113 protein-coding genes, 3 tRNA genes and 1 other RNA gene (2 of these 117 running past the window's edge) are annotated in these 113,784 nt (G+C 72.6%); 56 read left to right on the top strand and 61 right to left on the bottom strand.

All coding sequences use genetic code 11. The features are described 5' to 3' along the window. On the top strand, positions 1–1,616 hold the 3' portion of the coding sequence (locus EV383_RS05495) for a pyruvate dehydrogenase (RefSeq protein ID WP_130288895.1). It extends 121 nt beyond the left edge of the window; the window shows 1,616 of its 1,737 coding nt (coding positions 122–1,737); its start codon lies off the left edge, out of view; it ends in the stop codon at positions 1,614–1,616. A gap of 138 nt (positions 1,617–1,754) precedes the next feature. Here EV383_RS05495 and EV383_RS05490 read toward each other — a convergent pair whose 3' ends face one another. Further along, positions 1,755–2,951: an ROK family transcriptional regulator gene (locus EV383_RS05490; protein WP_207223444.1), complete on the bottom strand. Its 1,197-nt coding sequence runs from the start codon at positions 2,949–2,951 to the stop codon at positions 1,755–1,757. 33 nt (positions 2,952–2,984) lie between these two features. Here EV383_RS05490 and EV383_RS05485 point away from each other — a divergent pair, with 33 nt between their 5' ends. After that, positions 2,985–4,205: an MFS transporter gene (locus tag EV383_RS05485; RefSeq protein WP_130288894.1), complete on the top strand. Its 1,221-nt coding sequence runs from the start codon at positions 2,985–2,987 to the stop codon at positions 4,203–4,205. Positions 4,206–4,263: 58 nt separating this feature from the next. On the opposite strand, the gene EV383_RS05480 is transcribed toward EV383_RS05485, so the two are convergent. Then, positions 4,264–5,226 (bottom strand): aldo/keto reductase, encoded by a 963-nt coding sequence (locus tag EV383_RS05480; protein WP_130288893.1) that lies wholly within the window; start codon positions 5,224–5,226, stop codon positions 4,264–4,266. 116 nt (positions 5,227–5,342) lie between these two features. Here EV383_RS05480 and EV383_RS05475 point away from each other — a divergent pair, with 116 nt between their 5' ends. Further along, the gene (locus EV383_RS05475; protein WP_207223443.1) at positions 5,343–6,875 is read left to right on the top strand and encodes an AMP-binding protein; all 1,533 of its coding nucleotides are present in this window, start codon (positions 5,343–5,345) and stop codon (positions 6,873–6,875) included. Between the two features lie 84 nt (positions 6,876–6,959). On the opposite strand, the gene EV383_RS05470 is transcribed toward EV383_RS05475, so the two are convergent. Next, positions 6,960–7,772 (bottom strand): TrmH family RNA methyltransferase, encoded by an 813-nt coding sequence (locus tag EV383_RS05470; protein WP_130288891.1) that lies wholly within the window; start codon positions 7,770–7,772, stop codon positions 6,960–6,962. A 251-nt stretch (positions 7,773–8,023) separates the two neighbouring features. Here EV383_RS05470 and EV383_RS05465 point away from each other — a divergent pair, with 251 nt between their 5' ends. Further along, positions 8,024–8,515: an Asp23/Gls24 family envelope stress response protein gene (locus EV383_RS05465; protein ID WP_130288890.1), complete on the top strand. Its 492-nt coding sequence runs from the start codon at positions 8,024–8,026 to the stop codon at positions 8,513–8,515. A gap of 73 nt (positions 8,516–8,588) precedes the next feature. Here EV383_RS05465 and EV383_RS05460 read toward each other — a convergent pair whose 3' ends face one another. The 5 genes from EV383_RS05460 to EV383_RS05440 are packed head-to-tail and all read right to left on the bottom strand — an operon-like array spanning position 8,589 to position 12,151. Then, positions 8,589–9,392: an enoyl-CoA hydratase/isomerase family protein gene (locus EV383_RS05460; RefSeq protein WP_207223442.1), complete on the bottom strand. Its 804-nt coding sequence runs from the start codon at positions 9,390–9,392 to the stop codon at positions 8,589–8,591. Further along, on the bottom strand, positions 9,389–10,165 hold the full coding sequence (locus EV383_RS05455) for an enoyl-CoA hydratase/isomerase family protein (RefSeq protein ID WP_130288889.1): 777 nt from the start codon (positions 10,163–10,165) through the stop codon (positions 9,389–9,391). The genes EV383_RS05460 and EV383_RS05455 overlap by 4 nt, the downstream gene beginning before the upstream one ends. Further along, on the bottom strand, positions 10,162–10,377 hold the full coding sequence (locus tag EV383_RS05450) for a hypothetical protein (protein WP_242622913.1): 216 nt from the start codon (positions 10,375–10,377) through the stop codon (positions 10,162–10,164). The genes EV383_RS05455 and EV383_RS05450 overlap by 4 nt, the downstream gene beginning before the upstream one ends. Before the next feature lie 8 nt (positions 10,378–10,385). Further along, on the bottom strand, positions 10,386–10,862 hold the full coding sequence (locus tag EV383_RS05445; protein WP_130288887.1) for an aromatic-ring-hydroxylating dioxygenase subunit beta: 477 nt from the start codon (positions 10,860–10,862) through the stop codon (positions 10,386–10,388). Further along, complete coding sequence (locus tag EV383_RS05440) at positions 10,859–12,151, bottom strand: aromatic ring-hydroxylating oxygenase subunit alpha (RefSeq protein ID WP_130288886.1); 1,293 nt, start codon at positions 12,149–12,151, stop codon at positions 10,859–10,861. The genes EV383_RS05445 and EV383_RS05440 overlap by 4 nt, the downstream gene beginning before the upstream one ends. A 92-nt stretch (positions 12,152–12,243) precedes the next feature. Between EV383_RS05440 and EV383_RS05435 the strand changes: the two genes are divergently transcribed. From EV383_RS05435 to EV383_RS05420, 4 genes are all read left to right on the top strand, one after another. Next, the gene (locus EV383_RS05435; RefSeq protein WP_130288885.1) at positions 12,244–13,041 is read left to right on the top strand and encodes an SDR family NAD(P)-dependent oxidoreductase; all 798 of its coding nucleotides are present in this window, start codon (positions 12,244–12,246) and stop codon (positions 13,039–13,041) included. A gap of 64 nt (positions 13,042–13,105) precedes the next feature. Next, positions 13,106–14,299, top strand: a complete 1,194-nt coding sequence (locus tag EV383_RS05430) for an enoyl-CoA hydratase-related protein (RefSeq protein ID WP_130288884.1) — start codon at positions 13,106–13,108, stop codon at positions 14,297–14,299. Between the two features lie 19 nt (positions 14,300–14,318). Beyond that, positions 14,319–15,488: an acyl-CoA dehydrogenase family protein gene (locus EV383_RS05425; RefSeq protein WP_130288883.1), complete on the top strand. Its 1,170-nt coding sequence runs from the start codon at positions 14,319–14,321 to the stop codon at positions 15,486–15,488. A gap of 344 nt (positions 15,489–15,832) precedes the next feature. Then, positions 15,833–17,434: a class I adenylate-forming enzyme family protein gene (locus tag EV383_RS05420; RefSeq protein ID WP_130288882.1), complete on the top strand. Its 1,602-nt coding sequence runs from the start codon at positions 15,833–15,835 to the stop codon at positions 17,432–17,434. 55 nt (positions 17,435–17,489) lie between these two features. On the opposite strand, the gene EV383_RS05415 is transcribed toward EV383_RS05420, so the two are convergent. Continuing rightward, on the bottom strand, positions 17,490–19,187 hold the full coding sequence (locus tag EV383_RS05415) for a class I adenylate-forming enzyme family protein (protein WP_130288881.1): 1,698 nt from the start codon (positions 19,185–19,187) through the stop codon (positions 17,490–17,492). A 44-nt stretch (positions 19,188–19,231) separates the two neighbouring features. Further along, on the bottom strand, positions 19,232–19,921 hold the full coding sequence (locus tag EV383_RS05410; protein ID WP_130288880.1) for a PaaI family thioesterase: 690 nt from the start codon (positions 19,919–19,921) through the stop codon (positions 19,232–19,234). A gap of 103 nt (positions 19,922–20,024) precedes the next feature. Here EV383_RS05410 and EV383_RS05405 point away from each other — a divergent pair, with 103 nt between their 5' ends. The 6 genes from EV383_RS05405 (at position 20,025) to EV383_RS05380 (ending at position 26,018) form a co-directional block, all read left to right on the top strand. Continuing rightward, positions 20,025–20,666: a TetR/AcrR family transcriptional regulator gene (locus tag EV383_RS05405; protein ID WP_242622912.1), complete on the top strand. Its 642-nt coding sequence runs from the start codon at positions 20,025–20,027 to the stop codon at positions 20,664–20,666. 64 nt (positions 20,667–20,730) lie between these two features. Continuing rightward, positions 20,731–21,906 (top strand): acyl-CoA dehydrogenase family protein, encoded by a 1,176-nt coding sequence (locus tag EV383_RS05400; protein WP_130288878.1) that lies wholly within the window; start codon positions 20,731–20,733, stop codon positions 21,904–21,906. Positions 21,907–21,940: 34 nt separating this feature from the next. Further along, positions 21,941–22,564 carry a TetR/AcrR family transcriptional regulator gene (locus EV383_RS05395; RefSeq protein ID WP_130288877.1) on the top strand — a complete coding sequence of 208 codons (624 nt, stop codon included), beginning with the start codon at positions 21,941–21,943 and terminating at the stop codon, positions 22,562–22,564. Positions 22,565–22,644: 80 nt separating this feature from the next. Then, positions 22,645–23,970 (top strand): phytoene desaturase family protein, encoded by a 1,326-nt coding sequence (locus EV383_RS05390; protein WP_130288876.1) that lies wholly within the window; start codon positions 22,645–22,647, stop codon positions 23,968–23,970. An 80-nt stretch (positions 23,971–24,050) separates the two neighbouring features. Continuing rightward, entirely contained in the window at positions 24,051–25,247 is a 1,197-nt protein-coding gene (locus tag EV383_RS05385; protein WP_130288875.1) for a CaiB/BaiF CoA transferase family protein, read from the top strand. Positions 25,248–25,274: 27 nt separating this feature from the next. Next, a complete protein-coding gene (locus EV383_RS05380; protein WP_130288874.1) occupies positions 25,275–26,018 on the top strand; it encodes an enoyl-CoA hydratase/isomerase family protein in 744 nt (247 codons plus the stop codon). Between the two features lie 18 nt (positions 26,019–26,036). On the opposite strand, the gene EV383_RS05375 is transcribed toward EV383_RS05380, so the two are convergent. Beyond that, a complete protein-coding gene (locus EV383_RS05375; protein WP_130288873.1) occupies positions 26,037–26,816 on the bottom strand; it encodes an isocitrate lyase/PEP mutase family protein in 780 nt (259 codons plus the stop codon). A gap of 173 nt (positions 26,817–26,989) precedes the next feature. Here EV383_RS05375 and EV383_RS05370 point away from each other — a divergent pair, with 173 nt between their 5' ends. Both EV383_RS05370 and EV383_RS05365 read left to right on the top strand, forming a co-directional pair. Further along, positions 26,990–28,687: an MDR family MFS transporter gene (locus tag EV383_RS05370; RefSeq protein WP_341273703.1), complete on the top strand. Its 1,698-nt coding sequence runs from the start codon at positions 26,990–26,992 to the stop codon at positions 28,685–28,687. Beyond that, the gene (locus tag EV383_RS05365) at positions 28,680–29,300 is read left to right on the top strand and encodes an acyl-CoA-like ligand-binding transcription factor (protein ID WP_130288871.1); all 621 of its coding nucleotides are present in this window, start codon (positions 28,680–28,682) and stop codon (positions 29,298–29,300) included. The genes EV383_RS05370 and EV383_RS05365 overlap by 8 nt, the downstream gene beginning before the upstream one ends. Positions 29,301–29,303: 3 nt before the next feature. On the opposite strand, the gene paaK is transcribed toward EV383_RS05365, so the two are convergent. Both paaK and paaZ read right to left on the bottom strand, forming a co-directional pair. Continuing rightward, on the bottom strand, positions 29,304–30,635 hold the full coding sequence (gene paaK, locus EV383_RS05360; protein ID WP_130293939.1) for a phenylacetate--CoA ligase PaaK: 1,332 nt from the start codon (positions 30,633–30,635) through the stop codon (positions 29,304–29,306). A gap of 5 nt (positions 30,636–30,640) precedes the next feature. Then, positions 30,641–32,686: a phenylacetic acid degradation bifunctional protein PaaZ gene (gene paaZ, locus EV383_RS05355; RefSeq protein WP_130288870.1), complete on the bottom strand. Its 2,046-nt coding sequence runs from the start codon at positions 32,684–32,686 to the stop codon at positions 30,641–30,643. Between the two features lie 291 nt (positions 32,687–32,977). Here paaZ and EV383_RS05350 point away from each other — a divergent pair, with 291 nt between their 5' ends. From EV383_RS05350 to EV383_RS05340, 3 genes are read left to right on the top strand one after another with little or no spacing between them, the layout of a single operon-like run. After that, entirely contained in the window at positions 32,978–33,784 is an 807-nt protein-coding gene (locus tag EV383_RS05350; protein ID WP_130288869.1) for an enoyl-CoA hydratase/isomerase family protein, read from the top strand. A 31-nt stretch (positions 33,785–33,815) separates the two neighbouring features. Next, complete coding sequence (locus tag EV383_RS05345) at positions 33,816–34,427, top strand: TetR/AcrR family transcriptional regulator (RefSeq protein ID WP_130288868.1); 612 nt, start codon at positions 33,816–33,818, stop codon at positions 34,425–34,427. A gap of 10 nt (positions 34,428–34,437) precedes the next feature. Then, the gene (locus EV383_RS05340) at positions 34,438–34,851 is read left to right on the top strand and encodes a GNAT family N-acetyltransferase (RefSeq protein WP_130288867.1); all 414 of its coding nucleotides are present in this window, start codon (positions 34,438–34,440) and stop codon (positions 34,849–34,851) included. A 126-nt stretch (positions 34,852–34,977) separates the two neighbouring features. Here the strand turns inward: EV383_RS05340 and EV383_RS05335 are convergent, their stop codons facing one another. After that, on the bottom strand, positions 34,978–35,799 hold the full coding sequence (locus EV383_RS05335) for a DUF559 domain-containing protein (RefSeq protein ID WP_165438241.1): 822 nt from the start codon (positions 35,797–35,799) through the stop codon (positions 34,978–34,980). A 475-nt stretch (positions 35,800–36,274) separates the two neighbouring features. Between EV383_RS05335 and paaA the strand changes: the two genes are divergently transcribed. From paaA to paaE, 5 genes are read left to right on the top strand one after another with little or no spacing between them, the layout of a single operon-like run. Continuing rightward, positions 36,275–37,246 carry a 1,2-phenylacetyl-CoA epoxidase subunit PaaA gene (gene paaA / locus EV383_RS05330; RefSeq protein ID WP_130293937.1) on the top strand — a complete coding sequence of 324 codons (972 nt, stop codon included), beginning with the start codon at positions 36,275–36,277 and terminating at the stop codon, positions 37,244–37,246. Continuing rightward, on the top strand, positions 37,243–37,620 hold the full coding sequence (gene paaB, locus EV383_RS05325) for a 1,2-phenylacetyl-CoA epoxidase subunit PaaB (protein WP_130288865.1): 378 nt from the start codon (positions 37,243–37,245) through the stop codon (positions 37,618–37,620). The genes paaA and paaB overlap by 4 nt, the downstream gene beginning before the upstream one ends. A gap of 41 nt (positions 37,621–37,661) precedes the next feature. Beyond that, the gene (gene paaC / locus EV383_RS05320) at positions 37,662–38,564 is read left to right on the top strand and encodes a 1,2-phenylacetyl-CoA epoxidase subunit PaaC (protein ID WP_130293935.1); all 903 of its coding nucleotides are present in this window, start codon (positions 37,662–37,664) and stop codon (positions 38,562–38,564) included. Beyond that, on the top strand, positions 38,561–39,067 hold the full coding sequence (gene paaD / locus EV383_RS05315) for a 1,2-phenylacetyl-CoA epoxidase subunit PaaD (protein WP_278044810.1): 507 nt from the start codon (positions 38,561–38,563) through the stop codon (positions 39,065–39,067). The genes paaC and paaD overlap by 4 nt, the downstream gene beginning before the upstream one ends. Further along, positions 39,068–40,273 (top strand): 1,2-phenylacetyl-CoA epoxidase subunit PaaE, encoded by a 1,206-nt coding sequence (paaE, locus tag EV383_RS05310; RefSeq protein ID WP_242622910.1) that lies wholly within the window; start codon positions 39,068–39,070, stop codon positions 40,271–40,273. 43 nt (positions 40,274–40,316) lie between these two features. On the opposite strand, the gene EV383_RS05305 is transcribed toward paaE, so the two are convergent. The 3 genes from EV383_RS05305 to EV383_RS05295 all read right to left on the bottom strand — a co-directional run bounded on the left by EV383_RS05305 (position 40,317) and on the right by EV383_RS05295 (position 43,376). Then, complete coding sequence (locus EV383_RS05305; RefSeq protein WP_130288863.1) at positions 40,317–41,687, bottom strand: mycothione reductase; 1,371 nt, start codon at positions 41,685–41,687, stop codon at positions 40,317–40,319. A gap of 46 nt (positions 41,688–41,733) precedes the next feature. Next, complete coding sequence (locus tag EV383_RS05300) at positions 41,734–42,195, bottom strand: GtrA family protein (protein WP_242622909.1); 462 nt, start codon at positions 42,193–42,195, stop codon at positions 41,734–41,736. A gap of 131 nt (positions 42,196–42,326) precedes the next feature. Further along, positions 42,327–43,376 carry a uroporphyrinogen decarboxylase family protein gene (locus tag EV383_RS05295; RefSeq protein WP_130288862.1) on the bottom strand — a complete coding sequence of 350 codons (1,050 nt, stop codon included), beginning with the start codon at positions 43,374–43,376 and terminating at the stop codon, positions 42,327–42,329. A gap of 120 nt (positions 43,377–43,496) precedes the next feature. On the opposite strand from EV383_RS05295, the gene EV383_RS05290 reads away from it, so the two are divergent. After that, entirely contained in the window at positions 43,497–44,057 is a 561-nt protein-coding gene (locus EV383_RS05290; RefSeq protein WP_130288861.1) for a VOC family protein, read from the top strand. Positions 44,058–44,352: 295 nt separating this feature from the next. After that, positions 44,353–44,865 (top strand): hypothetical protein, encoded by a 513-nt coding sequence (locus EV383_RS05285; protein ID WP_130288860.1) that lies wholly within the window; start codon positions 44,353–44,355, stop codon positions 44,863–44,865. 4 nt (positions 44,866–44,869) lie between these two features. On the opposite strand, the gene EV383_RS05280 is transcribed toward EV383_RS05285, so the two are convergent. Together EV383_RS05280 and EV383_RS05275 are read right to left on the bottom strand one after the other, a co-directional pair. Next, positions 44,870–45,499 carry a GntR family transcriptional regulator gene (locus tag EV383_RS05280; protein ID WP_130288859.1) on the bottom strand — a complete coding sequence of 210 codons (630 nt, stop codon included), beginning with the start codon at positions 45,497–45,499 and terminating at the stop codon, positions 44,870–44,872. A 19-nt stretch (positions 45,500–45,518) separates the two neighbouring features. Beyond that, positions 45,519–45,953, bottom strand: a complete 435-nt coding sequence (locus EV383_RS05275; RefSeq protein WP_130288858.1) for a VOC family protein — start codon at positions 45,951–45,953, stop codon at positions 45,519–45,521. A 113-nt stretch (positions 45,954–46,066) separates the two neighbouring features. Between EV383_RS05275 and EV383_RS05270 the strand changes: the two genes are divergently transcribed. Beyond that, the gene (locus EV383_RS05270; protein WP_242622908.1) at positions 46,067–46,519 is read left to right on the top strand and encodes an MOSC domain-containing protein; all 453 of its coding nucleotides are present in this window, start codon (positions 46,067–46,069) and stop codon (positions 46,517–46,519) included. 9 nt (positions 46,520–46,528) lie between these two features. On the opposite strand, the gene EV383_RS05265 is transcribed toward EV383_RS05270, so the two are convergent. Next, positions 46,529–47,056: an Asp23/Gls24 family envelope stress response protein gene (locus tag EV383_RS05265; RefSeq protein WP_130288857.1), complete on the bottom strand. Its 528-nt coding sequence runs from the start codon at positions 47,054–47,056 to the stop codon at positions 46,529–46,531. 74 nt (positions 47,057–47,130) lie between these two features. Further along, positions 47,131–47,316: a hypothetical protein gene (locus tag EV383_RS05260; RefSeq protein WP_130288856.1), complete on the bottom strand. Its 186-nt coding sequence runs from the start codon at positions 47,314–47,316 to the stop codon at positions 47,131–47,133. A 526-nt stretch (positions 47,317–47,842) separates the two neighbouring features. Here EV383_RS05260 and EV383_RS05255 point away from each other — a divergent pair. The 4 genes from EV383_RS05255 to EV383_RS05240 all read left to right on the top strand — a co-directional run bounded on the left by EV383_RS05255 (position 47,843) and on the right by EV383_RS05240 (position 53,507). Continuing rightward, positions 47,843–48,301, top strand: a complete 459-nt coding sequence (locus tag EV383_RS05255) for a Fur family transcriptional regulator (RefSeq protein ID WP_130288855.1) — start codon at positions 47,843–47,845, stop codon at positions 48,299–48,301. After that, complete coding sequence (katG, locus tag EV383_RS05250) at positions 48,294–50,546, top strand: catalase/peroxidase HPI (protein ID WP_423213632.1); 2,253 nt, start codon at positions 48,294–48,296, stop codon at positions 50,544–50,546. Before EV383_RS05255 ends, katG begins: the two co-directional genes overlap by 8 nt. A gap of 217 nt (positions 50,547–50,763) precedes the next feature. After that, positions 50,764–52,176, top strand: coding sequence for a fatty acid desaturase (locus EV383_RS05245; protein WP_130288854.1), 1,413 nt, complete (start codon positions 50,764–50,766; stop codon positions 52,174–52,176). Between the two features lie 101 nt (positions 52,177–52,277). Then, positions 52,278–53,507: a PucR family transcriptional regulator gene (locus EV383_RS05240; RefSeq protein ID WP_242622907.1), complete on the top strand. Its 1,230-nt coding sequence runs from the start codon at positions 52,278–52,280 to the stop codon at positions 53,505–53,507. A 95-nt stretch (positions 53,508–53,602) separates the two neighbouring features. On the opposite strand, the gene EV383_RS05235 is transcribed toward EV383_RS05240, so the two are convergent. Both EV383_RS05235 and EV383_RS05230 read right to left on the bottom strand, forming a co-directional pair. After that, positions 53,603–54,451, bottom strand: coding sequence for a short-chain dehydrogenase/reductase (locus EV383_RS05235; RefSeq protein WP_207223441.1), 849 nt, complete (start codon positions 54,449–54,451; stop codon positions 53,603–53,605). 96 nt (positions 54,452–54,547) lie between these two features. After that, positions 54,548–54,937: a DUF5997 family protein gene (locus EV383_RS05230; protein ID WP_130288852.1), complete on the bottom strand. Its 390-nt coding sequence runs from the start codon at positions 54,935–54,937 to the stop codon at positions 54,548–54,550. A gap of 44 nt (positions 54,938–54,981) precedes the next feature. On the opposite strand from EV383_RS05230, the gene EV383_RS05225 reads away from it, so the two are divergent. After that, positions 54,982–55,680 (top strand): LysR family substrate-binding domain-containing protein, encoded by a 699-nt coding sequence (locus EV383_RS05225; RefSeq protein WP_341273702.1) that lies wholly within the window; start codon positions 54,982–54,984, stop codon positions 55,678–55,680. Between the two features lie 4 nt (positions 55,681–55,684). On the opposite strand, the gene serA is transcribed toward EV383_RS05225, so the two are convergent. Then, on the bottom strand, positions 55,685–56,884 hold the full coding sequence (gene serA, locus EV383_RS05220; RefSeq protein ID WP_130288851.1) for a phosphoglycerate dehydrogenase: 1,200 nt from the start codon (positions 56,882–56,884) through the stop codon (positions 55,685–55,687). A gap of 189 nt (positions 56,885–57,073) precedes the next feature. Here serA and EV383_RS05215 point away from each other — a divergent pair, with 189 nt between their 5' ends. The 6 genes from EV383_RS05215 (at position 57,074) to EV383_RS05190 (ending at position 61,830) form a co-directional block, all read left to right on the top strand. Next, on the top strand, positions 57,074–57,409 hold the full coding sequence (locus EV383_RS05215) for a DUF6247 family protein (protein ID WP_130288850.1): 336 nt from the start codon (positions 57,074–57,076) through the stop codon (positions 57,407–57,409). A gap of 37 nt (positions 57,410–57,446) precedes the next feature. Further along, a complete protein-coding gene (locus EV383_RS05210; protein ID WP_130288849.1) occupies positions 57,447–57,701 on the top strand; it encodes a hypothetical protein in 255 nt (84 codons plus the stop codon). A 104-nt stretch (positions 57,702–57,805) separates the two neighbouring features. Continuing rightward, on the top strand, positions 57,806–58,498 hold the full coding sequence (locus tag EV383_RS05205; protein WP_130288848.1) for a hypothetical protein: 693 nt from the start codon (positions 57,806–57,808) through the stop codon (positions 58,496–58,498). Positions 58,499–58,547: 49 nt separating this feature from the next. Next, positions 58,548–58,985 (top strand): SRPBCC family protein, encoded by a 438-nt coding sequence (locus EV383_RS05200; RefSeq protein WP_130288847.1) that lies wholly within the window; start codon positions 58,548–58,550, stop codon positions 58,983–58,985. Next, positions 58,982–61,015 (top strand): FUSC family protein, encoded by a 2,034-nt coding sequence (locus tag EV383_RS05195; protein WP_130288846.1) that lies wholly within the window; start codon positions 58,982–58,984, stop codon positions 61,013–61,015. Before EV383_RS05200 ends, EV383_RS05195 begins: the two co-directional genes overlap by 4 nt. Before the next feature lie 74 nt (positions 61,016–61,089). Then, positions 61,090–61,830 carry an MIP/aquaporin family protein gene (locus EV383_RS05190; protein ID WP_242622906.1) on the top strand — a complete coding sequence of 247 codons (741 nt, stop codon included), beginning with the start codon at positions 61,090–61,092 and terminating at the stop codon, positions 61,828–61,830. A gap of 28 nt (positions 61,831–61,858) precedes the next feature. Here EV383_RS05190 and EV383_RS05185 read toward each other — a convergent pair whose 3' ends face one another. The 3 genes from EV383_RS05185 to EV383_RS05175 form a co-directional block, all read right to left on the bottom strand. Beyond that, the gene (locus EV383_RS05185; protein WP_130288845.1) at positions 61,859–62,758 is read right to left on the bottom strand and encodes an alpha/beta hydrolase; all 900 of its coding nucleotides are present in this window, start codon (positions 62,756–62,758) and stop codon (positions 61,859–61,861) included. Between the two features lie 40 nt (positions 62,759–62,798). Beyond that, positions 62,799–63,851, bottom strand: a complete 1,053-nt coding sequence (locus EV383_RS05180) for a helix-turn-helix domain-containing protein (protein WP_130288844.1) — start codon at positions 63,849–63,851, stop codon at positions 62,799–62,801. A 179-nt stretch (positions 63,852–64,030) separates the two neighbouring features. Then, a tRNA-Ala gene (locus EV383_RS05175) sits at positions 64,031–64,103 on the bottom strand. A gap of 86 nt (positions 64,104–64,189) precedes the next feature. On the opposite strand from EV383_RS05175, the gene EV383_RS05170 reads away from it, so the two are divergent. Beyond that, a complete protein-coding gene (locus tag EV383_RS05170) occupies positions 64,190–66,193 on the top strand; it encodes a S9 family peptidase (protein ID WP_130288843.1) in 2,004 nt (667 codons plus the stop codon). Position 66,194: 1 nt separating this feature from the next. Here the strand turns inward: EV383_RS05170 and EV383_RS05165 are convergent, their stop codons facing one another. The 3 genes from EV383_RS05165 to EV383_RS05155 form a co-directional block, all read right to left on the bottom strand. Beyond that, complete coding sequence (locus EV383_RS05165) at positions 66,195–67,367, bottom strand: MFS transporter (protein WP_165438240.1); 1,173 nt, start codon at positions 67,365–67,367, stop codon at positions 66,195–66,197. A 32-nt stretch (positions 67,368–67,399) separates the two neighbouring features. Beyond that, a complete protein-coding gene (locus tag EV383_RS05160; RefSeq protein WP_130288841.1) occupies positions 67,400–68,284 on the bottom strand; it encodes a TrmB family transcriptional regulator in 885 nt (294 codons plus the stop codon). Positions 68,285–68,541: 257 nt separating this feature from the next. Then, positions 68,542–69,294, bottom strand: a complete 753-nt coding sequence (locus tag EV383_RS05155; RefSeq protein ID WP_130288840.1) for an SDR family oxidoreductase — start codon at positions 69,292–69,294, stop codon at positions 68,542–68,544. Between the two features lie 103 nt (positions 69,295–69,397). On the opposite strand from EV383_RS05155, the gene EV383_RS05150 reads away from it, so the two are divergent. The 3 genes from EV383_RS05150 to EV383_RS05140 all read left to right on the top strand — a co-directional run bounded on the left by EV383_RS05150 (position 69,398) and on the right by EV383_RS05140 (position 71,204). Beyond that, positions 69,398–69,910 (top strand): nuclear transport factor 2 family protein, encoded by a 513-nt coding sequence (locus tag EV383_RS05150; RefSeq protein ID WP_165438239.1) that lies wholly within the window; start codon positions 69,398–69,400, stop codon positions 69,908–69,910. 107 nt (positions 69,911–70,017) lie between these two features. Continuing rightward, positions 70,018–70,800 carry an N-acyl homoserine lactonase family protein gene (locus EV383_RS05145; protein ID WP_130288838.1) on the top strand — a complete coding sequence of 261 codons (783 nt, stop codon included), beginning with the start codon at positions 70,018–70,020 and terminating at the stop codon, positions 70,798–70,800. After that, on the top strand, positions 70,800–71,204 hold the full coding sequence (locus EV383_RS05140) for an FmdB family zinc ribbon protein (RefSeq protein WP_130288837.1): 405 nt from the start codon (positions 70,800–70,802) through the stop codon (positions 71,202–71,204). Before EV383_RS05145 ends, EV383_RS05140 begins: the two co-directional genes overlap by 1 nt. Before the next feature lie 15 nt (positions 71,205–71,219). Here EV383_RS05140 and EV383_RS05135 read toward each other — a convergent pair whose 3' ends face one another. Beyond that, entirely contained in the window at positions 71,220–71,927 is a 708-nt protein-coding gene (locus tag EV383_RS05135) for a FadR/GntR family transcriptional regulator (protein ID WP_130288836.1), read from the bottom strand. A 129-nt stretch (positions 71,928–72,056) separates the two neighbouring features. Here EV383_RS05135 and EV383_RS05130 point away from each other — a divergent pair, with 129 nt between their 5' ends. After that, positions 72,057–73,493, top strand: a complete 1,437-nt coding sequence (locus EV383_RS05130; RefSeq protein WP_423213686.1) for a GntP family permease — start codon at positions 72,057–72,059, stop codon at positions 73,491–73,493. 60 nt (positions 73,494–73,553) lie between these two features. Here EV383_RS05130 and yczR read toward each other — a convergent pair whose 3' ends face one another. Continuing rightward, on the bottom strand, positions 73,554–75,002 hold the full coding sequence (gene yczR / locus EV383_RS05125) for a MocR-like transcription factor YczR (RefSeq protein WP_165438238.1): 1,449 nt from the start codon (positions 75,000–75,002) through the stop codon (positions 73,554–73,556). Between the two features lie 110 nt (positions 75,003–75,112). Here yczR and yczE point away from each other — a divergent pair, with 110 nt between their 5' ends. Then, a complete protein-coding gene (gene yczE / locus EV383_RS05120) occupies positions 75,113–75,718 on the top strand; it encodes a membrane protein YczE (protein WP_207223744.1) in 606 nt (201 codons plus the stop codon). Here the strand turns inward: yczE and EV383_RS05115 are convergent. The 15 genes from EV383_RS05115 to EV383_RS05045 form a co-directional block, all read right to left on the bottom strand. Then, positions 75,693–76,463: a DsbA family protein gene (locus EV383_RS05115; RefSeq protein ID WP_130288832.1), complete on the bottom strand. Its 771-nt coding sequence runs from the start codon at positions 76,461–76,463 to the stop codon at positions 75,693–75,695. The genes yczE and EV383_RS05115 overlap by 26 nt on opposite strands. Beyond that, a complete protein-coding gene (locus EV383_RS05110) occupies positions 76,460–77,023 on the bottom strand; it encodes a MauE/DoxX family redox-associated membrane protein (protein WP_242622904.1) in 564 nt (187 codons plus the stop codon). The genes EV383_RS05115 and EV383_RS05110 overlap by 4 nt, the downstream gene beginning before the upstream one ends. Positions 77,024–77,077: 54 nt before the next feature. Continuing rightward, positions 77,078–78,559 (bottom strand): cryptochrome/photolyase family protein, encoded by a 1,482-nt coding sequence (locus EV383_RS05105; protein WP_130288831.1) that lies wholly within the window; start codon positions 78,557–78,559, stop codon positions 77,078–77,080. Between the two features lie 146 nt (positions 78,560–78,705). Then, the gene (locus EV383_RS05100; protein WP_130288830.1) at positions 78,706–78,897 is read right to left on the bottom strand and encodes a ferredoxin; all 192 of its coding nucleotides are present in this window, start codon (positions 78,895–78,897) and stop codon (positions 78,706–78,708) included. A 5-nt stretch (positions 78,898–78,902) separates the two neighbouring features. After that, a complete protein-coding gene (locus tag EV383_RS05095) occupies positions 78,903–80,120 on the bottom strand; it encodes a cytochrome P450 (protein WP_130288829.1) in 1,218 nt (405 codons plus the stop codon). A 160-nt stretch (positions 80,121–80,280) separates the two neighbouring features. Next, positions 80,281–80,664: a transfer-messenger RNA gene (gene ssrA, locus EV383_RS05090) on the bottom strand. A gap of 68 nt (positions 80,665–80,732) precedes the next feature. Continuing rightward, complete coding sequence (locus tag EV383_RS05085; RefSeq protein WP_242622903.1) at positions 80,733–81,647, bottom strand: amidohydrolase family protein; 915 nt, start codon at positions 81,645–81,647, stop codon at positions 80,733–80,735. Between the two features lie 52 nt (positions 81,648–81,699). Next, complete coding sequence (gene smpB / locus EV383_RS05080) at positions 81,700–82,185, bottom strand: SsrA-binding protein SmpB (RefSeq protein WP_130288827.1); 486 nt, start codon at positions 82,183–82,185, stop codon at positions 81,700–81,702. A 38-nt stretch (positions 82,186–82,223) separates the two neighbouring features. After that, positions 82,224–83,126 (bottom strand): permease-like cell division protein FtsX, encoded by a 903-nt coding sequence (gene ftsX / locus EV383_RS05075; RefSeq protein WP_130288826.1) that lies wholly within the window; start codon positions 83,124–83,126, stop codon positions 82,224–82,226. Then, entirely contained in the window at positions 83,126–83,815 is a 690-nt protein-coding gene (gene ftsE / locus EV383_RS05070; protein ID WP_130288825.1) for a cell division ATP-binding protein FtsE, read from the bottom strand. Before ftsE ends, ftsX begins: the two co-directional genes overlap by 1 nt. Positions 83,816–83,951: 136 nt before the next feature. Further along, positions 83,952–84,695 (bottom strand): LolA-like protein, encoded by a 744-nt coding sequence (locus EV383_RS05065; protein WP_130288824.1) that lies wholly within the window; start codon positions 84,693–84,695, stop codon positions 83,952–83,954. Then, entirely contained in the window at positions 84,692–85,795 is a 1,104-nt protein-coding gene (gene prfB, locus EV383_RS05060; RefSeq protein ID WP_130288823.1) for a peptide chain release factor 2, read from the bottom strand. The genes EV383_RS05065 and prfB overlap by 4 nt, the downstream gene beginning before the upstream one ends. Before the next feature lie 61 nt (positions 85,796–85,856). After that, positions 85,857–86,363, bottom strand: a complete 507-nt coding sequence (locus EV383_RS05055) for a PadR family transcriptional regulator (RefSeq protein ID WP_130288822.1) — start codon at positions 86,361–86,363, stop codon at positions 85,857–85,859. Positions 86,364–86,675: 312 nt separating this feature from the next. Continuing rightward, on the bottom strand, positions 86,676–87,689 hold the full coding sequence (locus EV383_RS05050; protein WP_130288821.1) for an acyl-CoA dehydrogenase family protein: 1,014 nt from the start codon (positions 87,687–87,689) through the stop codon (positions 86,676–86,678). An 8-nt stretch (positions 87,690–87,697) separates the two neighbouring features. After that, positions 87,698–88,867, bottom strand: coding sequence for an acyl-CoA dehydrogenase family protein (locus EV383_RS05045; protein WP_130288820.1), 1,170 nt, complete (start codon positions 88,865–88,867; stop codon positions 87,698–87,700). 166 nt (positions 88,868–89,033) lie between these two features. Between EV383_RS05045 and EV383_RS05040 the strand changes: the two genes are divergently transcribed. Further along, the gene (locus EV383_RS05040) at positions 89,034–89,276 is read left to right on the top strand and encodes a ribbon-helix-helix domain-containing protein (protein ID WP_130288819.1); all 243 of its coding nucleotides are present in this window, start codon (positions 89,034–89,036) and stop codon (positions 89,274–89,276) included. A 6-nt stretch (positions 89,277–89,282) separates the two neighbouring features. Next, complete coding sequence (locus EV383_RS05035; protein WP_130288818.1) at positions 89,283–89,675, top strand: hypothetical protein; 393 nt, start codon at positions 89,283–89,285, stop codon at positions 89,673–89,675. A gap of 12 nt (positions 89,676–89,687) precedes the next feature. Here the strand turns inward: EV383_RS05035 and EV383_RS05030 are convergent, their stop codons facing one another. Together EV383_RS05030 and soxR are read right to left on the bottom strand one after the other, a co-directional pair. Next, entirely contained in the window at positions 89,688–90,440 is a 753-nt protein-coding gene (locus tag EV383_RS05030) for a tyrosine-protein phosphatase (protein ID WP_130288817.1), read from the bottom strand. Positions 90,441–90,548: 108 nt separating this feature from the next. Next, positions 90,549–91,019: a redox-sensitive transcriptional activator SoxR gene (gene soxR / locus EV383_RS05025; protein ID WP_130288816.1), complete on the bottom strand. Its 471-nt coding sequence runs from the start codon at positions 91,017–91,019 to the stop codon at positions 90,549–90,551. A 435-nt stretch (positions 91,020–91,454) separates the two neighbouring features. Between soxR and EV383_RS05020 the strand changes: the two genes are divergently transcribed. Together EV383_RS05020 and EV383_RS05015 are read left to right on the top strand one after the other, a co-directional pair. Beyond that, positions 91,455–92,327: a transglycosylase SLT domain-containing protein gene (locus EV383_RS05020; RefSeq protein WP_207223440.1), complete on the top strand. Its 873-nt coding sequence runs from the start codon at positions 91,455–91,457 to the stop codon at positions 92,325–92,327. 159 nt (positions 92,328–92,486) lie between these two features. Beyond that, on the top strand, positions 92,487–94,532 hold the full coding sequence (locus EV383_RS05015) for an acyltransferase family protein (protein WP_130288815.1): 2,046 nt from the start codon (positions 92,487–92,489) through the stop codon (positions 94,530–94,532). Between the two features lie 421 nt (positions 94,533–94,953). Here the strand turns inward: EV383_RS05015 and EV383_RS05010 are convergent, their stop codons facing one another. Beyond that, the gene (locus tag EV383_RS05010; RefSeq protein ID WP_130288814.1) at positions 94,954–95,181 is read right to left on the bottom strand and encodes an RNA-binding S4 domain-containing protein; all 228 of its coding nucleotides are present in this window, start codon (positions 95,179–95,181) and stop codon (positions 94,954–94,956) included. Positions 95,182–95,214: 33 nt separating this feature from the next. On the opposite strand from EV383_RS05010, the gene EV383_RS05005 reads away from it, so the two are divergent. After that, positions 95,215–95,817, top strand: a complete 603-nt coding sequence (locus EV383_RS05005; protein WP_207223439.1) for a class I SAM-dependent methyltransferase — start codon at positions 95,215–95,217, stop codon at positions 95,815–95,817. 51 nt (positions 95,818–95,868) lie between these two features. Here the strand turns inward: EV383_RS05005 and EV383_RS05000 are convergent. Beyond that, positions 95,869–95,945, bottom strand: a tRNA-Met gene (locus EV383_RS05000). A gap of 115 nt (positions 95,946–96,060) precedes the next feature. On the opposite strand from EV383_RS05000, the gene EV383_RS04995 reads away from it, so the two are divergent. Beyond that, the gene (locus tag EV383_RS04995; RefSeq protein WP_165438237.1) at positions 96,061–96,573 is read left to right on the top strand and encodes a GNAT family N-acetyltransferase; all 513 of its coding nucleotides are present in this window, start codon (positions 96,061–96,063) and stop codon (positions 96,571–96,573) included. A 52-nt stretch (positions 96,574–96,625) separates the two neighbouring features. Here the strand turns inward: EV383_RS04995 and EV383_RS04990 are convergent. After that, a tRNA-Met gene (locus EV383_RS04990) sits at positions 96,626–96,699 on the bottom strand. 102 nt (positions 96,700–96,801) lie between these two features. Then, positions 96,802–99,690, bottom strand: a complete 2,889-nt coding sequence (locus EV383_RS04985; protein ID WP_207223438.1) for a UPF0182 family protein — start codon at positions 99,688–99,690, stop codon at positions 96,802–96,804. Positions 99,691–99,907: 217 nt separating this feature from the next. Here EV383_RS04985 and EV383_RS04980 point away from each other — a divergent pair, with 217 nt between their 5' ends. Next, positions 99,908–100,912 carry a YlbL family protein gene (locus EV383_RS04980; RefSeq protein ID WP_130288812.1) on the top strand — a complete coding sequence of 335 codons (1,005 nt, stop codon included), beginning with the start codon at positions 99,908–99,910 and terminating at the stop codon, positions 100,910–100,912. A gap of 119 nt (positions 100,913–101,031) precedes the next feature. After that, positions 101,032–102,534, top strand: coding sequence for a zinc-dependent metalloprotease (locus EV383_RS04975; protein ID WP_130288811.1), 1,503 nt, complete (start codon positions 101,032–101,034; stop codon positions 102,532–102,534). Positions 102,535–102,612: 78 nt separating this feature from the next. Here the strand turns inward: EV383_RS04975 and EV383_RS04970 are convergent, their stop codons facing one another. Beyond that, on the bottom strand, positions 102,613–103,248 hold the full coding sequence (locus tag EV383_RS04970) for a M48 metallopeptidase family protein (RefSeq protein WP_242622902.1): 636 nt from the start codon (positions 103,246–103,248) through the stop codon (positions 102,613–102,615). A 229-nt stretch (positions 103,249–103,477) separates the two neighbouring features. On the opposite strand from EV383_RS04970, the gene EV383_RS04965 reads away from it, so the two are divergent. Beyond that, positions 103,478–104,542: a TOMM precursor leader peptide-binding protein gene (locus EV383_RS04965; protein WP_130288810.1), complete on the top strand. Its 1,065-nt coding sequence runs from the start codon at positions 103,478–103,480 to the stop codon at positions 104,540–104,542. After that, the gene (locus EV383_RS04960; RefSeq protein WP_130288809.1) at positions 104,539–105,873 is read left to right on the top strand and encodes an ABC1 kinase family protein; all 1,335 of its coding nucleotides are present in this window, start codon (positions 104,539–104,541) and stop codon (positions 105,871–105,873) included. The genes EV383_RS04965 and EV383_RS04960 overlap by 4 nt, the downstream gene beginning before the upstream one ends. A gap of 88 nt (positions 105,874–105,961) precedes the next feature. On the opposite strand, the gene EV383_RS04955 is transcribed toward EV383_RS04960, so the two are convergent. From EV383_RS04955 to EV383_RS04940, 4 genes are all read right to left on the bottom strand, one after another. After that, positions 105,962–106,207 carry a hypothetical protein gene (locus EV383_RS04955; RefSeq protein ID WP_130288808.1) on the bottom strand — a complete coding sequence of 82 codons (246 nt, stop codon included), beginning with the start codon at positions 106,205–106,207 and terminating at the stop codon, positions 105,962–105,964. Between the two features lie 58 nt (positions 106,208–106,265). Continuing rightward, positions 106,266–106,610, bottom strand: a complete 345-nt coding sequence (locus EV383_RS04950; RefSeq protein ID WP_130288807.1) for a WhiB family transcriptional regulator — start codon at positions 106,608–106,610, stop codon at positions 106,266–106,268. Between the two features lie 169 nt (positions 106,611–106,779). Then, complete coding sequence (locus tag EV383_RS04945; RefSeq protein ID WP_130288806.1) at positions 106,780–106,998, bottom strand: hypothetical protein; 219 nt, start codon at positions 106,996–106,998, stop codon at positions 106,780–106,782. A gap of 644 nt (positions 106,999–107,642) precedes the next feature. Continuing rightward, positions 107,643–109,688: an ATP-dependent DNA helicase UvrD2 gene (locus EV383_RS04940; protein ID WP_242623411.1), complete on the bottom strand. Its 2,046-nt coding sequence runs from the start codon at positions 109,686–109,688 to the stop codon at positions 107,643–107,645. Positions 109,689–109,866: 178 nt separating this feature from the next. Between EV383_RS04940 and EV383_RS04935 the strand changes: the two genes are divergently transcribed. Further along, entirely contained in the window at positions 109,867–110,106 is a 240-nt protein-coding gene (locus tag EV383_RS04935) for a mycoredoxin (RefSeq protein ID WP_130288804.1), read from the top strand. Positions 110,107–110,176: 70 nt separating this feature from the next. After that, positions 110,177–111,337 carry an MFS transporter gene (locus tag EV383_RS04930; RefSeq protein WP_242622901.1) on the top strand — a complete coding sequence of 387 codons (1,161 nt, stop codon included), beginning with the start codon at positions 110,177–110,179 and terminating at the stop codon, positions 111,335–111,337. A 36-nt stretch (positions 111,338–111,373) separates the two neighbouring features. On the opposite strand, the gene nudC is transcribed toward EV383_RS04930, so the two are convergent. The 3 genes in view from nudC to EV383_RS04915 are tightly spaced (each overlapping or abutting the next) and all read right to left on the bottom strand, a layout consistent with a single transcriptional unit that may run on beyond the window. Further along, positions 111,374–112,384, bottom strand: a complete 1,011-nt coding sequence (gene nudC, locus EV383_RS04925; protein ID WP_130288802.1) for an NAD(+) diphosphatase — start codon at positions 112,382–112,384, stop codon at positions 111,374–111,376. After that, entirely contained in the window at positions 112,381–113,778 is a 1,398-nt protein-coding gene (locus EV383_RS04920; protein ID WP_130288801.1) for a M16 family metallopeptidase, read from the bottom strand. The genes nudC and EV383_RS04920 overlap by 4 nt, the downstream gene beginning before the upstream one ends. Further along, positions 113,775–113,784, bottom strand: partial view of a M16 family metallopeptidase gene (locus EV383_RS04915; RefSeq protein ID WP_242622900.1) — the final stretch only. Its footprint extends 1,322 nt past the window's final position; only the last 10 of its 1,332 coding nucleotides appear in the window; the start codon falls outside the window, past its right edge — the gene reads right to left on this strand; it ends in the stop codon at positions 113,775–113,777. Before EV383_RS04915 ends, EV383_RS04920 begins: the two co-directional genes overlap by 4 nt.

Raw genomic sequence — 113,784 nt, 5'->3', positions numbered from 1 at the left:
GCATCGCCTGGGTGCACGTCCACAACGAGGAGGCCGCCGCCCTCGCCGCGTCCTCGGAGGCCCAGCTCACCGGCCGTCTCGCCGTCTGCGCGGGCAGCTGCGGACCGGGCAACACGCACCTGATCCAGGGCCTCTACGACGCCAACCGCTCCGGCGCCCCGGTGCTCGCGATCGCCTCGCACATCCCGTCGGTGCAGATCGGCACCGGCTACTTCCAGGAGACGCACCCGGAACAGCTCTTCGGCGAGTGCTCGGTCTACTGCGAGCTGATCTCGCGCCCGGAGCAGATGCCCCGGATGCAGCGGATCGCGATGCAGGCCGCGCTGGCCCGCCGCGGCGTCGCGGTGCTGGTGCTGCCCGGCGACGTCAGCGCGGAGCCGGCCGCCGCCGCGACCGGGACGAGCGACCTCGTCGTCCCCACCGCGACCGTCGTCCCCGCGCAGGACCGCGTCGACGAGCTCGCGCGCCGGATCGACGCCGCGGGCTCGGTGACGCTGTTCGTCGGCGCCGGGATCCGCGACGCCCGCGACGAGGTGCTCCAGCTCGCCGCGAAGGTCAACTCCCCGATCGGGCACTCGCTCGGCGGCAAGGAGTGGATCCAGTACGACAACCCCTACGACGTCGGCATGAGCGGCCTGCTCGGCTACGGCGCCTGCTACGAGGCCACGCACGAGGCGGACCTGCTGGTCCTGCTCGGCACCGACTTCCCCTACGACTCGTTCCTGCCGCAGGCCCACACGGTGCAGGTCGACCGCGACCCCTCCCACCTCGGCCGGCGCACCGTGCTGGACCTGGGCGTGCACGGCGACGTCGGTGCCACCCTGGCGGCCCTCCTGCCGAAGATCGCGCAGAAGACCGACCGGTCGTTCCTGGACCGGATGCTGCGCAAGCACGCCGACGCGCTGGAGAAGGTCGTCTCGGCGTACACGACGAAAGTGGAGAACCTGCGCCCCGTGCACCCCGAGTACGTCGCCTCGGTGCTCGACGAGGAGATGGCCGACGACGCGATCGCCACCGTCGACACCGGGATGTGCAACGTGTGGGCCGCCCGGTACCTACAGCCCAACGGCCGCCGCCGGATCATCGGCTCGCACTGGCACGGGACGATGGCCAACGCCCTGCCGCACGCGATCGGCGCCGCCTGCTCGCACCCCGGGCGCCAGGTCGTCTCGCTGTCGGGTGACGGCGGCCTGACGATGCTGCTCGGCGAGCTCCTCACCGCGGCGGAGCACGACCTGGACCTGACCGTCGTCGCGTTCAACAACGGGTCGCTGGGCATGATCCGCCTGGAGATGATGGTCGCCGGCTACCCGTCGTTCCAGACCGACCACGGTCCCGCCGACCTCGCCGCCATCGCCCGCGGCGCCGGGATCGACGCGGTCGCCGTCGACGACCCGACCGAGGTGCGCGGCGCGATCCGGCACGCCCTCGACCACCGCGGCCCGTCGCTGGTCGACGTCCGCACCGACCCGAACGCGCTGTCCATCCCGCCGCACATCACCGCCACCCAGGTCCGCGGCTTCGCCCTGGCCGCGACCCGCACCGTCCTCGACGGCGGCGTCGGCAAGATGCTCGACCTGGCCCGGTCCAACCTGCGCTCCATCCCCCGCCCCTGACCCGCGCCCCGTTTCCGCGCGCCGTTTCCGCGCACCGGGCCGGTGTCCGCGCACCGGGGCCGGACCCGCGCGGTGCGCGCAGAGCGCGAGGCCGGTTCGGGTGCGCGTCGCCGGACCGGGTGCGCGGACCGGAGCGGGTCAGGACCGGCGGGCCAGGCCCGTGGGGGACGTCGCGTCGTCCAGGGCGATCGCGAGCGCGCCGCGCAGGGTGGCGTCGGGACCGTGGGCGGCGTCGCGGACCGGGGGCGGCGCGTCGCGGCGGAACGCCATCAGCCCGTCGGTGTAGGCCTCGTCGAACTCGGGCGCAGCGGCGGCGCGCAGGGCCGGACCGAGACCGCCGAGCACGGTGACGTCGGGGTCGTGCACGTTGACCAGGCCCGCGACGCCGCGGGCGAGCCGGGACGCGACGTGCGCGACGGCCTCCCGCGCGGCAGCGTCGCCGTCCGCGGCCCGGTCGAGCACCCGCAGGGCGTGGCTGAACGGGTCGGACGGTGACGGCTCGTTCATCCGGGCGGCCAGGGCGCGGCCGCCGATGTCCAGGTGCCAGCAGCCGCGGGCCCCGCAGTGGCAGCGCCGCCCGGGATCGCCGAACGGCAGGTGCCCGTACTCCCCCGCCGTGCCACGCGCACCGGAGAGCGGGCGCCCGTCCACCACGAGCGTGCCGCCGATCCCGACCTCCACGGTCAGGAACAGCGCGGTCCCGGCTCCGACGGCTGCGCCGTCACGCACCTCGGCCACCCCGGCCAGCGTCGCGTCGTTGCCGACGACGACCGGCACCCCGGTCCCCTCGGTGATCCGGCTCGGCTGCAGCGGGCTCCAGCCCTGGCCCGCGTCCTGCGCCAGGTGTTCGTCGACGACGGTGGCCGCGACCGCGATCCCGGCCCCGACGACCGGTCCCGGGCTGTCGCGCACCATCTCCGCCACCACGCCGCGCAGGGTGCCGACGACGGTGTCGGCGTCGCGGTGGGCGTGCCGGCCCGTCCGGACCGCGATCGGGACGCCGTCGAGACGGGCCAGTGCGGCACGCCAGTCCTCGTACCGGACGTCGACGGCGACGACGACCGGCCCGTCCGGCGCGACCGTGACCACCGTCGTCGGCCGCCCGCGCCCGGTGCTCGGTGCCCGCTCCTCGGCGATCCAACCCAGCTCGCGCAGGCGCCCGGTGATCTCGGTGGCCGACGCGCTGGCCAGGTTCAGCTCCCGGGCCAGCTCGACGCGCGTCAGCCCGGGCCGGCGACGGACCTCGGCCAGCACCTCGGCCGTCGTCCGCCAGCGCTCGACAGCGGCGCGGCCGGGCTCGGTGTCCCGGGCGTCACCACAGATCTCCGTTGACACGGGCGACCCTCCCCGTTTTATTCTCGTGGCGCGATGAAAACAGACCTCGCGCCGTCGCGCCACACTGCCACCACCCGTTCACCGGGCCTCGCCCTGGCCGCGCTCGCCCTGGGTGGGCTCGCCATCGGCACCACCGAGTTCGCCTCGATGGGCCTGCTCCCGCAGTTCGCGGCCGACCTCGGCGCGACCGTGCCGCAGGCCGGCTCCGCGATCAGCGCCTACGCGCTCGGCGTGGTCGTCGGCGCCCCGGCGCTGGCGATCGCGGGGGCCCGCTGGCCGCGCAAGCGGCTGGTGCTCGTCCTGGCCGCGGCGCTGGCGCTGACCAACGCCTCGTCCGCGTTCGCGCCGACGTTCGAGACGTTCCTGGCCACCCGTTTCCTCTCCGGACTCCCGCACGGCGCCTACTTCGGCACCGCCGCGGTGCTCGGCGCCTCCCTGCTGCCGCGCGCGCAACGGGCCCGGGCGGTCGCCGCGACGATGACCGGGCTGATGGTGGCCAACATCGTCGGCGTCCCGCTGGCGACGTGGCTCGGGCAGGCCCTCGGGTGGCCGGCCGCGTACCTCGCGGTGGCCGGGATCGCGCTGGTCACGATGGCCGCGGTTGCGCTGCTGGTGCCCGACGTCCGCGACGAGACCCCGCAGTCGATCCGCGGCGAGCTCTCCGCCCTCGGACGGCCGCAGGTGTGGCTGACCATGCTGGTGATCGCCGTCGGCTACGGCGGGACGTTCGCCGTCTACAGCTACATCACCCCGATCCTGACGACGCTGTCCGGCTTCACCGAGGCCTACGTGCCGCTGGCGCTCGCGTTGTTCGGCGTCGGGATGACGGTGGGCAACACCGTCGGCGGGCGGCTGGCCGAGCGCTGGCCGATGCGCACGATCGCGGGCGGGATGGCCGTCGCGTCGGTGGCGATGGGCGCGTTCACCGTCACCGCGTACTCGGTCGCCGGGGCCCTGATCACGCTGTTCGTGCTGGCCACGGCCACCACCGGGACCACTCCGGCGCTCAACACCCGGCTGATGGACGCCGCGCCGGACGGCCCGACCCTCGGCGCGGCGTGCCACCACTCGGCGTTCAACATCGCCAACGCGCTCGGCGCGGCACTCGGCGGGGCCGTGCTCGCGGCCGGCCTGGGCTGGACCGCCCCGGCCGCCGCCGGCGCGCTGCTCCCGCTGGCCGGTCTGATCGTCCTCGGCGGGTCCGCGGCCCTCGAACGTCGCGAACGGAGCCGCGCGCCGGTCCCGGCGGCCTGACCGGGGGTCGTGCGCGGATATCGCTGCCGGAGCGACGATATCCGCGCACGGGGGGGTGTCAGCTGGACGCCTCGGTGAGGGCGGCGAGCTCGTCGGGGGTCAGCAGCAGGGTCGCCGACGGCAGGATCTGCGCGAGCTGGTCGAGCGTGCGGGCGCTCGCGATCGGCGCGACGACGGTGGGCTGGGCGCCGAGCCAGGCCAGCGCCACCGACGCGACCGGCACGTCGTGCACGGCGGCCACCTCGTCCAGCACGCCGAGCACCCGCACGCCGCGCTCGTCGAGGTAGGCCTTCGCACCCTCGGCCCGGGCCATCCGCATCGGACCCTCGGACGCGCCGGTGTCGACCGGGCCGTCGTCGCCGGCCCGGTACTTGCCGGTCAGGAACCCCTTGGCCAGGCCGAAGTACGGGAAGCAGGACAGCCCCTCCTTCTCGACGAAGAACGCCTGCTCGCTCTCGTAGTCGCGCTCGACGAGGTTGTAGTGCGGCTGCACCGCCTCGAAGCGGGCGAGCCCCTCGCGCCCGGAGATCTCGAGCGCGGACAGCAGGCGCTCGGGCCCGAAGTTCGACGCGCCGAGCGCCCGCACCTTGCCCGCGCGGACGAGCCCGTCGAACGCGGTGAGGTACTCCTCCTGCGGGACGTCGGCGTCGTCGACGTGGGCGTAGTACAGGTCGATCCGGTCGGTCCGCAGGCGGCGCAGCGAGTCCTCGACGGCGGCGGTGATGGTCGACGCCGACAGCCCGGTCCGGCCGGGCAGCTGGCCGACCTTCGTCGCCACGACGATCTCGTCCCGGTTGCCGCGTGCGGCCATCCAGTCGCCGATGATCGTCTCCGACTCGCCGCCGGAGTTGCCCTCGGCGCGCGCCATGTAGGAGTCGGCCGAGTCCAGGAAGTTTCCGCCCGCCTCGACGTAGGCGTCGAGGAGCGCGAAAGACTGCTCGGCGTCGGCCGTCCAGCCGAACACGTTCGTGCCGAGACAGAGTCCGCTCACGTCCAGGTCGGTCTTGCCGATCATCGTCATGTCTCCGGTCTACCCCGTCCGGCGACGGGTGATGCGAGCGACCTCACCGCATGGAAGAGGATCAAGGCGGGTAATCGTTACCAATACTAAGAACATTCGGCGACGGAGGGATGATCATGTCGGGCACGGTGCACGCGGACGTCGAACAGGTCCTGGACGCGTTCGCGCAGGATCGCGGACGGGAGACGCTCGTGTACGGCGACCGGCGGCTCACCGCCGGCGACGTGCTCGACCAGGTCCACCGGCTCGCGCACACCCTCGACGGCCGGGTCGGACCCGGTGACGTCGTGGCCCTGCTCGGCGGCAACTCCCCCGAGATGCAGACGGCCCGCTGGGCGCTGAACCTGCTCGGCGCGGGCGTCACGCAGCCGCACGGCGGCCTGTCCGCGGAGGGCCAGGCGACGATCGTCGACGATGTCGAGGCCGCGCTCGTGCTCGTCGACCCGATCGCCGCCGACACCGCCGCGCAGGTGGTGGCCCTGGCCCGCCCGGTCACCACGCTCGGGCTCGGGACCACCGGGCCGGGCGACCAGCCGTGGCGGGACCTGCTCGTCGACGCCGCCGACGCCTCGACCGAGGCGCTGTCGAGCCGGGCGAACCTCTCCGACGTGCAGCAGATCCGGCACACCGGCGGCACCACCGGGCACCCGAAGGGCATCGCCTACACCTTCGCCCACCACCTGCGGATGGCGACGGTCCGCGGGACCTGGGCCGAGGAGGGCCCGGCCCGGATGCTGCTGTGCACCCCGTCCGCGCACGCCGGTGGCGGCGTCGCCGACCGGCTGCTCGCCCGAGGCGGCACCGTCGTGCTGCAGGAGGAGTTCGACGCCGGCGCCGTGCTCGCCGCGATCGAGCGCGAGGCGATCACCGACATGTGGCTGCTGCCGCCGCTGATCTACCGCCTGCTCGACCACCCCGACCTCGACCGCACCGACCTGTCCAGCCTGCAGAACGTGATCTACGGGGGCGCCCCGGCGAACCCGACCCGGATGGCCGAGGCGGTGCGCCGGATCGGCCCGGTGTTCATCCAGGTCTACGGCCAGACCGAGGCGGGCGGGATCAGCGCGCTGACCCGTGAGGAGCACCTGGACCCCGAGCTGCTCGGCACCGTCGGGCGCGTCATGCCGACCACCGACGTCGCCATCTGCGACGACGACGGCACCCGGGTCGCCGAGGGCGAGCGCGGTGAGCTGTGGGTGCGCACCGGCACCGAGATGGACGGGTACTGGCGCCGGCCCGAGCTCACCGCCGAGACGATCGTCGACGGCTGGGTCCGCACCGGCGACGTCGCCTACCTCGACGCCCGCGGCTACCTGCACCTCGTGGACCGGGTGAAGGACATGATCGTCGTGGTCGGCGGGCACGTGTACACCTCCGAGCTGGAGGACACGCTGATGGAGCACGCCGGGGTGCGTCAGGCCGCCGTCTTCGGTGCCCCGGACGACGACGGTTCCGAGGCCGTGCACGCCGCCGTCGTGGCCCGCGACGACTCGCTCACCGCCGCCGAGCTGGAGACGCTGGTCGAGCAGCACCGGGGTGCGATGTACGTGCCGAAGACGATCGCGTTCGTCGACGAGATGCCGCTGACCGACATCGGCAAGACCGACAAGAAGGCCCTGCGGGCGACGCTGGCCCCGGCCGCGGTGTGACCGCGACATGATCGGCGGTTCGGCGGCGGAACGCGACAGCCGTGTCGCGATCCGCCGCCGAAGTGCTGATCTCTCCCAAACCGCTCAGTGGCGCTGACGGTTCGCCTCGAACAGCGCGACGGCGCCGGCCGTGGCCGCGTTGAGCGAGTTGACCTTCCCGCGCATCGGGATCACCACCGTCTCGTCGGCGGCGTCGAGCCACAGGTCGGTGACCCCGGTGCTCTCCGCGCCGACGACGACCGCGACCGGGCCGTCCAGGCGGGCGTCGCCGAGCGCGGTGGTCCCGGCCGGGGTGGTGACGGCGATCCGGACGCCGTGCCCGCGCAGCCAGTCCAGCACCTCGGCGCTCGGGGCGGACGCCACCGGCACCGCGAACACCGTGCCCTTGCTGGCGCGCACCGCGTTCGGGTTGCCGAAGTCGGTGACGGTCGACGCCCCGATCACCGCGTCCACCCCGCACGCCTCGGCGGTGCGCAGCATCGCGCCGATGTTGCCCGGCTTCTCGATGCCCTCCGCGACGAGCACCAGGGGGCGCGGGCCGAGCACGATGTCAGCGATCGCGGACCCCGGGTCCGGCACCACGGCCAGCCAGCCGTCCGGGCCCTCGCGGTAGGCGATCCGGTCGAACACGTCCCGGCTCACCGAGGTGACCCGCGCCCCGGTCGCGCGGACGTCGTCGAGGAGTCCTCTGTGCTCGTCGCGGGCCAGCGACGGCGCCCAGTACAGCTCCGTGGGGCGTACCCCGGCCTGCAGCGCCAGCCGCAGCTCGTCGTGTCCCTCGACGAGAGTGGACCCCGCCTCGACCCGCGCGCGACGGTGGCTCCGCAGCCGGATCAGTGCCTTGACCCGCGGGTTCGCGGTGCTGGTCAGATCCGCGGGAACAGGTGCGCCGGCCACCGGGGCACCTTATCCGCGGCGCCGGCGGGAACCCCTGCGGGCGCCCGCCCCGTTGAGGCTGTGACCCACATCATCGGGGTCTCCGCGTGAGGATGACCCCTCCGAATGTGTCCTACATGTGTCGGCCCGGAACGAGAGTCCGCCGGAGCGAGCGTCGAGGAGATGCTCCCGGCCTGCTCACCTCAGGCCGGCCGCACACGGTTCACGGCCGGCCATCCCGGCCGCGACGTCTCACCAGAGGAGATCATCAGATGAGCACCCCCTCCGCCGCCTCCACCCCGGCCGCCCAGACCCCCTCCGCCCCGGTGTCCGCGTCCTCGTCGGCGCTGGCCTCCGACCACGGCAGCACCAAGATCGCCGAGGCGGTCGTGTCCAAGATCGCCGGCCTCGCCACCCGCGAGGTGAACGGCGTGCACGACCTCGGCGGCGGCGCGGCGCGGACCTTCGGCGCGATCCGCGAGCGCATCCCGGGCGCGACCACCAACGCCTCGCAGGGCGTCTCGGTCGAGGTCGGCGAGAAGCAGGCCGCGATCGACCTGAACATCGTCGTGGAGTACGGCGTCGCCATCGCCGACCTCGCGAAGGCCGTGCGCCGCAACGTCATCTCCGCCCTCGAGCGGATGACCGGCCTGCAGGTGGTCGAGGTCAACATCTCCGTCGACGACGTGCACCTGCCGTCCGAGGACGACGGCAAGAACGAGGTCGAGGCCCCGAAGCCGTCCTCGACGCCGCGGGTCTCCTGACCCGTTCCCCCGTTGATGTTCGGCCGGCCCGGAGTGCGACCCCGGGCCGGCCGTTCCGCGTTCCGGGCCCGGCTCAGGCCCCGGTGAACCGGGGCGCGCGGCGCTCGATCACGGCGGCGAGTCCCTCCCGGGAGTCCGCGGTGCCGGACAGCTCGGAGACCGTGCGGGCCTCCTCCGGCAGCGCCGCCTCGACCCGGCCGCCGAGCCCGGACCACACCAGACGCTTGGTGGCGCCCTGCGCCCGCGGCGCACCGGCGGCGAGCGTCGCGGCGACGGCGAGCGTCTCGTCGAGCAGGTCCGCGTCCGGGACGACGCGGGTGACGAGTCCGATGTCGAGCGCCTCGGCGGCACTCAGCGTCGGGTTGAGCAGGAAGATCTCCATCGCCTTCCGGGCCCCGACGATCTGCGGCAGCGTCACCGACGACCCGGCGTCCGGCGCCATCCCCGAGCGGGTCGCCCCGGACATGAACTTCGCCGACTCGGCCGCGATCACGATGTCGGACGCACACACCAGCCCGAACCCGCCGCCACCGGCGGCGAAGCCCTGCACCGCCGTCACCACCGGCGCGGAGAGCGCGAGCAGCCCCTGGGCGACGTTCTGCAGCCACGCCGTCGCCTCGCGCAGGTAGTCCGGCAGCGCCTCGCCCTTGCTCGCGAACGTCTTCACGTCGCCGCCGGCGCAGAAGTGCTTTCCTTCGCCGGTGAGCACCAGGCACCGCAGACCGGCCTGCCCGTGCGCGACCATCACGGCGTCGTAGAGCCCGCGCAGGAACGGCACGTCCATCCCGTTCGCCGCCTCGGGCCGGTTGAGCCGCAGGTGCGCGACCCCGGTGTCGTCGAGGTCCAGCAGCACCGGGCCGCTCTCGATCAGCTTCACTGCTCTCCCGTCCTGCCGGTGAACCGGCCGATGCCCGCGCCGGCGCGTTCCCCGGCGAGGTGGTCCAACGTCTCCCGCGTCTCCGCCGCCAGCCCGTCGGAGAGCTCGCCGCGCCGGCGCACCAGCCGCTTGATCCGGGCCAGCGCGTCGCCGTCCTTGGCCACCAGGTTCGCGACCAGCGCGTCGACGACGTCCTCGAACTCCTCCGCCGGGGCGCTGCGGTAGGCCAGCCCCCACTCGACGGCCCGGGCACCGGTCAGCCGGTCGCCGGTGAGGATGTGCCCGAGCGCGCGCGGCACCCCGACGATCCGCGGCAGCCGCTGCGAGCCCCCGCCGCCGGGGATCATGCCGAAGTTGGCGTGGTTGTCCGCCAGCACCGCGTCGTCGCGCACGACCGCGATGTCGACGGACTGGATCAGCTCGAAGCCACCGGCCATCGCGTAGCCCTCGACCGCCGCGACGACCGGCACCGGCAGCTCCGCGATCAGCTCGCAGGCGGAGATGAACGTCTCGAACAACGGCCGCAGCGCGTCGGGTCCCTCCTCGCGCAGCCGGGAGACCTCGTGGAAGTCCCCGCCCGCGCAGAAGTTCCCGCCCGCGCCCCGGATCACGATCACGTCCGCGCCTCCGGCCGCGTCGGCCAGAGCGTCGTGCAGTCCCCGCGCCAACGCGATCGTGACGGCGTTGCGCGCGTGCGGGCGGTTGAGCAGGACCGTCGCGACGCGGCCGTCCACCGTGGTCAGGACCGGGGGCCCGGTCTCGGTCGAGCTCACTCCCGGTCCTCCCGCCAGCGGTCGGCCGACGGGTCGAGCAGGCTCTGCAGCTTCCCCTCCGGGAGGTGCACGAGCGTCTCCAGCTCGAGCGCGTCGAGGAACCGGACCCGGCCGCTGCGCAGGTCCTCGATGCGCAGCCGCGGGCTGTTCGCGTCGGTGTCCACACTCACGGCGACCTGCGCGAACTCGTTCCCCACCACCTCGACCGGCACGGATCCCATCAGATCAGGAACGACATCGTCGGAACCACGCGGGCGTTGTCCACCAGCGCGACCTTCTTGTAGGCCATCCGCAGCTCGCCGTCGACCTCGCGCAGCCGGTAGGTGTAACGCCCGGCCCAGATCTCCTTGCCCCGCTCACGGGACTCGACGAGCACGAAGTTCGCCTCCACCGTCGTCTCGGCCCCCTCGGCCCCGAGTATCTCCACGTTGGACACCACGCGCCGCAGCCGCGACGCCGGGATCTGGGTGTGCCGCTTGCCGGTGTGGAACTGCTTGATCCGGGTGGAGATGCGGCGGCGGTTGTCGTAGACGATCGACATCCGGGTCGTCGGGTCGATGTCGTCGCCGCCGGCCGGGACCCAGTACAGGCCGTCGTCGGTCCAGAGCGACTCCCAGCCGTCGTAGTCGTGCTCGTCGGCCAGGCGCGCCTCGCGGTAGAGGAACTGCTCGATGCGGCGGATGTCCTGACCGTTCACCGCGGCGTCCCCGCCGCCGTGCCCGCCGCGACCCGGTCGGTCGTCATCAACCGCTTGTAGTGCCGCCAGAACCCGCGCATCGCGGTCTCGTCGGTGGCGCCGCCGATCGTCAGGCCGCGCTCGTCGACGCTCTCCCGGCCGACCCCACGGCGGATGTCGAGCCACTCCGGGCGCAGCTCGGCGACCCCGGCCTGGTTGCGCTCGTACATCTCGGTGTCGTCGGCGAGCAGCAGCCCGGCCGGGCCGACCGAGCCGATGCTCTGCTGCAGCATCCGGGTGTTCATCTCCGGCGCGCCCTTGAGCCCGATCGCCGTGACGTGCTGGACGGTCAGGTCGGCGGCCAGCGGCTGGATCGTGAACAGCTGGATCTCCGCGATGAACAGGTTCGGGAAGATCATCACGTGCGGGGCGCCCTCGACGAGGATCTCCTCGGCGGCGTCGCCGTGGCGCTCACGCATCGCGGCGACGTAGTGCGGCACCTTCTTCTCGGTGGTGCCGAACCACCCCATCGGGGCGGCGAGACGGCGGAACTCCGGGCGCAGGTCGTTCTCGCTGTGCCCTCCCCCGAGGTCGCGGGTGACGGCGGTCGACTTCTCGCCGTAGAGCGCGCCGATCCCGCTCTCGGCCACGCTGAAGATCGACTGGTGCACGAACTGCGGGTGGTAGCCGTCGGTCTCGTTCTCGGCGAGGAGCTTCCAGTTCGCCCGCGCGCGGTGCTTGAGGAAGCCCGCGGTGATCTCGACCTCGCCCTGCGGCGAGAGCCGGACGAGGCGGTCCAGCTCGCCCGCCGCCTCGCCGAGGTGCTCGGCCAGCGACGGCCCGTCGGGGGCGAAGCTGCCGAACACGAAGCCCTGGTACACCGCGACCCGCGGCACCCGGCCCAGGCCCAGCTCGTCGAGCTTCCCGCGCCCGCCGTAGCCCTGCGGGAAGGGGTATCCGACCAGGTCACCGGTGTTGCGGTAGGTCCAGCCGTGGTACGGGCAGCGGAACGAGCTGGAGTTGCCCGCGTCGGCCTCGCAGACCAGGTTCCCCCGGTGCGCGCAGCGGTTGAGCAGCAGGTGCACCTCGCCGTCGGCGCCGCGCGTCATGACGACGTCCTGCGGGCCGATCGTCTTGCGCACGTAGTCGTTCGGTTGCGCGATCTCGCTGACGTGTCCGACGTAGACCCACGTCCGGTACCAGATCTGCTCCAGCTCGTCGGCGAAGATCTCCGGGGAGGTGTAGAGCGAGCCGTGCACGCGCTCCGGTTCGATCAGCGCGTCGTAGCGTTCGGCGATCGTCGTCGTCACCGCGCTCCCCCTTCACCGAGTTGTCGAAATCAGATTAAAATCATCGCCGATACGGCGGGCGACCGCAAGCCGCCCCACCCCGGAGGGACACCATGGATCTCGGACTCGGCGGAGCGCGGGTGGTCGTGACCGGCGGCGGCGCGAACATCGGGCGCGGGATCGCGCACTGCTTCGCCGCGGAGGGCGCGCGGGTGCTCGTCGTCGACGTCGACGGAGAGCAGGCCGACTCGGTGGCCGCAGAACTGCGCGATCTCGGCGCCCCCGACTCCGACGCCGTCGCGATCGACCTCACCACCGACGGCGCGGGCGCGGCGGTGACGCGGCGGATCGTCGAGCGCTGGGGCGGGATCGACGTCCTGGTCAACAACGCCGGCTGGAGCGAGCCGGGCTGGTTCGCCCAGCAGACCGACCGCGCCCTGTGGGAGAAGACGATCGGGGTCAACCTGTTCGCCGCGATCGACTGCACGCAGGCCGCGCTGGGCCCGATGCGCGAGGCCGGGCGTGGCGCGGTGGTGTTCCTGTCCAGCGACTCCGCGTTCGGCGCGATCCGCCAGGGCATCTACGGCTCCACGAAGGCCGGGCTGATCTCGCTGGCCCGCACCGTCGCCCGCGAGCACGGACGACACGGCATCCGTTCCAACGTCGTCGCCCCCGGGCTGGTCGTCCCGCCGGACGACGCGCCGGTCGGCGCGAGCAGCGTGTGGGCCCGCGGGAAGGACGCGATGTTCACCCCCGAGCAGATCGACTCCGTGGTGCGGACGCAGGCGCTGCGCCGTCTCACCACTCCCACCGACGTCGGCAACGCCGTCGTCTGGGTGTCCTCCGACGTCGCCGCGCGGCAGGTCACCGGGCAGGTCGTGGCCGTCGGCGGGGGCTCGTCGATGCCGTGATCACGTGCGTTGACGACCGCTCCGCGCCGTGTCTATTCTTGATTAGAAACGAGGAGGCGTCATCGTGGACGGAACCGTCACCGCTGCTCCCGCCGAGCTGGCCCGGCGGCTCTACGACGCTCTCGCCGGCGGCGACGCCGAGACGCTGGACGCCCTGGTCGACCCTGCTTTCGTCGGCGTCCTGGCCGACGGGATGCCGGACGGTGCCGGGACCCACGACGGCGCGGAGGCGATGCGCCGCGACGGCTGGGGCGCGATCGGCCGCGGCTTCCGCGCCCGCGCCGAGCCGGAGCGGTTCCTCGAGCTGGCCGACGGACGGCTGCTGGTCACCGGCCGCTACACCGGCTCGGGACGCCGGGGCGGCACGACGCTGGACGCCGCGTTCGCCCACCTGCTGACGGTCGACGGCGGCCGGATCACCCACCTCGAGCAGTACACCGACACCGCCCGCTGGCGCGACGCCGCGTCCCCGTTCACCACGCTCACCCTCACGATCACCGACGGCGTCGCCGACCTGCGGCTGAACCGCCCCGACGACGGCAACGCGATCGACGTCGCGATGGCCCGCGACCTGCGCGAGGCCGCCACGCTGATCGCCGAGGACGACTCCGTGCGCGTCGTGCTGCTGCGCGGCAACGGGCCGATGCTCACCGCAGGCGGCGACATCGGCCTGATGTCCGGCACCGCCCACGCGGAGCTGCCGACGCTGCTGCGCCGCATGATCGACGACTACCACCTCGCCCTGGAGCGCTTCGCCGCGATCGACGCGCCGCTGGTCGTCGGAGTACGGGGCGCGGCCGCCGGCGGTGGGCTGGGCCTGGTCTGCACCGCCGACTACGCGGTCGCCGCGACCGACGCGGTGTTCGCCGTCGGGTACGGGCGGCTCGGCCTGACCGCGGACGGCGGCAACACCTGGTACCTGCCGCGGCTGGTCGGCATGCGCCGCGCGCAGGAGATGTTCCTGCTCAACCGCCGGCTCACCGCGGACGAGGCCCTCGAGTGGGGCCTGCTCAACCGCGTCGTGCCCGCCGACGACGTGGACACCGAGGCCGAGGCCGTCGCCCGGACGATCGCGGCCGGTCCGACCCGCGCCTTCGGCGGTATGCGCCGGCTGCTGCGCACCAGCTACGAGACACCGCTCGGCGAGCAGCTGCACGCCGAGAAGACCGCGATCGTCGACGTCGCCGCCACCGACGACGCCGCGGAGGGCATCGCCGCGTTCGCGCAGCGCCGCCGTCCCGGCTTCACCGGCCGCTGACCCACCCCGGGAGTAACAGATGAACAGCTCGCTGATCGTCGCCGACACCGAGGAGCGCGCCGCGCTGCGCGAGTCCGTCGGGAAGCTGGTCGGGAAGTACGGCCACGACTACTTCATGGACTGCTCCGAGCGTCACGTGGAGCCGACCGAGCTGTGGAAGGACCTCGGCGCGGCCGGGTTCCTCGGAGTGCACCTCGACGAGGCCTACGGCGGGGGCGGCGGCACGATGACCGACCTGGCCGTCGTCGTCGAGGAGGCGTCCACCCAGGGCTGCCCGCTGCTGATGATGGTCATCTCCCCCGCCATCTGCGGGACGATCATCGACGCGCACGGCAGCCACGAGCTCAAGTCGCGCTGGCTGCCCGGGATCGCCGACGGGACGCTCAAGATGGCGTTCGCGATCACCGAGCCCGACGCCGGCTCGAACAGCCACGAGATCACCACCACGGCGCGTCCGGACGGCGAGGGCTGGCAGATCTCGGGCACCAAGTACTGGACGTCCGGGATCGATGAGGCCGACGCCGTCCTGGTCGTGACGCGGATGCCGGACGCGGGCCCGAGCGGGCGGCACCCGTTGTCGCTGTTCGTCGTGCCCACCGACTCGGCCGGGCTGACGTTCCAGCCGATCAAGGCCGCGCTGCGCCAGCCCGAGCACCAGTTCACGGTGTTCCTCGACGACGTCCGGGTCGGCCCGGAGGCCCTGATCGGCGAGGTCGGCAAGGGGCTGACGCAGGTGTTCGCCGGGCTGAACCCGGAGCGCATCACCGCGGCGTGCATCAGCAACGGCATCGCCCGCTACGCGCTGGGCAAGGCGTCGCGCTACGCCAAGGAGCGCGCGGTCTGGAAGGGCGTCCCGATCGGTGCGCACCAGGGCGTCGCGCACCCGCTCGCCGAGTCCTACATCGGCACGCAGCTCTCCCGGCTGATGGCCTTCCGCGCCGCGGAGCTGTTCGACGCCGGGGCCGACGCCGCCGAGGCGTCGAACATCGCAAAGTTCGCCGCCGCCGACTCGTCGCTGAGGTCCCTGGACCAGGCCATGCAGACGCACGGCGGCAACGGGATGTCACTGGAGTACGGGCTCGCCGACCTGTGGTTCGTCGCCCGGATGCTCAAGACCGCTCCGGTGAGCCGGGAGATGGTGCTCAACTTCGTGGCCCAGCGGAGCCTGGGACTCCCCGCCTCGTACTGAGAGCCCATGACGTCGACCGGGCCGCCTCGCCGGGGCGGATCGGGCCGTGCGCCTCGCGACCGCCGGTTCGGGCCGACCCGAACGCACCGGTGGGTCGCAGTCGGAAGTGACCGTCACGTTGTGGCGGCGTGATCGACCACAACGTGACGCTCGACTGCATGCTTCCGGTCGAGTGTCACGTTCTGGCGTTCGGACAACCGTTTCGTGACGCTCGGTCGGCGATCCCACCGTCGCTCACCGACCTCTGTTCCGCGGCCCGGGCGTTGACCGGATCCGGACACAGGTTTTAACTTGTGTTCAATGGGTGAGCCACGTCACCTTCGTCCGGTTCCGGAGGCCGCCACATGAGCACCGAGTCGATCCAGCGCACGACGGTCACCCGCTCCGAGTGGCCGGAACGCGACGAGATCCCGCTGCTGGAGACGACGGTCGGCGGGCTCCTGCAGCTGCAGGCCGAGCAGAACCCGGACGTCACGGCGCTCGTCGGGACCACGCACGCCGGCGAGCCCGGTCGCTGGACCTACGCCGAGATGCTCGGCTCCGCGCGCCGGATCGCAGGCGCCCTGCTGGATCTGACCGGACCGGGCGGGCACGTCGCGCTTCTGGCGCCGAACGTCGCCGAGTGGATCCACGTGCAGTACGGGGCGGCGCTGGCCGGGGTGACGCTCGTGGCGCTGAACCCGGCACAGACACCGAACGAGCTGGAGTACGCGCTGCGGCTGTCCCGGGCGACCGTGCTGATCCACGCCGACACCGCGCGGGGGCACGACCTGACCGCGACCGTCGCGCAGGTGACCGCCGCCGTCGACGCCGTGGAGCACGTGATCAGCCTGTCGGACGAGTCCGCGCTGCGCGGCGAGCCGGTCGACCTCGCCGAGCGGAGCGGACCCGAGCGGCCGGCGATGATGCAGTTCACCTCCGGCACCACCGGGCGTCCGAAGGGCGTCCTGCTGGCACACCGGTCGCTGGTGAACAACGCCCAGCTCACGATGCGCACCGCCGACGTCGGTGAGGGCGTCGTCGCGATCGCGCCGCTGCCGTCGTTCCACACCGCGGGCTGCGTGATCTCGCACCTGGGCCCGGCGTTCCTCGGCGGGACGGTGGTGCTGATCGAGAAGTTCGACCCGGCCGCGGTGCTGGAGGCGATGGCGCGGGAGAAGGCCTCGGTGCTGATGAGCGTGCCCACCGTGCTCGGCGCGGTGCTGCACGCGGCCCGGCAGTCCGGCGGCGAGGCCCCACACCTGGACACCGTGCTGGTCGGGGCGTCGACGGTGCCGGGCAGCATGATCGAGGCCGTCACGGCGACGTTCGGGGCGTCGGTGCACAACCTCTACGGGCAGACCGAGCTCTCCCCCGTGCTCAGCCTGACCCGGCGCAGCGACACCCGCGAGGACCTGGTCACCAGCGTCGGACGGCCGCTTCCGCACACCGGCGCGCGGATCGTCGACCCGGTGACCGGTGACGTCGTCCCGCTGGGCGTCGCCGGCGAGGTCTGCGCCCGCGGCTACAACCAGATGATCGGTTACCACGACGACCCCGAGGCCACGGCCGCCACCGTCGACGCCGACGGCTACGTGCACACCGGCGACCTCGGCTCGATGGACGAACGCGGCATGATCACCCTGTCCGGGCGGCTCAAGGAGCTGATCATCCGCGGTGGCGAGAACATCTCCCCCGCCGAGATCGAGATCGCCCTCGCCGAGCACCCCGCCGTCGCCGAGTCGGCCGCGATCGGACTGCCGGACGAGACGTGGGGCGAGATCGTCGCCGTCGCGGTGACGACGCACGAGCCGCCGCCCGACACCCTGGAGCAGGAGCTGATCGACCACTGCCTCGCCCGGCTGACCGCGTTCAAAGTGCCGGTGCGCTGGTTCTTCCTCGACGAGCTGCCGCACACCGCGTCGGGGAAGGTCCAGAAGTTCGTCCTGCGCGAGCAGCTGTCCTGACGAGGTCGTGCGCGGATATCGCTGCCGGAGCAGCGATATCCGCGCACGGGCGGCGTCAGCCGCCCAGGACGTCCTTGGCGCGGGCGGCGAGGCGGAACTTCTGCACCTTGCCGGTCGGCGTCGTCGGGAGCTCGTCGGCGGCGATGAGCAGGATGTGCTTGGGCACCTTGAACCGGGCGAGCTTCTCCTTGCACAGGGCGAGCAGCTCGGTGGTGTCCGGCGTGACGCCGGGTTCGGGCACGATCCACGCGCAGCCGACCTCGCCCCACCGGTCGTCCGGGACGCCGACGGCGTAAGCCTGGCTGACGCCCGGGTACCGGGTGAGCAGCTCCTCGACCTCCTTGGGCATGACGAGCTCGCCACCGCTCTTGTAGAGCTCCTTGCTGCGCCCGGTGATCTGCAGGTAGCCGTCGTCGGCGACGCGGCCGAGGTCGCCGGAGAACACCCATCCGTCGCGCAGCCCGGCCGCGGTCTCCTCGGGCTTCTCGAAGAACCCGAGCATGTGCGTCGGGCCGCGGGAGATCAGCTCGCCCTCCGCCCCCGCCGGCAGCTCGGTGCCGTCCAGGGGGTCGACGGCCCGGTAGTGGCACAGGTCGCCGCCGCGGTCGGGAAGGCCCGCGACGCCGGCGAGCTTGACCCGCCCGACCGTCGTCGAGTGCCGCTCCAGGGGGTCCTCGGGCAGCGTCATCGTCATCGCGCCGCCGCACTCGGTCATGCCGTAGCCGGTGGTGATCTCGGTGATCCCCAGCTCGGCCCGCACCTTCTCCCACAGCCACACCGGGGCCGGAGCCGCGCCGGAGAGGATCGCGAACACCGACGACAGGTCGCGGCCCGGCCGGTCCGGGGACTCCAGCAGCGCCACCGTCATGGTCGGCACGCAGAGGATCTCGGTGGCGCGGTGCCGCTCGATGCCGGCGAAGTAGTCGGACGGGGTGAACGAGGTGCGCGGGACGATCGCGCCGCCGACGATCATCGCCGCCAGCAGGCCCTCGACGTAGCCGAACATGTGGTAGCAGGGCAGCGAGAACAGGATCCGTCGTCCGTCCTCGAACGCCCTGGTCAGAGCCGAGGCGTAGCCGGTGCGCTGCACCGCGTCGTGGGTGACCATCACGCCCTTGGGCGACCCGGTCGTCCCGGAGGTGTAGAGGATGTCGCCGAGGTCGTCGGGTTCGGCGCGGGCGCCGTCGGAGGCTCCCGGGTGCTCGTCGCCGAGGACGCCCAGTTCGTCGACGGTGCGGACATGCTCGCGGGCGTCGAGGATCGTCGGGAGCTGCACGACGGTGTGCAGGTCGGGCAGCGCGTCGGTCGCACCGTTCTCCCATCCGGGCGCGATCTCGTCGAGCATGGCCGGGTAGTCGAGCCCGGCGAACCCGGTCATCGTGATCAGCACGGCGCACCGGGACTGGCGCAGGACGTAGGCCAGCTCGGCGGCCTGGTAGAGGTAGTTGAACGGGACGGCCACCGCCCCGGCCCGAGCGATCGCGAACTTCAGCGGCGTGAACTCGAGGTGGTTGGCCATCACCATGCCGACCCGGTCCCCGCGGCGGACCCCGAGTGCGGCGAGGCCGTCGGCGAGCCGGCGCGACCACGCCTGCGTCTCGGCGTAGGTCAGCGTCCGCTCGTCGGTCAGGACCAGCGGACGGTCGCCGAACTCGGCGGCGCAGCGGTCGAGGAACCCGTCGAGGGTCGTCGGCGACCACACCGGGAACCGCGCTTCCAGCGCCGCGCGCCTGCGCTCGATCGTCTCGGTCATCGATGGCCTCCTCGACATCCCCCGGAAATTTTAATCGAGATTAGTCACGTTTCGGAGGCCTGCGCAACGCCCGCTCCGGCGCCGGTCGTCGAGCCGAACATCGTCACCATCTGGTCCTCGCGCAGCTGGACGAACAGCGCGTCGGCCTCGGTCAGGACCACGTCCGGCTCCGCCTCGGCGCAGATCGTGCCGCGGACGGTCACCCGGCGGCCCTCGATCCCGACCAGCTCGCCGGTGATCACCAGCGGCGTGTGCAGCGGGACCGGCTTCCGATACCGCAGCTCGAGACCGGCGGTCATCGAGGGCGCGGTCGCGTGCGCGATCACGGTCCGGCCGAGGACGTCGTCGAGCAGCACCGCCAGGATGCCTCCGTGGGCGAGGGTGAAGTGCCCCTCGTGCGCCAGGCCGACCGTCGCCCGCCCGATGACGCGGCCGTCCACCATCCTCGCGACGACCGGCGGCGCCGTCGGGTTGGCGGGGCCGGAGCCGGCGTTGAACATCCGGATCCCGGCGTCGAAGTCGTCCACCGAGGGCACCTCGTGCAGACCGCGGGTCTTCGCGCCGAGCGTCCCGGTCAGTGCGCGGAGCGTCTCCGTCGCCTCGTCGAGCACGTCGGTCGGCATCTCGGTGGAGACCATGACGTGGGTGAGCTCGCGCAGCTGCTCACCGAGCCGGGTGATCGCCGCGCGGCGGGTCTCGATGTCGCCGTCGTCGGGGAGTTCGTGGTCGTCCACGGGCACGCTCCTTCTGTCGTCGACGCCCGACACTAGGTTCGCCGGGTGCGCGGTGATCGTCGGGTGTGTCCGGACCCACCGCGGGCGCCGTAGGATCGCCGGCGTGGCACGACGGGCGTCCGCGCAGGTGAGCGACGACGGCGCGCGGCCGGACTCGAAGTCGGCGCGTACGCGGGAGCGGATCCTCGACGCCGCCGCGGAGGTCCTCAATCGCAACGGCTACGCCGGCACCCGCCTGTCCGACATCGCCGAGATCGCGCAGCTGCAGGCTCCGGCGATCTACTACTACTTCCCGTCCCGCGACGACGTCATCCAGGAGGTCGTGCAGGTCGGGCTGCGCCGCACGATGGCCCACGTCGAGGTCTCGCTGGCCGCGATGCCCGCCGACGCCACCGGCATGGAACGGATCCTGACCGCGGTCGCCGCGCACCTCGAGGTGGTCCTGCAGGACTCGGCCTACTCCGCCGCCGCGATCCGCAACGCCGCCCAGCTGCCGACCGAGATCCGCGAGGTCCAGCTCGTCGACCAGCGCCGCTACGGCGACCTGTGGCGCTCCCTGATCGACGACGCCGTCGCCGCCGGCGAGATCGAGCCCCGCCTCGACCCGGGTGCGGCCCGGATGCTCGTCATCGGCGCCCTGAACTGGGCCCCGGAGTGGTGGCGCGAGGAGCGCGGCTCGCTGGCCGACACCGTCCGCACGGCGCAGCTCCTGGTCCGCCGCGGCCTGGGCACCGGCAGCGACTGAGCGCCCACCCTGGCCCCGGACCGGCCGCATATTCTATCTTCGTTTCAAAACACGAGGAGCTCTCATGCGGCGCACGCTCTACACCGACGACCACGAGCAGTACCGGGCCACGGTGCGGGAGTTCCTGGCCCGTGATGTCGCTCCCCGCTTCCTCGACTGGGAGGCCGAGCGGCGGATCGACCGCGAGGTCTTCCGCACCGCGGCGGAGCAGGGCGTCTACGCACTGTCCGTCCCCGAGGAGTACGGCGGCTCCGGCGAGACCGACTACCGCTACCGGATGGTCGTCAACGAAGAGGTCGCCCGAATCGGGGCGACGTCGTTCGGGATGACGCTGGGCCTGCAGGACGACTTGGTGCTCGCTTACCTGCTCGACCTCACGACCGAGGAGCAGCGCAAGCGCTGGCTCGTCCCGTTCACCCGCGGCGAGCTGCTCGGCGCGCTGGCGATGACCGAGCCCGGCACCGGCAGCGACCTGCAGGGCATCCGGACCGCCGCGCACCGTGACGTTCCGGGGGACGAGACCAGCGACTGGATCCTCACCGGCTCCAAGACGTTCATCTCCAGCGCGGCCACCGCCGACGTCGTGATCGTCGCGGTGCGCACCGACCCGGACGCCGGGTCACACGGCTTCAGCCTGCTCATGGTCGAGCGCGACATGCCCGGCTTCACCCGCGGGCGGACCCTGGAGAAGGTCGGACTGCACGGCCAGGACACCGGCGAGCTGTACTTCGACCGGGTCCGCGTCCCGGCCGAGAACCTGATCGGCACCGAGGGCCGCGGGATGGCACACCTGATGAGCCACCTCCCGCAGGAGCGGCTCGGCATCATCGCCTCGGCCTACACCGTCGCCCGGGAGGTCTACTCCGCGACGGTGCGCTACTGCTTCGACCGCACCGCGTTCGGCAAGGCCGTCGGGGACTTCCAGCACAGCCGCTTCGTCCTCGCCGAGATGGAGACCGAGCTCGACGTCGCCGAGGCCTACGTGGACCGGTGCGTGCACGCGTTCAACGCCGGCGAGCTCACCGCCGTCGACGCGGCCAAGGGCAAGTGGTACCTCTCCGAGCTGCAGAAACGCGTCACCGACCAGTGCGTGCAGCTGCACGGCGGGTACGGCTACATGCTGGAGTACCCGGTCGCCCGGGCGTTCGTCGACGGCCGGATCCAGACGATCTACGGCGGCACCACCGAGATCATGAAGGAGATCATCGGGCGCGACATCGCCGGACGAGCGCGTCCCTGAGCGCCCGGGGACGCCCGCGCCATACGATCGGCCGATGCCCCGCCGGACGCCGCGACACGAGACCGAGGGGCCGGGGTCGAAGTCGGCACAGACCCGCGGACGCCTGCTCGACGCGGCCGCCGCCGTCCTCGCCCGCAAGGGGTTCGCCGGCTCCCGGCTCGTCGACATCGCCGAGCAGGCCCAGGTGCAGGCCCCGGCGATCTACTACTACTTCCCCTCGCGCGAGGACCTCATCGAGGAGGTCATGTTCGTCGGCGCGGAGGCGATGCGCTCGCACCTCACCGACGCGCTCGCCGCCCTGCCGCCCGGCACTCCCCCGGCCGACCGGATCGCGGCCGCCGTCGAGTCGCACCTGCGCCACGAGCTGGAGATCTCCGACTACTCCCGCGCCATCATCCGCAACGGCAACCAGCTCCCGGAGCAGGTCGGCGCGCGGGCGATGGCCGAGGTCGCGGCCTACAACGAGATCTGGCGCGGACTCGTCGCCGACCTCGCCGCGGCCGGGCAGCTGCGCACCGGCCTCGACCCGGCGGTCGCGCGGATGATGGTGCTCGGGTCGCTGAACTGGGCCGCGGAGTGGTGGGACCCCGAGCGCGGCGGGATCGACGAGGTCATCGGCATCGCGCAGTCGATGGTCCTGCACGCGCTGCGGCCCTGACGGCATGGCCCCGAGAGCCCTTTGACGGCCCGGTCCACTTAATTTACTCTGAATTAAGTAGCCGATCAGAGGAGATCCCGGTGCCCGACCCCACGCCCGAGGCCACGTTCGACGCGCTCGTGGTGGGCGCCGGCGCCGGTGGCCTGTTCGCCGCCGCGCGGCTCGCGCACGCCGGCTACCGCACGCTCGTCGTGGAGAGCCTGGACAAGGTCGGCGGACGCGCCTCCACCACCGACATCGACGGCTTCCGCGTCAACGACGGCGCCATCGTGATCGAGGTCGGCGGCATCACCGAGGAGACGTTCGCCGAGGTCGGCGCCGAGTTCGACGTCCGTGCACCGGAGGTCCCGGTGCTCTACCGGGTCGGGTCGAAGGACCTCGACGTCACCCGCGGCGGCTGGGGCCTGCTGCTCTCCCAGATGACGCGGCAGGGCGCGAAGCTGCTCAGCGGCATCGGCGCCGCCCGCAAGGACGACGACGCGCTGCCCGGCGAGGAGCTCTCCACCGCCGACTGGGTGGCGAGGTACTCGACCAACGAGGCCGTCCAGGGCGTCTTCCGCAACATGTGCGCGGCGGTGTTCGCGGTCAGCTCCGAGGAGCTCCCGGCACGGGTGTTCCTCACCTACTTCACTCGCAAGTCCGCGTTCAAGCGCTTCGGCTTCTGCCCGGACGGAACGATCGGCGTCTGGGAGTCCCTCGCCGCGACCGTCTCCCGCCGCGGCGGCGAGATCTGGCTGTCGTCGCAGGTGGAGGCCCTGCACGTCGCCGACGGGCGGGTCACCGGCGCGACCGTGCTGCGCGACGGCGCGCAGGTCGAGGTCGCCTGCTCGGTCGCGGTCAGCGACGCCGGCCCGGCCGCGACCGTCGGCCTGGTAGGAGCCGAGCACCTGCCCGCGGACTACCTGGAGCAGGTCCGGCTCAAGGACCGCCCGTGCTCGATGCTGGCCCTGAACTTCGCCAGCCGCGACCGTCTCGTCGACGTGCCGGGGATGTTGCTGTTCTCGAAGTCCCGGCGGCTCTGCTACGTCGCGAACTTCACCGACACCTGCCCGGAGATGGCCCCGCCCGGCTGGAACCTCTACGTCGGCGGCTCGGTCCCGAAGCCCGCGGTCGGCGACTTCGACGAGGAGCAGGAGATCGAGCTGCTCAAGGCGGACCTGCGCGAGCAGGTCCCCGGCTTCGACGACGCCCGGATCCTGTCGGTCGCCGTCATGCGCGACGGCTGGCCGCCGCAACGCGCGGTCGCCGGCTACGACCTGACGCCCGAGACGCCGATCGCGAACCTGTGGAACGTCGGCGACGGGGTCAAGGAGTATGCCAACGGCGGCACGACGGCCTGCGCGGAGACGGCGAAGCTCGTCGTCGACAGGATCCTGGAACGCCACCCGCTGCGCGCGACGGTCTGAGTCTCCGGGACCGCGGCAGCCCCTGGACAGCGGGACGCCGCACCGCGTTCGCTGGTGACCATGGACCGGGAGGCGGAGGCATGACCGAACCGGCGCTGCACGACGTCCGCGTGCTGGACATGACCGAGGGCATCGCCGGGCCCTACGCCGCGTCCGTGCTCGGTGATCTCGGCGCGGACGTCGTCAAGATCGAACGTCCGCAGGGCGACTGGGGACGGACGTCCGGCGCGATCCTGCACGAGGGATTCGGCTCGGTGTTCGTGGCGATGAACCGCAACAAGCGCTGCCTCGGCCTCGACGTGCGCACCGACGGCGGGCAGCAGGTCGTCCGGGATCTCGTGCGGCGCAGCGACGTGATCGTGTCCAACTACCGCCCCGGCGCGATGGACCGCCTCGGGCTGGGCTTCGACGACGTCACGGCGCTGCGGCCGGGGATCGTCTACGCCACGGTCAGCGCGTTCGACCCCGGCGGTCCCTACGCGGAGCTGCCGGGCAACGACACCGGCCTGCAGGCCGCGAGCGGTCTGATGGACCTGATCGGCGAGCCGGACGGGCCGCCGCTGCGGGTCGCGGTGCCGGTCGTGGACTTCACCGCGGCGCTGTTCGCGGTGCAGGGCATCCTCGCCGCGCTGCACAATCCGGCGAGCGCGCGGCGCGTCGACGTCAGCCTGATCAACGCCGCCGCGGCGTTGCAGGGCCTGCCGCTGACCGAGTTCCTGCACACCGGCGAGCCCCCGCGACGGCAGGGCAACCAGAACGCGTTCCTCGCCCCGGCCGGCGCGTTCGCCACCGCCGACGGCCGGTACGTCACCGTCTCCTGCCTGCGTGAGAGCCACTGGTGCAACCTGTGCCGGGTGCTGGGCCGCGAGGACCTGACCAGCGATCCCCGTTACGTCGACAACGCCTCACGGGTCGAGCACCGCACCGCCCTCAACGCCGAGATCGCCCCCCTGCTGGCGCAGCGGACCCAGGCCGAGTGGCTCCCGCTGCTGCGCGACGCCGACGTGCTCACCGCCGCGGTCAACGACTTCGACGACGTCGTGTCCGACCCGGGCCTCGGCCCGACGCTGCCGGTGAACGACACCGGCCTGTCCGGCGACGGCGGGTCCCGCGCCGTCGGGTACCCGGTGCGGTTCGACGGGCGGTTCCCCGCCCATGAGCGCGGTCCGGCCCGCGCGGGCGAGCACTCGGCGGAGGTCCTGCGCGACCTCGGCTACGACGACGCCGCCGTCGACGACCTCGTCACCGCCGGCGCGGTCTTCCTCGCGTCCCCCTGACCCGCCGACCCACGGAGGCCCGCAGCAATGGTCCTGATCACCGACGTCGACGACGTCCGGTACGTGACGCTGAACCGCCCGGACAAGCTGAACGCCCTGACCCGTTCCGACGTCGACGAGGTCGCCACCGCCGTCCACGAGGGTGCCGCGACGGCGCGTGTGATCGTCTTCGGAGGCGCGGGCGATCGCGCGTTCTCCGCCGGGATGCACCTCGACACGTTCGCCGGGCTGGTGGCCGACCCGGACCGGACCCCCGACGTCATCGGCGCCGTCAAGCACATGCTCGACACCGTCCGTCAGGCGCAGGTCCCGACCATCTGCGCCGTGCGGGGGCACTGCCTGGGCGCGGCGTTCGAGCTGGCCCTGGCCTGCGACCTGCGGATCGCCACACCGGGCTCGCGCTTCGGGCTCCCGGAGATCGATATCGGCCTGCCGTGCATCATGGAGTCGGCCCTGCTCTCGCAGTACGTCGGCCTCGCCCGGGCCAAGCAGATCATGCTCACCGGCGACGTCCACGACGCGGCGACCATGTCGGACTGGGGCTTCCTCAACGAGATCGTCGACGACGTCGACGCGCGCGCCACCGAGCTGGCGTCGTCGCTGGCCGGGAAGTCCCGGGCCGGGCTCGCGTCGCAGAAGCGCCTGTTCGAGCTGTGGCAGAACGTCGGCTTCGCCGAGGGCAGCGCGCAGAGCATCCACGAGATCGACCGGGTCTTCCACGACCCGGAGACCCACGAGATCGTCCGGCGGGTGGCGGGCGGGCCCGGCTGAGCCCGCCCGCACCGGCGATCAGTTCAGCTTGCGGGTGTCGGCGGGCAGGCCGCCGCCGGCGTAGACGTCCTCGGCCAGCTTGGCCAGGGCGGTGAGCGCGACGTTCTGGCTCCACGGGCCGTAGGAGACGCGGGAGACGCCGAGCTCCTGCGCGCGGGCCAGCGGGATCGAGCCGGGGATGCCGATCAGGTTGACCTTGCGCTCCCCGAGCGCCTCGACCAGGCGCCCGACCTGGGTCTCGTCGAGCTTGCCGGGCACGAAGAAGTTCGACGCACCGGCGTCGAGGTAGGCCTTGCCGCGCGCGATCGCGTCGGTCAGGACCTCCTCCGGGTCCTTGTCGCCGGCCTTGAGGAACGCGTCGGTGCGGGCGTTGAGCACGAACGGCACGCCCTCCTTCTCCGCCGCGGCGACGGCGGCCTCGACGGCCTTCACCGCGTCGGCCAGCGGAGCGACCTTGTCCTCGAGGTTCGCCCCGACCGCGCCGACACCGATCGCGCGGGCGACCGTGCCGCCCGGGTCGCCGTATCCGGACTCCAGGTCGGCGGTGACGGGGAGGTCGCCCGCGGTGCGCACGATCAGGCCGATGGCCTCGATCATCTCGTCGCGCGGGATGTTCTCGCCGTCGTCGTAGCCGTGCGAGGCGGCGATGCCGTGGCTCGGGGTGGCGAGCGCCTTCGTCCCCTCGGTCTCCGCGACGACCTTCGCGGTGATCGCGTCCCAGACGTTGACGACGAGCAGCAGCTCGGAGTCGGAGTGCAGCTTCTGCAGTGTGGCGGCCTTGTCGGCGGTGGTGACCATGACGATCACCGTAGGCCCGGCGAGTGCGGTCGGCAGGGCACGGGCGGGTGGCACCGGTTACCCGGCCCACTCCTGCGCCTCGCCGACGTCGGCCGGCCGAACCTGCACGACGTGCGAAAGAGCACAGAACGCAAACTTGCATGGCATGCACGTTCCGAAGGTACAGTCGTCCGGTGACCTCGACAACCGCGCCGGTGCGTACCGCCGGATCCCCCGACCCGGACGCGGCCGGCGCGACCAGCAGGCGCAGCGTGCTCATCCCGCTGTCCGGGCTGCTGACCGCGCTGTTCGTCGGCGTCCTGTCCTCCACGATCGTCTCCAACGCCCTGCCCCGGATCCTGGGCGAGCTGGGCGGCAGCCAGGCGCAGTACACGTGGGTGGTGACGGCGTCGCTGCTGGCGATGACCGCCTCGACCCCGATCTGGGGCAAGCTCGCCGACCTGTTCAGCAAGAAGCTGCTGGTCCAGATCTCGATCCTGATCTTCATCGTCGGCTCGGTGCTCTGCGGGTTCTCCACCAGCACCTCGGAGCTGATCGGCTACCGGGTGCTGCAGGGCCTGGGCATGGGTGGCCTGACGGCCCTGGCGCAGGTCGTGATCGCAGCGATCATCCCGCCGCGCGAGCGGGGCCGGTACTCCGGCTACCTCGGCGCGATCATGTCCGTCGCGATCGTCGGCGGCCCGCTGCTGGGTGGCGTCATCGTGGACTCGGCGCTGGGCTGGCGCTGGTGCTTCTTCGTCGCGGTGCCACTGGCCGCGATCTCCCTGGTCGTCCTGCAACGCACCCTGAGCGTGCCGACGATCAAGCGTGAGGTGCACATCGACTACCTCGGTGCCCTGCTCATCGCGGGCGGTGTCTCGGCGGTCCTGCTGTGGACCTCGCTGGGCGGCAAGAACTTCCCGTGGGTCTCCTGGACCTCGCTGGCCGTCCTCGGCGCCGGGATCGTCGCACTCGCACTCGCGGTGCTCACCGAGTCGCGGGTCCGCGAGCCGATCATCCCGCTGTTCCTGTTCCGCCAGCGCACCGTGGTGCTGGCGATCGTGGCCGGGCTGTTCGTCGGCGTCGCGATGTTCGGCTCGACGGTTTTCCTGAGCCAGTACTTCCAACTCTCCCGCGGTGCGACCGCCACCCAGGCCGGGCTGATGACGCTACCGATGATCGCCGGGATGCTGATCGCCTCGACCGTCGCCGGGCAGCTGATCACCCGGTACGGCCGGTGGAAGCGCTACCTGGTGCTCGGCGCGGTGTCGTTGACGGCCGGTCTGACGCTCACGGCCCTGTTCCTCTCCGCCGAGGTCCCCTACTGGCAGCTGGCGATCTTCATGGCACTGGTCGGGATCGGCATCGGCATGACCCAGCAGAACCTGGTGCTGGCCGTGCAGAACACCGTGTCGATGCGGGACATGGGCTCGGCGAGCTCGACCGTCGCGTTCTTCCGCTCGCTGGGCGGCTCCGCCGGTGTCGCCGGGCTGGGCGCGGTGCTGGCCGGCTCGGTCGCCGGCAGTGTGAACAGCGGGCTGGCCGCGCTGGGGATCCCGGCCGGGTCGACGTCGGTCTCCGGCGGGACGATCCCGAACCTCGCCACACTGCCCGACCCCGTCCGCCAGATCGTGACCGAGGCCTACGGCGCCGCCACCGCGCACGTGTTCGCCTTCGCCGCGCCGCTGGCCGCACTCGCGCTGATCGCGATCCTGTTCATGCGGGAGACCCCGCTGCGCACCACGATCGACATCGAGCCCGACGGCCCCGTCGACGAGAGCGCCGCCAGTCTCCCCCTCCCCCGCACCGGGCGTCACGAGCTCGTCTCCTCCGACGCCGAGCCCGCCCCGGCCCTGGCCGGCAGCACCGGTGGAGGACGGCACCGTGTCTGAGCAGGCGGTCCTCGGTCTGCGCGAGCGCAAGAAGCAGGCGACGCGCGTCGCGCTGGCCGAGGCCGCGCTGCGGCTGAGCGTGGAGCACGGGACCGACACCGTGACCGTCGAGCAGATCGCCGACGCCGCCGACGTCTCGGTCCGGACGTTCTTCAACTACTTCTCCGCCAAGGAGGAGGCGATCGTGGCCGGGGACGTCGACGCCGCCGGCCGGATGGTCGAGGCCTTCCGCGACCGCCCCGCCGGCGAGCCGCTGTTCACCGCGCTGCGCCACGCCCTGCTGGAGATGGTCGACGATCCCGACCAGCGCGACCGGATCACCGCGCAGCGCGGGCTCAGCCAGAGCCCGTCGCTGCTGGCGCACCGGATCGGCGCGTTCGTCGTGCGCGAGCGGGCGCTGGCCGAGGCCGTCGCCGAGCGGATCGGGGCCGACCCCGATCGCGACGTCTACCCCTCGCTGGTCGCGGCGTCGGCCATGGCCGGGCTCCGGGTCGCGGTGCAGCGCTGGCCGGGCTCGGCGTCACCGGACGCGACGGGGCCCGACCTCGCCGATCTGGTCGGTGAGGTGCTCGACCTGCTCTCGGCCGGGCTGCTGCACCCGCCCGCCCGGTAGCCCCTACTTCTCCCGGTGGTCGAGCAGCCGCTGCAGCTTGCCCACCGAACGTTCGAGGGAGTCGGGGTCGACGACCTCGCAGGCGACGCTGACCCCGATGCTCTCCTTGACCGCCCGCACCAGCTCCTCGGCGGCCGCCACGCGACGGTCGGCCGGTGTGTCGGAGCGTGCCTCGACCCGGACCGCGAGCGCGTCCATCCGGCCCTGGGTGGTCAGCTCGAGCTGGAAGTGCGGCGCGAACCCGGGGGTGCGCAGCACGATCTCCTCGATCTGGGTCGGGAACAGGTTCACGCCACGCAGGATGATCATGTCGTCGGACCGGCCGGTGATCTTGGCCATCCGCCGCATCGACGGCCGCGCGGTGCCCGGGAGCAGCGTCGTCAGGTCGCGGGTGCGGTACCGGATGATCGGCAGCGCCTCCTTGGTGAGGCTGGTGAACAGCAGCTCGCCCTCCTCGCCGTCGGCCAGCGGCGTCTGCCCAGAAGATCCAACAGAGAGCGGGTCGACGACCTCGGGCAGGAAGTGGTCCTCCCAGATGTGCAACCCGTCCTTGGTCTCCACGCACTCCTGCGAGACACCCGGGCCCATCACCTCGGACAGGCCGTAGATGTCCACCGCGTGCATGTCCATCCGCTCCTCGATCTCGGAGCGCATCTGCTCGGTCCACGGCTCCGCGCCGAAGATCCCGACCTGTAGCGACGTCGACGTCGGGTCGATGCCCTGGCGCGCGAACTCGTCGAGCAGCGTGAGCATGTAGCTCGGGGTCAGCATGATCACCTGGGGCGCGAAGTCGGTGATCAGCTGGATCTGCCGGGGCGTCATGCCCCCGGAGACCGGGATCGCCGTCGCGCCGAGCTTCTCGATGCCGTAGTGCGCGCCGAGGCCCCCGGTGAACAGGCCGTAGCCGTAGGCGTTGTGCACCTTGTGCCCGGGCCGCCCGCCGGCCGCGCGGATCGAGCGGGCGATCAGCCCGGCCCAGCGGTCGATGTCGCCCTCGGTGTAGCCGACGACGGTGGGACGCCCGGTGGTGCCGGAGCTCGCGTGGATGCGGCGGACCTGGTCCTGCGGCACCGCCAACATGCCGAACGGGTAGTTCTCGCGCAGGTCGGCCTTGCTGGTCGTCGGGAACTTCGCGATGTCGGACAGCTCGCGGCAGTCGTCCGGGTGCACGCCGTGGGCGTCGAAGGCCCGCGTGTAGTGCGGGACGTTCGCGTAGGCGTGCCGCAGCGTCCACTGCAGACGAGTCAGCTGCAGGGCGCGCAGCTCGTCGACCGACATGCGCTCCTCGGGGTCGAGGGTCTCCGGCGCGGGAGCATCCCCCAGCCGGCGCTGCATGGTCGTCACTGCGCACTCTCCTTCTTCGCCACCAGCGTGAGGACGTCGTAGCGGGCGACGGACTCGCCGTCCTGGCGGGTCACGTCGGCGTCCCATCGGACCTCGCCGTACCCGGCCGACTCGCGCGGCGTGAGCTGCTTGCAGGTCAGCGTCACGGTCAGCTCGTCGCCGAACTTGACCGGCGTCAGGAACCGCAGGTCGTCGACGCCGAAGTTGGCCAGCACCGGGCCCGGCGCCGGGTCGACGAACAGCCCGGCCGCGAACGAGACGATCAGGTAGCCGTGCGCGACGCGTTCGCCGAACAGCGGGTTCGCCGCCGCGGCCTCGGCGTCCATGTGCGCGTAGAACGTGTCGCCGGTGAACTCGGCGAAGTGCTCCACGTCCTCCTGGGTCACCACGCGCGGCCCGGCGACGAGCGTGTCGCCCGGCCGGAGCTCCTCGAGGTGCTTGCGGAACGGGTGCACGTCGGTCTCGTGGCGCTCGCTGCCGGTGACCCACCGCCCGGTGATCGCCGACAGGGTGTCCGGGTCGCCCTGGATCGCGGTGCGCTGCATGTGGTGCAGCACCCCGCGGATGCCGCCCATCTCCTCGCCGCCCCCGGCACGACCGGGTCCACCGTGGACGAGCTGCGGCATCGGCGAGCCGTGCCCGGTGGACTCCTTCGCGTCCTTGGCGTTGAGCACCAGGATCCGGCCGTGCCACGGCGCGACGCCGAGCACGACCTCACGGGCGAACGCGGTGTCGCCGGTGACGACCGACCCGGCGAGGCTGCCCTGCCCACGCGCCGCGTAGTCGATCAGCTGGGCGGTGCTCGTGTAGGGAAGGATCGTGGAGACGGGGCCGAACGCCTCGACCTCGTGCGGCTCGGCCCGCTCCGGGTCCCCGACCAGCAGCAACGGCGAGACGAACGCGCCGCGGTCGGCGTCGGCACCGGTCACCTCGACCGAGTCCGGGTCACCGAAGACGATCCGACCGGCGTCGGTGAGCGCCTTGACGCTGCGCCGCACCTCCTCACGCTGCTCCAGGCTGGCGAGCGCACCCATCCCGGCCGTTGCGGGATCCCCGACGGTGACCTTCGCCAGCCTCGCGGACGCCGCCTCGACGACGGCGTCGACGTGCTGCTCGGGCACGAACGCGCGCCGGATCGCGGTGCACTTCTGGCCCGCCTTGACCGTCATCTCGGTGGTCAGGCCCTTGACGAACAGGTCGAACTCCTCGGTCCCCGGCGTGGCGTCGGGGCCGAGTGCGGAGAAGTTGAGGGAGTCCGCCTCGGCGGAGAACCGCACCGCGTTCCGGACGATCGCCGGGTGCGCGCGCAGGGTCTGCGCCGTCGCCGCGGAACCGGTGAACGACACGAGGTCCTGGCCGGTGAGGTGGTCGAACGTGTCGCCGAGGCCGCCCGCGACGAACTGAAGCGAGCCCTCCGGCAGCAGCCCGGAGCCGACGATCAGCTCGACGAGCCTCGCGGTGAGGAACGCGGTCGGGCTGGCCGGCTTGATCAGACTCGGCACGCCGGCGAGGAACGCGGGGGCGAGCTTCTCCAGCGGGCCCCAGACCGGGAAGTTGAACGCGTTGACCTGGACCGCGACACCGTGCAGCGGAGAGCAGACGTGCTGGCCGAGGAACGTGCCGGCCCTGCCGAGCGGCGTCACGGCACCGTCGACGTACACCGTGTCGTTCGGCAGCTCCCGCTTCGCGAGGGATGCGTAGGCGAGCAGGACGCCGATGCCGCCGTCGACGTCGAACTTGGAGTCGCCGAGGATCGCGCCGGTCTGCGCCGAGACGGCGTAGAGCTCGTCGCGGTGCTCGCGCAGGTGCCCACCGAGTGCCTTGAGCAGGGCGGCGCGCTGGTGGAACGTCAGCTCGCGCAGAGCGGGTCCGCCGACGGTCCGGCCGTAGGTGAGCGCGGCACCGAAGTCGATGCCCTCCGACGAGATCCGGGCGACCTCGTCGCCGGTCACCGCGTCGTGCAGCGGCCTGCCCTCCCCGGGCGGGGTGTGCCAGTTCCCGCTGACGTAGCTGCGGAGCAGTGCTCCCCGGGTCTGGGTCATCGGTGACGCCTCCAGGTCTTCGACCGACCGTTCGTTCGGGTGGAAACTAGCACCGGACCCACCCGCTCGACCAGACCGGCGGGAACCCGGCTGTGAGCGGAAATCGTCGCCAGAACGACGATTTCCACGCACGCCCACCTCGCCTTCCACGCACGACCACCTCGCCGGCCGGAACGTCGTGGCACTCATGGGTCGTGACGTGCGTGCGGCGCTCGTCGTGGTTCACGAGTGCCGCGGGACCGGTCGGCCTGGATCGACCGATCGTTCGGTCGGACCCGCTACAGTGCCTCCATGGCCGACATCGACCCCGCCGTCCTGGTGAACCGTGACTCGACCGACCCCGCCGTCGCCGTCCTGACGCTGAACCGGCCCGCCCGGTACAACGCGATGACCGTCGAGCTGAAGGAGGCCCTGCTCCCGGCGATCACCGACGCCGCGGGCGACGACTCCGTCCGCGCGATCGTGCTGACCGGCGCGGGCAAGGCGTTCTGCGTCGGCCAGGACCTCGGCGAGCACGCCGCGAACCTGGAGAAGGACCCGGTGACGGCGTTCGACACCGTCGCCGAGCACTACAACCCGATCGTCACCGCGCTCACCGAGGCACCCAAGCCGGTGATCGCGGCGATCAACGGCCCGTGCGTCGGCGCCGGGCTCGGGTTCGCGCTGGCCGCCGACCTGCGGATCGCCGCCGCCGGGCTGAAGTTCGCCACCGCGTTCACCGGGATCGGCCTGACCGCCGACTCCGGGCTGTCGGCCAGCCTCGCGCACGCCGTCGGCGTGGCCCGGGCGACCGAGCTGCTCCTGCTCGGCGAGCAGTTCTCCGCCGAGGACGCGAAGAACTGGGGCCTGGTCCGCGACGTCGTCCCGGCCGAGGAGGTGCTGTCCGCGGCGCTGGAGCTGGCCCGGAAGCTGGCCTCCGGCCCGACCGCCGCGTACGCCGAGGTCAAGGCCGCCGTCCACTTCGGAGCGATCAACGATCTGCCGGCGGTGCTCGAGCACGAGGGCGCCGCCCAGACCCGTCTGGCGCTGACGCGTGACCACCAGCAGGCCGTCGCCGACTTCCTGGCGAAGAAGAAGCCGACGTTCGAGGGACGATGAGGATCTCGACCGCCGCCACCGGGTACGACCGGTGAGCGCCTCCCCGGCCGCGGATCCGGCTCGCCGGTCGAGGCGGCCCAGCGGCGGGGCCGAGTCGCTGCTGGAGGTCGCGGTCGGCGAGTTCAACACCCGCGGCTACGACGCGACGTCCATGGAGGACCTCTCGCGCGCGGCCGGGATCACGAAGTCGTCGTTCTACCACCACTTCACCGGCAAGGAGGCGCTGCTCCGCGCCGCCCTGGAGCGAGCGGTCGACGGGTTGTTCAGCGCCCTCGACGCCCCCGCCGCACGAACCGGTACCCCGACCGAGCGACTGCGCGCGATCGTCCGGGCGCAGGTCGCGGTGCTGACGGCCGAGCTGCCCTACGTCACCCTGCTCCTGCGGGTGCGCGGCAACACCGAGACCGAACGCTGGGCGCTGGAACGCCGTCGTGCGTTCGACGCCGAGGTCACGGCGCTGGTGAAAGCCGCCGTCGACGCCGGCGAGGTGCGCGCCGGCGTGGACCCGGCCCTGGCCGCGAAACTGCTCGGCGGGCTGATCAACTCGATCGTCGAGTGGTACCGCCCGGGCCGTCCCGGCACCGACACGCTGCCGGACGACGTCGCCGCGGCCGCGTTCGTCGGGATCATCCCGGCCCGATGAGCGCCACACCGTGACCGACCCCTCCGCTCTCGACCTGCGGGTGCGCAGCACGATCGACGACGTCGCCCTGTCGACGTTGCACGCCCGCGCGTTCGGGGAGACGCCGCGCCTGCGCCCGTGGTCGGCGCAGCTGAAACGGCACAGCCTGTCCTGGGTCGGCGCGTTCGACGGCAACACTCTGACCGGCTTCGCCAACCTCGCCTGGGACGGCGGCGGGCACGCGTTCCTGCTCGACGTCGTCGTGCACCCCTCGCGTCAGCGCCGGGGCATCGGCCGCGCGCTCGTCACCGAGGCGGTCCGGCAGGCCACCGACTCCGGCTGCAGCTGGCTGCACGCCGACTTCGCCGACGACCTCGCCCCGTTCTTCGGCGACGTCTGCGGCCTGTCCCCCACCTCCGCCGGCCTCCTCCGCCTGCACCGCTGACGCCCCCACCCCGTCGCGTCGCCGAGTGTCACGACATGGCGGCGCGGATCGCCACTTCGTGATGCTCAGCCAGCTGGCGGGCCGCGGCGGTTCGTCGAGCGTCACGAAAAGGCTGTTGGTCCGCCATTACGTGACGCTCGATCGAGCCCGGACGGCCCGTTCGTAGCGGACCCGGTCGGCGACGACGTCGGGGCGGCCGAGAACGTCGCGCGCCGGGAGACGGACGACGTGCCAGCCGTGCCGGACGACGTACGCCTCGCGGTCGAGATCGTAGAGGGCCTGGTCCGCCTCGCGGTGGTGACCGCCGTTGTACTCGATCGCGAGGAGGAGGTCGGGATAGCAGAGATCGAGGAAGTACGGCCCGACCGGATGCTGAAGTGTCGGGGCCGGCAGGCCGCCGTCGTGCAGCGCCAGACGGAGACGGGTCTCCATAGGCGACTGCGCCCGGCGGTCGGCCAGCGCCACCAGGTCGGCGAGGCCGCGGATTCCGCGAGCGCCCGGGTAGCGGGCCGCGATCTCCAGTACACGCATCGGGTCGATGTCGCCGTGGAAACTGAGCGCGTCGATCGCGGCCACCGCCTCGATCCTCGGCGACCGGCGCGCGAGGTCGTAGGCGGCCCGCGCCGGGGAGGTGACGAGCATGCCCGCCCGGTACACGGTCTCGTCCTCGGCCAGAGCACCGCGATGGACCACCAGACCGGCCTGCGACCGTCGGTTGCCACCCGGGACGATCACCTCCACCGGTGCGCCGATCGGAGCACAGGACGCGCCGAGCATCTCCGCGGCGGAGTAGCCGGCGAGCGCACCGACTCCGTCGACCAGCAGGTAGGCGGCCTCCGACCGGAGCGCCAGCGTCACCGGCACGTGCGCGCGGACGTAGATGCCGTGGAACAGCGCGCGGAACGCCTTCCCGCGGAGTCGCGCCCGGGTGACCGCCCCGGCGGCCACCGCTTCCGATCCGACGAACGGTCGAGTCAGGTCCATACGACTTGGACCGCCCCCGAGGCGATTCGGTTCCATCGGATCGAGCGCCACGTTCCGGCGATCGCAGCGACCTCGACGTGACGCTGACCGGAGCCCGTGCGACTCGTCAGCCCGCGGCCTCGGCGAGCGTCACGTTCCGGCGGTGCTCACCGCCATTGCGTGACGCCGACGGGCGTCGGCCGCCTCGCCGGTCACCGACGCATCATCGAAAGTCACGTTCCGGCGATGCCGACCGTCATTTCGCCACGCTCGCGTGCTCGGTGGCGTCGCCGGTCGTCGCGGCGGCGACGGCGACGGCGACGGCGGGTGTCACGTTCCGGTGGTCCGCACCGCCGTCTCGTGACGCTCGACGGATCGCGCGGCCGGCCTTGCGTCGGGACCTCCGGTCCGTCATCCTGGTAGCCGAACGAACATTCGGTCCAGGAGGTGCCCAGTGTCGATCGCAGAGCCGTTGACGGACGAGCGTGAACTCGAGACGGGGTTCGACGCGACGATCGCGGCGGACCAGCGGATCGAGCCACGGGACTGGATGCCCGAGGGCTACCGCAAGACGCTGATCCGGCAGATCGCGCAGCACGCGCACTCCGAGATCATCGGCATGCAGCCCGAGGGCAACTGGATCCTGCGGGCACCGAGCCTGCGCCGTAAGGCGATCCTGCTGGCCAAGGTGCAGGACGAGGCCGGGCACGGGATGTACCTCTACGCCGCGGCGGAGACGCTGGGCGTGGACCGCGAGGAGCTCACCGAGAAGCTCATCGACTCCAAGCAGAAGTACTCGTCGATCTTCAACTACCCGACGCTGAGCTACGCCGACATCGGCGTCATCGGCTGGCTGGTCGACGGCGCCGCGATCTGCAACCAGGTCCCGCTCTGCCGCTGCTCCTACGGGCCGTACGCGCGGGCGATGATCCGGATCTGCAAGGAGGAGTCGTTCCACCAGCGCCAGGGCTACGAGCTGCTGCTGGCCATGGCGAACGGCACCGACGCGCAGAGGCAGATGGTGCAGGAGGCGACCGACCGCTGGTGGTGGCCGTCGCTGATGATGTTCGGCCCGCCGGACGGGGACTCCCCCAACTCGCAGCAGTCGATGGCCTGGAACATCAAGCGCCACACCAACGACGAGCTGCGCCAGCGGTTCGTCGACATGAGTGTCCCGCAGGCCGAGGCCCTCGGGGTCACGCTGCCGGATCCGGAGCTGCGCTGGAACGACGAGCGCCAGGCGCACGATTACGGCGAGCCCGACTGGGACGAGTTCAAGGCGGTCATCGCCGGCTCCGGCCCGGCCAACGCGCAGCGCGTCGCGCACCGTCGCCGCGCCCACGAGGGCGGTGCCTGGGTCCGTGAGGCCGCGCAGGCCTACGCCGACAAGCAAGCCGCGCGCAAGGACGAGGTCCGGAAGGCGGCGGCGTGAACACCCCCGAGGAGGAAGAGGTCACCGCCGAGGGCGGGCACGGAGCCGTCCCGACGACCGGCGTCGAGACCGGTCAGGGCGAGCGGCCGAGCCGCCGCACCTGGCCGTTGTACGAGGTGTTCGTCCGCGGTAAGCGCGGGCTCAACCACGTGCACGTCGGCTCCCTGCACGCCCCCGACGACGAGATGGCGCTGCACAACGCCCGCGACGTCTACACGCGTCGCAACGAGGGCGTGAGCATCTGGGTCGTGCGGGCCGACGACATCACCGCGTCCAGCCCGGCGGAGAAGGATCCCTTCTTCGACCCGTCGGCGGACAAGGTCTACCGGCACCCGACCTTCTACCAGATCCCGGAGGAGGTGCCTCACCTGTGAGCGAGCTCGCGAGCGAACCATCAGCACGGCGCCCCCACGCGATGGAGGAAGACGCCACCAACGCCTACCAGTCGCTGTCCGAGACGACCGGGCACGACGACCCGCGCTGGGCGTTCGGCACCGGGATCGTGGAGGAGGCGGGTGCCGAGGTGTCCGCGCCGGTGCCCGACGGTGTCGCCGCCGCCGACCTCGCCGCCTACTGCCTGATGCTCGGCGACGATGCGCTGATCTACAGCCACCGTCTGTCGGAGTGGGTCTCCAACGCTCCGGAGCTGGAGGAGGAGGTCGCGCTCGCCAACACCGCGCTCGACCTGCTCGGCCAGGCCCGGGTGCTGCTGGCTCGCGCAGGCCACGTCGAGGGTGGGAACCGGGACGAGGACGCGCTGGCCTACCTGCGCTCCGACGCCCAGTTCCGCAACGTCGGTCTCGCCGAGCTCTCCGACGACCTGGACTTCGCCCGCGCGATCGGCCGCCTGCTGATCTTCTCGACGTGGCGTCTCGCGCTGCTGCACCGCCTGCTCGGGTCGGCCGACCCGGTGATCGCCGCGGTCGCCGGCAAGGGCGTCAAGGAGCTGACCTACCACCGCGACTACGCCGCCCGCTGGACGCTGCGCCTGGGCGACGGCACCGACGAGTCGCACCGGCGGATGCAGGACGCGCTGGACGCGCTGTGGCCCTACGTCGGCGAGCTGTTCCGCACCTCGGAGCAGGAGCGACGTCTCGTCGAGGCCGGCGTCGCCGTCGACCCGGCAAGCACTCGTGAGGAGTTCGACGCGGTGCTCGACGAGGTCATCGGCAAGGCCACGCTGACCCGCCCGGACAAGCCCGCGATCGGCACGATCGGCGGCCGCAGCGGACGGCAGGGCGTGCACACCGAGCACCTGGGCCACGCGCTCGCCGAGATGCAGAGCCTGGCCCGCCAGCACCCGGGTGCGACGTGGTGACCGCAACGGCGCGGGCGGACGCGCGCGAGATCGTCTCGGCCGTCGTCGACCCGGAGATGCCGATGCTGACCCTCGACGACCTCGGCGTGATCCGCCGGGTCGACGTGGACGGCGACGCCGTGACCGTCACGATCACCCCGACCTACTCCGGCTGCCCGGCGATCGAGGAGATGCGCCACGACGTGTCCGCGTCGCTGTCCGCGGCCGGTTACGGGCCGGTCGAGATGCGCACGGTGTTCTCCCCGCCGTGGAGCACGGACTGGATCTCCGACGACGGCCGTCGCAAGCTCGCCGAGGCCGGCATCGCCCCGCCCGGGCGCGTCGGTCCGAGGGCCACCGGTCCGATCCCGCTGACGCTGACCGCCCCGTCGCCGGACGTGCGCTGCCCGCACTGCGGCGCTCCCACCACCGAGGAGTTCTCGCACTTCGGCCCGACCGCGTGCACATCGCTGCGCCGGTGCCCGAGCTGTCAGGAGCCCTTCGAGCACATGAAGGAGATCTAGGTGAACCGGCGTCGCGAGGCGGCCTGGGCTGCGCGGAGCAACATGGTGCGCGGCAAGTCGTCGCGGTTGCGGATCGAGGACGCGATCGACGACGTCCTGGCCGACCCCGGCTTCGCGCCCGAGGCGGCCGGAGCCGAGAGCACCGGCGACGGCTTCCACCACCTGCCGATCCGCGGCATCGAGCGTCTCTGCGACGACGCCGTCGCGGTCACGTTCGACGTCCCGGACAACCTGCGTGAGGCGTACGCGTTCAAGCCGGGTCAGTACCTGACGCTGCGGAAGTGGAACGACGACGGCGAGCACCGCCGCTCGTACTCGATCTGCGCGCCGGTCGGGGCGATGCCCCGGGTGGGCGTGCGTCGCGTCGACACCGGCCTGTTCTCCGAGTGGCTGGTGAACGAGGCCGAGGTGGGCGACGAGATCGAGGTCGGTCCGCCGTCGGGGTCGTTCACCCCGGAGCTGGAGGCAGGCACGCACCACGGGCTGGTCGCGGCCGGGTCCGGCATCACGCCGGTGCTCTCGATCGCGGCGTCGCTGCTGGCCGCGCACCCCGACACCCACGTCACGCTGCTCTACGGCAACCGGCGCACCGACACGGTGATGTTCACCGAGGAGCTCGCCGACCTGAAGAACGCGTTCGGTCCGCGCCTGCACCTGCTGCACGTGCTCTCCCGCGAGCCCACCGAGGCCGAGATCTTCAACGGCCGCCTCGACGCGGACCGCCTGCGCACCCTGTTCGGGGCACTGGTCGACGTCGAGAACGTCGACCACTGGTGGCTGTGCGGCCCGCTCGGCATGACCGACGACGCGACCGCCGTCCTCACCGACCTGGGCGTGGACAAGAAGCGGGTGCACCGCGAGCTGTTCTACGTCGACGAGCCGCCGCCCGAGCTCGACCGCACCGAGGACTCGCCCGAGCTCGACGGGGAGGGCAGCGAGGTCACGGTCATGCTCAACGGCCGCACGACGCAGCTCACCCTGCCGCGCAACGTCCCCGTCCTCGACGCCGCGCAGAAGGTGCGCGGCGACCTGCCGTTCGCCTGCAAGGGCGGGGTGTGCGGGACGTGCCGGGCGAAGGTCACCGACGGCGAGGTCACGATGCGCCGCAACTTCGCCCTCGAGGACGACGAGGTCGAGGCCGGTTTCGTGCTGACCTGCCAGACCCTGCCGGTCTCGGACAAGGTGACCGTCGACTACGACGTGTGAGCCGACCCTCGCCCGGGAGAACAGCGCGCCTCGGCCCCGACCGTCAGTCGAGGTCGAGGCCCCGCAGAGCGTTCTCCAGGACCTCGGTCAGCCCCGGGTGGATCCAGTACTGGACCTCGGCCAGGCGCTTGACCGGGACCTGCAGGGCCATCGCCTGCACGAGCTGCTGCACCATGGTCGGTGCCTGCGGCCCCAGGACGTGCGCGCCCAGGAGCTGCCCGGTGGACGGGTCGGCGATGAGCTTGCAGAACCCCGTCCGGTCCTCCAGCGCCCAGCCGTAGGCGACGTCGGAGTAGGGCTGCACGACGGTCCGGTAGTCGAGGCCCTCGTCGCAGCACTGCTGCTCGGTGCGCCCGATCATGCCGATCTGGGGTGAGGCGAACACCGCCGCCGGGACCAGGTTCAGGTCCACCTCGCGCATCGCGTCCGGGTTCAGCAGGTTGTACTGCACCACGGTGGCCTCGTGGTTCGCCGAGTGCTTGAGCTGCACCGGCGAGCTGACGTCGCCGAGTGCGAACACGCCGTCCACGCTGGTGCGCAGGTAGGGGTCGACGGCGATGCGGCCGTCGTCGTGGGTGTCGATGCCGGCCGCGCCGAGGTTCAGCCGATCCCCGTTGGGCACGCGTCCCGCGGCGACCAGGAGCCGGTCCGCCTCGACGGTGGAGCCGTCGTCGAGCGTCAGCCGCACCCCGTCACCGGCGGACTCGACCTTCTCGGCACTGCGTCCGACGCGGACGTCGAACCGGTCGCGGGCGATCTCGGTGAAGCGCTCCGAGACCGTCTCGTCCAGGGCGGAGAGCAGGGAGTCGGCGACGTCGATGATCGTCACCTCGGCGCCGAGACCGCCGAACACGTGTGCGAACTCGGCCGCGATGTAGCCGCCACCGATGATCGCCAGCCGACCCGGGATCTCATCGATCCGCATGATCGAGTCCGAGGTCTCGTAGTGCACGCCGGACTTCTCCACCGGTGGCGGCACCATCGGGCGCCCGCCGGCGGCGATCACGATCCGGTCCGCGGTGAACTCCTGGGTCCCGGCGTCGCCGGTCACGGTCAGTGCGCGGGGGCCGCTGAACTCGGCGTGGCCGAGGTAGACGGTGACGTTGTCACTCTCCTCGCGCCCCTTGCGCCCGTCGGCGGAGATCGGGTCCAGGCGGGAGAACACGCGGTCCCGGATGTCGGGCCAGCGGACCTTGTCGACGTGCGCGTCCACCCCGTAGTCCGAGGCCTGCCGGACGGTGTGGGCGACCTCGGCGGCGTAGGCCAGCATCTTCGTGGGGATGCAGCCGACGTTGAGGCAGGTGCCGCCGAACGCGGTCTGCTCGACGACGGCGACGTCGAGGCCGTCGAACCGCTCGTCGATGATCATGTTGCCGGAGCCGGTACCGATGACGACGAGATCGTGGTGACGCACGTCCGAAGCCTAAGCGGGGTCCGGGCGGCCCGCTCGACGTCGCGACTCAGTGACCGGCGGAGACCGGGCCAGTGGTCCGCGCGGAGCGGCGCCCGGTCAGGGCGACCGTGGTCAGGAGGAACGTGACCGGCACGGCGACGATCGCGGCGGCCAGCGGGGCGACCCGCTCCCCCACCCCGAGGTGCACGAGCGCGACCACGCCGACCGTCGTCGCGGCGATGTTGACGGCCTGCGACGAGGGGAAACGCAGGAACCGGCGCCACGTCGGGCGGACCGAGAACGTGAACCGGCAGTGCAGGAAGTAGGAGACGACCATCGCGACGGCCAGGCCCAGTGCGTGCGCGGCGAGATAGCCGACGGGCTCCAGCACCAGGCGGTAGGTCGCGTAGTAGACGGCCGCGTTGGCCACGCCGACCATCCCGTAGCGGATCAGCCGGCCGAGCGACCGACGGGCCCGCTCCGAGCGCGTGGGAACCGTCGCCGGGTCCCGGATCGCGTTCGCAGCCACGTCAAGACTTTCGCAGCCCGGCCCGGAAGGGTTTCTCCCGGGGGCCTCTTTCGCCCGATCGGCGGTGTCCCCCACGCCGCCCGGACGATCTTGATCTCGCTCCCGACCCGGTCGGCGGAGCGGGAGCCCGGCTACCCGGCCCCGACCTCGTCGCGCAGGACGGCGGCCGCAGCGACCATCGCGGCCATCTTCCCGTCCGCGGCGGCGCGGGTCAGGTACTTCATGCCGCAGTCGGTGCTGAGCACGAGCTTCTCGGGGCGGTGGTGGCGCAGCGCCCGTCGGACGCGGTCGGCGACCACCTCGGGCGCCTCGACGTCGTCGGTGCTCAGGTCGATCACGCCGAGCGCGACCGTCTTGCCCGACAGGTCGGCGAGCACCCCGAGGTCGATGTCGGGCTGCGCGCTCTCGATGGAGACGTGGTCGCACACGCAGCCGGCCAGCTCGGGCAGGAACGAGTACCCGCTGGGTTTCTGTCCGGGCATCTTGGCCGCGTAGCCGAAGCACAGGTGCACCGCGGTGGTCCCCGGGGCGTCGCGCAGGGCGTGGTTGAGCGCGGCCAGGCCGTAGGCGCGAGCGGCGTCCGGGACGGCCTGCATGTAGGGCTCGTCGATCTGGACGATGTCGGCGCCGGCGGCGAACAGGTCGAGCATCTCGTCGTGGCACGCGTCGGCGAGGGCGAAGGCCAGCGCCTCCTCGTCGCCGTAGAAGTCGTCCTGCGCGTTCTGCGACATCGTGAACGGGCCGGGCATCGTGATCTTCGCGAGCCGGTCGGTGCGGGCGCGCAGGAACGCGGTGTCGCGGGCCTCGATGCTGTGCGGGCGCGTCACCGGGCCGACGATCCGCGGGACGCGTTGGCTCCTCCCGTTGCGTCCGACCCGCGTGCCGGGATCGTCGACGTCGATGCCGTCGAGCGCGGTGGCGAAGTGGTTGGAGTAGGACTCCCGGCGGGCCTCGCCGTCGGTGACGATGTCGAGCCCGGCGCGTTCCTGGGCGTCGATCGCGATCGCGGTGGCGTCGTCCTGGGCCTCGGCGATCGTGTCCGCGTCCGGCCGCCACAGCTGCGGGTCGCGGGCGCGGGCCGGCCCGGTCCCGGCGAGGTGGGCGCGGTCGACCAACCATCCGGGCTGCGGGTAGCTCCCGACGATCGACGTCGCCAGCGGGCGTACGGCAGCGCTCGTCATCGGTCGCCTTCCGGTCGGGAGGTGCAGGGGAACGGGTCGTTCGGACGCTTGAGGTGCGGTCATCCCACGGTAGTGTCCTGGGCCACACGGCGTCGTGACCAGAGTCTTCCGGAGGACCCCATGACACAGACCGCACCTCCGCCGTCCGGCACCGGACGCCCTCCGATCCGGCTGCACCACAACGCGTTCGTCACCAAGGACCAGGAGCGCACCCGCGCGTTCTACGAGGACGTCATCGGGATGCCGCTGGTGGCCACCTGGACCGAGGTCGACGAGCTCTTCGGCGCCGAGCGGGTCTACTGCCACACGTTCTTCGCCCTCGCCGACGGCAGCGCGCTGGCGTTCTTCCAGTTCGCGAACCCCGAGGACCAGGAGCTGTTCGACCCGGAGCTGACGCCGTCGCCGTTTCGGCACATCGCCCTGGCCACCGACCGGGCCAACCAGGACGCGATCCGCACACGCATCGCCGACGCCGGCTACGTCGAGCCGCAGACGTTCGTGCTCGACCACGGCTACTGCGTCTCGCTCTACATCACCGACCCGAACGGGCTGCTGCTCGAGTTCACCGTGGACGACCCGGACGCCGACGCGATCAACGAGGTCCGCCGGGCGCATGCCCGCAAGGACCTGGAGCGCTGGCTCGGCGGCGACCACTCGAGCAACAACACCTACCGGGACTGAGCCCGCTGCGGCCATACTCCCGCGATGGCCTACGACGTCGAGGTGGCCGCGAGATCCTGACCCCGGAGCCGGGCATCACCGAGAAGAAGATGTTCGGTGGCCTCGCGTCGGTGTCGGCCGGGTCGACCCGCAGCACGACGGCGGCCACGCGGCCCAGGGCCCGGACCCGGAGCAGCGCCGAGCCGGTGATCAGCACCCGGGCAGCGATCCGCGACAGACCTGTCCGGTATCGCCGCCGAGGCGCCGATCTCTACGATCGGATCGCCGGTCCGAGCCGCCGTCCTGGGGAGCTGCGATGTCGAGAGCGGAACGGGCCGAACGCGCGACGCCGGCGCAGATCTCGTCGATCCTGCGCGAACGCGTCTACGGGACCATCGCCTGCCTGAGCACGCTGCTCGTACTCACGCGTCACGTCACCGACGGCGGCGGCCCGTGGTCCGCGGTCGCCGACGTCCTGATCGCCACCGGCGGGCTCTGGGCAGCCAGCCTGTTCGCCGACTACCTCGCCCACCTGGCCGCGCACGGCACGGGGCCCGAGGGCCACGAGCGGTTGATGGCACTGCGCAGCTCGGGGCAGATCCTGCAGGCCTCCGCGGTGCCGGTGCTGCTGCTGGTCGGGTCCGCGCTCGGATGGCCGCCGTTCCACACCGCTCTGTGGACGGCGGTGTGGGTCCTCGTCGCGAGCATGGGGCTCTTCGCCCTGCTCGCGGTCCGCCGCACGACGCTGCCGTGGTGGAAGCGGATCCTGCTGGTGGTGGCCCTGGTCGCACTCGGCGGACTCGTGGTCGGGCTCAAGTCGATCCACTGAGGGATCAGGTCGATCCACCGGCACGCGGCGCGGTGCTGCGGATGTGCTCGCCCAGAGCGGTGCGCAGGGCCGGGGCGTCGCGGCGTTCGAGCAGGTCGATCAGGTGGTCGTGCTCGTCGGCGAGGGCGAGCATGTGCACGGCGTCGGTCGGGATCGCCAGTCGTGCCAGGCGCACGAACGCGCCGAGCTGGTCGAGCAGCAGCGACAGCGTGGGCATCCGGGCGACGGCGGCCAGGTCGCGGTGGAACGTCTCGTCCAGCCCGAGGAACGTCGTCACGTCACCGTCGCGGGCGACCCGGCGCTGGCGCAGGACGGCGACGCGCAGCCGGTCCAGCTCGTCGGGCTCCCAGCGCTCGCACGCCTGCGTCGCCGCCGTGGTCTCCAGCGCCTCGCGTACCAGGGTCACCTCCCGGCGGTGGTCCTGCGACAGGTCCACGACGCACATCTGCCGGCGGCTCCCGGTCGTCAGGAGTCCCTCGCTCTGCAACCGCCGCAACGCCTCGCGCACCGGTGTACGGGACGCCCCGAACGTCGCCGCGAGCTCGACCTCGTCCAGCACCGACCCCTGCTCACGACGGCCGGCGACGATGTCCTCGCGCAGTGCGTCGTGGATGTGGTCGGCCTTGGTCCGCACGCCCCGTCCCCTCGACCCGCTACTTCGCGAAGATCTGCGCCTCGTCGCGGAAAGCCTTGATCTCCATCGCGTTGCCCGCGGGGTCGTGGAAGAACATCGTCCACTGCTCCCCCGGCTCGCCGGCGAAGCGCAGGTAGGGCTCGATCACGAACGCGGTCCCGGCCGCGCGCAGCTTCTCGGCCAGCGCGTGGAACGCCTCCACCTCCAGGACCGCCCCGAAGTGCGGCACCGGGACGTCGTGACCGTCGACCGGGTTGTGGGCGGGCGCGGCCGCGCGCTCGGCGACGTGGGTGACGACCTGGTGGCCGTAGAAGTTCCAGTCCACCCAGAGGTCGGCCGAGCGGCCCTCCTCCAGGCCGAGCACGTCGCCGTAGAACGCACGGGCCTTCGCCAGGTCGTCCACCGGGACCGCCAGGTGGAAGCAGGGACGGGTCGTCGGTCGCGCTGCAGTCATGCGTTCAGCATACAGAGACAGTTTATGTATACATATGACGAGAGACGTGGCCTCCGCCTCGTTCCGGGCTCCGGGACGGCGCACCGTCCGGTCCCGTCCCTACTGTCGATCCGGTGACGATCCGGGTCGAGTCCCTGCACATCGCGGACGCCAGGCGTGCGCCGATGCGGGCCGTCGACCGGGTCGAGGCCGAGGCCGGGGCGGGACTCGTCGGCGACCGTTACCACGGCACGCGGCACCGCCACGTCTCCGTGCAGAGCCGTCAGCAGCTCGACGAGGCCGCCCGCCGGTGGGGTGCGCCGGTGCCGGCCGAGCTGACACGACGGGCCGTCACCCTCGACCACGGCGCCGTGCCCACCCGGCCGGGCGACCGGATCGTCATCGGCGACGTCGAGCTGGAGGTCGTGCGCAAGGCCGCCCCGTGCCGGGTGATGGACCAGGTGATCGGGGACGGGGCACGCCGGGCCATGCACGACCTGGGCGGAGCGGTCTGCCGGGTGCTCACCTCCGGGACGATCGGCGTCGGCGACGCCGTCGACCTCCCGGACGCCGGACCCTCTGCCTGAGCCCGGGCGTCAGCGGACGCGCGGTGCCGCGAACGAACGGTCGGTGTTGCCGGAACCGCTGCCCGAACCGCTACCGGAGCCGGAGTCGTCCGCGTCGTCGGAGGGCAGGTGGACGTCGTTGACGGTGAGGTTGACCTCGACGACCTCCAGCCCGGTCATCCCCTGCACCGCCGCCGTGACGTTGCGGCGGACCGCCGAGGCGAGGTCGGAGATCGCGACGCCGTACTCGACGACGACGTCGATGTCGACGGCGGCCTGCTTCTCCCCGACCTCGACGCTCACACCCTGGCTCGCGCTGGTGCTGGCGCCGGGGATCCGCTCGCGCAGCGAGCCCAGCGCACGGGCCGCGCCGCCGCCGAGACGGTGGATGCCGGTCACCTCGCGCGCCGCCACCCCCGCGATCTTCGAGACCACGGTGTCGGCGATGTGGGTGTTGCCCTGACCGGTCGCGAGCGCGCCGGGAGCCGGCGGCGTGGGCGAACCCGTGCGCGGGGACGGGCTGGGAATCGTCGGGGTGGTGGAGGCAGTGGTGCTCATGGAGGGTCCTTCGCTGTCGTGTGGCGGGGTGGAGCGGGGGGATCGCCACCCCACCCCACCCCCGTCCCGGGGAGTCAGAGGCCGAACTTGCTGCCCAGACCACCGATGAGGTCGCCCGGGTTGATGCCGAACTTCTCCAGCAGGCCCTGGTCCTGCTCGGTGTCGACCTGGTCGGGGAGCTCGGCATCGGCCTGACCGGCCTGCGCGTCGTCACCCCGCGACTTGATCATTTCGAGGATCTTGTCCTTGGGAATCTGCAACGGAACCTCCTGCTGGATGGAACGGGTGCGGTCGGAGCAGATCTTCGGCGACGATGCGACGGCGATTCTGCGTCGCCTTCGAGATTCGCCACCGCGGTGATCGAGAATCGACGTACATCGCGGACACCCGACCCGGCCGACGGGATCCGTGCAGGTACGACCCTGTGAACACACCCGGGAAACACGAATGCCCCGGCTGACCCGGATGTGCACCGAAGGCGCTACACCGGGACCGGGGCATAATGCCGAGACCGATTCTCGACCTCGTCTTCGACGGTAATCCCGCCGCACAATTCCTGCAACACGGGGATCGTCCGCAATGATGATCTCCCGGCACGGCGGGGACACCGTCGGAATCCGGCTTCCGGGAGTTCAAACCGGCTCCCGCGCAGACGATCGCGGCGCATCGCCGAGCGGTCACCCCCGCCGCCGACCTGCCGATCCCCACCGCCGCCGCGCGCACCGAGGAGCGCCGGGCCCGGACCTGTTCTTGATTGATTCCAGAAAGTGGTCCAGACTCGGGCAGGTGCCAACGACGTCGAACTTCGAGCAGATGCTGCGCGGGGCCTCCCTGCGCGTGACGCGTCCTCGACTCTCGGTGCTGTCCGCGGTGCACTCCCAGCCGCACCTCGACACGGACTCGATCATCGGCGTCGTGCGTGCGGATCTCGGCGAGGTGTCGCACCAGGCGGTCTACGACGTGCTGCGCGCGTTGACGGCCGCCGGCCTGGTGCGGCGCATCCAGCCGACCGGTTCCCCCGCGCGCTACGAGTCGCGGGTGGGCGACAACCACCACCATGTCGTCTGCAGGTCGTGCGGAACGATCGCCGACGTCGACTGCGCGGTGGGCGAGGTCCCCTGCCTCACCGCCTCCGACGACCACGGCTTCACGATCGACGAGGCCGAGGTCATCTACTGGGGCGTGTGCCCCGACTGCTCCACCACAACACGCACCGATCCACCCCGGAAGGATTCCCGTGTCTGACCAGCACCCCACCGTCGAGAGCGAAATGAACAGGGAGGAGGACGGCGGCTGCCCGATCGACCACGGTCGCATCTCCCACCCCACCGAGGGCGGCAGCAACCAGAGCTGGTGGCCCAACCAGCTCAACCTGAAGATCCTGCGCACCCAGCAGCCCGCCTCCGACCCGTTCCACGGCGAGTTCGACTACGCCGCGGAGTTCGCCACCGTCGACCTCGACGAGCTGGCGCGCGACGTCGACGGGGTCATCACCACCTCGCAGGACTGGTGGCCGGCCGACCACGGCAGCTACGCCGGGTTCTTCATCCGGATGGCCTGGCACTCCGCGGGCACCTACCGCACCTACGACGGCCGCGGCGGCGCCGGTGCCGGCATGCAGCGCTTCGCCCCGCTCAACAGCTGGCCCGACAACGGCAACCTGGACAAGGCCCGCCGGCTGCTCTGGCCGGTCAAGCAGAAGTGGGGCCGCAAGGTCTCCTGGGCCGACCTGATCGTCTTCGCGGGCAACCGCGCCCACGAGATCTCCGGCTTCCCGATGTTCGGGTTCGCCGGCGGTCGCGTCGACGTCTGGGAGCCCGAGGAGGACATCTACTGGGGCTCGGAGGGCACGTGGCTCGGCAACGAGGCGCGGTACGGCGGCTCCAAGGACATCAACACCCGTGAGCTGGAGAAGCCCCTCGGCGCCTCCCACATGGGTCTGATCTACGTCAACCCGGAGGGCCCGGACGCGAGCGGTGACCCGATCGCCGCGGCCCGCGACATCCGCGAGACCTTCGGCCGGATGGCGATGAACGACGAGGAGACCGCGGCGCTGATCGTCGGCGGCCACACCCTCGGCAAGACCCACGGCGCCGCCAACCCGGACGAGAACGGCAACGTCGGCCCCGAGCCGGAGGCCGCCGACATCACCGAGCAGGGCCTGGGCTGGAAGCAGAACTTCGGCAAGGGCAAGGGCCGCGACGCCATCACCTCGGGCCTCGAGGTCATCTGGACCCGCACCCCGAACCGGTGGAGCCACGACTACCTCAAGCACCTCTACGCCTACGAGTGGGTGCCGGAGAAGTCGCCGGCCGGCGCGAACCAATTCGTCGCCAAGGACGCCGAGGCGATCATCCCGGACCCGGAGCAGGGTCAGCCGAACCGCAAGCCGACGATGCTGGTCACCGACGTGTCCATGCGCGTCGACCCGGTCTACGGCGAGATCACCCGCCGCTGGCTCGACAACCCGTCCGAGTTCGAGGACACCTACCGCCGCGCCTGGTATAAGCTGACCCACCGCGACATGGGCCCGCGTGACCGCTACCTCGGCGCCTGGGTCCCGAACGAGGAGCTGCTCTGGCAGGACCCGGTCCCGGCCGTGGACCACGAGCTCGTCTCCGCCGACGACGTCGCGTCGATCAAGGCGAAGGTGCTCGAGTCCGGCCTGTCGGTCACCGAACTGGTCAGCATCGCCTGGGCCTCGGCCTCGACGTTCCGCCAGTCGGACAAGCGCGGTGGCGCCAACGGCGGTCGCATCCGTCTGGAGCCGCAGGTGAGCTGGGAGGTCAACGACCCGGACACCCTGCGCACCGTGATCTCGAAGCTGGAGTCGATCCAGTCCGACGTCAACGGCTCGCTGACCGGCGGGAAGAAGATCTCCTTCGCCGACCTGGTCGTCCTCGCCGGCTCCGCCGCCGTCGAGAAGGCCGCGAAGGACGCCGGGCAGAACGTCTCCGTGCCGTTCACCCCGGGCCGCACCGACGCCACCCAGGAGAAGACCGACACCGAGTCGTTCTCCTACCTGGAGCCGACGGCCGACGGCTTCCGGAACTACCGCGGCAAGGGCCACACCCTGCCCGGCGAGTTCCTGCTCGTCGACCGGGCGAACCTGCTCGGCGTCACCGCCCCGGAGATGACCGTGCTGGTCGGCGGCCTGCGTGTGCTGGGCGCCAACGCCGGTGGCTCGACGGCCGGCGTGTTCACCGACTCCGTCGGCACGCTGACCAACGACTTCTTCACCAACCTGCTCGGCCCGGCCGTGCAGTGGCGTTCGGTCGCCGGTGACGACGACTCGTTCGAGGCCGTCGACGCCTCCGGTGCGGTCACGTGGACCGGCACCCGGGCCGACCTGGTGTTCGGCTCGAACTCCGAGCTGCGCGCCGTCGCGGAGGTCTACGCCTCCGACGACGCGAAGGAGAAGTTCGTCAACGACTTCGTCGCCGCGTGGACCAAGGTCATGAACGCCGACCGTTACGACGTCGCGCTCTGATCTGACCTCGTAGCAGCACCACCCCACGACAGCCCCGGCCGGTTCTCCGGCCGGGGCTGTCGTCGTCGTACCCGGCGCCGTTGTGCCGGTCGCACAACCGGAGCGCCGCGGTTCGTTCCGCGGCCCGATGGCACCGCTCCTCCCCGCTCGTAGCGTCCCTGTTGATCAGTCGGCCAGGTCCGACGACGACGTCGGGCTCTGCGACGGAGAGGACTCCATGAAGACCTACGCACTGGACACACCGGTCGACGGCCGGTCGACCTGGCACGACGGCAAGCGCCATCTCTGGATGCTGGGTCTCGTGGTCCCGTTGCTGCCGTTCCTGGCGATGGGCCTCTACGCCGCCACCGGCCTCGAGGTCGCGCTGTGGCTCGGCCCGGTGATCGTGCTCGTCGTGGTGCCACTGATCGACCTGTTCGCCGGGCGCGACCACTCGAACCCGCCGGACGAGGTCATGGAGGCTCTGGAGGAGGACCGTTACTACCGCTGGATCACCTACGCGTACCTGCCGATCCAGTACGCGGGCCTGGTCCTGGGGATGTGGTTCATCGCGACCCAGGACGCGGGGGTGTTCGGCATGGTCGGACTGGCGATGACGCTGGGCTCGGTCGCCGGCATCGGCATCAACACCGCGCACGAGCTGGGCCACAAGAAGGAGTCCTCCGAGCGCTGGCTGGCCCGGATCGCGCTGGCGCAGTGCTTCTACGGCCACTTCTACATCGAGCACAACCGCGGCCACCACGTCCGCGTCGCCACGCCCGAGGACCCGGCGTCGAGCAGGATGGGCGAGAGCTTCTGGGCGTTCTGGCCGCGCACCGTCGTCGGCTCGGTCGCCAGCGCGTGGCGGGTCGAGCGCAAGCGGTTCGCCCGCCGCGACAAGCACCCGTTTCGCCTGCGCAACGACGTGATCAACGCCTGGCTGATGTCCGCGGTGCTGTGGGGCGTGCTGATCGCGGTGTTCGGCGTCGCGATCCTGCCCTACCTGGTGATCCAGGCCGTCTTCGGCTTCACGCTGCTCGAGCTCGTCAACTACATGGAGCACTACGGCATGCTCCGCCAGAAGGTCGGCCCGCCGGACCGTCGCCGCTTCGAGCGGGTCACCCCGGCGCACTCGTGGAACTCCAACAACATCGCGACCAACGTGCTGCTCTACCACCTGCAGCGCCACAGCGACCACCACGCGAACCCGACCCGGCGCTTCCAGACCCTGCGCGACTTCTCCGAGAGCCCCGTCCTGCCCACCGGCTACACCGGGATGATGGCGCTCGCGGTGATCCCGCCGCTGTTCTACCGGGTGATGGACCCGCTGGTCGTCTCCCACTACGAGGGCGACCTGCGCCTGGCCAATCTGCAGCCGCGCAAGCGCGAGAAGCTGCTCGCCCGCTACCCCGTGCCGGGCACCTCGGCCGGGACCGTCGCGGCGGACACCGTGGCCCCGATCGCCGGTGACGACGTCGCGGCCGCCCGCTGCCCGGGCTGCGGCCACACCTACGTCGTCGCCGAGGGCAACGAGCTGGAGGGCTTCGCCGCCGGCACGGCCTGGGCCGACGTTCCCGACGACTGGACCTGCCCCGACTGCGGGGTCCGGGACAAGGTCGACTTCATCCCGCTCGCGAACGCGGAGGCCTGAGCCCGACACACCGCCCCGGTCCCGCTACGGGGACCGGGGCGGCGTCGTCTCCGGAGTACCGTCCGCGGGTGCCCTCATCGGTGTCGGACACCCTTTCCCGCGTGGCGGAACGGCAGATGGCCGACACCACCGCCGTCGTCGCGGCCGTGCTGGAGGAGATCGCGACCGCGCTCCCCGACCTCGCCGGTGACCCGCACGTGCGCGACGTCCTGACCACGACGGTGAGCGACATGGTCGTCGCCGCCCTGACCACCCTCGGCACGGGATCACCGGCCGACGCGGTCCGGGCGCCGGAGGCCGCGCTCGAACTGGCCCGTCGGCTCGCCCAGCGGGGCGTCCCGATCTCGGTGATGCTGCGCGCCTACCGGCTGGGGCAGGCCTCGTTCCAGCAGGAGCTGATCGGCGCGATCGCCGACGCCTCCGCCGACGGCGGCGAGGTCGCCGCGGCGGCCCGGGACCTGGCGTCGGTCACGTTCAGCGTGATCGACGCGGTCTCCGAGGAGGTCGTCGCCGCCTACCAGACCGAGCGTGACAGCTGGATCCGCCGGCGCAACACCGCGCGGCTCGCCACCGTCACCGCGCTGCTCTCGTCGCGGTCGGCCGAGTCCGGCGACGACGGCAGCGCGCTGGGCTACGACCTCACCACCACCCACGTCGGCGTCGTCCTCTGGTGCGGCACCGACGTCGACGAGGACGAGCGGCTCGCCCGCCTCGAGGGCCTCGTCCCGGAGGTGGCGGCCGCGCTGCGCTGCAACCGCCCGCCACTGGTCGTGGCGCCGGACGCGTCGGCGCTGTGGGGGTGGTTCCCGGTCCCCTCGCCGGACGGGACGGCGATGCAGAACCGGACGGACGCGGTCGCGGACGTGCTCGTCGCCGGGACCTGGGCCGCGCTCGGCGACCCGGCTCCGGGCCTGGCCGGGTTCCGGCTCAGCCACCAGCAGGCGGCCGCGGCCCAGCGGATCGCCGTGGCCGCCGACCCGGACCACCGGCTGCGCGCCACCACCTCCGCCGACCTCGGCCCGCTGGCCCTGCTCGCCGCCGACCCGGGGTCCGCGGCGCCATGGGTGCAGTCCGCGCTCGGCGGACTGGCCGACGACGACGAGGCCGCCGCCCGGCTGCGCGAGACGCTGTGGGTCTACCTGTCCCACGGCGGCAGCCTCGCCGCCGCCGCGACCGAGCTCCACCTGCACAAGAACACGATCGTCTACCGGATCCGCAAGGCCGAGCAGATGCGCGGCCGCCCGCTCTCCGACGCCCGGATCGACGTCGAGGTCGCGCTGCTGGCCACGCGCCTGCTCGGCTCCACGGTGCTCCGCCCGGCTGCCGGCTGAGCGCCTCCGACAGGCTGGACGAGAGCTCCACTCGCGCAGCGGGAGTGGACGAGAGCTCCGTTCGTGCGGTGGTGGGGGCTGGACCCGGGGGTGGGTCAGGGGCGGCGGGGCTCGTCGAGTTGCCGGATCGCCCGCTGGATCGTCGCGTCGCGTTCGAGCCATCCGTCCAGGACCGGGTTGACGAGACCGCGCAGGGCCGAGACCGGCGCCCACCGGCGGGGCACCACGATCCGCGCCGCGCGCCGCTCGATACCGCGCACGGCGGCGGTGGCGACCCGGTCCGGGGAGATCGCGTTGCCGAGCGGGCCCGGGTAGGCGCGCCGGCGCAGGGCGCTGACCACCGGGTCCCCGCCGAAGGCGACGTCGGCGATCGGCGTGCGGATCCAGCCGGGAGCCAGCACGCCGGCACTCGCCCCGTGGATCGCGAGTTCGACCCGCAGCGCGCGGCCGAGCTGCTCGACGCCCGCCTTGGACATCGCGTACGGCGTGTTCACGACGCCGTTGACGAAGCCGTAGATCGACGCGCAGCACAGCACGTAGCCCCGCGCGGCGATGACGTGCGGCAGCGCGGCGCGGACCGTCCGCCAGACCCCCAGCAGGTCGACGTCGACGACGCGTTCGAACTCGTCCGGGTCGCCCGCGGCGACGGTGCCCGGCCGACCGGCGATCCCGGCGTTGGCGAACACGACGTCGAGGGAGCCGAACTCCGCGACCGCGGCGTCGACGGCGGCGCGGACCGAGTCGTGGTCGGTGACGTCCGCGGCGACCGCCAGCGCCCGGGACCCGAGCTCGGCGGCGAGCGGCGCGACGTCGTCCCGTGTGCGGTCGGTGAGCACGACCCGCGCGCCGCGGGCGTACAGCGCCCGCGCGGTGGCGGTGCCGATCCCGCCGGCGGCCCCGGTGATCAGGACGGTCCGGCCGGCGACCGGGTGGTGGCTGCTCACGGGGGTGCTCCTGGAGGGTCCGGGCCCGCGCCGACCGCGAGAAGTCGATCTTCTCACTTCACCGGGGATCATTCGGAAAGGGCCGGGCCCGACCGGTCACCGGGCTGGCTTGTTCCCGGACTTCTCGGCCTGCAGCCGCGCCTCCGCGCGCTGGGACTCGGCGCGGGTGTTGCGCTCGCGGCGCAGCCACTCGGGCTGTTCCTCCTTGATGGCCGCGATCTGGGCTGTCGTCAGCGGCTCGGTGATCTCGGCGCGGGCCAGGCCGGAGATCGACACGCCGAGCCGGTCCGCGACGACCGGGCGGGGGTGCGGGCCGTTCGCCCGCAGCTCGCGCAGCCACTCCGGCGGCTCGGCCTGCAGGGCGTCGAGCTCGTCACGGGAGACGACCCCGGCGCGGAACTCCTCGGGCGTCGCATCGAGGTGCACGCCGAGCTTCTTCGCCGCCGTCGCGGGCTTCATCGTCTGGGTCGACCTCTGCCGCGTCATGTGCGCAAGGATATCGCCGGCGATCCGGCCGATAGCCTGGGCCGGTGAGCGAGACCGGCGACAGCGCATCCTTCCGGCTCGGCTACGTCCCGGGCGTCACGCCGGGCAAGTGGGCGCGGATGTGGGCCGAGCGCCGCCCGGGAGTCCATCTCGAGCTCGTCGCGGCGACCACGGACGATGCGGTGGACCTGATCCGCACCGGCGCGGTGGACGCCGGCGTGGTCCGGCTGCCGATCGACCGGGACGGGCTGCACGCGATCCCGCTCTACACCGAGACCACCGTGGCCGTCGTGCCGAAGGAGCACGTCGTCACCGCGGCCGAGGAGATCACGCTCGCGGACCTGGCCGACGAGACCGTCCTGCGCCCGCAGGACGACACGCTCCCGTGGCCGGACGAGCGCCCGGGACGCCCGGCCACCTCCGACCCCGCGACGACGGCCGACGCGGTCGAGCTGGTCGCCGCGGGCGTCGGGCTGCTGGTCGTCCCGCAGTCGCTGGCCCGCCTGCACCACCGCCGCGATCTCACCTACCGGCCGCTGACCGACGCGCCGGGGTCGGGTGTGGTCCTCGCCTGGCCGGACGCGGAGAACACCGACCTGATGGAGGAGTTCATCGGGATCGTCCGCGGGCGCACGGTCAACAGCTCTCGCACCCCCCGCCGGGAGGACGCCCCGTCATCGGGACGCCCCGTCCCGTCGAAGAAGGGCGCCTCCCGACGCCGTCCGGCCCCGCGCCGCCGCTGACGGGTCAGAGCGACCAGGAGCGCAGCCACACCGTCTGCGGGGCCCTGCGCAGCTCGGACAGCGTCTCCTCGGAGAGCGGCGCGTCGGTGTCGGTGAGGACGTAGCCGTGCTCGCCCCGGGTCGACAGCGACTGGCCGACGACGTTGACCCCGGCGTCGGCGAGCAGCCGGTTGATGCCGGCCAGGACGCCGGGCTCGCTGGTGTGCAGGTAACCCGTCCGGAACGCGCCACCCGGCCGCGACGGCGCCACCTCCGGCAGGTTCACCGACAGCGCCGTGCCTCCCCCGGAGACGAAGCCGAGCAGCTTCTTGGACACGAAGTACCCGATCTCCTCCTGCGCCTCCTGCGTCGACCCGCCGACGTGCGGGGTGAGGATGACGTTGTCGAGGCCGCGCAGCGGTGACTCGAACACGTCGCCCTGCGCCTTCGGCTCGACCGGGAACACGTCGATCGCGGCTCCGGAGATGTGCCCGGACAGGATGTTCTCCCGCAGCGAGACGTCGTCGACGACCATCCCGCGCGAGGCGTTGATGAACACCGACCCGGGCTTCATCGTCGCGAACTGCTCGGCGCCGAACAGTCCCGCGTTCCCGGGCCGCCCGTCGACGTGCAGGCTGACGAAGTCGGACCGGGCCAGCAGGTCGTCCAGGGTCGGGACCCGCCGGGCGTTGCCGTGGGCGAGGCGGTCCGCGGTGTCGTAGAAGATCACCCGCAGGCCGACGGCCTCGGCGACGTTGGACAGCTGGGTACCGATGTTGCCGTAGCCGACGATGCCGAGCGTCCGTCCACGGATCTCGTGGCTGCCCTGGGCGGACTTGTCCCAGACGCCCTCGTGCATGCGCTGGGTCTTGTCCGGCAGACGGCGGGCCAGCGAGATGATCTCGCCGAGCACCAGCTCGACGACGCTGCGGGTGTTGGAGAACGGCGCGTTGAACACGCCGATGCCGCGGTCGACGGCGGCGTCGAGGTCGACCTGGTTGGTACCGATGCAGAAGCACCCCACCGCGAGGAGGTCCTTGCCCGCCTCGAGCACGTCGGCGGTGATCTTGGTGTTGGAACGGATCCCGAGCAGGGACACTCCCGACAGAGCGTCGGCGAGCTCGTCGCCGCTCAGCGAACCCGCGCGCGTCTCCACGTCGAAGCCCGCGTCCCGGAACGCCTCTGCTGCGGTCGGATGGATGTTTTCCAGCAGGAGAACCTTCACGCACCGCAGCGTAGACCGGGCCCGTCGTGTCCTCGGGCCCCGTTCCGGGGCGGCATCGCCCGCCACGCCTCCGACCTGCGACGACGCGACCAGGGTGAGGTGGCCGATTGCGCGACCGCCGGCACTCGGTCGCTTCGCGCGCGGCGCTGGTTCCCGATCGTTGTCGGGGGTGACCGCTACCGTGGACCCATGACAGCGGCTGTTCCCGAACCTGCTCCGCGGGCTGCGTCCTTCGCCGACGCGACACCGGCGCAGATCCGCGATGCGCTGGCTCCCGAGGACGCGACAGCCTTCGAACAGCAGTGGCGACGGCTGATGAAGCAGGCGACGGAGACCTTCGACCTGTCCGAGGTCGAGAAGGCACTCGCGGCATGGCGTATGACGGCGACGGTCACCGCAGCGCACGGCGTGGACACCTACCGAGCGATGTTGCACTCGTCGGGAGAGCGACTGCGGACCGGCGAGCGGGCTGCAGGAGCCGTTCCATGGAGTCAGCTCAAGGTCGAGCTCGGTCTGCCGGGGTGAACGTCCGTCGGCGGCTGAGAACCGGCCGTCCCGGTCCATGACCTACGCGCTGGACATCGACCCGGCGGCGCACGCGTCCATCGATGTCCTGCCCCACGACGCGCTCGCTGCCCTCGCCGAGGCGTTCACGCTCATGACGATCGACCCCTGGCTCGGGCCGCCGGTCGACGCCGAACGCAACCCGGACGGACCGGTGCGCAACCTGCCGTTCGGAACCGGCGGAATCATCACCTACCTGATCCTGGAGCGGGACCACCGCGTCGACGTCGTCCTGATCACCTGGACGGGATGACACCGCCGGGTGCGTCGACGTCACTGGACGATGAGTACTTCTTTCCCGAGAGCCGGGGCGACGAAGACCGGCGACGTCCGGGCGGCGAGGTGCATCATTGACCCATGGCCCCGGTGCTCGATTTCCTCTCGCACAACTGGTGGTTGTTCTTCGTTTTCGGCGGCACCATCGGCGGCGCGGTGAAGGCGGTCGCGGCGGCCAACGAACGGCGCGTCGTGCGACGTCAGGAGCGCTACCGGATCAAGCAGGAAACGAAGATCGCGATTGCACAGGCGAGAGCCCAGGACAATTCCGACGAGAAGACGCAACGCCGTCAGATCGACAAGTCGGTCGCCGAGCACGATCGGACCGACGCCGCCTGGTTCGCCTACGAGATCGACCCCGTCACCCTTCTCGACTTCCCGATGATGACGGACATGCGCGAACCCCTCACGGTCGACTTCCACAAGGCCCGGCGCCGCGCCGACCTGCTCCGGCCGTCGGACCCGCAGTCCCTCGTCGGGGACCGGCACGCCCAGGACGAGTACCGCGAGGCCGTGCACGCCTATGTGATCGCCTTCGACGTCGCGGAGGCCGAGGCGAAACGGCGTCGACGCGGCGGGTTCTCCCTCGACGAGCAGGAGCACCTGGTGCGGGCGCAGAGCCTGCTGCGGCTGGCGATGGACGGTGCGGCCACGCCGCAGGAGCGCCAGAACGCCTATCGGCGGGCGCAGAAGGAACTCGAAGGCCTGATGGTGCTGCCGCAGAGCATGCGGGCGCAGATCGAGCAGCGCGTCGCCGGGCAGATCGAGGCGTGATCATCACCGGGGCTGCGCACGACCGGCCGGCCTCGGCCAGACTGGGTTCATGGTCGACGTCTCCCGCACCCTCACCGTCCGCCCGGCCCTCCCCACGGTCGTCGAGTACCTGAAGGACTTCGCACGGGCGGAGGAGTGGGACCCGGGCACCGTCACCTGCGTGAAGATCACCGACGGTCCGGTGGGGCTCGGGACCGAGTGGCGCAACACCTCGGAGTTCCGCGGCAAGAACACGACCCTGGTCTACCGGCTCGAGGACATCGCCGACGACCGGCTGGTCTTCGTCGGGCGGAACAAGACCGCGACCTCGACCGACACCGTCACGTTCACCCCGCTCGACGACGGCGGCACGTCGATCACCTACCGGTCCGAGGTGGTGTTCCACGGTCTCGCGAAGCTCGCGGACCCGTTCATGAAGAAGGAGTTCGACCGCCTCGGCGACGAGCTGGTCCCCAAGATGACGACCGCTGTGAACAAGCTGCAGTGAGCACTGCGGGCGGCGCACCCGCGAAGTCCGGGGGCAGTCCCTTCATGCTGCTCCTGTTCTCCGTGGCGCTGATCCCCACCTTCGTCGTCGGGTCCGCGGTGGGAGCCGGGCCGGCGTCGGTCGTGGGCGGGTTCGTCGCGCTGTTCTCGCTGATCGCCTTCCTCGGCGGACCGCTGCGCCCGGACCTGCGCCTGGCCGCCGTCGTGAGCCCGGTGCTGCTGTTCTCAGCGATCGTGCCGCGGCTGCTGAGCGAGATCTCGCGGCCCGCGGCGATCGCGGTCGTCGTCGTGATCGTGTTCGTCGCGGCGCTGCTGCCGGTCCGGGGACCGCGATTCGTCACCGTCGGTCTCGGGCTGGGGATGGTGACGCTGTTCGCCTACGGCATGGCCCTGACCGGCCCGGCCGGGCCGTGGCAGGTCGTCGTCGCCGCGGTGACGGGTCTCGCGATCGCGGTCGTGCTGCGTGTCCTCTTCGGGGTGGCGGACCCGTCGAAGCCGACGCGGGAGAAGGTCGCCGACGTCCTGGACTCCGACTCCCCCGCCCTGGAGGCCGCGTTCGACACCTGGCTCTCCGACGGCCTCCGCCGCTGGCTCGGTGAGGCGCTCGGCGCCGCGTCCCGCTACCGCCTGGCGCTGCACTCGGCCGAGGCGACCGACCGGCCCGATCCGGAGGACGCCACCGGGGAGGCTCTCACCGGGATCCGCGCCCGCGCCCACGACGTCGCTGAGCGCCTGCGCGCGAAGAAGCCCGGGAGCGTCGACGACGCGGCCGGACCGGCTCCGGCCGGGTTCCTCGCCGACGCCGCGGCCGCACTCGACGCCGTCGAGCGGGCGTCGGCCGACCGGCGTCCCGACCGTGTGCCGCTGGACACCGACCGGCACCGCCGGGTGCGCGACGCGCTGCGGCGGCCCACGCTGCGGCTGCGCTCGATCCAGCTGCGGCACGCGGTGCGCACCGCGTTCGGGCTGCTGCTGGTCCTGGTGCTCACGGCCTACCTCCCGCCCGGCGACCCGCTCGTGGTGACCGCGCTGCTGACGACGTTCGGGATCCTGCAGGCCAGCTGGCGGGAGACGTTCGACAAGGCCCGGCCGCGGGTCGTCGGCCTGGTCGCCGGCGCGGTCCTGACGGTGCTGATCCTGCTGTTCGTACCGGCCGGCTACCTGCTCGCGGTCGCCGGCGTCGCCCTCGTCGCCGGGCTGTGGAACATGACCGCCCGCCCGGCGCTCGCCTACACGTTCATGGTGTGCGTGACGGTCGGGTTCAACACCTCCCTGCGACACCTCGACCCGGGCCGCACGCTCGTCGAGTACGCGGTCCTGACGCTGGCCGCGGTCGTCGTCGGCGTGGTCGTGGGGTTCGCCGTGGTCCCCGGCCTGCGGCCGGAGCCGCTGCGCGGACGGATCGTCACCGCCCGGACCGCGACCGTCGCCGCCCTCCGGGCGCTGGCCGACCCCGGTCGTTCCCGCGACGCCGACACGCTCGCCCTGCAGCGGAGGGCGACGCAGGCCCGCGCGGACCTCACCCCCGACCGCGAGAAGCTCGACGACGACCGGCTCGCCGACCTCGACCGGTTCCGCACCGCGCTGCGCGACCTGTCGGTCCTCGGCACCGCGACCGCGCTCGACCCCGACGCCGGGCCGGCGCGTCTCGGCGCCACTCTCGACGGCGCGGGGCCGGCCACCGGCGACGACGCCGCGACGGGCCGGCTCGCCGTCCTCGAACCGATGGTGGCGGGCCTGGCCGAGCCGGGTCCGCGACGCGGAGGCGCACCTGCTCGCCACGCTCCCCCGGGAGAAGCACGAACGGTCGTAGCGGCCCGGGAGGCGCACCGAGTTTGCGTCACCCCGCGGAGGGAAGGCGGCCTGCACCTCTGCGAAAGGAACCGTCATGGCCGACGACAAGCGCTTCAACGCGACCCCCGACAAGTCCGAGGACGAGACCGACGACGACACCGCCACCCCGGTGTCGTCGGAGGGCGAGGGCTCGACCGCCGGGATGTCAAACCCCGACCTGCACGGCGCCGCACGTGACGTCGCGGAGAACGCGGGGAACTCCGACGGCGACAACGCCGCCAAGACCGCCGGCGGCTGAGCCCGCCGCCGTCGTGACCGAACAGGCAAAGGCCGGCCTCTACGGCAGCAGCCTCGGGGCGAACATGCTCACCTCGGGCGTCGCCGAGCTGCTCGGTACCTTCGTCCTCGTCTACGGCGGCACCGCCGTGGCGACGGCCGCGTCGCTGGCCCGACCGGTGGCCGGGGTCCCCTACGACTCCCTGGCCACCCCGCTCGTGTTCGGGTTCGCACTGCTCGTGGTCGTCGCCGCGATCGGGCACGTCTCCGGCGGCCACGTGAACCCGGCCGTCACTCTCGGGCTGGCCGCGACCGGCCGGTTCCCCTGGCGCTTCGTCCCGGCCTACCTCGTCGCCCAGCTCGGCGGTGCGCTCCTCGGGGCCCTGGCCACGTGGGCGACGTTCGGCAACCCCGGCCGGGCCGACGCCGCGCTGGGCGCCACCGCGTTCGCTCCCGCCACCGGTATCGGGCAGGCACTGCTCGTCGAAGCGCTGGTGACGTTCCTGCTGGTCTTCGTCGTCGTGTCGGTGGCGACCGACGAACGCGTCCCCTCCGCCCTGGCACCCCTCGCGGTCGGCTTCGCCCTCACCGTGTCGGTCATGATCGCCGGACCGGTCACGGGTGGAGCCGTCAACCCGGTCCGCGCCCTCGGCCCGATGATCGTCTCGGGGAACCCGGCGAACTTCTGGGTCTACGTCGTCGGGCCGATCGCCGGGGGCCTCGTCGCCGCACTCGTGTACGACCGGTTCCTCGCCCGGGGAGCGACGCCGCAGTAGCTCCCGCCCACCGCCGGACACCCGGGGGTCAGGGCGACAGGTGCTCGAGGAACCAGTCACGCGCCGGAATCATGGACGCGTCGAAGCCCTTGACGTAGGCGTCGAAGTGCCCGCCCGGCAGGATGACCAGCTTCTTGGGCTCACGGGCCTTCTGATACGTCGCCAGGGCCAGCTCGGTCGGGGTGAGGACGTCGTTCTCGGCGACGAGCACGAGCAGCGGGGTCGGGCCGATCCGCTCGACGATGCCGTCCGGCTTGTACTCGGAAAGCAGCTCGACCGAGCGCAGGGTGATCTCGTTGCGCCAGGCCGGTGCGCGCTCGGTGTGGGTCTCGGTGAACCACGTCCAGGAGTCCGGGGTGGGCATCGCGGCCGGGCCCAGGGGGTCCTCGGAGACGGCGGGCACCATCGCCGGCGGCTCGCCCCGGAACCGTGCCTCGCGGTCGGCGTCGAACATGTCGCGGAAGCCGCCGATGAAGTCGGACCGGACCAGCGACCGGATGTTCTCGTAGCCGTCGACCAGCGGGACCTGGGACACGACGGCCTTCACCCGCTGGTCGAACGCACCGACGGTGAGCACGTGGCCCCCGGAGTAGCTGCTGCCCCAGATGCCGACCCGGTTCCGGTCGACCTCGGGCAGCGTGAGCGCGTAGGTGATGGCGTGGCGGTAGTCGCGCACCTGCTGAACGGGGTCGATCTCCTGGCGGGGCTCGCCGTCGCTGGCACCGAAGTTGCGGTTGTCGAACACCAGCGCGCCCAGCCCGGCCTCGGAGAACGCGGCGGCGTACTTGTCGAGGTACATCTCCTTGACCGCCGACAGCCCGTGCGCCATGACGATCACCGGCGCGGTGCCGCTCACGCCCTCGGCCGGGTAGAACCAGCCCCGCAGTGTCGTGCCTTCGGCGTCGAACTCGATGTCGCGTCGGGTCATCGTGGGTCCTCCACTCGGGTCGTGACGACCGGCCGGAGCCTCAGCCCCGGGTCGCTGTGACCCCAGTCTCGGTGCCGGGACGCGCGGGGCGTTGAACCGCAGCGACAGGCCCTTGCACGGACGCGCCATCCGCCCGGCCGGTCCGCGCCACCTCCCGGTACTCGCTCGGCGAGCTCCCGTAGTGCGCCTTGAACGTCCGGCTGAAGTGGCTGGTGTCGGAGAACCCCCAGCGGTGTGCGATCGACGACACGGGCAGGTCACCGTCGGTGAGATCTTCGCGCGCTCGGGCCAGGCGCCGCACCCGCACCACCTCGCCCACGGTCTGGCCGGTGGCGTTGAAGATCCGGTTCACGGTGCGGACCGAGACGCCGTGCGCGCGGGCGATGGCCGCGGGGGTGACGGCGGCGTGCAACAGGTGCCGTTCGATGTAGCGGTCCATCGCGTCCCTCAGCGCGGGCTGCGCCATGGTCGTCGTCGGTGTGTCGACACCGGCCCGCAGGGCCCCGACGAACAGCTCCAGCGTGGCGTTGCGCGCGGCCCTGACCGACTGCGGGCCGAGGTCGGGGAGGGCGACGCCGAGGCTGTCCAGGTAGGACGTCAGGAGGCGGGTGGCGGGCTTCGTCCCGTCGAGCCTCACCCCGCCCGAGGTCCACACCCGCCCGCCGACCTCGTCCAGCGCGGCGCGGGGGATCAGCAGGCTCCGCTTGGACAGCGGCTCCGACACGGCGAACCGGGCCGGCGCGGTGCTGTCCCAGACCACGGCGTCACCGGGCCGGAGCCCCGCCTCGGCGTCACCCTGCGCGACCGTCTCGCGCCCGGCCAGGGTGATCAGCACGACGACGAACTCGCCGTCGGTGCCCGCGAGCTCGCGACGGGTGCGCGTCCCGGAGCACGGACCGCACGTGCAGTCGACGAGCGCGAGGTCGTCGATCCACCACCGCCGGACCGCCGCCTCGAACAGCACGGCACCGGTTTCGGGACGGGGTACGGCGACCGACCACGGCAGGTGGGTGGCCGAGAGCATGTCCCGCCACTGCTCGGCCACATCGCCCGGCTCGTCCCCGGTCCGCCAGGACTCCTCGTCTCCCGCCACGACCGACCCTCCGCCCGACAACACTGTCCGACCACGTCAGGTGAACCACGGTAGAGAGCGGAGAGGGCCCTCACCAGGCCCGGGACGGCCCGTGTGAGCGGTGATGATCGTCGAGGTCCGGAGCCGGACCATGGACGAAAAAGAAAAGCCGGGACGAAGTCCCGGCTGGTCAGAGTGGGTGGAGCTGAGGGGATTCGAACCCCTGACCCCTTGACTGCCAGTCAAGTGCGCTACCAGCTGCGCCACAGCCCCTTGCGATGAAAAGAACCTTACAGGGCGCTCCGGAGCCGTCGGAATCGGGGTCGCCACCACCTCCGACCGGGCCTAGCGTGATCGTCGTGCACCCCCTCGACATCGGACGTCTGGTCACCCTCGGCGACACCGCCGTCTCCCCCGACGGCACGCGGATCGCGTTCACGGTCCAGCGCGTCGACCTGGAGAACAACCGCTACCGCAGCGCGGTCTGGCTGGCCGCCGCGGACGGCGGGAGCGCTCCGTACCAGCTCACGAAGGGTGAGTACGGAGACGGCGAGCCGGTGTGGTCGCCGGACGGGACACGGCTGGCGTTCACCAGCGGTCGGGGCGAGGACGTCGAGGGGGCTGCGCTGCGGATCGTGCCGGTCGGCGTGCCCGGCGAGACGGTCACGGTGTGCGAGCGGGTCGAGGCGATCTCGGAGGTGGCGTGGTCGCCGGACGGGGCGCGGATCGCGTTCGTCTCGCGGGAACGCACCGCCCGCTACGGGCCGAAGGACGAGCGGGCGCGGGAGCCGCGGCGGATCGACCGGCTGTTCTCCCGTCTCGACGGCGAGGGCTGGATCATCGACCGGCCGTCGAGCGTGTTCGTGGTCCCGGTCGACGGGTCGGCGCCGCCGCGGGTCGTCGCGGGCGGGCCGTTCGAGCACTCGGCGCCGGCGTGGTCGCCGGACTCGCGCACGCTGGCCGTCGTCGCGGCCCGCGAGCCCGGCTGGGACCTGCGCGAGCACGAGGACCTCTACCTCGTCGACCCGGACGCGGAGCCGGGGACGGCGCCGCGCCTGCTCTCGACCTCGGGGCGGTCGCACCGGCTGCCGTCGTTCTCCCCGGACGGCACCCGGATCGCGACGCTGGTGAACGACAGCCGGGTGGTGCCGGCGCACGCGTCACCGGCCGTCGTCGACGCGCGGACCGGGACCGAGCGGGTGCTCGCCGACGGCCTGGACCGGACGTGCGCCCCGTTCCCCGGCGCGCGCTCCCCGATCTGGGACGGCGAGGACCTGCTGTTCTCGATCGAGGACCGGGGCAACGTGCACCTCTACCGGGTGTCCACCGAGGGGCCGGGTGAGGGGTCGGGCGAGCCGGAGCGGGTGCTCGGCGGCGACCGCACCGTGTCCGGCGTGGACACCGCAGGCGGCACGACGGCGTTCCTGTCGTCCACCTCGTCGCGGCTCCCCGAGCTGTACGTCCTCGACGCGGACGGCACCGAGCGGCGGATCACCCACCTCACCGACTCGTTCCACGCCGCCGTGCCGAGCCCCGACCCGTCCTACCTCGCGGTGCCCTCCCCCGCCGGGGACGGCGACGTCGACACGTGGGTGCTGCTCCCCGACGGCGACGGACCGGCGCCGGTCCTGCTGTCGATCCACGGCGGGCCGATGTCGCAGTACGCGACGACGTTCCTCGACGAGTTCCGGCTGTGGAACGCGGCCGGGTACGCCGTCGTCTGGTGCAACCCGCACGGCTCGACCGGGTTCACCGAGAACTGGGCCCGGGCGATCCGCGCACCGGAGGCGCCGGAGAAGCCGGGCACCGGGTGGGGCGGCATCGACGCCGACGACGTCGTGGCCGCCCTGGACGGCGCGCTGGCGGCGTTCCCGCGCCTGGACGCCGACCGGGTCGGTGTGCTCGGCGGCTCCTACGGCGGGTTCCTGACGAGCTGGCTCGTCGGGCACTCCGACCGGTTCGCCGCGGCGTGCAGCGAGCGCGCGGTGAACAACCTGGAGTCGGCCGAGTGGAGCTCGGACATCGCGGCGTGGTTCCGCTGGGAGATCGGTGTCGACCACGTCGAGCACCCGGAGGTCTACCGCCGGATGTCGCCGGTGACCTACGTCCGCGCGATCGAGACGCCGCTGCTGATCCTGCACTCGGAGAACGACCTGCGGTGCCCGATCGAGCAGGCCGACGCGCTGTTCGTGCCGCTGCGGATGCTCGACAGGCCGGTCGAGTACTGGCGGTTCCCGGAGGAGAGCCACGGGCTCTCCCGCGGTGGTTCGCCGCGGCACCGGGTGGCGCGGGCGCGGATCATCCTCGACTTCTTCGCCCGCCACCTCGGCGGAGCGGCACCCGACGAGGTGCCGACGGGATGACCTAGACGACCCGGTCGCGGGAGCGGACCGCGAGCCACACCGACGTCGCCGCGGACAGGGCCACGAGCACCGCGAGCGGGGTCGCCAGCTCCGTCACGTCGACGAACGACGTGGTCAGCAGCGGCGCGGCGAACCCGACGTAGGCCCAGGTGTAGAACAGCCCGTTGCACGCGCCGCGGGTGGCCGGGGTGGACACCCGCGCGACGAGGACGAGTCCGGCGTTGAGACAGAGCCCGCCGCCGGCGCCGAGCAGGACGCCGGCCAGGAACGTCAGCGGCACGGCCTGGGCGAACCCGGACACGATGCCGACGGCGTAGCCGAGCGCACCGAGCCCGGCCCCGACCGGACCGCAGCGGGTGCCGAGCCGGTGCGCGAACGGCTGCACCAGCGTCCCGGTGCCGAGTGTGGCCGCGGACAGCACACCGGTGAACACGACCAACGACGACCGGTCGGCGAGCAGCAGCGGCAGCACGGTCACCGCCACCGAGGGGAACGCATAGACGCAGATCGCGGTGGGCACCGTGACGCGGGCGAACAGCCGTCGTCCCGGCACCGTCAGCCTCGGCCGGGGCAGCCAGCCCGCGCCGTCGCGGGCACCGGGCCCGGGCGTCCCGAGGCCGACAACCGCCAGCGCCCCGGCCAGGGCGACCGCCACGAGCGCGGCGTGCACCAGATAGGGCAGCGTCAGCGGCGCCGGTCCGTACCCGGCGAGCAGCCCGGACGTCAGCGGGCCGAGACAGAACCCGCCGGTCTGCGCGATCGACGCGCGCCGCGCCGCCGTCGACGCCCGGGCGGGTCCGGCCAGGTCCTGCAACCACGCACTCCCGACGCTGAACACCGCCCCGGACGCGAGGCCCTGCACGAACCGGGCCACGAACAGCACGGCCAGCGACTGCGACCCGAGCAGGAACAGCAGCGACGCCGCCCCGACCAGCACGGTCAGCGGGAGCAGCACCCGCACCCGCCCGAGGCGGTCCGACGCCGGCCCACCGAGCAGCAGCGACGGCGCGAGCCCGAGCGCGTACACGCCGAAGATCGCGGTGAGCACGGTCGGCGAGAGGTCCAGGGTGTCGCGGTAGATCAGCAGCAGCGGGGTCGGGACGTTCGTCCCGAACGCGGCCGCGAACAGCAGTCCACACGCGACCCACCACACCCGCTGCCCGTCGTCGCGCACCCGGGCATCATGCCGGTCCGCGGGTTCCGGCCCTAGGGCGAGCGGCGCGGGCGCCGCGGGGGCGGCGACGAGACGCTGCCCCGGGCCAGCAGGGCCGCGGGGATGCCGTGGTCGGCGCGCAGGCGCCGCAACGCCGGTTCGGAGTTCCAGAACTCCGCGAAGCCCTCCGCCCCGAACTTGTCCGCGATCACGTGCATCGCGATGTCGTGACGCACGTACTCCACCGCGACCAGCACGACGGCCGGGTCGTCGGTGTAGACACCCCACGCGTCGCCGTTGACGACGCCGCCGATCACGGCCTGCTCCCGGTCCGCGGCCACCACCAGCAGGCGGCAGCCGATGTTGTCCAGCACCACCTCGGGGCGGGAGAAGCGGTGCATGGTGGTCGACCCGACCGGCTCCGGGTCGTCACCGAACACGACGACCGAGACGTCGACACCCTCGGTCTCGGCCCGCCGGGCGAGCGGCTTGAGCGGGGTGAGCTCGTCGGGCCAGGCGGAGACGAACAGCTCCCCCCGGGCCGCGGCCACGACGTCCTCGGCGCGTTCGAGCAGCGACGTCCGGTCGGCCAGGCTGTGCACCAGGCGGACGTCCGGCGGCGAGGCGACCTGCGGCAGCTCCGAGCTCAGGACATCGATCGAGCGGTCGAACTCGCGGCGCATCCGGTCCAGCAGCGCCGCGGGCGGCAGCGGCAGGTACCCGACGCTCGCCTCACCGGCGCGCACCTCGTAGGCGGCGCCGCGCCCGACGAGCTTGCCGAGCGTCTCGTAGACGGTGCTGCGCGGGACACCGGAGCGCTTCGCGACCTCGTAGCCGTTCAGCGGCGAACCGGCGGCCACGAGCGCCACGTAGGCCTTCGCCTCGTACCCGGACATCGAGAGCCGGACCAGTTCGTCGACGACGCTCTGCTGAGACATCCGCGCATCCTGTCACTGTCCGTACCGCCGTTCGTGGGATGGCCCCACAAACTCGACCGACACCGACGCCGGAGAGCGGCGTGTCGTGGACGACGACGCTACGACCGGCGGAAGCCGCCCGTCCACGTCGTACACGTCAGACGTCCGTACGGTGGCTGTCCGGTCGGCCCGGCCGGCGCCCTGACCTGCGCGGACGATCATGGCTCACCGTCGGCGGGGTGCTAGTCGTCGCCGCAGCGACGTCGTGTCCGGCGCCGTCAGATCAAGGCCTGGTAGGCCCCGCCGTCGACCTGGAGCCCGGCACCGGTGAGGTAGCCGGCCTGCTGCGAGCACAGGAACGCCACGACCGACCCGAAGTCCTCCGGAGCGCCGAGCCGACCGGCCGGGATCGTCGCCAGCGCCGCGCTCAGGGCGTCGGGGTCGGGCAGGGTGCTGCGGACCCGGTTCGTCTCGTGCAGGCCGGGCTGCGCGGCGTTGACGGTGACGCCGTCGGCGGCGATCTCACGCGCGAGCGTCCGCAGGAACCCGGTCGCCCCGGCGCGGGCGGTGTTGGACAGCGCGAGATTCGGGTACGGCTGGCGCACGCCGAGCGAGGTGATCGCGACGATCCGTCCCCACCCCTGCGCGCGCATCCCCGGCGTCGCGGCCAGACACATCCCGACGACGGCGAGCAGGCTGCGGTCGATCGCGGCCTGGTAGTCGGCCAGCGCGGTGTCCGACACCCGCCCCGGCGCCGGACCCGGCCCGTTCACCACCAGGATGTCGAGCCCGCCCATCCGCTCGGCGGCGCCGGTGACGAAGCCGGCCGCGGCGTCGGGGTCGGTGAGGTCGACGGTCATCGCCTGCGTGCCGTGGCCCAGCCGCTCGGCCGCGGCCCGGGCCCGGTCGGCGTCGGAGCTGCACAGCATCACCTGCACACCCTCGGCGACCAGCGCGGCCGCGCTCGCGTACCCCAGCCCGGTGCTGGCCGCGGCCACGGCCGCACGCCGGCCGGCGATCCCCAGGTCCATGTGCGGCCCCTCTCCTCGGGTCGGGCACCGTCGCCCGGACCCGGCGCCGAACGTACCGCCGCCGACCGATGCGCGACGCCGCCGCGCGGGGCACGATCCGATCATGACCACACCCGACATCACGGCCGAGCTCGCCGCCCTGCGCCACCGTCTCGACGTCCTGGAGTCCCGCGAGGAGATCCGGAGCCTGCGTGCCCGGTTCCACGACCACGTCAACACCGACCGGTGGGACGAGATCGGCGACCTGTTCTCCACCGGCGCCGAGCTGGACTACGACTACCTGGGCTCGTCGTCCGGGCGGCAGGCGATCGGCGAGTTCTTCGGTTCCATCCCGCGCCTGCTCCCCGACGGCGACGGCGGGCCGTTCGTCCGCCAGTTCATCCACGCCCACGAGATCGAGGTCGACGGCGACACCGCGACCGGCACCAGCCACATGTTCGCCACCCCCGTCTACCACGGGCAGAGCTTCCTGGTCAGCGCGCGTTTCGCCGACGTCTACGGCCGGCACGACGGTGTGTGGTTCTTCGACTCGGTGACGATGCGGATCTGGTACTCGGTGCCGCTGGAGCAGGGCTGGGCGGGCGCGGAGCGTCACCACATGCGGCTGGAGGCCTAGTCCATCCGGTGAGACAGCGCTCACACATGCACCGGATTTGATGCGACCCTCGACGCCGTGTCCGGGGCGCACCACGCGCCCCGCACGAGTCACCGAGGAGAGCCAGCATGACCACCGGAACAGCAACGAAGCTGTGGGCGCTCGACGGCGCCAAGTTCACCCTCGACCGCGGGCTGCTCGTGGTCGGCGGGACCGGAGAGATCCACCTGCCGGTGCCCACCTACCTGATCCAGCACCCGCGGGGGCTGGTGCTGTGCGACACCGGCCTGGCCCCGGAGTCGATCGACGACCCGTTCGGCACCTACGGCGAGCTCGCCGACCACATCGGCCTGGACTTCTCCTCGGAGCTGCGGGTCGACCAGCAGCTCGCCGTCGTCGGCTTCAAGCCCGACGACATCACCCACGTGATCATCTCCCACTCGCACTTCGACCACACCGGGGGCATGAAGCTGTTCCCGAACGCCCGCTTCTACATCGGGGCGCAGGACCTGCCCTACGCCTACTGGCCGATGCCCGCGGCCACGCCGTTCTTCCGGACGGCCGACATCGACCCGGTCCGCGACGTCGAGTGGCACCCGCTGACCGGCGATCTGGACCTCTTCGGCGACGGGGCGATCCAGATCCTGATGCTGCCCGGGCACACACCGGGCAACACCTCCACTCTGGTCCGCCTGCCGAACCAGAGCGTCATGCTCACCGGCGACACCGTGCACGTGCCGGAGGCCCTGGAGAACGACCTGCCGATGCCCTCGGACTACTCGACGCTGGACGCGGTGCACTCGATCCGGCGGATGAAGCAGATCGCGCACGCGCACGACGCGGAGATCATCATCCAGCACGACTTCGACGACTGGAACAAGCTCAAGGCGATCGGCGAGGCGATCTCCTGATGGCGCTGCTCGTCGAGTACGGCTGCCCGGAGTGCGGCACGCGCACGGACCGGTGGGTGAGCCGGCCGCTGCCGGAGACCGCCGACTGCGGCCGCTGCGCGGGGACGGCGCGACGGCGGTTCGGCGGGGCACTGCTCACCCGCTCCCCCGCACCGTCGGCCGGTTCGCCCTCCTCCGGCGACGGGCGCACCCCGGCCGGGGGCTGTGGGCACGGTGCCGGTGTCCCCGGGACCTGCACGCTGACGCCGACCGCGGCGCGGATGCTCTCGGCCCGGGTCCGCGGGGACAACCGCGCCCTGGATCGCGAGATCGCCCACCAGGAGTCCGCGATCAAGGCCGGGACACTGGACCCCGCCGCTCCGGTGACGACCCAGTACAGCGGAGGTCCCCTGGCCACACAGTGACCCCGGAGGCAGATCTCAGTCCGGGTCGGTGATGGAACGCATCGCCGCGGCCGCCTCGTCCAGGATCGCGCGCATCGCGGTCTCGGCGGCCGCGGCGTCGCCGGCGCGGACGGCCTCGGCGACGTCGGCGTGCAGGCGGATCGCGGCCGGTTCCGGGACCGGCGGCATCAGGTGGTGCCGGGTGCGCCCGGCCAGGACCTCGGCCACCGTCCCGTCCATCGCGGCGATCATCTCGTTGCCCGACGCCGCCAGCAGCGCGGTGTGGAACCGGACGTCGGCGACGAGGTAGGCGTCGAGGTCCCCGCCGCGGCCGTGCACGGCCATCTCCATCACCGCGCCGGTCAGCTCACCGCACTGCTCCGGCGTGGCCCGCTGTGCGGCCAGGGCCGCGGCGACCGGCTCGATGCCGTGGCGCAGCTCGGACAGCGAGCGCAGCTGGGCGTCGCGGTCCGGGCCGTCCAGGCGCCAACGCACGATCCGCGGGTCGTGCACGTTCCACCGCTCGCGCGGCGCGACGGTGACCCCCACCCGTCGCCGGCTGCGCACCATCCCCATCGACTCCAGGACCCGGACGGCCTCGCGCACGACGGTCCGCGAGACGCCGAAGCGCGCCCCCAGCTCCTCGGCGCTGAGCACCTGCCCGGCGCCCAGCTCACCGCCGACGACGAGCGCGCCGAGCCGGTCGACCAGTCCGGCGTGCAGCCCCGGTGCCGTCTCGCTCACGCCGACGATCGTGGCACACGGACGTCGATACACATGCTCTTATTCAATCCAGAGTTGAATAAGTAGTACTTATGACGCACTCTGGTCGACGGTTCCGTCACCATGGAGGTCCGAGCCGTGCACACCGTTCTGCTGGCGGCCGAGGCCGTCGCCCCCGCCGCATCCGGTGGACGACTGGTCGTCGCCGCGCTCGTCGGCATCGCCGCCCTCGTCCTGCTGATCACCCGGTTCTCGCTGCACCCGTTCCTGGCCCTGACGATCGGCTCACTGCTGGTCGCGGCCGTGGCGGGACAGGCGATGGACGACGCCGTGGAGAGCTTCACGACCGGCTTCGGCGACACCGCGGCGAGCGTCGGCACGCTGATCGCGCTCGGCGCCATGTTCGGCAAGCTGCTCGCCGACTCCGGCGGTGCGGACCGCCTCGTCGACACGATCGTGGGGAGGTCCGGCCCGCGGACGCTGCCGTGGGCGATGGCCGGCGTCGGGGCGCTGATCGGGCTGCCGATGTTCTTCGAGATCGGCCTCGTGATGCTGATGCCGGTGATCTTCCTGGTCGCCCGGCGCGCGCAGGTCTCGGTGATCGCGGTCGGGATCCCGGCGCTGGCCGGGCTCTCGGCGATGCACGGCCTGGTGCCGCCGCACCCCGGCCCGCTGGCCGCGATCGGGGTGCTGAACGCCGACCTGGGCATCACGCTGCTGCTCGGCGTCGTCGTCGCGATCCCGGTGATCGCGCTGTCCGGGCCGGTGTTCGCCCGGTTCGCCGCCCGCTGGGTCGACGTCGCGCCGCCGGCGCTGTTCGCCGGGCGCGACGAGATGGCGGCCGCCGGGTCCGGCTCCGGTGACGGGACCGCGCTGCGGACCGGCTCCGGTGGTGGGGAGCCCGACGCCCCCGAGGCTCCCCGCCCGAGCTTCGGGATCACGCTCGCCACGGTGCTGCTGCCGGTCGCGCTGATGATGGCGAAGGCCGTCGCCGACCTCGTCGCCTCCGAGGGCACGCTCGCCCGCTCGGCACTGGACTTCGTCGGCACCCCGCTGGTCGCGCTGCTGATCTCGGTGCTGGTCGCGGCGTTCACGCTCGGCCGCGGAGCCGGGATGGGCGTGCGCGCGGTGTCGAAGACGCTCGAGAACGCGCTCCCGCCGATCGCCGGCATCGTCCTGATCGTCGCCGCCGGCGGCGGGTTCAAGCAGACCCTGGTCGACACCGGGATCGGGCAGCTGATCGCCGACTGGGCCACCGGCGCCGGTATCTCGGTGCTGTTCCTCGGCTGGCTCGTGGCGGTCGCGATCCGGCTGGCGACCGGCTCGGCGACGGTCGCGACGGTGACCGCGGCCGGGATCCTCGTGCCGCTGCTGTCCACGCTCGACCCGGCCCAGACGTCGCTGCTGGTGCTGGCCATCGGCGCCGGCTCGCTGTTCTTCTCCCACGTCAACGACGCCGGGTTCTGGCTGGTCAAGGAGTACTTCGGGCTCACCGTCGGCCAGAACATCCGGACCTGGTCGATCATGGAGACGCTGATCTCGGTCTTCGGCCTGGTGTTCGTGCTGCTGCTCGACCTGGTCGTCTGACCCCTCGTGCGCGGATATCGCCGCCCTGGCGACGATATCCGCGCACGGGCGCCGGAGGCGCTACACGACCAGCTCGGCGCGGGCCTCGGAGACGGGGCCCGCGCCGACGTCGTCGACGGCCCGGCGCAGCCGTCGCACGGCCTCGGCCAGCACCGGCTCGGGGTGGGTGAACGGCAGCCGCAGCCGGTCCTCGAACGACCGTCCCGGCCCGAACCGCGGTCCCGGCGCGAGGCTCAGCCCGTGCCGCGGGGCGACCGCGCAGAGCGCCGTGGACATCTCCGTCCCGAGGTCGCACCACAGCATCAGCCCGCCGTCGGGCACCTCCACCCGCCAGTCCGGGAACTCCGCGGCGATCTCGGCGACCAGGCGGCCCCGCTGGGCCCGCAGCGGCCCGATCCGCTCGGCCCGCAGGTCCTCCAGCGCGTCGAGGACCTCGATGCCGATCAGCTGCTCCAGCACCGGCGGTGAGATCTGCGCGCGGGCGAGACGGCGCCGCATCCGGGCGGCCGGCTCGCGCGCGGCCCGGATCCACCCCAGCCGCAGGCCGCCCCAGGCGATCTTGCTGACCCCGCCGACCGTGACGACGTCGCCCCCGCGCGGGGCGTGTGCCGCGACGGGTCGCGGCCCGTCGGGTGGGCCGTCGCGCAGGTCGAGGTCGACGAACGTCTCGTCGACGATCGCGACCACGTCCAGGCGGGCCAGGCGCTCCACCAGCCGGGCCCGGGCGTCGTCGTCGAGGAGGGCGCCGGTCGGGTTCTGGAAGTCGGCCATCAGGTAGGCGACGCGGGCGGCGGTCTGGCGGGCCGCGCGCGGCAGCGCGGTCTGCACCGGGTCCCGGTCGAGTGCCACCGGGACCGGGCGGGCGCCGGCGTCGTCGATGACGTCCAGCACGGCGGGGTAGGTCGGGTGCTCGACGAGGACGCGGTCCCCCGGCCCGGCGAGCTCGCCGAGGGCGGTGCCGATCGCGTGCAGCGCCCCGCCGGTCACCACGATCTGGTCCGGGTCGGTCGGCAGCCCGCGGGCGGCGAAGCGGTCCGCGACCCGCTCGCGCAGTGCGAGCAGTCCGTCCGGGCCGTACCCGTGCCCGGCCAGCTCGGCGTCGAGCCGGTCCATCGCCCGGCGCACCAGCTCCGCCATCAGCTGCGGGGCCGGCGGGGCGGCGTGGGTGAGGTCGATGACGCCGCCGCGGACGGGCCCGGGCACCCATGCCCCGTCGGCGCGCAGCGGGCCGTCCGGGAGCCGCACCCACGTCCCGGAGCCCTGCCGCGCGTCCGCCCAGCCGTTCTCGCGCAGCTCGCCGTAGGCGTGGGTGACGGTGACCCGGCTCAGCGACAGCTCAGCGGCCAGCGCCCGCTCGGCGGGCAGCCGCGTGCCGGACGGCAGCCGGCCGTCGTCGACCAGGACCCGGACCGCCGCGGCCAGCTCCCGGTAGGCGGGTCCGCGCCCGGACCGCACGTCCCCGAGCAGGGACGCCAGCCGCGCCGCACCGATATGACCACTGCCGATCAAGGCCACTTCCCGTCGATTGGACCGATGACGCCGTGCCACTCGCCACGGCAGCATGCCATTCCGTGACGATCGATCCCACCGCGAGGAACGCGACCCGCTGGTCGCTGAGGATGCCCCGGCGCACGCGACGGCTGACCCAGCTCGTCCTGGGCCTGGTGGCGTACGCGTTCTCGATGGCCCTGATGCTGCGGGCGGGACTGGGGGCGATGCCGTGGGACGTGCTGCACCAGGGCGTCGCGCTGCGCACCGGGCTGAGCATCGGCGCGACCACGGTCCTGACCGGCGTGGTGGTGCTCCTGCTGTGGGTCCCGCTGCGCGAGCGGCCGGGGATCGGGACGGTCGCGAACGTCGTGGTCATCGGCGCGACCGTGGACCTCGCGCTGGCCGTCGTGCCCGACCCGGACGCGCTCGGGTGGCGGATCGGGTTCGCCGCCGCCGGGATCGTGCTCAACGCCGCGGCGACGGCCGCCTACATCGGCGTCGGGCTCGGGCCCGGCCCGCGGGACGGGCTGATGACCGGGCTCGCGGCCCGGACCGGCTGGTCCGTCCGGCTGGTCCGGACCGCGATCGAGGTCGCGGTCGTGCTCACCGGCTGGCTGCTCGGCGGCACGTTCGGAGTGGTGACGGTGGCCTACGCGCTGGGCGTCGGACCGCTCGTGCAGTGGTTCCTGCCGCGGTTCACCGTGGACCTCAGGCCGCGCCGGTCGCGTTCTTGAGCCAGTCGCTGTCGTTGAGCTCGATCGCCTTCCCGTTGACCAGGACGGTCGGGGTGGACAGGCGCCCACCCGGGGCGACCGCCTGGTCGCCGGCGGCGTCGTCGGTCGCCTGGGTGATCGCCCCGGCGTCGCCGTTGCCGGTCACACAGCCGGCGAAGTCGCCCTGCGCGCCGAGCTGCTGACCGATCGTCGCCAGCTCCTGGGCGGTCTTGCCGGCCCCGCCCTCGGAGGGCTGCTCGGCGAAGAGCCGCGAGTGGAACGCGGGCCAGATGCCGGCGTCGGCGGCGCAGAGACCGGCGTTGCCGGCCAGCGTGGAGTAGCCGGCCGGGTTGCTGCGCTCGTTCAGGATCGCGATCACGTGGTAGTTGACCTTGATCTTGCCCTCGTTCAGCGCGGCGGTGATCTCGTCACCGTAGATCCGCTCGAACTGCTGGCAGGCCGGGCAGAGGAAGTCCTCGTAGACGTCCACGGTGACCGGAGCGCTCGCGGCACCCGAGGTGACGACGGTGCCGGACCGGCTCGACTGGTACGTCGGCGCGACCGGGGCCGCGGTGCTGCTGGTCGAGCTCGTCTGCCACGCGTAGAACAGGCCCGCGACCAGCGCGACGACCAGGATCACCGCCGCGATCACCAGGCCCTGCTTGCCACCGCCGCCACCGGTGCTCTTCTTCGTGGGCGTGATGCCCGCCGCCGAGAGCCGGGCCTGGGCCGCCTCGCGCCGCTCGCGCTCGCTCCGACCACTCATCGCGGGTTCCTCCCCGTTCCGGCCGGTTCGGACCGGCCCTGCGTCGTCGGCCCGCCGTCGTCCGCGGGCCCGTCGTCTCCGTCGTACACGTCCCCGCTGCGGTCCCAGCGCCGGTCCAGCGCGAACCGGGTGCGCGGGCGCACCACCAGCCATCCGGCGAGCGCCAGGAACCCGAGGTCCCGGACCAGCTCGGTGCCGTAGGCCTCCTCACCCGGCTCGACCGCCCCGCCGCCGCCGAAGCAGCCGCAGTCGATCGAGAGCCCGCGCGCCCACGCCTGGCCGAGACCGGCCAGGAACACCAGGAGCAGCAGCGCCGAGACCACGGCCGCCGCGCGCGTCCCGGCCCCGGCGAGCAGCAGCGCGCCCAGGGCCAGCTCGAACACCGGCAGCACGGCCGCCACGACCGGCACCACGCCGACCGGCAGCACGTCGTAGGCGTCCACCGCGACCGCGGTCTGGATCGGGTCGGCGATCTTCACCGCGCCGGAGACGATCCAGATCCCGGCGAGCCCGAGCCGCACGAGCGTGCCCACGACATCGAGGATCCGTGCGCGGTTCACCCGGCCGAGCCTAGCGATCGCCACGTCGGCGCCGTCGCGCCGGTGCCGCGGCGACTAGAACTCCTCGCGGGCCGACTCCTGCTCCAGCACGGCGTCGAGGTCGGAGAGCCGGTTCATCGTCGCCACCGCGCGGGCGGTGCGGTGGTTCGCGGCGAGCAGCTTCTCGTTGCGGTGGACCCACTGCCAGTACCCGGCGGTGAACGGGCAGGCCTTCTCCCCCACCCGCACCTTCGGGTCGAAGGCGCAGCCGCGGCAGTGGTCGGTCATCCGGTTCAGGTAGGCCCCGCCTGCGGAGTAGGGCTTCGTCGCCATCGCCCCGCCGTCGGCGTGCTGGCTCATCCCGATCACGTTCACCGGCATCACCCACTCGAAGCCGTCGACGAACGCGGTGGCGAACCAGTCGTTGAGCTCGGCCGGGTCGTAGCCGCGCTGCGCGGCGTGGTTGCCCAGGATCATCAGCCGCGGTATGTGGTGGGTCCAGCCGCGGTCGCGCACCCCCTCCAGGGCACCGCCCAGGCACTTCGCGGTGACGGCGTCGGCGTCGAGCGAGGTCCACCAGTCCGGCAGCGACGTGTGCGAGCCCAGGGCGTTGCGGCGCGTGTACTCGCGTCCGAAGCGCCAGTAGAGCTGCCAGACGTACTCCCGCCAGCCCAGCACCTGCCGGACGAACCCCTCCACGCTGGCCAGGCTCGCGTTGCCGTCGCGGTAGGCCTGCTCGGCGGCGTGCACGGCGTCGAGCGGGTGCAGCACCCCGTAGTTGAACGGGACCGACAGCAGCGAGTGGGCCATCGCCCAGTCCTGCTCCATCACCGCGTCCTCGTACGGGCCGAACGCGTCCAGGCGGTACTCGACGAAGTGCGCCAGCGCGGCCTGCGCCTCGTCGTGGGTGACGGCGAACAGCCTCGGCCCGTCGACGCCCACGGTGGGGTTCCCGGCCTCGTCCAGGTCGGCGCGGACCTGCTCGTCGATCGCGTCCTCGGTCGGCTGCCACGGACCCGGGACGTCGAGCGAGCGCTGCCCCTTCGGCGGGGGCTCGCGGTTGTCCGCGTCGAGGTTCCACTTCGCGCCGACCGGCTCGTCGCCGTCCATCAGCACGTCGAAGCGCCGGCGCTGGGTCCGGTAGAAGTCCTCCATCCGGAACGTCTCGCGGTCGCCCGCCCATTCGTCGAACTCGGGCTGCGACAGCGCGAACGACGGGTTCGGCCGGACCTCGGTGACCAGGCCCTCCTTCACGAACCGCTGCACCATGTCCGAGGCCGGGAACGACGTCGGCTGGTGCACCACGACCGGGCGCCCGAACTGCTCCAGCGCCTCCCGGTACGTCCGGGTCCGCAGGTAGGTGACCCGGTCACCGAGCTCGTCGGCGAGATGCCGCATCCCGGACAGCATCAGGTGCAGCTTCTGACGGTGGAACGGCTTGCGGCCCAGCGCCCCCGACGACTCGACCATCACGATCTCGCGGCCGGCGAACTCCTCGGTGTCCCACACGTGACGTCCGAGCTGGTCACCGAAGAGCCACAACGGGGGTTCCGACATCGGATCAGTGTGTGGGCGCGCCGCCCACGCCGCGACCCGGCGAGTGACCGGCGCCGCGCTGCGTCAGCTCGTGCCCGGCGTGATCGCGGCGGGCGCCACCCACCCGGTCGGCACGCTGATCGGCGTCAGCACGGCCTGACGGGTCCCTACTCCTCGACCGTGATCACGCGGGCCGGGCAGACGTGCGCGGCGTCGCGGACGGCCTCCGCGTCACCCTCCCCCGGATTCTCGTTGAGCACCTCGACGAAGCCGTCGTCGTCCTGGTCGAACACGTCCGGGGCCGTCACCACGCACTGTCCGGCGCCGATGCACATGTCCTTGTCGACCGTCACCTTCATGCCCATCAGAATGCCACCGGCAGCTCGTGCACGCCGTACACGGCCATCTCCTCGCGGAACCGGATCTCGGAGTCCGGCACCGTGACCCGCAGGTCCGGGAACCGCTGCAGCAGGGCCGGGTAGGCGATCTGCAGCTCGATCCGGGCCAGCGGCTGGCCCAGGCACTGGTGGATGCCGAACCCGAACGCGACGTGCTGGTTCGTGCCGCGCGTGATGTCGAGGTCGTCGGGGTGGGAGTACTTCTCCGGGTCCCGGTTGGCGGCCTCGGCGGCCAGGATGACGCCCTCGCCCGCCCGGATCAGCGTCCCGTCGACCTCCACGTCCTCCAGCGCGACGCGGCGACGTCCGACGTGGGTGACGGTGAGCACCCGCAGGAGCTCCTCCACCGCGGAGCGCACGGTGGCGGTGTCGCCGTCGCGCACGAGTGCGGCCTGGTCGGGGTGGTGGAGCAGGGTCAGCGTGCCGAGACCGATCATGTTCGCGGTCGTCTCGTGCCCGGCGACGAGCAGCAGGAACGCCATCGCGCTGACCTCGGAGATCTCCAGCTCGCCGGCGTTCACCCGGGCGCCCAGGCGCGAGATCAGGTCGTCGGTCGGGTTCTTCCGCTTGGCCTCGGCCAGCTCGTCGAGATAGCCCTGCAGCGCATCGAGCGCGGCGACGACCTTCTCCTCGCCCGAGGTGAGGTCGAGCAGGGCGTGGCTCTGCTCCTGGAAGAAGGCGTGGTCGGCGTAGGGCACGCCGAGCAGGTGGCAGATCACCAGCGACGGCAGCGGCAGCGCGAACGCCTGCACCAGGTCGGTCTCCCGCGGCCCCGCCTCCATCGCGTCGAGCAGCTCGGTGACCGTCTGCTCGATCAGCGGCCGCAGCGTCTCGATCCGGCGGACGGTGAACTCGCCGATCAGCATCTTGCGCAGCCGGGCGTGGTCCGGGTCGTCCATGAAGATGAACGACGGGCGCTGCCGGTCCTGGCGGATCTTCCGCGACGCCGCGACCGTCGGATAGCCGTCGCGGTAGGGGTCGGAGCTGAAGCGCGGGTCGGCGAGCACCGAGCGCACGTCGGCGTAGCGGGTGAGCAGCCACGGCGTGCTCCCGTCCCAGATCCGGGCGCGGGTGATCGGCTCGTCGGCCTGCAGCCGGCCCAGCTCGGCCGGCGGGCTGTACGGGCACTCCCGGGCCATCGGGTACGACGTCTGCGCCTGCTCGGACACCTCTGTGGTGGTCATGTGGTGCACCTCTCCTCGCTCCACCCAGAACGTTAGCAATGCATCGTTTCGTCATGCAACGTTCTGTGGCGAGAAGATCATCGGGTTTCGCGGACGAGCCCCGCGCACGACGACGGGGCCGTAGCCGCCTGTGTGGCGGATACGGCCCCGTCGGTCTCGCTGGTGGAGGTGCCGGGAATCGAACCCGGGTCCTCCGTCGGTTCACAAGGTCTTCTCCGTGCGCAGTCCGCTGAGCCTCTACTCGGATCCACCGGTCACGCGAACAAGCCGGTGTGACGATCCCAGCCACTGTTCGATGTCCCACGCGGCTCCGTGGCCGAGCCGCGCGGTGAGTCCCCTTAATGATGCCGGAACCCGGAGCGGGAACGCCTCCGGACCGACAGCCCTACCTGAGGTTAATCAGGCAGCGAGCGCGAAAGCGCTCTGGGCAGTGCGACTGTTGTCGGCACTTATTTTGTTACGACGCATGGTTAACGAGATCATCGTCGTCTTCCTCGGCACGCTTCACCTTGATCGACGATCGGAGTCGAAACCGTTCACCCCCTGGTGGGTCCTGCAGCTCCCACCCGTTGCCGGGCGGTCGTACCAGAGTAACGCCTCCGGCCCCGCGGATCATTCCGGTTCGACGCCGAGCACCGCGGCGGGCGTGTCGTACAGCACCGAGCGCAGGAAGGGCAGGCCCAGACGGTCGTCGGCGGCGGCCCAGCCGTGGATCGCCACGAGCTGCTCGGCGTAGGCGTAGGGGATGTTCGGGAAGTCGGTGCCCAGCACCACGCGGTCGGCGAACTCGACGAGGCTCGACGCCCAGCCCTGCGGCAGCGGCGCCATGTCCTCGCTGTACGGCGTCCCGACCATCGTCGTGTCGATCACCAGGTTCTCGTGGCGGCGCATCAGCTCCAGCGCGCCGGTGTAGTCCGGCAGACCGGCGTGGGCCAGGACGACCTTCAGCCGCGGGTGCGCGGCGAGGACCTCGCCGAAGATGTCGAGCCCGGTGAAACTGCCGGGGATCGGGCCGTTGCCGCAGTGCACGATGGCCGGCACACCGGCGTCGGCGAGCAGTCCCCAGGCCGGGGCGAGCAGCTCGTCGCGCGGGTCGAACCCGCCGACCTGGACGTGCACCTTCACCATCCGGCACCCGGCCTCGACGGCCTCGCCCAGGTACTCGGTGACGTCCGGCTCCGGGAACAGCGTCGCGGTCCGGACCGCGGCCGGGTTCGCGTCGGCGAACTCGCCGGCCCAGCCGGTCAGCCAGCGCGCCATCCCCGGCTTGTGCGGGTAGGTCAGCGGCGCGAACCGCAGCACCCCCAGCTCGTCGAGCACCCGCAGCCGTTCGTCCTCGGGCAGCTTGTAGTGCACCGGCCACTCCCGGCCGTAGTGCTCGCAGGCGTGGTCGAAGTAGTCCCAGACCTTGGCCAGCATGCGTTCGGGCAGGAAGTGCACGTGCGTGTCGACGAGACCGGGCAGGCCCAGCTCGGCGGTCCAGCGGGGGACGTCGTCGTCCGACTCCGGGGGCGCGGGGAGATCCACGCCGATCACCGTAACGCCGACCGCCGGGTTCGGCGCACACCGCGCGCCCGGCTCAGCGCATGCTGCGGGCGCGCCCCTTGGCGGCACGGCCGATGGCGCGCTGGATGTCGCGGTCCGCGTCGCGCTTGGCCAGGTCGTGGCGCTTGTCGAAGCTCTTCTTGCCCCGCGCCAGCGCGATCTCGCACTTGACCTTGCCGTCGTTGAAGTACAACGCGAGCGGGACGAGCGTGAGCCCGCCCTCGCGGATCTTGCCGATCAGCCGCTCGATCTCGCCCTTGTGCAGCAGCAGCTTGCGGGTGCGCCGCGGCTCGTGGTTCGTCCAGCTGCCCTGCGTGTACTCCGGGACGTGCAGGCCTCGCAGCCACACCTCGCCGTCGTCGACGGTCGCGAACGCGTCCGCCATCGAGGCCCGGCCGTGGCGGAGGCTCTTCACCTCGGTGCCCACGAGTGCGACCCCGGCCTCGTAGGTGTCGAGGATCGCGTAGTCGTGCCGGGCCCGGCGGTTCTGCACGATCACCTTCCGGCCCTTTTCCTTCACCGGACCAGCCTACCCGCGACGTGCCACCGCATTCACGGTCAGACCTTGACGTAGAGGCGCAGGGTGACGTAGCCGGTCAGGCCGGCGACGACGCCACCGACCGGGACCAGCACGGCCGAGGTCAGCAGGACGTCGGTGAGCTGCACCGGCGGGATGACGTTGCTCTGCGCGATCGCGCCCAGCAGGTCGTCGACGACGAGGAACTTCCCGGCCAGCAGGCCCACCCCGGCCAGCGCACCACCGACGAGCCCGGCCACCGCGGCCTCGACCAGGAACGGCAGCTGCGTGGTCCAGCGGGTGGCGCCGACCAGGCGCATCACACCCACCTCGGTGCGCCGGGTGAACGCCGAGACCTGCACGGTGTTGGAGATCAGCAGCACCGCCGCGACCGCCTGCACCAGGGCCAGCGCGAACGCCACGTCGCGCACCCCGCCGAGGAAGTCGAAGAGCTTCGCCACGACGTCGCGCTGGTCGATGACCTCGCGCACGCCCACCTGGTCCGCGACGGCGGCGCGCACCGCGTCCGGGCCGTTCACCTGGTCGTTCAGCTCGATCCGCAGTGTCGACGGCAGCGACTGCGGGCGGGCGACGTCGGCGACGGTCTGGCCGGCGAAGAGCTCCTTGAACCGGGCGTAGGCCTCCTGCTGGCTTTCGAACCGCACCTCCTCCACCCCCGGGGTGGACTCGATGACGTTCTTGAGCCGGAAGCAGATCGGGCCGGTGCAGTCCGGATCGTTCGACGACGTGTCCTGGGTCAGCGCGACCTGGATCTCCAGGCGGTCGGTGTAGAGCGCGCCGATGTCGTCGATCGTGCGGACGATCAGCAGCCCGGCGCCGACCGACATCAGCGAGACGGCCGTGGTCAGCACCATCGCGACCGTCATCGTGATGTTGCGGCGCAGGCCGGAGCCGACCTCACGGCGCAGGAGTGCGGCGCGCATCAGCGACCGGCCCCGTAGACGGCGCGGGCCTCGTCGCGGGCGACCGTGCCGTCGTGCAGCTCGATCACGCGGCGGCGCATCGCGTCGACGATCGTGTCGTCGTGGGTGGCCATCACGACCGTCGTGCCTCCGCGGTTGATCCGTTCGAGGAGCTGCATGATGCCGCGGCTGGTCTCCGGGTCGAGGTTGCCGGTGGGCTCGTCGGCCAGCAGCAGCGGCGGGCGGTTGACCGAGGCCCGCGCGATCGCGACCCGCTGCTGCTCGCCGCCGGAGAGCTCGTGCGGCATCCGCTCGGCCTTGCCCTCCAGCCCGACGAGCGCGAGCAGCTCCGGGACGTCGCGACGGATGTCGGCGGGCTTCTTGCCCAGCACCTCGAGGGCGAAGGCGACGTTGCCGGCGACGCTGCGGTTGGCCAGCAGCCGGAAGTCCTGGAACACGCACCCGATCCGCTGGCGCAGCTTCGGGACCTTGCGACGGGGCAGCTTCGCCACGTCCAGGCCGCCGACCTCGATCACGCCGCCGGTGGGCCGGTCCTCGCGCAGCAGCAGCCGCAGCAGGGTCGACTTGCCCGAGCCCGACGGTCCGATCAGGAAGACGAACTCGCCGTCGTCCACCGTGGCCGTGACGTGGTCCAGGGCAGGCCGGCTCGACGCCGGGTACAGCTTGGTGACGTCGTGCAGCTCGATCACGCTCGGCAACCTACCGCCGTCGACCTTTCACACCCCGTCACGACGCGCCCACGCCGTCGCATCCACACCGGACGTGGTCCGGGGTGGCGCCCCGGGCGCGCTCTCCACGGCCCGGGACCTCCCCGGGACCCGGAGCTCAGCCCGTGTGCGGCGGGGTGACCTCGACCGGGATGCCCGGGTCGGACAGCGTCACCGTGATCGCGCCCGGGGCCGGCGCGGAGGCCGCCTGCGTCCCGGGCGTCGCGACCGAGCTGGTGCGCAGCTGCACGATCCTCCCGTCCGGACCGACCCACACCTCGATGCCCGGGTTCGGTGTGGCCAGGGCGGCGAGCTCGTCCAGCTCGGCGCGGGCGGTCGCGTCCGGCGCCGGGACGGCGGCGAGGTCGACGGTGCCGCGGTAGTACGTCGTCGCGACGTCACCGACCCGCTCGGGCCCCACCTCGGTCACCCCGGTCAGACCGGACGCCGAGCGCAGGGCACCGGCGACGGCCCCGACCGGGAGCAGGCCCGGCGAGAGCTGCTGCCAGCGCGTGCCGAACCGCGCCCAGGACGTCCCGTCGACGGTGCGCACCCCGATCTCGCGGGCCCCGACGGTGGCCGTCAGGTCGGCCGCGAACGGCGCGAATCGGACCGGGCCGGTGGCCCGCACGGTACCGACGGCGGTCTCGGCGACGAGCACCGTCCGCGCCGACCCGGCCTCCGTCGTGGCGACGGCGGCGTTCCCGACGGCCTGCTCCGGGGTCGCGGCGGCCACCGGGGCGCCCGGGTTCGACGGGTCCGGGGACGACGGCGCCGGATCCGAGGTGCACGCGCCGGTCATCAGGACCGCGCACACCAGGGCCGCGGCGACGCCGGAGCGCCGGGGCGAGATCCGGATCACGCGTCGGAGGCCTGCATGCGCCAGCGGATGCCGGCCTCGACGAAGTCGTCGATCTCGCCGTCGAGCACCTGCGACGGGTTGTTCTGCTCCAGCCCGGTCCGCAGGTCCTTGACCTGCTGGTACGGGTGCAGAACGTAGTTGCGCATCTGGTTGCCCCAGGACGAGCCGCCGTCCTTGAGCGAGTCCATCAGCGCCTGCTCCTCCTGCTTCTTGCGGGCGAGGAGCTTGGCCTGCAGCACCATCATCGCGCTGGCCTTGTTCTGCAGCTGCGAGCGCTCGTTCTGGCACGACACGACGATCCCGGTCGGGATGTGGGTCAGCCGCACCGCGGAGTCGGTCGTGTTGACGCCCTGCCCGCCGGGCCCCGACGACCGGTAGACGTCGACGCGCAGCTCCTTCTCGTCGATCTCGACGTGGTCGGTCGTCTCGACGACCGGCGCCACCTCGACCCCGGCGAACGAGGTCTGGCGGCGGCCCTGGTTGTCGAACGGCGAGATCCGGACGAGACGGTGCGTGCCCTGCTCGACCGAGAGCGTCCCGTAGGCGTACGGCGCGTGCACCGCGAACGTGGCCGACTTGATGCCGGCCTCCTCGGCGTAGGAGGTGTCGTAGACGTCGGTGCCGTAGCCGTGGCGCTCGGCCCAGCGCAGGTACATCCGCAGCAGCATCTCGGCGAAGTCGGCGGCGTCCACGCCCCCCGCCTCGGCGCGGATCGTCACCAGGGCCTCGCGCTGGTCGTACTCGCCGGAGAGCAGCGTGCGGACCTCGAGCGAGGCGATCTCGCGGCGCAGCTTCGCGCGCTCGTTGTCGGCGTCGGACGAGGCGGAGCCGTCGTCCTCCTCCTCGGCCAGCTCGTAGAGCACCGGGAGGTCGTCGAGGCGACCGCGCAGGTCGTCGAGACGGCGCAGGTCGCCCTGTGCGTGCGCGAGACGGCTGGTGATCTTCTGCGCGGCGTCGACGTCGTCCCAGAGATCGGGACGCCCGGCCTGCTCGGAGAGCTCGTCGATCTCCTGGCGCAGCGCGGGAACGTCGGCGACGGCCTCGATGCTGGACAGCGTTCCGTCGAGATCCTTGATGTCGGCCTGGACGTCGGGGTTCACAGCATTTCAGCCTACGCGGGCGCCGGGGACCGGCTGCGGAAACCCCGTCGCCACCGCGACGTCACTCGGCCGGGACGGCGTCGATCAGCTTGATCATGGCGCGGGTGTGCGCCACGGCGAACTCCGCGACCGGACGGCCGTAGGGGTCCTCGGTCTCCTTCGCCGCGGCCCGGGCCTGGGCGAGACGCTCGGTGTAGGCGTCGCGCGAGGACCGCAGCAGCTCCGCGCGCTGCTTGACCGTCAACGACCCGGCGTTGAGCAGACGCAGCACCAGTGGGCTTCGGACCGCCTCGGCCTCTCCGCCGGCGGCGAGCCAGCCCTTGAAGGCGCGCTTGCCGGCCGCGGTGATCACATAGGCCTGCGACGCGCGGGGACCCTGCTTGCCCAGGCGGAGCAGTCCCTCCTCGGTGAGGACCGGGAGCTCCCGGTAGACCTGGCTTCGGGTGACCGAGAAGAACAGTCCGAACTGCTCCCCGGCCGCCGACACGAGCTGCCCACCGGTCATCGGGCCTCCGTGCAGCAGACCGAGCAGCGCGGCGGCGGTGGAGTTGACGGGTGTGGCTGGCATCGACAAACGGTCGCACGATGTGCGCTCCCCCGCATCCACAGTGCACCGGCCAAGATCAGCTCATGACCTGCGGGACAAGCGTTTCGTCCGGTCAGGACCGGGTAGCGCCCGAGGCTGCGGAGCCGGTCCGGTCCGGGACACGGCGGGAGGCCCGTTCGGCGATCGGTCTCCCGCGCATGCCGCGCGGACGGGCCCTCGACGGGCCGTCGGGCACCGGCCCGGCCAGTACGCACGAACGCCCCGCACCCGGTCCGGCCGGACCGTGGCCGGTCCGCCGGGAAGGGGTGGGGGCGTCCGCCGTCGTGCGAGGACTCAGATCGTCAGCGCGGCGATCCGCTCGCGCTGGGCGTCGGCGTCGCCGAACTGGCCCGCGAGACGCTTGGCGCGCTTGTAGAAGAAGTGCGCCTCGTGCTCCCAGGTGTAGCCGATGCCGCCGTGGTACTGGATCATCGCGGCGGTCGCCTGCAGGGCCACCTCGGAGGCCTTGCCCTTGGCCACGGCCACCGCGAGGTCGGCGTCGTCGGTGCCGGCGTCGACCGCGTGCGCGGCGTAGAGCGCCGCGTGCTCGGCCATCGTGACCCCGACGTGCAGGTCGGCCAGCGCGTGCTTGATCGCCTGGAACGAGCCGACCGGCACGCCGAACTGCTGACGGTCACGGTCGTAGGCGACGGTGCGCGAGACGGCCTCGCGGGCGATCCCCACCAGGTCCGCCGCGACGAGCACGGTGGCCCGGTCGGTGACCTGGCGCAGGACCTCGGAGGTGGCCCCGGGCAGCACCTCGACGTCGTCGACGGTGAGTGCGGCGATCCGGGTGGTGCCGTCGAAGGATCCGACCGGCGTCGCGGTGAACGACGTCGACAGCCCCAGCCCGCCCTCGGTCCGGACGACGACGACGTCGGCGACGGCGCCGTACTCCACGGCCGGGACGGCCCCCGGCGCGGTACCGCGCAGCGAGAACGCGCCCACGGCCTCACCGGAGGCGAGCTTGGGCAGCCACTGCGCCTTCTGCTCGTCGGAGCCGCCGAAACGGATCGCCTCCGCGGCCAGGACGGTGCCCCGCCACGGACCGGGCGCGGCGCCGGCGCCCAGCGCGCGGGCGATCACCTGCGCCTCCACTAGTCCGAGGCCCAGACCCTCGTGCTCCTCCGGGACGAGCACGGCCGGCCAGCCCTGCTCGGCGGCGGCCTTCCAGAGCGAGTCCGGGTGCCCGTCACCGTCGACGTCCTCCACGACGCCGCGGACGGCCTCGAGGTCGAAGCGCTCGGCCAGGTACCCGCGGACCGCGGTGTCGAACTCCCGCTGGTCGTCGGTGAGTGCGAAGAACATGGCCTCTCCTACCGCGGCAGGCCGAGCACGCGCTCGGCGGTGATGTTGCGCTGGACCTGGGACGAGCCGCCCCAGATGGTGACCGAGCGCGACCACATGGCCTGCCCGTGCAGCGGGCGCAGGTCGAGGTCGCCGAGCGAGTCGAGCGTGGCGTCCTCGCCGAGGATGTCGTCGTAGACCTCCCACAGGTCCTGGAACGCCTCGGACCACTGCAGCTTGGTCATCGACGCCTCGAACCCGAGGTCCTTGCCCTGCTCGGTCCGGGTGAGCACGTGCATCGAGTGCAGCTTCAGGCACTCCAGCTCGATGAGGACCCGGGCCAGCTTGTTGCGGATCACCGGGTCGGTGTCGCGGCCGAGCGTGCGCGCCACGGCGGCGATCTCGTCGTACTGGCGGCGGAACTCGGTGTACTGCGAGATGCCCGACGCGCCGCGCTCGAACGAGAGCAGCAGCATCGCGGTCCGCCAGCCGTCACCGATCTCGCCGAGGCAGTCGGTGGCCGGGACGCGGGCGTCGGAGAAGAAGACCTCGCCGAACTCGCTGGCGCCGCTCATCTGCTTGAGCGGGCGCGCGTCCACACCGGGCTGGTCCATGTCGATCAGCAGCATCGAGATGCCGCGGTGCTTCTCGCTGCCCGCCTCGGTGCGGACCATGGTGAAGATCTTGTCGCCGTACATGGCGTTGGTCGTCCAGACCTTCTGGCCGTTGACGACGAAGTCGTCACCGTCGCGGACGCCCTTGGTCGACAGCGCCGCGAGGTCGGACCCGGCGCCGGGCTCGGAGAAGCCCTGGCACCAGATCACCTCATTGCGCAGCATCGGGCCGATGATCTCCTTCTTCTGCGCGTCCGTACCGATGGCCATCACGGTCGGGGCGAGGAAGGTCAGGCCGAGCGGGTTGACCGTGCGCGGAGCCTGCGCCCGGACGGTCTCCTCGTCGTAGATCGCCTTCATACCGGGCGTCCCGCCGCGGCCGCCGAACTCGGTCGGCCACTGGATCCCGGCGAACCCGGCGAGAGCCTTGTCCCGCTCCCAGTCCCGGCGCAGACGGAAGCTCTCGTCGTCGTCCAGGGACTCCCAGAAGCCGGGACGGCTCCACTCGTCGGGGATGTTCGCCGACAGCCAGGAACGGAGCTCGCTACGGAACTCCTCCTCGGCCGCGGTGTAGGTCAGGTCCATCTACGGGCTCCCTCGCGGCGACGTCACCGGGGCCGCCGGTTGCGCTGAGACGCAGGGCCCCGGGGAATGCGGACCAGCCTTGCATACCGGTCGGTAACATGCATCGGACCCGAACGGATGTCACGCGGAGTAGGCGTGGGCGGTATGCGCGTTGTAGCATTTCGGTATGCGCAGTGAACGGGTGACGGTCACCCTGCCGGCCGATCTGGTGGCCGAGGCACGGGACGCGGTCTCACGCGGGTCGGCGGCGAGCCTCTCGGCCTACGTCGCGGAGGCGGTCCAGTCCCGGCAGGACCGGGACCGTTCACTGGCCACGCTGGCGCACCTCTACGGAGGTCCGCCGCCCCCGGACGAGCTGGACGCGGCCAGGCGGTCGCTGTGTTCGGTTGCGCCCGTGGCCGTCGGCTGATCGGCGATGATCGGCGGACGGGTACTCGACTCCTCGGCGCTGGCGGCCTTCGCCACCGGTCGCCCGGTCTACGTGCGGGCCCTGGTCTGGGCCGCCGTGGAGCAGAACATCGTGCTCGCCATCCCCAGCGCGGCCCTCGGGCGCGCCTGGTCGGTCCTCGAGCCCGAACACCACGCGGCCCTGCAGGTCCTGCTCGGGCTGCCGAACACCGTCATCCACGAGCTGGACCCGACCACCGCCCAGGAGGCCGGGCTGCTGATGGCCGCCTCCGGGCAGGACGACATCGTCACCGGCCAGGTCGTCAGCACGGCGCGTCGCCGTGGGTGGCCGGCCGTCACCGGCGACCCGGGGGCCCTGCGCAAGCTCGACGCCGCGGTGTCCATCGAGGAGCTCCCGTAGGAGCTCCCCGGCTCACTCCCCGCGCAGGCGCTCCCGGAGACGGTCGAGCTCGGCGTCGGTGAGGCCGTTGGCCTGCAGCCACGCCACCGGGCCGCCGTGGCGCTCGTCGAGCTGCTCGAGGAAGCCGCGCATCACCTCGGCGCGCGGGCGGTGCCGGTCGATCTCGTCCGGCTCGGGCATCTCCTCGCCGCTCTCGGTCGTCCAGCGCCGGAACATCTGCTCGATCCGGGTCGCGGACAGCGCGTAGTCCTCGACCACGTCCTCCCGCGGCACCCCGGCCACCGACTCCACGAGCGCGACCAGCACACCGGTCCGGTCCTTGCCCGCGGCGCAGTGCACGATCGTCGCCCCGTCGTCGAGCTGCGCGATCCTCCGGACGCCGTCGACGACGGTCGGGCCGCGGTCGGTCAGGTAGGCGAGGTAGTTGCGGAGCATCGGGTCCAGGTCCTCGTCCTCCACCTCCGGGAGGGCACGCCCCTCCTCCGGGATGAAGCTGAGCAGGTGGGTGTCGACCCCGGCGGCGACCAGCTTCCCCCGGCCGTACTCGACACGCTCGCGGTCGGTGCGCAGGTCCAGCACCTGGCGGACGCCGTGCTCGTCGAGCAGCCGGCGCACGTCGCCCGGGGTGAGGTGCTCCAGGGCCTCGGTGCGCAGCAGCACCCCGGGGCGGACGTGCCCGCCGCCGGTGAGCGGGAGCCCCCCGATGTCACGGGCGTTGGAGAGCCCGTCGAACTGCAGCCAGCGGTCCTGCCCCACGTCGGTCACGGCCCCAGCCTAGGTGGAGGGGCGGGGCTCCGGGCCGGGTTCGACGCCGATGTCACCAGGTGTTCGCCCGGCCCGCGGTCCCGCCGGTCGGCACTGCCGACCCGGACGTCAGCGACCGTGCACCGGCGGGCGACGCAGCGCGGCGGGCAGGCCCTGGGCGCCCTCGCCCATCGCCGCGGCCTGGTCGTCCGGGTTGACCAGACGGCACGTCGTCATCGACAGGCAGCCGCAGCCGATGCAGCCGTCGAGCCCGTCGCGCAGCGCGACCAGCGCCTCGACCTGCTCGTCGAGCCGGGCCCGCCAGGCCTTCGACAGCCGGGTCCAGTCCGCCTTGTTCGGGGTGCGCTCGTCGGGCAGGCTCTGCAGAGCGGTCCGCACCTCCTCCAGACCGATGCCGATCGAGCGCGCCGCGCGGATGAACGCGAGCCGGCGCAGCTCGCTGCGGCGGTAGCGGCGCTGCCCCCCGGACGTCCGCGTCGCGGAGATCAGCCCCTCGCGCTCGTAGTAGCGCAGGGCCGAGTGCGGGAAACCGCTCCGGTGCACGACGTCACCGATGGTCAGAAGGTCCTTGGTGTCCATCTCCGCCCATGCGATCGTCGGCGTCCGGTCGTTGCTGGAGCTGAGGTCAGGTTACCGGCGGTTCGGCCCGGCCACCGGGTCCGCGGCGGGCTCCATTCCGGTCTTCCGACCGGTCGGCGAACCGCCCGCCGCCGGTCCCGGATCGCCGTCCAGGCGCCCATGAACTGGCAAAACGACCGTCCAACGAGGAGCGACACCGCTGACCGCGAGACTCGTCGGCGACCCTCAAGATCGACATCTCGGTGAACGGTGCGACCGACGCGCCGACGGGTGCCCCCGGTGCTTGTCGTGATCAACGCCTGGCCGTAAGGTCCTCCGGGTCATCACGGCCCGATCACGAGCGGGCTTGGAGCCGGACCTCCCCGACCGGCTCACCCGGGACCCCCGACCCGGCCGCTCGTACGGCGCCGTCCGTGATCGCGAAAGGGCGTTCCCTTGCCTGCACACCGCTCCCCCGGCGGCACCAGCACGACCCTGATTCCGCAGTCGGCCCCCGCCGGCTACGCCGTCCGCTCCCCCGCGCGGCACTCGAGCACCCCCGCCTCGGCCGCGCGCCGGGTCGGAACGACGACCGCTGCGGCCGGTGCCGCGTTCGGCGTCGTCGCCTCGGGCGCGTTCGCCGCGATCATCCCGACCAACGTCGGCGGCACCACCGAGGCCGACGCCTCGACCGACGTCACGAAGGCGACGATGCTCGCCTCCCAGTCGGCGCCGATCGCGTCCTCGGCCACGTCGACCGACGGCAGCCCGTCCGGCTACTTCAGCCCGGTCGCCTTCGACACGACCCCCGCCGCCGCGCACCAGGCCGGTGCGCCGACCGCGACCGCGTCCGACGTGGACGTCGCCTCGCTGGACAAGGCCGGCAAGATCGCCGAGAAGATCGCCGCGGAGCACGAGAAGGCCGCCGCGGCCGAGGCGAAGAAGGCCGCGGCCCGCAAGGAACTCGACTCCGTGATCGCGGCCGGTGGGCTCGACGGCTGGATCGCCGAGGCCCTGGACCACATGGGGCTGTCGCAGTCCTACGCGACCGGCCTCAAGCGGATCATCCTCAAGGAGTCCAACGGCGACCCGGACGCCATCAACAACTGGGACTCCAACGCCGCCGCGGGCAACCACTCCGAGGGCCTCATGCAGGTCATCCCGGCCACGTTCAAGCGCTACGTGCACCCGGACTTCGCGAACGAGTCGGTCACCGACCCGGTCGCGAACATCACCGCCGGCGTCCGCTACATGATCGACCGGTACGGACTGGAGACGCTCGCCGCAGGTGGGCGCAGCAGCTCCAGCGGCGGATACCTGGGATACTGAGACCGACGGCCACCGAGGTGGCCTGGTCTCAGGGAGTGCTCGCGGTCCTCGCGTGAACCGGTTCGTCCAGCGGCCGGCAGGTCTCCTGCCGGCCGCTGTTCTGCGTTCGGGACCGACCGGTCCCCGACCTCCGGAGACGACGGGAAGGAACCCGACCTCGTGACCTCGCCCGGGCCCGGAGCACCCGCCACGACCGACACCGGGCAGCGGACCCGCTACCGGCCCGAGCTGCAGGGGCTGCGGGCCCTGGCCGTCGCCCTGGTCGTCGTCTACCACGTCTGGTTCAACCGGGTGTCCGGTGGCGTGGACGTGTTCTTCCTGATCAGCGGCTTCCTGGTGACCGGCGGGCTGTACCGCTCCGCCTGTCGCGGGCCCCTGGACCTGAGGGCCACGTGGTCGCGTCAGCTCTCCCGCCTGCTGCCCGCGGCCGGGGTGGTCCTGCTGGCCTCGGTGGCCGCCGGAGCGCTGCTGCTGCCGGAGAGCCGCTGGCTCCCGGCCGTCCGCGAGATCGTCACCTCGACGCTGTTCCTGCACAACTGGCAGCTCGCCGCGGACTCGGTCGACTACGCCGCGCAGAACGACGCCGCCGGGATCGCGCAGCACTTCTGGTCGCTGTCGGTGCAGGGGCAGTTCTACCTCGTGTGGCCACTGCTGGTGGCTCTCGTCGCGCTCGTCGCGCGCCGGGACTCCCGTGACCTTCATCGCACGCTCACCGTCGCCCTCGCCGTCGTCGGCGGGGCGTCGCTGCTGTTCTCGGTGTGGCTCACCGCGCTCGACCAGCCGCTGGCCTACTTCCACTCGCTGACACGCGTCTGGGAGTTCGCGCTCGGCGGGCTGCTCGCGCTCTGGATCACCCGGATCGAGGAGCTGCCCGTCATGGGCGTCCGGACCCGGGTCGCGCTCGGCTGGACCGGCGTCGCCGCCCTGGTCTCCTGCGGGTTCCTGCTCCCGGTGCAGGACGCCTTCCCGGGCTGGGTGGCGCTGTGGCCCACCCTGGCCGCCGCACTCGTCCTGACGGCCGGGCGGACCGGGCACCGCTTCGGCGCGGACCGGTTGCTCGTCACCCCGCTGATGCATCGGCTCGGCGACATCAGCTTCCCGCTCTACCTCTGGCACTGGCCGATCCTGATCCTCACGCTGGTGCTGACCGGATGGTCGCAGCCCGGCCTCGTCGGCGGCCTCGGCGTGATCGCGGCGGCGCTGGTGCTGGCGGTGCTGACCCACCGCTTCGTCGAGCAGCCGTTGCAGCGGGCGCGTCCGCGGGTCGCGCTGCGTACCGGGCTGGCGATGGCCGGCACCGTGCTGCTGCTGTGCGGGGCCTGGCAGGGCGTCGCGACGGTCCGGGCGCAGCCGGGCGTCGAGGTCGGCTCCCCCGCCCACCCGGGCGCCGGGGCGCTGGACCCGACGTTCACCTTCGCCGGCACCGACGTCGACGACGCGCCGCTGCTGCCGTCGCTGGTGCAGGCGGGCGACGACTGGAGCTACCGCACCGGGACCTGGCTCTGCGGCCCGTCGCCGGAGCGTCCCGAGGTCGAGGTGTGCCGGATCCCGCCGCCCGGGGACGCGCCGCCGGAGCGCACCGTCGCCGTCATCGGGGACTCGCACGCCCAGCAGTACACCGGCGCCCTGATCCCGATCGCGGCCCAGCGCAACTGGGAGCTCGTGGTCATGTTCCGCGGTGCGTGCCCGTTCTCCACCGCCTCCGAGGTCGACCCGGCCGACGAGGGCTGTACCGCCTGGAACGCCCTGGCCGCCGACGAGCTGACGGCCCTGCAGCCCGACGCCGTGTTCACCCTGGCCAGCCGCGACGTCCGGCCCGGGCAGACCGAGCAGACCCCGCCCGGGTTCGTCGCGCAGTGGTGGCGGATGCACGATGCCGGCATCCCCGTCGTCGGCCTGCGGGACAACCCGCGCCCCGGGTTCTCGGTGCCGGACTGTGTGAGCGGCAACGGCCGGCACGCCGACGCCTGCGGGCTCGAGCGCGAGGCCGTCTACCCGGCCCTGCCCAGCTACACGATGGCGCCCGACGTGCCGCCGAACGTCTCGTTCGTGGACATGGCCGACCACCTCTGCGACGCCCGCTCCTGCCCCAGCGAGGTCGGCAACGTCCTCGTCTACATGGACGACAACCACCTGACGTCCACGTTCACCGCGTCGCTCGCTCCAGTGATCGAGCGCCACCTGGAGACGACACTGGGCTGGTGAGCCCGTGCGCCGGGCCCCGAGCGCCGGGCCCCGGGCCCCGGGCGCCCCGAGGGGACCCTCCGGGACACCCTGGTGAGCAAGGGGACCCCCGGGACACGTGGGGGCGGCCGGGGGACGCGGCACGTCCCCCGCGCCTCGAGACACGAGGGGATCCTTCGGGACGCCCGCGTGAGCGAGGGGACCCTTCAGGACCTCTCGGATCACCGGTGGCGCACCGTCGGCCGGAGTGCACCCGCCACCGCGCGAGGGCCCCCTCGGGACCGAGGCGGGCGGGCGTCGGGCCGGCGGGGCCCTGGGCTGATGAGCCCGAGGGGACTCTTCGGGACTCCTGCGTGAGCGAGGGAAGCCTTCAGGACTCTCGACGCCGCGCCGGGCCGTGCCGTGGCGGGGAAGCGGCGCGGCCGGGCAGCGGCCGGCGGGGTCAGCCGATGGTCGGGCGCACCTTGTGGCCGGCGACCGCGACCACGTCGCCGGCCTTGAGCTGGGCACCGCGGCGGTTCTCCGGGCGGCCGTTGAGGGTCACGTCGCCGGACTCGAGCAGCTCGCGGGCGTGCCCGCCGTCCTCGGCCAGGCCGGCGAGCTTGAGGAACTGGCCGATCCGGATGGGTTCCGAGTCGATCGGCACGTCCATGATCGGTGCTCCACTCATGACCCCATGATGCGCGCCGTAGGATCCGTCCGCGTGCAGGACCACTACTTCACCGCCGATCCCACGGCCCCCAGCAGGCCCGGCACGGTGCGCCTGCACACGGACGGCGTCGACCTCACGCTGGCGACCGACTCCGGGGTGTTCTCCCAGAGCCGCGTGGACCGCGGGACGAAGGTCCTGCTCGACTCCGCCCCGATGCCGTCCACCCGCGGGCCGCTGCTGGACCTGGGCTGCGGGTACGGGCCGATCGCGCTCACCCTGGCCACCCGGCGACGCCGGCTGCCGGTGTGGGCGATCGACCTCAACGACCGTGCGCTCGGGCTCACCCGGGCGAACGCAGACGCGGCGGGGCTGGGCAACGTGACGGCCTGCCGCCCGGACGAGGTGCCCGACGACGTCGTCTTCGCCGGCATCTACTCCAACCCGCCGATCCGCTCCGGCAAGGCCGCACTGCACGAGATGCTGCTGCGCTGGCTCCCGCGGCTCGACCCGGCCGGGGTGGCGTACCTGGTGGTGTCCAAGAACCTCGGCTCGGACTCGCTGGCCCGCTGGCTCGACGAGCAGGGCTTCCCGACGAGCCGGCTCACGTCCGACCGCGGCTTCCGGGTACTCGAGGTGCGCCCCTCCACCTCGTAGAACCCCGAACAGAACGAAGGCCCCGGACCAGCCGGTCCGGGGCCTTCGTCGTGGTAGCGGGGGTAGGATTCGAACCTACGACCTCTGGGTTATGAGCCCAGCGAGCTACCGAGCTGCTCCACCCCGCGTCGGTAGAACCAATACTACGCGGTCCGCCCACGGACACGACACGGCCCCCTCCTGTTCACCGGGACCGCGCGAAACGCCTGGTGAGACGGCCGGACGCCGCCCTAGAGTCGGCCCGTGACGTCCCCGACGACCAACGCGCTCCCCGTGCCCGGTGCGGTCCTGGCGCCCGCCGGCGCGGCCGACGCCGCCGAGATCCTGGTCCTGCAGCGCTGCTGCTGGGTGACCGAGGCGATCGAGAACGACCGGCTCGACGTCCCCGCGCTGCACGAGAGCGCCGAGCAGGTCCGCGAGCGGGTACGGACCCGCCCGCACTGGACGGTGCGCCTGGACGGACGTCTGGTGGGCGGCGTCGGCGCGCGCCTGCTCGCCGACGGCAAGACCTGGGACATCGGACGGCTGATGGTCGCCCCGGACCTCGCCGGGCGCGGCCTGGGACGGGCGCTGCTCGCCTTCGCCGAGGGCCAGGCCCCGCCGGGCGTCACGACGTTCACCCTGTTCACCGGCGAGCGCAGCGTCCGCAACCGGCGTATGTACGCCCGGGCCGGATACGGCGACGTCCGCCCGGCCCGCCTGCCCGACGGCACCCCGGTCCCGGGCGCGGTCATGATGGACAAACCGGCGCTCTGACGTGCGGGAACGACGAAGGCCCCCGGATCTCTCCGGGGGCCTTCGCGATGAGTAGCGGGGGTAGGATTCGAACCTACGACCTCTGGGTTATGAGCCCAGCGAGCTACCGAGCTGCTCCACCCCGCGCCGTGTTTCTGTATTTCGTTGTGCCGTGAACACTACACCGGACGATCTCGCGGCCGAGCCAGGGGGTGCCCGGGGAACGTCTCCCCGGGCACCCCCTGCCGGTCAGCCTCCGGACGACTGGAACTTCGCGACCGCGGCGTCGAGCGCGGCGAGCGCCTGACCCTGCTTGGCGAAGTCACCGGCCGCCTGGGCCGCCTTGAGCTCGGTGAGCGCCGACCGGATCTCGCCGGCCGCCGCCGTCTGTGCCGCGTTCGGAGCGCCCGGGGTCGCCGGCGTGGTCGCCGTTCCGGGGGCGGCGGGGGTCGTCGGGGTCGGCGTCGTGCCCGTCGCCGCGGTCCCGGCACCGGCCCCGAAGATCTGGTCCAGCGCCTCGGACAGGCTCGGGTCGTAGCCGACCCGGCCGCCGTAGCTCACCAGCACGCGGGCCAGCTGGGGGTAGGACGAGTCCTGCCCGGCCCGTTCGATGTAGACCGGCTCCACGTAGAGCAGACCACCGGCCACCGGCAACGTCAGCAGGTTGCCGTAGTCGATCGTGGTCTGGTTCTGCCGGAGCAGGTTCAGCTCCTGGGAAACCTGGGGTGAGCCGAGGAACTGGGCCTGCACCTGTTGCGGGCCGAGCGTCTGGGTGTCACTGGGCAACTGCAGCACCGTGATCTTGCCGTAGTTCTCCGGATCGGAGTCCACCGACATGTACGACGCCAGGAACTGCCGTCGCAGGCTGACCAGCGCACTCGTCAGCTGGAACGACGCCTCCGGCTGACCGGGCAGCCCGGCCAGGATGTAGTACGGCGGCTGCGCGTCCTGCGAGGAACCGGTGTTGCCCTGCACCGTCGGGTCCGACGGCACGTCCCAGAACGACACCGTGGAGAAGAACTCCCCCGGGTCGCTGACGTGGTAGCGCGTCAGCAGCTCCCGCTGGACCTTGAACTGGTCCTCCGGGTAGCGCAGGTGCTCGTTGAGCGACGGCGAGATGTCGGACTTCGGCAGGACCGAGCCCGGGAACGCCTTCTCCCACGTCTGCAGCACCGGGTCGGTCTCGTCGAAGGCGTAGAGCTTGATCGAGCCGTCGTAGGCGTCGACGGTCGCCTTCACCGAGTTGCGCAGGTAGCTGATGTTGTCGTTGGGCAGCTGCTGGCCCTGCGCGCCGAGACGGCTGTCCGACGTCGCCTCACCCAGCGGGACCTGCGCGGCGTACGGGTAGTTCTGCAGCGTCGTGTAGCCGTCGATGATCCACTGGACCCGGCCGTCGACGACCGCCGGGTACGAGTCGTTGTCGACGGTCAGCCACGGCGCGACGTCCTTGACCCGCTGCGAGGGGTCGCGGTTGTAGAGGATCCGCGAGTTCTCGTTGATCGAGCTGTTGAACAGGATGTTGCGCTCGCCGTAGGCCAGCGCGAACGCCATCCGGTTGCCCAGCCCGCCGATCGGGACGCCGCCGGCGCCGTCGTAGGTGTACTGCTGGGTGTCCGAGTCGTACTCGCGCGGCCCGTCCTCGGGCCCGGCACCGACGATCGAGTACTCGTTGTTGAGCAGCTCGCTGTAGTAGATGCGGGGCTGCTGCACCGGGATGGTGCCCTGGGCCTGGGTGTCGCTGACGCTGAACCGCGGCAGGCCGCCCTGGCCGCCGGTGTCCTCCAGAGCCGCGTTGACCTGGTTGGCCGGCGCGTAGACGACGCCGTTGCCGTGCGTGTAGACGAGGTGCTTGTTGATCCAGTCGGTCTGGTTGCCGACCAGCGCGCTCTGGTCGAGCTCACGCGCCGCGATCACGTAGTCCTGGGTCTGCCCGCGGACGGTGTAGCGGTCGATGTCGAGCGAGCTGGAGAACCCGTAGAAGTTCCGTCGCTGCTGGAGCTGGGTGAACGTCTTGTTCAGCTTGCCCGGGTCGAGCAGGCGGATGTTCGGGATCGTCGCGGTGTCCGAGCGGACCTGCGCCGGGGTCGCCGTCGACGTCCCGCTGTAGTCCTGGATGTCGACCTTGTCCGGGGTCAGACCGAACGCCGCGCGGGTGGCGTCGATGTTGCGCTGGATCGACGGGGCCTCGCGCTCGTTCGCGTTCGGGGCGACCACGAACTGCTGCAGCACCGCGGGCCAGGCCGCGCCGACCAGGATCGAGGAGATGACGAGCATCACCAGCGCGACGGCCGGGATCTGCAGGTTGCGCCGGAACACCGCGGCGAAGAAGGCGCCCGCACAGATCACCGAGATGATCAGCAGGATGATCTTCGCCGGGAGGACGGCGTTGAGGTCGGTGTAGGTGGCGCCGGTGAAGTTCGCGTTGCGCTGGGAGAACAGCAGCTCGTACCGGTCGAACCAGTAGCCGACGGCCTTGAGCAGCACGAACACACCCGCCAGCACGGCCAGCTGGGCGCGTGCGGCGGACGAGACCTGCCCGGAACGGCCGGTGAGGCGGATGCCGCCGAACAGATAGTGCGTCACCAGCGCGACCACGAAGCAGATCGCCACCGAGACGAACAGCCAGGTCAGCACGAGCCGCAGGAACGGCAGGGTGAACGCGTAGAACGACACGTCGTTGCCGAACTCCGGGTCCGCCACACCGAACGGCGTCGAGTGCAGGAACATCTGCACCGTCTGCCAGTCACCCTGCGCGGCCAGCCCGGCGATGATGCCGATCACGACCGGGATGCCGACGGCGAACAGGCGCAGGCGCTGGATGATCACCGTGCGGTACCGGGCCACCGGGTCCTCGGGGCCGGAGACCGGCACGAAGACCGGCCGGAACCGGTAGGCGATCCACAGCGTCAGCGCCACGAGGCCGCCGACGAGCAGGGCGATCACCAGGAACTGCACGACCTGGGTGAACAGCCGGGTGGTCAACACGTTGCGGAAGCCGACCTCGCCGAACCACAGCCAGTCGACATAGAAGTTGACCAGCCGGGAACCACCCAGCAGAAGGATGACCAGGACACCTGCGGCGATGAGCAGGATCCGGGTACGCCGGGACAACGACGGCGCTCCCACGGGGGGCCGCATGGACACGGTCACGCTCCAGTACTTCGGGAATCAGGAGCGGGCGACCGGCCGGCGGGGAGAGACGGCGCGGTTGTCCCACTGTCTGCCCAACTCTACGGAGAACGCGTGAGTTCCCGGTGGGAATACCCCGCATCCGTGTTCGGGAAAGGGGGAGCGCGCGCCCGTCCGGGTGAGATACCCGTAGGGTGCGTCCGTGAGTGGTCGATCTTCGTCGTGGATGACGGCGCTCCTCCTGCTGCTGGGAATCGCCGTGGCGGGGTCCGTCGTACCGGCCCCCGTGGTCTCGCTCGGGCCGGGCCCGACGGTCAACACTCTCGACGTCTACCAGGGCAAACAGGTCGTCTCGGCCGACGGGCTGCCCACCTACCCGACGTCCGGGCACCTCAACATGACGACGGTCGGCGTCACCGACGGGATGACCGCGTTCCAGGCGATGGGGCTCTGGTTCTCCGGCGACCACCAGCTCGCCCCGCGGTACACGCTCTACCCGCCGAACCTCTCGTCCGAAGAGGTCTCCTCGGCGAACAAGCAGGAGTTCGACAGCTCGGTGGCCAACGCCGAGGCCGCGGCCCTGACCTACCTCCGGCTCCCGACGCGGGTGACGGTCGGCGCACTGACCGCCGACTCACCCTCGTCCGGCGTTCTGGCCGAGGGCGACCGGATCGTCGCCGTCGCCGGCCGTCCGGTCTCGTCGGTCCCGATGCTGCTGGAGATCCTCAAGGGAGCGCGGCCGGGAACGCCGCTGGCGCTGCGGACCCAGCGGGGCGACGACCCGGTGCGCGAGGTGTCGGTGACGCCGTCGGCCTACCCGGGCGACCCGGCGCGGGCGTTCCTCGGCATCACCCCCGCCACCGCGCCCGCCGACGGCGACCGTCTCTCCATCACCCTCGGCGACGTGGGCGGGCCGTCGGCCGGGCTGATGTTCACCCTCGCCCTGGTCGACAAGCTCACCCCTGGTGAGCTCACCGGTGGCCGGTTCATCGCCGGCACCGGGACCATCACCCCGGAGGGCACGGTCGGCCCGATCAGCGGGATCCGGTTCAAGATGCTCAAGGCCTCCGAGGTCGGGGCGCAGACGTTCCTGGTGCCCGCGGACAACTGCGCCGAGGCGGCCTCCGAGGTGCCCGACGGCCTGCAGCTGGCCCGCGTCGGCACGGTCACCGACGCGGTGACGGCGCTGGACACGATCCGGGCCGGAGGCACCCCGCGGGGCTGCTCCTGACCGTCGCCCCGGCCTCCCCTCACAGCGTCACCCCGTGGGGTCACGCTCTGGGTGAACAGGCGCCCACCAGGGCCGGAGCGCGGCCACACGGGCATCCGCTCCCGCGTACGGTGGACGCCATGAGTGATGTGCCCTTCGGCTTCGGTTCCTCCGACCGCGACCGCGACCGCGAGTCCGGGGACGGCACGGGCAAGGGCGACGGGGGCGAGGGCCCCCAGGACCCGTTCGGTTTCGGCAAGCTCCCGCCGGGCGCGAACGACCCGACCGGCGGCTTCTCCGCGTTCCCGGGGATGCCGGGTATGCCCGGGATGCCGGGCGCGGGCGGCCCCGGCGGTTTCGACGTCAGCCAGCTCGGCCAGATGCTCAGCCAGCTCGGCCAGATGCTCAGTCACGCCGGGACCAGCGGCGACGGCGGGCCGGTCAACTACGAGCTCGCCGCGCAGATGGCGACCCAGCAGCTCGCCCAGACCACCTCGTCGCTGACCGACGACCAGCGCCGAGCCGTCGCCGAGTCGTTCAAGCTCGCCGAGATGTGGCTGGACCCGGCCACCGAGTTCCCGGCCGGCGCGACCGAGGTCGTGGCCTGGACGGCGACCGACTGGGTCAAGGCCGGGATGCCCACCTGGAAGCGGCTGTGCGACCCGGTGGCCCGCCGCATCTCCGGCGCCTGGGTGGAGGGACTGCCCGAGGAGGTTCGCGCGCAGGCCGGGCCGATGCTCGGGATGATCGGGCAGATGGGTGGCCTGGCGTTCGGCACCCAGCTCGGCCAGGGCCTGGCCCAGCTCGCCTCCGAGGTGCTCAGCTCCACCGAGCTGGGGATCCCGATCGGGACCGACCGCACCGCCGCGCTGCTCCCCGAGTCGATCGCGAAGTTCACCGAGGGGCTCGACCTGCCCGCCGGTGAGGTCATGCTCTACCTGGCCGCCCGCGAGGCCGCGCACCAGCGCCTGTTCTCGCACGTCGGCTGGCTCAAGGAGCGGCTGCTCGGCACCGTCGAGGAGTACGCCCGCGGCATCACCGTGGACACCTCGCGGATCGAGGAGCTGGCGCAGAACATCGACCCGTCGAACCCGGCGTCGATCCAGGAGGCCATGTCCTCGGGCATGTTCGAGCCGGAGGACACGCCGGAGCAGAAGGCCGCCCTGGCGCGGCTGGAGACACTGCTCGCCCTGATCGAGGGCTGGGTGGACCACGTCGTGGCCGAGGCCGTCGGTGAGCGCCTGCCCGGTGCGGAGGCGATGCGCGAGACCATGCGCCGCCGTCGCGCCTCCGGCGGGCCGGCCGAGCAGGCGTTCGCCACGATCGTCGGGCTGGAGCTGCGGCCGCGGAAGCTGCGCGCGGCCTCCGAGCTGTGGCAGCTGCTCGCCGCCGAGCGCGGCTCCGCGGGACGCGACGCGGTGTGGGCGCACCCGGACCTGATCCCGGGTGCGGACGACCTGGAGGACCCGGCCGCGTTCGTGCGCCGGTCCCTCGAGACCGACGACCCGATCGCCGAGCTGGAGAAGCAGATGCAGGCCGACGCCGAGAAGGCCGCCGGTGAGCAGGACTCCTCCACCGACCCGAAGCCCACAAACGAGGACCCGAAGCGTGACGACGGCCCGTCCGGGACGTCCACGAGCTGACTCCGGGCGCGCACCGGCCCGGTGGGCGCGCGGTCCACGGACCGCGCGCCGGCGGCCGGGTGCGCGTGGACGGGCGTCCTAGCCCGCTGCGACGGCGTCCGGCTCGGTGGGGCCGTTGACGGTGGCGGGTCCGTCGACCGTGTCCCCGGTCGTCGTGTCGTCGGGCTCGTCCGCGCCGTCACCGTCCACGCCAACCATCCCGAGAGCCGCGGCAGCGCTGAGCCCCTCGAGGTAGCCGATCGCCCGCTCGGCCTTCGGGTAGCGGTGCACCCAGGCCCAGAACGCCTCGTCGTGCGCGGCCGAGAGCAGGTGCGCGAGCTCGTGGACGAGCACGTAGTCCACGACCCAGCCCGGGACGTCCCGCAGGCGCTCGCTGACCCGGATCGTGCCGTCGTCGGGGGTGCAGGAAGCCCAGCGGGTGCGCATCGGCGCCACCCAGCGGATCGACACCGGACGGGCCTTGCCCTCCAGGTACCGGGTGGAGAGCTCGGAGCCGCGGCGGAACAACGCGTCGTCGCCGCGACGGCCCGGGGAGCGGCGCTTGCGCTCGCTGCGCTCGAGCCGCCGGACCATCTCCGCGACCCAGTCGTGTTCCTCGCGCTCGCTCATCCAGCCGGGGATGAACACGATGACGGTGTCGCCCTCGCGCCGGGCGCTGACCATCCGGCGGCGTCGTGCACTGCGACGGACCTCGACGACAGGGGTACTGCCCATGCCCCCCAGCGTAGGCCCGCGGGGGCCGCACCGCGCCGCCCCCGGACGGTCGGGAACCGTCGGCCGCGGTGTCGGTGTGCGACGGCGCCCGGTGACGCTGTGCGGCAGCAACACCGTGTGCCCGACCGGGAGGAACGCCGGCGCCCGTTCGGACCAGCGCGGAGTGTGCGGGTGTGAACGGGCGCGCCGAGCGGGTCCGCCCGGCCGCTGTGACGTGCACGATCGTGCGATGTCTCACCCTCGCGGGCTGCCGTCCCGGCTGATGCTCGCCCCCCATCTCTCCGTCCTGGTCCGCGGTCCGGACTCACGGCAGGTGGGTCTCGACCCGTCGCTCGGACGGGTGTTGGAGGACCTCTGCCCCGCGACGGCGGCGATGCTCGACGAGCTCGGGGCCGCCGCGACGGACACGTCGGGACTCCTGCGGCGGGCGACCGGGCGCGGCGCCGATCCGGGCACCGCCGCCGCGCTGCTGCACGCGTTGTTCTCCGCCGGGCTCCTGCGCGACGCCCGGGCCGCGGAGCTCCTCGGCCGCCGCCGGGCGGACTCCGTCGTCGAGGTGCGCGGGGACGGCCCGCTGGCGCTCGCCGTGGCCGCGGCGGTGGCCCGGGCGGGCGTCGGGGCCGTGCACCTGCGGACGTCCGGACCGGTCGAGCCGTCCGACCTGCTCGTGGCCGGGCTGCCCGCGCGGACGCTGGGCCTCGACCGGTCGCTCGTCGCGGCGGAGCTGCTTACGGGGGTCGCACCCCAGGTCAGGACGGGTTCACAGGGCCGCACCCCGCCGGACCTCGTGGTGCTCACCGACGCCCTGGCCCGCGGGCTCGACGAGGCCGACGCCCTGACCTCGCGCGCCGTCGAGCACCTGGTGGTGCGGGTACGCGACGGGCGCGGCGTCGTCGGGCCGCTCGTGCTGCCCGGGCGCACGGCCTGCCTGCGCTGCCTCGATCTGCACCGGACGGCGCTCGACCCCGGGTGGCCCGCCCTGACCGCCGCGCTGGCCGGCCGGACCGGGTCCGCGGAGCCCGGCGTGCTCGCCGCGACCGCCGCGCTGGGGTCGGTGCAGGCGCTGCTGGCCCTGGACGGCCCGTCGACCGGCGGGCCTCCCCCGCCGACCCTGGACGCCACGCTCGAGCTGGATCTGGACTCCGCCGCCGTCGTCACCCGCGTGTGGCCTGCGCACCCCGGCTGCCCGTGCGGCGCGGCCGTGCCGGACACCGCTGCGGGACACGCCGATCGGGCCGCGACGGCGGGTGCGGCGTGCGGACATGCCCCGTGGCGGGAGACAATCGGGGGGTGAGCGACATACCCCGACGAACCGCTTCGCGCACCGCCAAGCTCGCCGGCCTGCCCCTGGGCGTGGCCGGACGGGCGGCCGCGGGGTGGGGCCGACGCCTGGCCGGCGGTGATCGGGACGAGATCTCGGCCCAGCTCGCCGCGAAGAGCGCCGAGCAGCTGTTCGCCGTGCTGGGCGAGCTCAAGGGCGGAGCCATGAAGTTCGGGCAGGCCCTGAGCGTGTTCGAGGCGGCGATCCCGGACGAGTTCGCCGAGCCGTACCGGGAGGCCCTGGTCAAGCTGCAGGCCGCGGCGCCGCCGATGCCGAAGGCCGACGTGCACCGGATGCTCACCGAGCAGTTCGGCAGCACCTGGCGGACCCGCTTCCAGGAGTTCGACGACACCCCGGCCGCGTCGGCCAGCATCGGGCAGGTGCACCGCGCGGTGTGGCGGGACGGTCGCGACGTCGCGGTGAAGGTGCAGTACCCGGGAGCGGAGGAGGCGCTGCGTTCGGACCTGCGCCAGCTCGGCCGGATGAGCAGGCTGCTGCAGCCGCTCGCGCCCGGACTGGAGCTCAAGCCGCTGATCACCGAGCTCAAGGACCGGATGGAGGAGGAGCTCGACTACCGCGACGAGGCCACCTACCAGCGCGAGTTCGGCGCGATCTTCGAGGACGACGAGAACGTCGTCGTCCCGCGGGTCGTCGCCTCCGCGCCGAAGGCCATGGTCAGCGAGTGGGTCACCGGGCGTCCGCTGTCCGAGGTGATCCGTGACGGCACCCGCACCGAGCGCGACGCCGCGGGCACGCTGCTCTCGGAGTTCCACTACTCCTCGCCCACGCGGGCACACCTGCTGCACTCCGACCCGCACCCGGGCAACTTCCAGATCCTCGACGACGGCCGCCTGCTGGTCCTGGACTTCGGCGCGGTCGCGCGGCTGCCCGAGGGCATGCCGCACGAGCTCGTGGCGATGACGAAGTACGCGCTGGAGTACCGCTCGGCCGAGCTGATGACGCTGATGCGCGACGCCGGGTTCGTGCTCCCGGGCAGCCACCTCGACGCGGACGAGGCGATGGGCTACCTGGCCCCGTTCACCGAGCCGTTGCGCACCGAGGAGTTCCACTTCAGCCGGCGCTGGATCCAGAGCCAGGCCGAGCGGGTCGGCGACCTGCGCAACCCGGAGGCCGCGACGGCACGGCAGCTGAACCTGCCGCCGCAGTTCCTGCTCGTGCACCGGGTGACGATGGGGACGCTGGGCATCCTCTGCCAGCTCGACGCGCGCGTTCGGCTGCGCGACATCGTCGGGTCCTGGCAGCCGGAGCTGTTCGACGACGGGCTTCCCGCCGCGGGCGAGTAGTCCCGCCGGCGCTGACACGACGACGCCCCCGATCCGGGATCTCCGGGTCGGGGGCGTCGTCGTGTCCCTACGGCGTCGGCCGGGTGGATCAGCCGGCGGCGGCGCGCTCGCGCTCGGCCTGTGCCCGGCGCTGTGCCCACGCGGCGAGACGGGCCCATCGCCGGCCCGCGGTCAGACTGCGGGCCCGGCGGTACTGCCGGGCCTCGCGTTCGGCCTCGTGCTGTCGGGATCTCGCCAGGGCTTCATGGATCAACATGGGGGCTCCCTCGGAGCGGTGGTCGGTCGGCTTGCGGGAGGCGGTGGCCGGGCGCGGTGCCGTCATGAGCTGGTTCATCGGAGGTCTCCTGCGGGTGTCGGTGATGTCGGTGGCGGGTGGTTCGGACGGGCCGGGTTCAGCTTCCGGCGGCCAGGGCGTAGGCCCGGTCGCGCTCCAGGTCGGCCTTGCGCGGACGACCCCGCGGGCGCTTGCGGGGGATCACCCGTCCACGCTCGAAGATCTCGCCGCCCCAGACGCCCCAGGGCTCGGCCCGGGACAGCGCTCCGTCGAGGCACTCGGCCCGGACCGGACAGCCGGCGCAGAGCGACTTCGCCCGCTCCAGCTCGTTCGGGGCCTCGGCGAACCACATGTCGGCGTCCTCGCGACGACAGGGCAGGTCCTGCCCGGTCTCCGGGGCCGCGCTGAGCAGGCCGGACAGCACGTCGGCGGTGTTGCCGCCCCCGCACTCGGCCGACGCCATCACTCCGCTCTCGCACGGAGCTGATCGCACTAGCACCTGTCGGTCCTCCTTGGTCGGTACTGCGCTGGATGGGGGTACTGCTGTGTGTAGGGACAAAAAAATCGGGGCCGCGGACCCCTGTGTGTGGGTTCCGCGGCCCCGATGAGAATCGGCCGTCGTCTGTCGAGGACTAGGTGGTACCTCGGCATCCGGGAACGGACACACGTGTGGAGTTGTGCTTGTTCGCGATCGGCGCGACGACGGGTGCGAAACCCCCATCGGTGACGCGCACGCGCCACACCGGGAGCACGGAGGAGCCCGGGGAGCACAGGACGCCGCCGGCGGCACGCCCGGACAGCACGTCGAACCGGACGTCGTCGCCGTACATCGCGATCGTGTTCGTGTTCATTCGGGGCACCTCCCTCGGCGTCTCGTGTGCGCTCGTCGCGCGGTGGATCGGAGTATCGAACAGCCCTTCGGCCGTTCGGTGTAGTCGACTGTAGAAGGACCGGAGACCGGCGCACAACCGATTAAACGAGTTGATACTTCGGAATTCGCGTGAGTGTCACCGTCCAAGATCGACGCAGGTGACAGCCCTGCACCGCGCCGATCCCGGCCTCCGTCCCCCGCCCGGTCCCCCGGCCCCGGCCCGCCCGGCCCGGTCCACCGGCCCGCGCGGCCCCGCCCCGGCCCTCCGGTCCGACGGGCGGCACTGCTGTCGCAACCTTTCCGACGAGCGTGCCGCTCGCTGGACGGGCCGTCGCCCCGCATCGCCGACTGCGGATCGAACGAGCGGCACGGTGGTCGGAACCTTTCCGACGAGCGTGCCGTTCGCTGGTCCTGCGACACGGTGGGCCGGAACGCGCTCACCGTCGTGGCCGCGACGACCGCCGTCCCGCGCGGTGGACGTCGTCCCGCGCTCGCGGCCACGTACGCGGAAGGTCGGTCCGCGCGCGGCGCGACGATCAGTGCGCGTCGCGGGCCCCGGCCGGAGCCGTGGTGCCGGCCGGGGCCGTGGTGCCCGACCGGACGTGCCGCGCGGCTACGGCCGGCTCAGTTCTCCTCGGCGACGAGGGCGAGGACCTGCTCGCCGTAGCGGTCCAGTTTGGCCGCGCCGATCCCGGGGATGCCGACCAGCGACGCCGGGTCGGCCGGGCGTTGCTCGGCGATCGCGGTGAGGGTGGCGTCGGTGAGCACCACGTAGGCCGGAACGCTCTGCTCCTTCGCCGCGCCCGCCCGCCACTGCTTGAGCCGGTCCAGCAGCTCGAGGTCGACGTCGGACGGGCAGTCGGCGCAGCGGAGGAGCTTCGTCGCCTCCGTGCCGAACAGCGGCGTACCGCAGACCCGGCACTTGGGCCGGGCCGCGCCGGGTCGGCGCTCCCCCGCGATCCGCGACGCCGGGTGCGAGTCCGGTATCAGGCCGTGCAGGAACCGGCTCCGGCGACGCGGGCGACCCCGTCCCGACGCCCGGGCCAGCGCCCACGACATCGACAGCACCCGGCGGGCCCGGGTGATGCCGACGTAGAACAGTCGGCGTTCCTCCTCGGTCGCGGTCTCGTCGCCCTCGGCGTGCTGGATCGGCAGCGTGCCGTCGGCCAGGCCGACCAGGAACACCGCGTCCCACTCCAGCCCCTTCGCCGCGTGCAGCGAGGCCAGCGTGACGCCCTGCACGACCGGCGGGTGCGCGGCGTCGGCGCGGGTGTCCAGCTCGGCGACGAACCGGGCCAGGTCGGCCTCCGGCTCGACGGCGGCGAGCTCCTCGGCCAGCCCGACGAGTGCGAGCAGCGACTCCCACTGGGCCCGGGCCGTCGCACCCTGCGGCGGCTCGTCGGTCAGGCCGGCGCGCGCCGTCAGCACTGCGCGGGTGACCGTGACCATGTCGGTGCCGGGCCGCTGGTCCGGCGCCGCGCCGCGCAGCGCGATCATCGCCCGCCGGACCTCCTGGCGGGCGAAGAACCGCTCACCGCCGCGCACCTGGTACGGCAGGCCCAGCTCGGTGAGCGCCTGCTCGTAGGCCTCGGACTGGGCGTTGATCCGGAACAGGATCGCGATCTCCGACGGCGGGGTGCCGTCGGCGACGAGGGTCTTGATCCGCCCGGCGACGGCGGCCGCCTCGGCGGGCTCGTCGTCGTGCTCGGAGAAGTCCGGGTCCGGCCCCGGCGGAAGCTGCCCGATCAGCTGCAGCCGGCTACCGGCGGGGCGGTTGCGCGCGCCCGCGATCAGCTGGTTGGCGCTGGAGACGATCTGCGGGGTGGAACGGTAGTCGCGCTGCAGGCGCACCACCGTCGCCTCCGGGAAGCGGCGCGGGAAGTCGAGCAGGTAGCGCGGCGACGCCCCGGCGAAGGTGTAGATCGTCTGGTTCGCGTCGCCGACGACGGTGAGGTCGTCGCGCTCACCGAGCCAGGCGTCGAGCAGGCGCTGCTGCAGCGGCGTGACGTCCTGGTACTCGTCGACGACGAAGCAGCGGTAGCGGGAGCGGAACTCCTCGGCGACCCCGGCGTGCTCCTCCAGGGCGACGGCGGTGTGCAGCAGCAGGTCGTCGAAGTCGAGGACCTCGGCGGCGTTCTTGAGCTCCTCGTAGGCGGCGTAGACGGCGGCGACCTGCTCCGCCGGGCCGGGCGTGTCGCGCTTGCGGCGGGCCGCCTCGGCCGGGTAGTCCGAGGGCGAGACCAGGCTCGACTTGGCCCACTCGATCTCCGAGGCGAGGTCGCGCAGGGCGTCGGAGTCGGTGCCGGCCCGGGCGCGGGCGGCGGCCTGGCCGATGATCCGCAGCTTGCCCTCGACGAGCTGCCAGTGCGGCCCGCCGACGACGCGCGGCCAGAAGTAGCGCAGCTGGCGCAGGGCCGCGGCGTGGAACGTCCTGGCCTGCACCCCGGACGCGTCGAGTGCCCGGAGCCGGGTCCGCAGCTCCCCCGCGGCCCGCGCCGTGAACGTGACGGCCAGGACCTGCCCCGGGGCGACGTGCCCGTCCGCGACCAGGTGCGCGATCCGGCGGGTGATGGTGCGGGTCTTGCCGGTACCGGCGCCGGCCAGCACGCAGACCGGCCCGCGCGGGGCGGTGACCGCGGCGTGCTGTTCGGGGTCGAGCCCCTCGACCAGGCCGGTTCCGGGACCGGGGGTGGAGGCGTCGGTCGCGCGGGGGCCGGGAGCGGTTCGGGACACGACCCCATCCTGACACCCACCCCCGACGGAACCCCGACGCGACCGCCGGACGCGTCGCGGGTGTGAAGGCCCCCACCGCGGGAAGATCCGGACGTGCACGGTGGTTGTACCCGGCATGGCCGATCTGACGATGTACACGACCACCTGGTGCGGCTTCTGCCGTCGACTCAAGATGCAGCTCGACGAGGCCGGCATCGCCTACCGGGAGATCGACATCGAGCGCAACGCCGACGCGGCGCGCTTCGTCGAGGGCGTCAACGGTGGCAACCAGGTCGTCCCGACCGTGATCTACCCGGACGAGACGACCGCCACCAACCCGAGCTTCAAGGAGGTCCGGGCCAAGCTCGGCGCCTGACCCGGTGACGTCCACAGACCGTTCGGCACAGACCGCGGCGGGTTCCGGAACGGGACCCGGCCGCGGTCTCGTGCTGTTGCTCGCGATCACGTGCGGCGCCGCCGTCGCGAACATCTACTACGCGCAGCCGCTGCTGCCGATCATCGGGCAGGCACTCGGGGTCCCGGAGAGCACGGCCGGGCTGCTCGTCACCGCCTCGCAGGTCGGGTACGCGATCGCGCTGGCCTTCGTGGTGCCGCTCGGGGACACCCTGGAACGGCGGCGTCTGGTCTCGGTCCTGCTCGGCGCCACCGCGGTCACGCTGACCGGGGCCGCGCTCGCGCCCGGCCTGTCCACGCTGCTCGCCGCGCTGGCGCTGGTCGGCCTGACGTCGGCGGTGGCCCAGATCGTGGTGCCGATGGCGGCGTCGCTGGCCGACGACCGCAGCCGCGGCTCCGTCGTCGGCACCGTGATGAGCGGGCTGCTGATCGGCATCCTGCTCGCCCGCAGCCTCGCCGGTCTGGTCGCCGAGTTCGGTGGCTGGCGGGCGGTGTTCGGCCTCGCCGCGGTCGTGATGGTGGTCCTGGCCGTCGTCGTACGGCTGGTGCTGCCGCCGGTCCCCGCGCCGGAACCGGACCGCTCCTACGGCAGCCTGCTGCGCTCGGTGCTGGCCCTGATCCGGACCGACCCGGTGCTGCGGGTCCGGATGGGGCTCGGCGCCGTCGGGATGGGCTGCTTCTCGATCCTGTGGACGGCCGTGTCGTTCCTGCTCGCCGGGGCGCCCTACAACTACGGGCCGGCGGTGATCGGGCTGTTCGGACTGGCCGGGCTCGCCGGTGCGGCGGCCGCACCGGTCGCCGGAAAGCTCGCCGACCGCGGGCACTCGATGCGGACGGTGACGCTCGCGCTCGGCACGCTGGTCGTGAGCTGGGCGGCGCTCGGGTTCGGCGGGGTGTCGCTGATCGCCCTGCTGGTCGGCATCGTGCTGCTCGACCTCGCGCAGCAGTCGTTGCAGATCTCGCACCAGAGCGCGATCTACTCCCGGCACCCCGACGCCCGCAGCCGGGTCACCACGGCGTTCGTGGTGTCGGTGTTCTTCGGCGGGGCCATCGGTTCGGCCGCGGCCGCCGCGCTCTACGGCGCCGGCGGCTGGGTCGCGGTGTGCGTGTTCGGCGGCGTGGTCGCCGTCGTCGGGCTCGCGGTGTGGCTGTGGGCCCGGCGGCGCGGCATCGCCATGCCGGCCGCGGTCTGAGGGGCCGGCCGGGACACCCGGCCGGACCTCCCCGCCTCAGTCCCCCTGGGCGGCCCAGGACTCCAGCATCGTCCGGGCGATCGAGACCTTGCCCGGCAGGAGGACGACCTTCTGCTCGTCGTCGGCCGGCTTCTCGGCCCAGTCCCCGCGCGCCAGGGCGGCCCGCAGCTCGGCACGGGTGATCCACAGCGCGTCGGCGATCTCGCCGTCGGCCGGGTTCAGCGGGATGTCGGCGTCGCCGATCGCGTGGCAGCCGAGCATCAGCGACCGCGGGAACGGCCACGCCTGGCTGCCCAGGTAGCGGACGTCGCGCACGGTGATGCCGACCTCCTCGCCGACCTCCCGGTGCACGCACGCCTCGAGCGACTCGCCGGACTCGACGAACCCGGCCAGCACCGAGTACCGCCCCTCCGGCCACACCGGCTGGCGCGCGAGGAGCACGCGGTCCGCGCCGTCGTGCACCAGGCAGATCATCGACGGGTCGGTGCGCGGGTACTCCTCGTGCCCGTTCGCCTCGCATTTGCGCGCCCACCCGGCGATGTGCGGGTGCGTCGGCGAGCCGTCGCGGGCGCAGAACCCGGCCATGTCGTGCCAGTTCAGGATGGCCACCGACACGGTCAGCAACCCGGACCCCAGCTCGTCGAGCCAGGCCCCGGCCGCGCGCAGGTCCGCCCACTCCGACGGGTCGTCCCCGGCCAGCAGGTCGGGCTTGCCGCGCACCGCCCAGTACGGGATGCCGTCGGCCGCGCCGAGCAGCACCGCGTTCGACGGCGGCTCCTCGCCCAGCGTCGTCGCCGCGCGGGTGATCACCGATCCGCCGCTGCCGGCGGCGGCGTCCCACGCCGCGGCGTCGCCCTCGCGGAACGTCGCCTCCGGCCGGGTCTCCCACGTGACGGGGGTCCGGCCGTTCTCGTCGACGACGACGAGGCGCGCCTGCGACCAGGTGCGGCGCTGGTAGTCGACGTCGAAGCGGAGCTGCTCGTCGCGGTCCATCACCCCGCGCGAGAGCACCGGCGGATCGATCAGCTCGAAGTCGCCGTCCTTCATGCCCGACCCTCCTGCGCGATCCCGCCGAGGGCTCGCAGCCGCGGGCCGATCACGTCGGCGTCGCCCACGATCACGCCGGTGAACCGGGTCGGGGCGAAGAAATCGCACGCCGCGTCCGCGACCTGCTCGACGGTGACCTCCTCGAGCCGCGCCGGGCGGTCGCGCAGCCAGTCCACGCCCAGGCCGACCGAGTCCAGCACGGACAGCGTCCCGGCCAGCGCCGACTGGCTGTCCAGGGAGATCAGCAGCGACCCGATCGCGTAGCGCCGCGCCGACTCGATCTCCTCGGGCGTCGGCGGGACGGCCGCCATCCGGCCGAGCTCGTAGCGGGTCTCCAGCAGCGCCGCGGCGGTGACGTCGCTGGCGACGTCGGTGTCCACGCCGAGCACGGCGCCGCCGGGCACGAACTCCTGCGAGGAGTGCGCACCGTAGGTGTAGCCCTTGTCCTCGCGGATGTTCTCCATCCAGCGCGAGGAGAAGTAGCCGCCGAACACGAGGTTGGCCAGCTGGAACGCGGTGTAGCGGGGGTCGTCACGGACCACGCCGGGCGCGGTCAGGCGCAGCTGCGACTGCACCGACCCGGGCCGGTGCACCAGCTCCAGGTCTCCGGGGACGACGGCCGGGGCGTCGGACAGCTCACGCGCCGGGTGCGACCCGGTCCAGCCGCCGAGGCGGGCCCGGACGGACTCGATCGCGGTGTCCGGGTCGATGTCGCCGACCAGCACCAGGCGGGCGCCGTCCGGGACGACGGTGTCGGCGTGCAGCTCCCGCACGCGCTCCGCGGTGATGCCGGCGACCGCCTCGGCGGTGGGCATCTCCGAGGAGATCGGGTGGTCACCGAACCGCTTGCGCTGCAGGGCCTCGCGGGCCACCGTGCGCGGCTGGGCGCGGGCGACCGCGATCCGCTCGGCGAGGCGGCCGCGCTCGCGCGCGACCTCGTCGTCGGGGTGGGTGGCGCCGGTGAGGACGTCGGCGAGCACGTCGAGGACGACCGGCAGCCCGGAGGCCAGCGCGGAGCCGCCGGCCTGCAGCCACTCCGGGTCGACGCCGACGCCCAGCTCGCCGCCCACGGCGGCCAGCTCGTCGTCGATGCCGACGCGGTCGCGGGTGGCGGTGCCGGTCAGCATCGTCTCGACCAGCACCTCCATCCCGGCGGTGTAGGCGGGGTCCGCGGTCGCCGACGGACCGGCGGCCGGGATGCGCAGCAGGACCTCGACCATCGGCACGCCGGGACGGTGCGCGGCGAGGATGCGCAGGCCGTTCGGCAGGGTCGCGGTCGTGACGTCGGGCAACGGGACGTCCCGGGTGCGGCCGAGTGCGGGCAGTGGTCGCGGGCCGGTCTCGGTGCGGCCGATCTCCTCGGCGGTGCGCGTCCGGGGCTGGGTGGCCGTCACGGGGTC

Source organism: Pseudonocardia sediminis, from assembly GCF_004217185.1.
GTDB classification, from domain to species: domain Bacteria; phylum Actinomycetota; class Actinomycetes; order Mycobacteriales; family Pseudonocardiaceae; genus Pseudonocardia; species Pseudonocardia sediminis.
The sequence above is the reverse complement of the archived record's forward strand: the minus strand, read 5'-3'. Positions and strand labels throughout refer to the sequence as shown.

Coding starts and splice junctions, on each gene's coding strand:
- EV383_RS05485 (WP_130288894.1), top strand. CDS start 2,985: ATGAAAACAGACCTCGCGCCGTCGCGCCACACTGCCACCACCCGTTCA.
- EV383_RS05480 (WP_130288893.1), bottom strand. CDS start 5,226: ATGACGATGATCGGCAAGACCGACCTGGACGTGAGCGGACTCTGTCTC.
- EV383_RS05475 (WP_207223443.1), top strand. CDS start 5,343: ATGTCGGGCACGGTGCACGCGGACGTCGAACAGGTCCTGGACGCGTTC.
- EV383_RS05465 (WP_130288890.1), top strand. CDS start 8,024: ATGAGCACCCCCTCCGCCGCCTCCACCCCGGCCGCCCAGACCCCCTCC.
- EV383_RS05435 (WP_130288885.1), top strand. CDS start 12,244: ATGGATCTCGGACTCGGCGGAGCGCGGGTGGTCGTGACCGGCGGCGGC.
- EV383_RS05425 (WP_130288883.1), top strand. CDS start 14,319: ATGAACAGCTCGCTGATCGTCGCCGACACCGAGGAGCGCGCCGCGCTG.
- EV383_RS05420 (WP_130288882.1), top strand. CDS start 15,833: ATGAGCACCGAGTCGATCCAGCGCACGACGGTCACCCGCTCCGAGTGG.
- EV383_RS05415 (WP_130288881.1), bottom strand. CDS start 19,187: ATGACCGAGACGATCGAGCGCAGGCGCGCGGCGCTGGAAGCGCGGTTC.
- EV383_RS05400 (WP_130288878.1), top strand. CDS start 20,731: ATGCGGCGCACGCTCTACACCGACGACCACGAGCAGTACCGGGCCACG.
- EV383_RS05395 (WP_130288877.1), top strand. CDS start 21,941: ATGCCCCGCCGGACGCCGCGACACGAGACCGAGGGGCCGGGGTCGAAG.
- EV383_RS05385 (WP_130288875.1), top strand. CDS start 24,051: ATGACCGAACCGGCGCTGCACGACGTCCGCGTGCTGGACATGACCGAG.
- EV383_RS05380 (WP_130288874.1), top strand. CDS start 25,275: ATGGTCCTGATCACCGACGTCGACGACGTCCGGTACGTGACGCTGAAC.
- EV383_RS05375 (WP_130288873.1), bottom strand. CDS start 26,816: ATGGTCACCACCGCCGACAAGGCCGCCACACTGCAGAAGCTGCACTCC.
- paaK (WP_130293939.1), bottom strand. CDS start 30,635: ATGCAGCGCCGGCTGGGGGATGCTCCCGCGCCGGAGACCCTCGACCCC.
- paaZ (WP_130288870.1), bottom strand. CDS start 32,686: ATGACCCAGACCCGGGGAGCACTGCTCCGCAGCTACGTCAGCGGGAAC.
- EV383_RS05350 (WP_130288869.1), top strand. CDS start 32,978: ATGGCCGACATCGACCCCGCCGTCCTGGTGAACCGTGACTCGACCGAC.
- paaC (WP_130293935.1), top strand. CDS start 37,662: ATGGAGGAAGACGCCACCAACGCCTACCAGTCGCTGTCCGAGACGACC.
- EV383_RS05295 (WP_130288862.1), bottom strand. CDS start 43,376: ATGACGAGCGCTGCCGTACGCCCGCTGGCGACGTCGATCGTCGGGAGC.
- EV383_RS05290 (WP_130288861.1), top strand. CDS start 43,497: ATGACACAGACCGCACCTCCGCCGTCCGGCACCGGACGCCCTCCGATC.
- EV383_RS05285 (WP_130288860.1), top strand. CDS start 44,353: ATGTCGAGAGCGGAACGGGCCGAACGCGCGACGCCGGCGCAGATCTCG.
- EV383_RS05275 (WP_130288858.1), bottom strand. CDS start 45,953: ATGACTGCAGCGCGACCGACGACCCGTCCCTGCTTCCACCTGGCGGTC.
- EV383_RS05265 (WP_130288857.1), bottom strand. CDS start 47,056: ATGAGCACCACTGCCTCCACCACCCCGACGATTCCCAGCCCGTCCCCG.
- EV383_RS05245 (WP_130288854.1), top strand. CDS start 50,764: ATGAAGACCTACGCACTGGACACACCGGTCGACGGCCGGTCGACCTGG.
- EV383_RS05230 (WP_130288852.1), bottom strand. CDS start 54,937: ATGACGCGGCAGAGGTCGACCCAGACGATGAAGCCCGCGACGGCGGCG.
- EV383_RS05215 (WP_130288850.1), top strand. CDS start 57,074: ATGACAGCGGCTGTTCCCGAACCTGCTCCGCGGGCTGCGTCCTTCGCC.
- EV383_RS05210 (WP_130288849.1), top strand. CDS start 57,447: ATGACCTACGCGCTGGACATCGACCCGGCGGCGCACGCGTCCATCGAT.
- EV383_RS05205 (WP_130288848.1), top strand. CDS start 57,806: ATGGCCCCGGTGCTCGATTTCCTCTCGCACAACTGGTGGTTGTTCTTC.
- EV383_RS05200 (WP_130288847.1), top strand. CDS start 58,548: ATGGTCGACGTCTCCCGCACCCTCACCGTCCGCCCGGCCCTCCCCACG.
- EV383_RS05185 (WP_130288845.1), bottom strand. CDS start 62,758: ATGACCCGACGCGACATCGAGTTCGACGCCGAAGGCACGACACTGCGG.
- EV383_RS05160 (WP_130288841.1), bottom strand. CDS start 68,284: ATGTCTCAGCAGAGCGTCGTCGACGAACTGGTCCGGCTCTCGATGTCC.
- EV383_RS05155 (WP_130288840.1), bottom strand. CDS start 69,294: ATGGACCTGGGGATCGCCGGCCGGCGTGCGGCCGTGGCCGCGGCCAGC.
- EV383_RS05150 (WP_165438239.1), top strand. CDS start 69,398: ATGACCACACCCGACATCACGGCCGAGCTCGCCGCCCTGCGCCACCGT.
- EV383_RS05145 (WP_130288838.1), top strand. CDS start 70,018: ATGACCACCGGAACAGCAACGAAGCTGTGGGCGCTCGACGGCGCCAAG.
- EV383_RS05140 (WP_130288837.1), top strand. CDS start 70,800: ATGGCGCTGCTCGTCGAGTACGGCTGCCCGGAGTGCGGCACGCGCACG.
- yczE (WP_207223744.1), top strand. CDS start 75,113: ATGCCCCGGCGCACGCGACGGCTGACCCAGCTCGTCCTGGGCCTGGTG.
- EV383_RS05115 (WP_130288832.1), bottom strand. CDS start 76,463: ATGAGTGGTCGGAGCGAGCGCGAGCGGCGCGAGGCGGCCCAGGCCCGG.
- EV383_RS05105 (WP_130288831.1), bottom strand. CDS start 78,559: ATGTCGGAACCCCCGTTGTGGCTCTTCGGTGACCAGCTCGGACGTCAC.
- EV383_RS05100 (WP_130288830.1), bottom strand. CDS start 78,897: ATGAAGGTGACGGTCGACAAGGACATGTGCATCGGCGCCGGACAGTGC.
- EV383_RS05095 (WP_130288829.1), bottom strand. CDS start 80,120: ATGACCACCACAGAGGTGTCCGAGCAGGCGCAGACGTCGTACCCGATG.
- ftsX (WP_130288826.1), bottom strand. CDS start 83,126: ATGCGCGCCGCACTCCTGCGCCGTGAGGTCGGCTCCGGCCTGCGCCGC.
- EV383_RS05055 (WP_130288822.1), bottom strand. CDS start 86,363: ATGCCAGCCACACCCGTCAACTCCACCGCCGCCGCGCTGCTCGGTCTG.
- EV383_RS05050 (WP_130288821.1), bottom strand. CDS start 87,689: ATGTTCTTCGCACTCACCGACGACCAGCGGGAGTTCGACACCGCGGTC.
- EV383_RS05045 (WP_130288820.1), bottom strand. CDS start 88,867: ATGGACCTGACCTACACCGCGGCCGAGGAGGAGTTCCGTAGCGAGCTC.
- EV383_RS05040 (WP_130288819.1), top strand. CDS start 89,034: ATGCGCAGTGAACGGGTGACGGTCACCCTGCCGGCCGATCTGGTGGCC.
- EV383_RS05035 (WP_130288818.1), top strand. CDS start 89,283: ATGATCGGCGGACGGGTACTCGACTCCTCGGCGCTGGCGGCCTTCGCC.
- soxR (WP_130288816.1), bottom strand. CDS start 91,019: ATGGACACCAAGGACCTTCTGACCATCGGTGACGTCGTGCACCGGAGC.
- EV383_RS05010 (WP_130288814.1), bottom strand. CDS start 95,181: ATGAGTGGAGCACCGATCATGGACGTGCCGATCGACTCGGAACCCATC.
- EV383_RS04985 (WP_207223438.1), bottom strand. CDS start 99,690: ATGCGGCCCCCCGTGGGAGCGCCGTCGTTGTCCCGGCGTACCCGGATC.
- EV383_RS04980 (WP_130288812.1), top strand. CDS start 99,908: ATGACGGCGCTCCTCCTGCTGCTGGGAATCGCCGTGGCGGGGTCCGTC.
- EV383_RS04975 (WP_130288811.1), top strand. CDS start 101,032: ATGAGTGATGTGCCCTTCGGCTTCGGTTCCTCCGACCGCGACCGCGAC.
- EV383_RS04970 (WP_242622902.1), bottom strand. CDS start 103,248: ATGGGCAGTACCCCTGTCGTCGAGGTCCGTCGCAGTGCACGACGCCGC.
- EV383_RS04965 (WP_130288810.1), top strand. CDS start 103,478: ATGTCTCACCCTCGCGGGCTGCCGTCCCGGCTGATGCTCGCCCCCCAT.
- EV383_RS04955 (WP_130288808.1), bottom strand. CDS start 106,207: ATGAACCAGCTCATGACGGCACCGCGCCCGGCCACCGCCTCCCGCAAG.
- EV383_RS04950 (WP_130288807.1), bottom strand. CDS start 106,610: ATGGCGTCGGCCGAGTGCGGGGGCGGCAACACCGCCGACGTGCTGTCC.
- EV383_RS04945 (WP_130288806.1), bottom strand. CDS start 106,998: ATGAACACGAACACGATCGCGATGTACGGCGACGACGTCCGGTTCGAC.
- EV383_RS04935 (WP_130288804.1), top strand. CDS start 109,867: ATGGCCGATCTGACGATGTACACGACCACCTGGTGCGGCTTCTGCCGT.
- nudC (WP_130288802.1), bottom strand. CDS start 112,384: ATGAAGGACGGCGACTTCGAGCTGATCGATCCGCCGGTGCTCTCGCGC.